This window comes from Microbacterium caowuchunii, from assembly GCF_008727755.1.
Lineage (GTDB): Bacteria > Actinomycetota > Actinomycetes > Actinomycetales > Microbacteriaceae > Microbacterium > Microbacterium caowuchunii.
The window spans coordinates 2,267,207-2,381,808 of the sequence record NZ_CP044231.1 but is presented as its reverse complement, the minus strand read 5'-3'; the positions used below and the strand labels follow the sequence as shown (position 1 = coordinate 2,381,808).

The window sequence follows — 114,602 nt, the reverse complement described above, 5'->3', positions numbered from 1 at the left end:
GGCGCAGACCCTGGCGTCCGACGATGCGCGCAACCGCGCGCATGTGCGTGCCATGGACCGCGGGCGGGCGTTCTCCTGGCGGGACCACGCAGACCGGGTGTGGGCGCTGCACGCCGAACTCTAGGAGGTTCGGCGGCGCTCCCCGGTCTCGATCTCGATCTGCACGCGGATGGCGTCGAGGATGCGTTCGGCCGCACCCGGTGCCCCGAAGAGCTCGCGCACGTTCTGCTCCTGCACATGGGCGAGCGGATCCGGTCCGACCAGAAGCGCCGATGCTTCCACCCGAGCGTGTGCGACGTCGGGGACAGCGTGGACGCCCCGGACGAGTCGCTCGCCGATCGGATTGAACGCGATGTGCTCCGCCCGCTCCAGGAACACCACGGGTGTCCCGGTGACCTGCGCCTCCGTCATCATGCTCGGCCCGTCGGTGACGAGGACATCGGTCGCCTTCAGGAGCGGCGCGTAGGCGGCGTCCGTCGTCGCAACGGTGTTCGGCAGCGCGTCCCACCGCGCACGCCAGGCTTCGTATCCGGCGAAGGAGAGCGCGCTCTCAGGTCGATGCAGCGTACCGAGGAGCAGAGGGTGGTGGGTGAACACGAAGTCGATGTCCGGCGCCTGTGCGGCCCACGCCAGCATGTCCTCGCAGACGTCAGGGAACGTGCCGAAGTCGTTCCATCCACTCAGGATCGAGTGGTGCGCCGACCAGAGGATCCGGCGACGGCGTTCGCCGTGCGCCGACTCCATCGGCCAGCGGGGCTCGGTGCGCCGCAGGGCGTCCGCCTTGGGGTGTCCGAGGGCGCGGAACTGCAGTCCGTGCAGCAACGATTCCTCGCGAGCGACGGCGAGGGCGAGATCGTTCGCGACGAACACCATCCAGGCCTGACGGTGGAGGGTCATGTCCACCGCGCTGTTCACGGGCGGGTCGCCCCACGGAACGTTGTGCGTCGGGTTCATGGTCTCGTAGGGGATGAGGCACAACCTGACCCCACCGAGTGCGGCCGGGGAGAAGGCGGTGTCGACGTCCGCGTCCCACTGGCCCTGCCTGAAGACCAGGTCCGGGTCGAGGGCGTCGATCATGGCCGGTGCGACCGACGCGTCGTCGCTGCGCAGCCGCAGATGCGGCACATCCGCCGCGGTGAGGAAATCGTGCACCGCTGTTTCCCCGCTGGCGATACCGGGCCCGGCGAAGAAATGGGGGATGGATACGACGACGGGTTCGAAATCCGGTGAGTCGCGCATGAGTTGCACGAGTTCTCCGTACGAGTCCCAGGCGGCGGGGTTGTGGATGAGGAAGACGGCGCGGGTCGGATAGCGTCGCAGGCCGGTGTGGCGGGCGGCGATCTGTGCCGCCCGCCTCGAGAGGGTGGTGTCCTGGCCGATGGTGTCCAGGCGTTCCGCGAGGGCTGCCATCTCGCTGCGCAGTTCTGCGGTGCGCTCGAGGAGAAGCCCGAGACCGTCCACTCTTTCGGCGATGACCGCGACTTCCCGCGACATGACTTCGACGCGATCGCCGAGTTCGCGGTATCGGGAGATGGCGTTCCGCACGCGCTGAACGGGACCGAAGGATACCATCCGTCGACTATATCGATTCTGTCGATGGCCCTGTCCGACGGGCGACGATGACGTCAGCGGCGCATCAGGGCCACGGCCTCGTCACTCGCGCCGTCGAACGCGACCTTGCCGTCACGGAGCAGGATTCCGCGGCTGCAGAGCTTGGAGACCATGTCCAGATCGTGGGACACGACCACGAGCGTCTTCCCGGCGTCATGGAGCTCGCGGATGCGAGCGAGGCATTTCTTCTGGAAGGGCTCGTCACCGACGGAGAGGATCTCGTCGATCAGCAGGATGTCGACCTCTGTGTGGATCGCCACGGAAAAGGCGAGGCGAAGGAACATCCCGGAGGAGTAGTGCTTGACCTCCGTGTCGATGAACTTCTCGATCTCGCTGAAAGCGACGATGTCGTCGTAGCGCGCCTCGGTCTCTGCCTTGCTCATCCCGAGGATGGCGGCGTTCAGGAAGATGTTCTCCCGCCCGGAGAGATCGGGGTGGAAGCCGGCTCCGACCTCGATGAGTCCGGCGACACGTCCACGGGTGAGGACGGTTCCCCGGTCGGGCTGGAGGACGCCCGAGAGGAGTTTGAGGGTGGTCGACTTGCCTGAGCCGTTGTACCCGAGGAGCGCCACGGACTCTCCTTCGCCGATGCCGAAGGAGATCCCGTCAAGGGCATGGAAGTCGGTGGTGAGTGGTTTCCGTCGCACAGCGGCGACGAACGTCTCCTTGATGGAGTGGGTGTGTCGCAGCTTGAAATCCTTGTGGACGTCCTCCACCAGGATTCGGGGAGTGCTGTGCACGGGGTCAGAGGTCTTGTGCAAAACGACCCTCCAATTTGCGGAAGACGGCCTGTCCGACGACGAGGAGGACCAAAGAAGTGCCCAGGGCGATGGCGGAGTACGTCCAGAGACCCGGCAGGACCTCGCCGTCGACGGGGCTCAGCGGGAACCACACGCCGTAATGGAAGAGTTCCACCGCGGGTGTGAGGGGGTTCAGCCGGTAGAGCACGAACAGCCATTCCGGCACGCTGTTCGCCACCATCTGCCACTGGTACATGACCGGGGACGCCCACACGGCGCACATGACGATGATTTCCACGAAGCTCTGCGCGTCGCGGAAGGTGACGTTGATCGCGCCGAAGAGCAGTCCCAAGCCCGTTGCGAGCACGGAGATGATGAAGAGCGCCAAACCGATCGCGGCGATGTGCAGGAAGGTGGGAGACCATCCGAAGAAGAGCGTGATCACGAGCACCACGATGATCTGAGGGATGGTGTTGACCGCGGCGATCAACATGCTCGAAACCGGGAACATCTCACGCGGAAGGTAGATCTTCTTGATGAGCGCAGCGTTGTCCACGAGCGATCGCGTTCCGTTGGAGAACGCCTCGTTGAAGAACGTGACGATGGTGATCCCCGCGAGCAGGTAGATCGGGAAGAACTCGACACGCTCATTCATCCCGAGGAAGTAGCCGATGGCCACGTAGAACACGGCGAACTGCACGAGCGGCTTCACATAGGACCACAGCCAGCCGAGGACCGATCCGCGATAGCGGATCTGGACTTCCTTGCGCACGATCAGCGAGAGCAGATACCGGCGGCGGAAGACATCCAGCAGGCCGACGTTGCGCCCGGGCGCTTCCAGCACCGCGGTGTCCCTGGTGTTCAGGCGCATAGCATTCCTCCGGGCATCGGCCATGCCCGGTCAGGGCGGTCCAATTCTAGGTGCTTGAGGCCGAGGGCAGTGCGTCCCACGACCAGAGCGAGGTGTCGACGGGCGCGGGGTCTATCGGGCGATCCCGGCGGCGGGGGCCACCCGCTCTGCTTGCGGGTTGAACCTGATCGCGGCGAGCAGCCGTCCGGTGATCCGCCGTCGCAGTCGCCACGGTACGCGGCCCCGGTGCATGAGGATCTCGGTGCGGGCGAAGAACCGCAGGTACGACAGAAGCGACTCGTGGTGCAGATGGTATGACGCCTCGTTCCGGGCACCGTACGCGAACTTCCAGATGTTCTGATCGTCGATCTTCGAGAAGTCCCCTGAGACGTTCGTGGGGGTGTCGTGGATCACTTTGCTGTCGAGGATGCACACGCCGGGGCCGATCCCGGCGCCGGCCATCCTCGCGTATGCCGCGTCGTCGAACCAGATGAAGTACTCGCGCAGGGGGAGGCCGATCCGTTCGACGGTCTCCCGGGTGTAGAGGGCCGAGACGAAGGAACAGGTCTGGACGAAGACCGCCCGGTGCCCCTGCGCCCAGAGGCCTGCCCACTTCCAATCGGGGGCCGCGATGTTCATCTCGGCGAGCACGTTGTGGTCGAAATACACGAGCGAACAGGCGAAGGGTACGCCGCCGGGGGTCGCCTCCATCGCGGCGGCATGCCCCGAGACGAGCTGTTCGAGTGCGTCCGCTTCCGGATAGCAGTCGTCGTCCATCAGCCAGAACAGGTCCGCACCGAGCTCATAGGCGCGCTTCATCCCTGTGGCGAACCCGCCTGCCCCGCCGGTGTTCTCTTCGAGGCGGGTGAGGTCGAGTGTCGCGTCGTTGATGGTCTCCGCAGCGAGGAACTCCTTCGTCCCGTCGGTGGATGCGTTGTCGACCACGACGATCCACTCCGGCGGCGTGGTCTGGGCTCGTAGACGCTCGAGCACGGTCTTGAGTTTCTCGAGGCGGTTGTAGGTCACGACGACCGCGGCTACGCGCTGGGACAAGCTGGAGCCCTTTCTGGGTGGGGATGGCGGACGGTGTTCAGCGGCGGCGGCGGCGGCGGCCGAGCCGGAGCTTGCCGGCCATTCGCGCCAGCGCGCGGCGTGCGGTCTGCTGGACGGAGTAATAGCGGGCGGTCTCCTCGATGTACTTGGAGAGGTAGAGCAGCCCGCCGATGCCGTTCCGGTCGATGTATTCCTGGAGCGCCTTGTCCCGGACCATGCGGTCGAACTGCATGTGGTCGAGGCTCTCGCCGAAGACGCTGTTCGAGGTCGACCCGGTGGCGTGCGGGCGCTGATGCCAGAAGGCGAGGGGGGTCTCTCCGACGAAAAGCACGCGGCCGTGGCGTACGAGACGCAGGTTGAACTCCCAGTCGCCCACGGCGCGGAGGGCGGGGTCGTACCAGCCGATCTCGTCGTACACGCGCCGTCTTACGAGCAGAGATATGGGCACGACGCGGTTGGTCTGCAGCAGATCGTAGATGGTGACCATCTCGCCCGGCGGAACGAAGGGCGTGCGCCCGAGTTCGACCTCGCGGTCTCCATCGAGGCGTTCGTAGACGATTTCGGTACGCGCTGCGGCCGCTACGGCTTCCTGGTCAGCGTCGAGCGCCTGGACCATACGCTCCAGGAAATCCGCGGCCCAGGTGTCATCGTCATCGTGCACCACGACGAATTCACCCGTGGCTGCCTGGGCGCCGAGGTTCGCCGCGGCTTCCATGGAGCCGGTCCCACCTTCGACGTGGATGACGTCGATGCGTCCCCGGAACGCCTCCTGCCGTTGGGCGACGAGTTCGTCCACCGGCATCCGGGCGCCGCCGTCGTTCACGACGATGAGGCGCCAGTCGGGTAACGTCTGGGCGAGGACGTCGTCGAGTGCACGCCGGAGCAACTGCGCCCGGTTTCGCGTGCGCATCACAATGCTCACTCGTTCGGAATACTCGGACACTCGATCCAACCTCAGGTGGGGATATCAGAACGCCCGCCGCAGCGGAGCATGGACATCCACTCTATCCGCTCCCCTGGGATCAACCTGATAGACCCTGTGTGCGCCGGTAGGCCTCCCGGGCGGGCGTCCAGCCCACCCCCGGTAGACTCTCCCGTCGATCGTCGTCCGCGCCCCGACGATCGCAGGGAGACGACACGCATGACTTGGCTCGACCTCGGGGTCGCGATCGCCGCGACTGCAGCGATCATCCTGATTCCCGGGCTGGGATTGGCGGCCCTGCTCGGGCTGCGCGGACTATGGGCCTGGGGGATGGCCGCCCCCTTCGGCCTGACGGTCGTCGTTCTGGCGTCCCTCGTCGCGCCGATGCTGGCACTGCCGTGGGGGCTTCTCCCCGTCGTCGCCGTCTTCGTCGTCATCGGGGGAGGGATCGCAGCGAGCCGTGCGCTCACCGGCGGGTTCCGGCGCCGTCCACTACACCGATCGGCAGGCAGAGACTGGCCGACCATCGCGGCCCTGATCCTTGCGGCGGGCATTCTGATGGTCCAGCTCGGTCAGGTCATCCAGGCGCCCGGCAACATCTCGCAGACGTTCGACAACATCTTCCACCTGAACGGCATCCGTTACGCGCTGGACACCGCCAACGCCTCTCCTCTGCACCTCGGGTCGATGACCTCCGAGAGCGGGGGCGTCTGGTTCTATCCGTCTGCGTGGCATGCGGTCGCATCGCTCGTGGTGCAGATCACGGGTGTCGACATCGCGGTGGCCTCGAACGGCCTCGTGTTCTTCTCGGCCTGCCTCCTGTGGCCCGCGGGCACGGTTCTCCTCACCCGTACTCTCTTCGGCAGTGGGACGGCGCTGATGCTGTCGGCGGGGGTGTTCGCCGCGGCGCTTCCCGCCATGCCGCTCCTCCCGCTGGACTACGGCGTCCTGTACCCGTTCGCGCTGGGCCTGTCTGTTGTTCCTGCGGCGCTGGCGGCCGTTCTCGCGCTCCTTCGCATCGGCGTGGTCTCCGTGCCTCGGGGCGTCACCTGGATATGGGTGATCGCCGTGCTGGGCTCGCTTCCGGCCCTGGCCATCGCCCACCCGGGCGCCTTCATGGCGTGGCTGGTGCTCGCCTCGATCGCCGTGCTCATCGGATTCGTCATGTACCTCCGCTCGGCACCGCGCAAGCGTCCGCTCATCCTCGCGTCGGGCGGCTTCCTCGCTTACGTGGGGGCCGCGCTCCTCGCATGGCGGGTGCTGAAGCCCCCGGTGGACGCTCGCACCTGGCCGCCCACGCTCACCCTGGGACAGGGCGTGGGGGAAGCGATGACGCTCTCGTACTGGGGTGGTGCGATCCCGGTGATCGCGGTGGCGGCGCTCGTCGCCGGGCTGGTGGTGTGCGTCCGTCGTCGAACGACGGCCGACGTGTGGGCCATCACGGCGTTCGCATCGACGTCGCTCCTGTACATCGCAGCAGTCTCCCTGCCCTGGCCGACTCTGCGCGATCTGCTCACCGCATCCTGGTACAACAACGCCCCGCGCCTGGCGGCCATCGTCCCGATCGTGGTCGTGCCGCTCGCAGCCCTCGGCGCGGCGGCGGTGTGGTCGCGGGTGCGGGTGCGGATCGATCGTGCCGTGAAGGCCGGCGACGCACGCGGCCGGGTCCGGCGATCGATCGGGGTGGGCCTGCTCGTCCTCCTGGTTGCCGGCACACAGATGGGAGCCGTCGCTCAGGCCGTCGAGAAGGCAGCGGCCGGGTACGCTCTGACCGCGGATTCGGCTCTCGTCTCCGAGGACGAGATGGCGCTGCTTCGTCGGCTGCCGGACGAGGTCCCGGAAGACGCCGTCATCGCGGGAAGCCCGTGGACCGGGGCCGGTCTCGCCTACGCGCTCAGCGGACGGCAGGTCTTGATGCCGCACACGCTCATGGACATCGACGAGGAGACAGCCCTGATCAACGATCGACTGGACGAGGCCACGACGGCACCGGAGGTGTGCACGGCGGTCCAGGTCAAGGACGTGGAGTACGTGCTCGACTTCGGATCCCGCGAGGTGCACGGTGCGGAGCACCCCTATCCGGGGTTCGATGATCTCGCCGCCTCCGGCGCGGTGGAAGTGGTCGACTCCGAAGGAGCCGCCGTGCTCTACCGGGTCATCGCGTGCGGAGCCGACCGATGACGCGCGTGGACGTGGTGGTCCCGTTCTGGGGCGATCCCGAGCTGCTGTACCTGACGGTGGACTCGGTGCGCGCGCAGTCACGGGGAGACTGGCGCTTGACCGTGATCGACGACTGCTACCCGGACGAGGGTGTGGCAGCGCATTTCGCGACCATCGATGACGAGCGGATCCACTACGTCCGCAACGCCCGGAACCTCGGCATCACGGAGAACTACCGGGAGGCGATCCGCCGGACCGAGTCCGACTACCTCACGATCCTGGGGTGCGACGATCTCCTCCACCCGAACTATCTCGACGTCATCCATGCGACCATCGCGGCCACGCCGGAGGTGGATGTCATCCAGCCGGGCGTCCAGGTCATCGACGGGGACGGACGCCCGATCCTGCCCTTGGTGGACAGGGTGAAGCAGCGCCTGCTCGCGCCACGGGGCCCGGGGATCACCACGCTTCGCGGCGAGCAGATGGCCACGTCGCTCATCCGCGGGGATTGGCTCTACTGGCCGTCCTTGACCTTCCGCACCGAGACGCTCAAGCGGATCGACTTCCGGGAAGGGCTGCCCATCATCCAGGACCTCGCGCTCCTGATGGACGTCGCCTTCGAAGGGGGATCGCTGGCGTACAACCCCGAGATCGCCTTCTCCTACCGCCGACACGGGGGGAGCGCGTCCCAGAAAACACTGCTGGACGGTCGGCGTTTCCGGGACGAGCGCACCTACTATGCGCAGGCGCGCGAACTCGCGTGGCGTCAGGGGTGGCGTCGGACCGCACGGGTGGCGCGTCGCCGATCCATGTCGCGCCTGCACGCGGTCACCGAGCTCCCGGGGGTCATCCGGCACGGAAGCCGCGCGGGCATAGAATCGACGTTGGCGCACATCTTCGCCCTGTAGCCCCGCATACGGGTTGCCATTCGATCCAGGAGCCACTCGCCATGTCCGATCACGTGCTCATCACCGGCGGTGCCGGATTCATCGGCACGCGTCTTGCCCGACGGTTCGTCGAGGCGGGCCACACCGTCACCGTGCTCGACGCGCTCATCCCGCAGGTGCACGGAGCGCACCCGGAGACCACCTCTCCTCTCCTGCGCTCGCTGGACGGTGTCGCCACGGTGGTGAAGGGGTCCGTCACATCGACGGACGACCTGCGGACCGCGCTGGCGGACGCCAACATCGTCGTGCACCTGGCAGCCGAGACGGGAACGGGCCAGTCGATGTACGAGATCGACCGCTACACCCACACGAACGTCGGCGGTACCGCGAAACTGCTGGACCTCCTCGCCAACGAACCGCACTCCGTGCGCCGGGTCGTGGTCGCATCCTCCCGTTCCATCTACGGCGAGGGGGCATACCGGAAACCCGACGGGACGGTGGTGTATCCGTCGCACCGGACGGACGCCGATATGGCAGCCGGCGATTTCGACGTCCACATGCCGGAGGAACGCAACCTCACCCTCATCCCCACCGACGAGAGCGCGACGCTGCATCCTTCTTCCGTGTACGGGATCACGAAGCAGATGCAGGAGGCGCTCGTCATGACCGTGGCGCCCACCCTCGGTATCGAGCCGGTATCGATGCGCTACCAGAACGTGTACGGCCCCGGACAGTCGTTGAAGAACCCGTACACCGGCATCCTGTCCATCTTCTCCACCCTCATCCGGCAGGGGAAGGAGATCAACATCTTCGAGGACGGCCTCGAGAGCCGTGACTTCGTCTTCATCGACGATGTCGTCGAAGCCACCTTCCTCGGCGCGACCCACCCGGATGCAGCCGGACGGGTCTTCAACGTGGGCTCGGGGGTCGCGACGACGGTGAACGAAGTCGTGGCCGGCCTGTTCCAGGCATTCGGCACATCGGTACCCACCCGGATCTCGGGCAACTATCGTCTGGGCGACATCCGTCACAACGTGGCGGACACGACCCGGATGCGTCAGGTGCTGGGCTTCACGCCCTCGGTCTCGTTCGAGGACGGCCTCGCCCGGTTCGCGCAGTGGGTGCTGACCGAGCCCGTGGAGGGCGACAGCTACCAGCGCTCCCTGGACGAGATGTCCTCGCGGAACCTACTGAAGTGACGCTGCCGGCGCCGTTTCGCGGTACGCCTTACCCGTACCGCCACAACAGCCTGAACCTGTTCCGGCTCGTGCTGGCGGCTCTGGTGCTGTTCGCGCACGCCTGGTACATCGCCGGGCGGGGGGCGGGGCCATCGATCCAAGGCGAGAACCTCGGGGGGTGGGCGGTCGCGGGCTTCTTCGTGCTCAGCGGATTCCTCATCACGCGCAGCCGGTTGCGCACGTCGCCCGGCGAATACCTGCTGCATCGCATCGCCCGCATCTATCCGGCTTTCGTCGTCGTGCTGCTGGTGACGGCCTTCGTCTTCGCGCCGGCGGCGCTCCTGATCGAACAGGGCTCCCTCGACGGTTTCCTGAGCACCCCGGTCACCCCGCTCCAGTACGTCTGGGGCAATCTCGCGCTGCACATCGACCACTACGACATCGGCACGACCCTGCAGAGCGTCCCCTACGCGGGCGCCTGGAACGGTTCGCTCTGGACGCTGTTCTACGAGTTCCTGTGTTACCTCCTGGTATGGGTCTTGGGGTTCCTCGCGCTCTTCCGCCGCTCGCCTGTGCTGGTGGGTATCGCCTTCGTCGCGAGCGTCGCGGTGTACGCCGGCATCGACGTCGCGCACAGGCTCGGACTGGACACCAGCTTCGATCTGCTGGCGCGGCTCGCCCCCTTCTTCCTCGGCGGCTCGCTGATCTACTTCATCGTGGAGCGGTGGGGTATCAACCGCATCCTCGGCCTGGTCGCCCTGCTGGTGACCGTGGCCATGATCTGGCTGATCCCCCGGTGGGGAGGCCAGGCGGCCGCGCCTTTCCTGGCATACGGACTGCTGTCGTTGTCGACGTGGATACCCCAGCCGGCGTGGGTCGCGCGCAATGACGTCTCCTACGGGTTCTACATCTACGCCTGGCCCGTGCAACAGCTGACTGTGCTGATCGGTGGCGCGGAGATGAGCATGTGGGTGTACATCCCCGTGACCGTCGTCGTCACGTTCGCCCTCGCCTGGCTGAGCTGGGTGGCGGTCGAACGCCCCGCCATGCGTCTGGTCCGCCCCCAGAGCGCAGGCGCCCTGAGCGCATCCGTGACGCCTCCGGACCCTGTCGGTCCACCGAGCGGAATGAAGGCCGCCTAGTTCAGGACACCCGGTCGCGCCGCCGGAGCGCCTCCCGCCACAGCCGGACCAGCATCCAGCGCGAGGCCAGTGCACGACGCACTCCGCGCGGCCGCGACGATGATGCGTTGGTGTCGTGGATCCGACGGCGAACGGTCGTCTCCTCGACATGGCGCATCCGCCCCGTGACGTTACCCACGGTCGCGATCCACAGGTCGTGCGACTCGGTGAGGTAATCCGGGAAGGGCAGGATCGCGGCGAGGAGATCCCGTCGGATCGCCATCGCGCATCCGAAATAGGGCGCCATGCCCGCGAGGATCCGCACCTCGTTGCGAAGGCGGTGGTCGGAGGTCGCGTCGCGGAGCCGCCATGCCCGTCCGCTCAGCGGCGACGGAAGCGGCGAGTCCGAACCCAGCAGGGAGAGATTCGACGCGGCGATTCCGTCGCGCCGCGCAGCCTCTGCCAAGATGTCGCGGCGGCCGGGGACCCATTCGTCGTCCTGATCGGCCAGGAGAAGGACATCACCCGCGGCCGCCCGGATCGCCGCCTCGAACGTGCGCACGTAGCCGCGGTTCTCCTCCTGCCGGATCAGCCGGATGCGGGGGTCGCCGATGCGTTCCACGATCTCCGCCGTCTCGTCGGTGCTGGCGTCGTCGACCACGACGACGTCGTCACCGGATGCGAGGTCGTCCAGGATCGAACGCAATTGGTGCTCCACGTACGCGGACCCGTTGTACGTCGCCATGCAGACGGTGACGGTGACACGCTCGCTCACTCGGCCTCGACCCTTCGATGCGAATATTCCGTCCGCATCAGCCCGTACAATTGCTTCCGATGCGGTCGCTCATGCTCAGGCTCGCGGGGTTCACGGGAGCGCCGATCCTTTCGGCTCTCGCCCCGTTCATCATACTTCCCGTCATCTCGCGGGTCGTGGGTGTCGACGGGTGGGCGAACTTCTCTGCGGGGCAGTCCATCGGCCTGCTCGGCATGGTCGGCGTCCTCTTCGGCTGGAGCATCGCGGGTCCCGTCCGCGTGGCGCGAGCGACCACAGTCGAGGAACGAGCGGTCATCCTCCACGAGAGCCTTCGATCGCGGCTACTGACGGCGCTCATCGCGGTCCCCGCGGCAGGCGTGGCCACCTTCATCGTGTCCGGCCCGTCCTTCCGATGGGAGTCCGTGGCAGTGGCCGTCGCGACGACGCTCGGAGGCCTGACGCCCGCCTGGTTCTGCATCGGACAGGGCAACCCCCGGGGCCTCATGCTCTTCGACGCACTGCCGAAACTGGCCGCATCCCTGGTGGCCCTCCCTCTGGTCGGGCTGACCGGGCACGTGATGTGGTATCCCGTGCTCCTGCTCGCTTTCACCGTGCCCGCCTTCGCCATCCACGCTGCGCTGACCGCACATGCGGGTGCCAGGGGGAACGCGCCGCCGAGGCGTGTGGTCACGGTATTGCGGGCCCTCGTTCCCACGGCGGCCATCGACGCGACCGGCAATGCCTACGGCGCGACGGCCATCCCCATCGCGACGGCGGGACTGAGCGCTCCCGATGCCAGCTCCTTCGCCTCGGCGGACCGCGCGTACCGGGTTGCGATCATGGCCGTCATCGCGTTCGGCAACGCGTTCCAGGCATGGGTCCTGGATCCCAGAGTCCGCGACACCGCACGGCGGCACCGACTGGCGATCATCGCTCAGACGGGGCTCGGCGCCGTCGGGGGGCTCGGCATCGCTCTTCTGGGGCCGTGGGCCACCGGGCTCCTTTTCGGTGATGCCGTATCCGCGGAACCCTTGCCCAGCGTGCTGTTCGGGGTCGCCTTCTTCTTCCTGTCCACAGCGACGCCACTGATCCGGAACATCCTGATCCCGGCGGGTCGGTACCGGACCGTCTTCGCGGCGACGATTGCTGCGGCCGCGGTCGGAATCTCCACGATGGTGCTGGGCTCCACGCTCGGATCCCCGTCGATCGTCGCGCTCGGGGTGGCGGCCTCGGAAGCCACCGCGTTCTTCGTGCTCCTCATCCCCGCACGCAAGGCGCTGGCTGCGACGTCGGCGCCTGACGTCACTCCGACGGGGCCGCAGCCCAGCTGATCTTCGAGGCGAGGGTTCGTATTGCGGCAGGCATCGGCCCCATCCTCATCCTGCGCGCGTCGGATACGGCGGCGGAATAGACGGCCCACAGGGACCTGCGGGGACGTGCCAAGGCCAGCGCGTTCACGAAATGCACCACTTCGAGAAGCGTGTCGCGCAGGATCCATGCCGCGTGGCTCCGCCAATACGTGCGGTTGAGGACGATGCGATTGCGCACGCGGTAGTAGTAGCGGAAGGGGGTGCTGAGCGTGACGAGCGGGGGCAGTCCCGGCAGTGGGATCGGACGCCGGTATCGCCGCCCCAACGAGTGGCCCATGCGCAGTCCGGGAGCGGCGACGGTGGGCAGTCCGGCCGCAGCGCAACGCATCTCGAACTCCGTGTCGACGAGGTCGATGAAGAAGTCCTCGCGCATGACACCGACCGTGTCGAAGACGTCGGCGGCGAGCAGCATGCCGGACTGGATGGCGTGGCGACCGATGAGCGTCCCGTCCGCAGCACGGTGATGCACCTGACTCACGTCGGCGAAATACTCCGGGACGACGGGCCCGGGGATGCGGCCGGACCGGACGGCGGCGTCATGAGCGTCCAGGAGGGAATCGATGAAGTCCCGCCCCGGTACGGAATCCTGGTCGAACGTCACGACGAAGTCGGCGTCGGCGGCCGTCGCAGCGCGGATGCCGGCGTTCAGCGCCGCCGCGATTCCGGAGTTCTCACCCATCCGGAGGACGGTCGCCCCGTGCTCCTCGGCCCGCCGGAGTGTCGCTTCGGAAGTCGGCCCGCTCCCGTCGTCCACGACGATCACGGACGTGACCTGGGGGCGCAACGATTCGATGACGTCGAGAACCGCCGGGGTCGGACGGTATGCGGTGATGATCGCCGTGACCCGCGGACGACTCACGCCGATGTCTCGTCCGGGCTGGGCACGTCGCTGGCCCGGCGGTTGGCCAGCAGGTCGTCGATGCGCGCATCGAGTCGTTCGATCTCGCTGCGGGAGATCGCCGCTTCTTCCGCCACCCGTCGGATCTCTTCCTCAGCCTGGGAGAGCTCCCATGACAGGTGGAGGGCGACGCCGAGGAGCAGAACGATCGCCAGCGAGAAGAGCAGGTTCGCGGGGACCTGGACGCCGAGGGTCTGGGTCAGCCACAGCAGAAGCTGGGGGAAGAGACCCAGGACGAGAACCGCGAGCCCGATGACGAGCCACATGACGGCGTACTTCTCGCGCAGCTTCCTAGCCAGCAGCATCCAGACGACGATGACGAGGATGAGGACAGCCAGTGCGATTCCCACTGCGACGATCATGCGGCGGACTCCGACTCGGCGCTGGGTTGGATGTGGCGGGGACGACGCATCACCGCGAGGCTCAGCGCGAACACAGCACGCAGCAGGTACACGGTGGCGCCGAACGTTCCCTGCGTCGAGGTGCCGTGCATCCGCGCGCGCATCGCCACGGGAACCTGGGTGACGGTCAGCCCCGCATGACATGCCGCGACGAGGGAATCGAGAGTGTCTCCGAAGTACTCCGCCGGGTAGTAGCGCACGTACTGATCGATCGCTCGCTGCCCGGCCGCTCGGAAGCCGCTGGTGGCGTCCGTCAACCGGGTCTTGGAGACGCGCGACATGACCTTGGCGAGGAAGATCATCGCCCAGCGGCGTGGTCCGCGCACGCTGTAGTCCCCGACATCCGCGAAACGTGCGCCGATGGAGATGTCCGCGTGGTCGAGTCCGGCGAGCACCAGCTGGATGTCGGCCGGGTTGTGCTGTCCGTCGGCATCCACCTGGATGGCGCGGCGATAACCGTGGCGCTGGGCGTATGTGAATCCGGTGCGCATCGCGCCCCCGACCCCGAGATTGAACGGAAGGGTGATCACCGTGGCTCCCGCGTCCCGCGCGACATCACGGGTGCCGTCCGTCGACCCGTCGTCGATCACCGCCACATCGTAGTTGCTGCTCGCCGCACGAATCTCCCGCAAGGTGGTGCCGACATTGCGGGCTTCGTTCCATGCGGGAACGATGACCAGAACACGATCAGGCGCTACCGTCATAGTTCCCCGATCCTACCAAGAGCTCGCCCCGGCCCTTCGCCGCCGGACCGGTCAACCGATGGGGGTGCCCATCGGGTAGCTCTGCAGGAAGGCGGAATCGAGGGTCTCGATGCGGGGCACCTGGCCGTTGCCGAGGGAGACGAGCGTCGCGTAGCTCTGCACGTGGTGCAGTTGACCTCCGCTGAACTGGTAGACCTCCGGCGTTCCCCGGAACTGTACGACGGACTTCTCCGCGAGCAGGGGTGCACCGCGTCCGATGAAATCAGCCGTCCCGCGGGACCACCTGATCAGTGCGAGCGGGCGAGGGCCGTTCAGGGACATGAGCTGCTCGTAGGTGCGGACGTGACGGAGTTTTCCGCCTTCCACCGTGAAGACGTCGCCGCTGCCCTGAGGCTGCACGAAAAGGGGAGCGGTCATGGTGGATGCGGAGGTTCGCCATGCGGCGCACTGGGCGTCCGACAGGGCGGTGGAGGCGAGCCCACCCGTGTCCGCTCCGACCGGCATGAGGGTCCCGCCCACGGCGAGATACCGCTTCGAGCCGCACGTCACGCCGAGGGTGAGCGACGACGGGGCGACCGTGTTGCGGGCGAGCGCCTCATCCGGCACCACCCGGTAGGTGGTCGCGCCGAACTCGGCGGCGAGTTCGAAGCTCGGGATGTGGATCAGCGGCTCCGTCGGCGTGACGAGCAGCACGTCTCCGGAGGACGCGCCCCTGACGAGTGTGTTCGGCGCGAACAGCGTCGCTCCCGCGGGCAGCGCCTGCGCGGCATCCGTGCGCATCGTGGCGACGTACCCGGGCGTATTCCGGGTCGCCCACTGCCACGCACTGCCGTCGTAGATGTGGCGTCGCGCTCCGGACTCGATGGCGAAGACCTCGGGCGCATTGCCGGAACGGATGAAGGGGCCGACCTCCGCGCCGGTGCTGAAGGCATCGATCAGCCGGGACTCGAGGTTCACGAACGACTCGAACGGGTATCCGAACAGCGCCACCTGCTCGACGGACGCGAAGCGGTGCTTCGTGCCGTCGCCTTCCAGGAGGTAGAGGGTGCCGCTGCGCGGATCGTGCACGTAGCGACCGGCTGCTTTCCCGGTCGGAAGGTCATCGACATAGCGCGTCGACACGGAGCTGATCCGCCCGAGGCGGGACTGCAGGACCAGAAGGTCGTCGTAGGAGGTGATGTGGTGCTTGGTGCCGTTCGAGATCAGATAGACCTCGGGCCGGCCGGCGGCCTGCACCACAGCGCTCTGCTTACCCTGGGTGCTGCCGAACCAGTCCGTGAAGAGCTGGTAGAAGTTGCGGTTCCCGTAGGAGGAGCAGGAGTCACCTTCTCCATACCCTGCCCGCAGCGCCGCCGCGTTCGGCTGGTAGGGCGTGTAGTAGTACAGCGCGGACGTGGCCTTGTTCTCGACGTACACGGGGGAGGTGCCGCACGATGCGTTGGGGTGGTAGCGGATGTTCCACGTACGACCCGGGGCGTAGTACGTGAAGTACCGGCCCTCGATGTAGATCTGGAGCTGACGGGCGGCACCGTACACCTGGTTGAAGAAGCCGTAGTACCGCGTGTCGCACGCCGCCGTGTCGGGGCAGCCCTGGCCCATGGCGATCGTGTACCGCCAGTCGGAGGGCCATGTGTGCGTGATCAGTCCCTGCTCCTTCTCGAGCATGACCAGCAGCACCTGAGGGTTGATGCCGCACGCTCGCGCGACCTTGTAGACGATCCGCGCCGCCGACTCCGATCCTTCACCCGAGTAGCCGGAGCAGTAGGCATCCGCGGGGCGCGTCGTGGTGGCCTGACGGAAATCCTTCAGGCAGACGTAACCGGACTGGCATCTGGCCACCTTCTGACGCAGGAAGGAGTCGATCTGCGCCTCCGTCATCGAGGCGGAGTCGAAGAAGGGTTGGTCGGCGATGATGTTGCCGGGACGGAAGAGAGACAGGTCGGCTGAGGGGCGCACCGAGGCCGTCGTCGTGTCGGCCGTTACCGTGGTTGCCGACGACGACGTTGACGTCGCGGCGGCCGGAGACGCTGCGACCCAGCTGAGGAAGCCCATCGTCATGCTCAGCGCCGCGAACACCGCCAGAAGACGGAGCGAACGGCTGACGGGCGCAGATCGAGGACTCACGTGATCATTGTGACGGAAGCGACGGGTAGATACCACCGTTGCCCTTGCGACGCGCTGATAACACGCTGACAGTGTCCTGAGGTGGCTCCCGGGAATGCTGCCGCCGGTGTGACACGATTGAGTAGTGAAAGGCATCATCCTCGCCGGTGGATCGGGCACGCGGCTGCACCCCATCACGCTGGGCGTCTCCAAGCAGCTGATCCCTGTCTACGACAAGCCCATGGTCTACTACCCGCTGTCGACGTTGATGTTGGCGGGCATCCGGGACATCCTCGTTATCACCACACCCCACGACGCGCCGTTCTTCGAGCGCTTGTTGGGCGATGGATCCCAGTTCGGTGTCTCGCTGACCTTCGCGCAGCAGGCGTCCCCCGACGGACTGGCGCAGGCGTTCACGATCGGAGCCGACTTCATCGGCGACGACAGCGTCGCGCTGGTGCTCGGGGACAATCTGCTCTACGGTCCCGGTCTGGGCACGCAGTTGAAGCGCTATCGGAACGTCGAGGGCGGCGCGGTGTTCGCCTACTGGGTGGCCGAACCGAGTGCATACGGTGTCGTCGAGTTCGACGCGGACGGCCGTGCGGTCTCGCTCGAGGAGAAGCCCGCGGAGCCGAAGAGCAACTTCGCCGTCCCGGGGCTCTACTTCTATGACAACCATGTCGTCGACATCGCTCGCTCACTCGCTCCGAGTGCTCGGGGCGAGTACGAGATCACAGACGTGAACCGCGTCTACCTCGATCGCGGCGAGCTCCATGTGGAGGTCCTTCCGCGCGGCACCGCGTGGTTGGACACCGGCACGTTCGATCAGATGACGGATGCCGCCGATTACGTCCGCACGATGGAGCGGCGTACCGGGCTGCGCATCGGGGTGCCCGAGGAAGTGGCCTGGCGGCAGGGATTCCTGGACGACGATCAGTTGCGCGAGCGGGCGGAGAAGCTCCTCAAGTCGGGGTACGGGACGTATCTTCTCGAGATCCTGGAAAGAGGTCGTTGATGTCGAAGCTGCTCGTCACCGGTGGGGCCGGGTTCATCGGCTCGAACTTCGTCCACCACGTCGTGGGACACACCGATCACCACGTCACGGTGCTGGACGCGTTGACATACGCCGGTAACCGCGACTCGCTCGCTGGCCTGCCGGAGAACCGGGTGGCCTTCGTGAAGGGCGACATCACCGACGCGCCGCTCGTCGACGATCTGTTCGGGGACGTCGACGCGGTGGTGCACTTCGCAGCCGAGTCCCACAATGACAATTCGCTGGACAACCCGCGCCCGTTCCTCGACACGAACATCGTCGGCACGTACACGCTCCTCGAAGCGGCGCGTCGGCATGAGCGGCGGTTCCACCACATCTCGACCGATGAGGTGTACGGCGACCTCGAGCTCGACGACCCGGAGCGGTTCACGGAGGCGACCCCGTACAACCCTTCTTCGCCCTACTCGTCCACCAAGGCGGGCAGCGATCTTCTGGTCCGTGCGTGGGTCCGTTCCTTCGGCGTGCAAGCGACGATCTCGAACTGCTCGAACAACTACGGTCCGTACCAGCACGTCGAGAAGTTCATCCCCCGTCAGATCACGAACGTCATCCGGGGGATCCGGCCGAAGCTGTACGGCAAGGGGGAGAACGTGCGGGACTGGATCCACGCCGACGACCACTCGTCCGCCGTGCTGACCATCCTCGAGAAGGGGGTCATCGGCGAGACCTACCTCATCGGTGCCGACGGCGAGAAGAACAACAAAGAGGTCGTGGAGCTCATCCTCGAACTCATGGGCCAGCCACGCGACGCGTACGACCATGTGACAGACCGGGCCGGACACGACCTTCGATATGCGATCGACTCCACCAAGCTGCGTACCGAGCTCGGTTGGCTCCCCGCCTACGGCGACTTCGAGTCGGGTCTGGCCGCAACGATCCAGTGGTACCGCGACAACGAGTCGTGGTGGGCGCCGGCGAAGGATGCCACCGAGGCGTTCTACGCATCGAAAGGACAGTAGTGGTCGAGTTCGGCAAGGCGCTCTCCGTGGTCGAGACCCCCATCCCTGGGCTCGTCGTCTTCGAGCTGCCCGTGCACGGAGATGCCCGTGGCTGGTTCAAGGAGAACTGGCAGCGGGAGAAGATGACTGCGCTGGGTCTGCCGGATTTCGGACCCGTCCAGAACAACATCTCCTTCAACGACACCGCGGGCACGACGCGCGGCATCCATGCGGAGCCCTGGGACAAGTGGGTCTCCGTGGCGACGGGGCGGATCTTCGGAGCCTGGGTCGACCTGCGTGAAGGGCCCACCTTCGGTGCCGTGTTCACCACTGAACTCGACCCGTCCCGGGCCATCTTCGTGCCGCGCGGGGTGGGGAACTCTTACCAGACCCTCGAGCCGGACACCGCCTACACGTACCTGGTGAACGATCACTGGTCACCGGATGCCTCCTACTCCTTCCTGAACCTCGCGGACGAGACGGTCGCGATCGATTGGCCCATCCCGTTGGCCGACGTCCAGATCTCGCCCAAGGATCTCGCACACCCGCGATTGGCGGATGTCACGCCGATCGCGCCGAAGAAGGTCCTCGTGCTGGGCGCCGGCGGCCAACTCGGACTGGCGCTCCGGGCGGAGCTGGGCGATGCCCCGCACATCGAGTACGCGACGCGCGCGGAGATCGACCTCGCCACCGACGACCTCAGGACGGCTCGCCGGTGGCGCGATTACGACACGATCATCAACGCCGCCGCGTATACGGCGGTCGACGCAGCCGAGACCGTGGAGGGACGGCGGGTCGCATGGGCCTCGAACGTCACGGCCGTCACATCCCTGGCGGCCATCGCCGCCGAGAGCGGCATCACCCTCGTCCATGTCTCCAGTGATTACGTGTTCGACGGCACGTCTCCGGGAGCGTACTCCGAGGACGCGCCACTGTGCCCCCTCGGTGTCTACGGGCAGACGAAGGCCGCAGGGGACGCCGTCGTCGGCGCGCTGCCGAGGCACTACATCATCCGGACGTCGTGGGTCATCGGAGAGGGAGGGAACTTCGTCCGCACCATGGCTTCGCTGGCCGAGCGTGGCGTCGACCCGAAGGTCGTGGACGACCAGGTCGGCCGCCTGACCTTCACCACGGACATCGCCCGCGCCATCCGCCATCTCCTGTCGTCCCGCGCCCCGTACGGGACCTACAACGTGACCGGCGCGGGAGACCCCGCCTCATGGGCGGACATCTCCCGGGCGGTCTTCGCCTTGACGGGTCACGATCCCCAGCGCGTCACAGGGGTCTCGACGGAGGAGTACTACGCCACGGCCGCCGGCCCGGTCGCGCCGCGGCCGCGCAACAGCGTCCTCGACCTCTCGAAGATCGAGGCCACGGGGTGGCGCGTTCCGGTGGCTTCCGTGTCCCTCGCGGAATACCTCGCGGGCTGAGCTCGCCGTAGATCGACCCCACGCCCGTGCTCCTTCCCTGCGACCGTCCTCGGCCCGCGTCCTCAGAAGGCCTGACCCCGTGAGCGAGCGGCTGGCAGCGCCTCTCGTCCCGGCGCGCACACGATCGACCCGATTCCGTACGGACATCCAGGCGCTTCGTGCCCTCGCGATCGGCGCCGTGCTGGTCAATCACCTCTGGCCGACGCGGCTCCCCGGGGGATACGTGGGCGTGGACGTGTTCTTCGTGATCTCGGGGTTCCTGATCACCAGCCATCTCTTCGGTGAGGTCGCCCGAACCGGACGCGTCCGGCTGGGAGCGTTCTACGCCCGGCGCATCAGACGTCTGCTGCCTGCGGCACTCCTGGTGCTGTCCGCCTCCGCGGTCCTCGTCGCGCTCTTCCTGCCCTACCCGCGGTGGGAACGCAACGCGATGGAGATCGCCGCGAGTGCGGCGTACGTGGAGAACTGGTTCCTGGCGTCCATGTCGGTGAACTACTCGGCGCTGAACGACTCGGCGAGCGTCGCGCAGCACTACTGGTCGCTGTCCGTCGAGGAGCAGTTCTACCTGATCTGGCCGGTGCTGATGCTCGCTGCGGTGTTCCTCGGTGCACGGTTCTCCCGCGCCTCGTCAGCGCGACGGAGGGTGCTGGTCGCGCTGGTGATCGTCGGCGTGCTCTCCTTCGCCTCGAGCCTGCTCTTCACCGATGCGTCACCGAACCAGGCCTACTTCGTGACGTTCACAAGGGCGTGGGAGTTCGCCGCCGGTGCGCTGGTGGCCCTCACCACGCATCGGCTCGTCCTCAGCCGGGGATGGGCCAACGCGACGACCGCTCTGGGATCAGCGGCGATCCTCGTGGTCCTCTTCGCATTCGATGATCAGACCCCGTTCCCCGGAGCAGCCGCTCTCGTGCCGGTGATCGCCACGGCGGCGATCATCGCCGCCGGGCGGACCGATCGGCTGTGGCACACGCCGCTGACGGCGAGCGCGCCTGTGCAGTGGTTGGGCGGCGTGTCCTATTCGCTCTATCTCTGGCACTGGCCCCTCATCGTGATAGCGCCTTTCGTCGTGATGGCGGAAGCGTCCACGGCGATGAAGATCGGCATCCTGGTCGTATCCCTGCTGCTGGCCTGGGGCACCAAAACCCTGGTGGAGGACCCTGGCCAGCGGTGGCGCATGTGGTCGATGTCTGTGCGCCGAGCGGTCGGGGGGATGATCGCCGGCATAGCCATCGTGGCGGTGGCCGCCGGCGGGTTGTGGGCCGGGTCCTCCGCGCAGGCGTCGGCGGATTCGCTCGCTGCGCCTCTTCCCACCGGCTCGTGCGTCGGACCGGATGCGATGCTGGACCCTGCGACCTGCGGGGACCGTTTCGGTCCCGCGGAGTCGGTCGTCATGACGCGCAAGAACGAGTACTTCGCTACGCCGCCCGAGTGCGGCCCGCATCTGGACATCCTGGCGTACGGCGACAAGAGGACGACGGTGGAATGCGATTTCTCCGGGGGCGCCGTGGACGCGACGGAGGTGTGGCTCGTGGGGGACTCGCACGCACAGCAGTGGCAGGGCGCAATCCTCGACATCGCACGAGAGAACGGATGGAAGCTCACCACCAGCTACTACGGTGGTTGCCCTGCTGCCGATGTGGCCTTCAGGGGCTTCCGAACGGAGTGGGGCCAGGCCGACATCGACGGATGCATCCGCTGGTCCCGTGATCTCTCCGACGCGATCGTGGCGGCCGGACCGGCGCTCGTGTTCACGTCGATGGCTGCGCGGCACCATCTGGTCGACGACGGCAGCGGCCGATCGCACGCGGATCAGATGGCCGACGGACTCGTGGCGGACTGGACCCGCTGGACCGAATCCGGGACCGAGGTCGTCGTGATCGCGGATTCGCCCTTCAACGGGGAGGTCCGCGACCCGGACTGCGTCCTTCTCCACGCGGCCGACCCGGTGGCCTGTGCCGTTCCGCGCAGCGAGGCGCAACCCGCAGACCCTCTGGTTCTTGCGGTAGGACGTGCGGATGACCCACGCATCCGGAGCGTCGATCTCACGGACCGCTTCTGCGACGGGGAGCTCTGCTACGCGGTCATCGGCGGCGTGCCCGTGTATTACGACGCCGATCATCTGAACCTGCAGTACGTCCGGATGCTCGCCCCCGCCATCGGCGAGGCCTGGGCGCGCGGACCGTCCCAGTAGAATCCCAGTGGCCGCCCCCGCGGCCGCGTGCCCGTCAACAAGCGAAACGGAACGAAACGCCACTCATGGATCTCCTCATCGTCGGCTCCGGATTCTTCGGCCTCACGATCGCCGAACGGGCCGCGGCGTCCGGTCGCAAGGTCACGGTCATCGACCGCCGCGATCACATCGGTGGGAACGCCTACAGCGAGGACGAGCCGGAGACCGGCATCGAGGTCCACCGCTACGGCGCGCACCTCTTCCACACGTCGAACCCCGCCGTGTGGGAGTACGTCAACCGCTTCACGACGTTCACGGACTACGTCCACCGCGTCTACACGAACCACAAGGGCGTCGTCTTCCCGCTGCCGATCAACCTCGGCACGATCAACCAGTTCTTCAACGCCGCCTACTCGCCCAGCGAAGCGCGCGCGCTCATCCACGAGCAGGCCGGCGAATTCGACGTCAAGGACGCCGCGAACCTGGAGGAGAAGGGCATCGCGCTCATCGGCCGGCCCCTTTACGAGGCGTTCATCCGCGATTACACCGCGAAGCAGTGGCAGACCGACCCCACCGAACTCCCGGCCGAGATCATCAGTCGGCTCCCCGTGCGGTACACCTACGACAACCGCTACTTCAACGACACGTGGGAGGGGCTTCCCACGGACGGTTACACGGCGTGGATCGAGCGCATGGCGGACCACCCCAACATCGAGGTGAAGCTGGGCGTCGATTACTTCGACGACACGCAGCCGCTGAACAAGACCGCCACCGTCGGACAGGTGCCCGTCGTCTACACGGGGCCGGTCGATCGCTACTTCGATTACGCCGAGGGTGCGCTGTCCTGGCGCACACTCGACTTCGAGCGCGAGGTGCTGCCGGTGGGTGACTTCCAGGGCACGAGCGTGATGAACTACGCCGACGCGGACGTCCCGTACACCCGCATCCACGAGTTCCGGCACTTCCACCCGGAGCGAGCGGACCGTTACCCGACCGACAAGACGGTCATCATGCGCGAGTTCTCCCGGTTCGCCGAGCGCGAGGACGAGCCGTACTACCCGGTGAACACCCCCGAGGACCGCGCCGGTCTGCTCTCCTACCGCGAACTCGCCAAGGGTGAGAAGGACGTCTACTTCGGCGGCCGCCTCGGCACCTATCAGTACCTCGACATGCACATGGCCATCGGCTCGGCGCTCTCGATGTGGAACAACCAGCTCGCCTGAGCCGGGTCCTCTCGGCCGCCCTGGTGTCGTCCGTCCTCGCGGCGACGGCGCTGCTGACGGCGTGCGCCGGGCCGGGGCGAACTGCCTCGACGGGGACGCCGGCCGAGTCCCCCTCGCCGGCTGCGTCCGGGGCGCCCACCAAGAACTCCGGGAGTGCGATGCCCCTCGAGCCCGCTGAGCCCCTCTCCGTCGTGGTGTACGGCGACTCGAACACCACAGGCTTCTCCGGGGCGCTCGAAGCGGGGATGGCAGCGGGTGTCGCGTGGCCGGCCCATCTTCCTCCGGACGAATACGAGCTCATCGGCGGGTGGGCGGTCGACGGCATCACGACCACCCGGCTGGCCGACACGGCCGTGCCCGCCCCTGACGCAGACCTGCTGGTCGTGATGGGCGGCACCAACGACATCGCCGTCGGCACCCCCACCGACACGATCACCGCGAACGTGGTGCGTATCGCAGATGTCGTGGCCGCTCCGCGCGTCGCCCTGGCGGCCATCCCACCGTTGGACCCGCTCCCGGAGGAGGCGAACGTCCTGAACACCGCCCTGGCCGAGCTCGCCCGCACCCGGGGCTGGGAGTTCGTCGACCCCTGGGCCGGGATGCGGGATGCGGACGGCACATGGATGCCGGTCTACCGCACGGACGGCGTGCACACCACCGCTGACGGGTACGCCCGCGCGGGCGAGGAGATCGGACGTCTGCTTTCCCTGACCGCGCCGTGAGAGCGGGCCGTCGCACCCGGAATAGACTCGACATCGTGAGCACAGCCGCCGTCGGAGCCCCCGGATCGCCGCGGCGCTACCTGCACTCCTTGTGGCTGCTGTCCGCGCGAGACCTCAAGGTCCGTTACGCCACGAGCGCGCTCGGCTACCTGTGGTCCGTCCTCGACCCGCTCGTGATGAGCGCGATCTACTGGTTCGTGTTCACGCAGGTCTTCGGCCGCGGGGTCGGTGAGGAGCCGTACATCGTGTTCCTGATCACCGCGCTGCTGCCCTGGGTGTGGTTCAACATCTCGGTGTCGGACTTCACCCGTGCGTTCAAGAAGGACGCCCGCCTGGTCAGATCGACCGCCATTCCGCGCACCATCTGGATCAACCGCATCATCCTCAGCAAGGGCGTGGAGTTCCTCTGCTCCCTGCCTGTGCTGGTGTTGTTCGTCGTCGTCGCCGGAGCCACGGTCAACTGGGGATTGTTGCTCTTCCCGGTGGCGGTGCTGCTGCAGACCGTGCTCCTGGTCGGCATCGGCCTCATCGTGGCGCCGCTGTGCGTGATGTGGGGGGACCTCGAGCGCACCACTCGCCTGGTCCTGCGCGCGTTGTTCTATGCGTCGCCGATCATCTACGGCGTGAACGACCTGCCCGGTGCGTTCGCCGATCTCGCCTCGCTCAACCCGCTGACGGGTATCTTCACGCTGTACCGGGTCGGCTTCTTCCCCGACCAGTGGGACACGCTCGCCGTCGTCGTCGGGGCCGTCGCGAGCATCCTCATCCTGCTGATCGGCATCCTCGTCTTCCGGCGCCTCGAGCGCACTGTGCTGAAGGAGTTGTGATGGCTGCCGAGCTCGCAATCGAGGTGCGCGACCTCGGCGTCCGGTTCCGGCGGAACCGACGTGGTCGCCGCAACATCAAAGATCTGTTCGGGGGCTCCTCGCGACGTTCCCGCCCAGGTGAGTTCTGGGCGCTGCGCCACGTGTCGTTCGAGGTGCGCCCCGGCGAGTCGATCGGCGTGATCGGGCGCAACGGGCAGGGAAAGTCCACCCTGCTCAAGCTCGTCGCCGGTGTCCTGCTCGCCGACGAAGGTGACGTGCGCGTGCACGGGGGAGTGGCGCCGCTGATCGAGATCACCGGCGGATTCGTCGGGGACCTCACCGTGCGCGAGAATGTGCGCCTCATCGCGGGCCTGCACGGGATGTCCCGTGCCGAGGTCGCGCGCCGATTCGACGGCATCATCGACTTCGCCGAGTTGCACGACTCCGTCGACACGCCGTACAAGCGTCTGTCCAGTGGCATGAAGGTCCGGCTGGCGTTCTCGGTGGTGTCGCAGCTGGAGGAGCCCATCCTGCTCGTCGACGAGGTGCTCGCCGTCGGTGACAAGGCCTTCCGCGAGAAGTGCTACCGCCGTATCGACGAGCTTCTCGCCGAGGGGCGGACGCTCTTCTTCGTCAGCCACAACGAGCGGGATCTGCGTCGGTTCTGCACGCGCGGGCTCTACCTCGACAAGGGCACGCTCAAGATGGATGCACCGATCAATGAGGTGCTCGACCAGTACAACGCGGACTACACCCCGGGCTGAGCCTCGATCAGCGGCGGCATCGCGCTCAGTCGCGGGGTCAGCCTGTTTTCGGGGTGGTCTTCGCGGTCGGGGTGGAGGCGGGGGAGGTGCCGGCGGTGTTGGTGGCGGTGACGGTGAAGGTGTAGGCGGTGCCGTTGCTGAGCCCGGTGACTTTGACCCGGGTGTCGGTGGTGGTGGTGGTTTTCCCGCCGGGGGATGCGGTGTGAACCGTCCCCGGTTTGATGCCGTTTCCTTTCGAGTCTGGAAGGAAGATGTTGAGTATGCCGAAGAGGATTCCGGAGGAGACGAAGCAGCGGGCGGTGCGGCTCGTTCTTGATCACCTCGATGAGTACCCAAACCTGACGGCCGCGGGCGAGACGGTGTCGAAGCGGCTGGGGTTCGGTTCTGAGTCGTTGCGCCGGTGGGTGCGGCAGGCGCAGGTCGATCAGGGCGATCGTGCGGGGGTCAGCTCGATCGAGAATGAGGAGCTCAAAGCGTTGCGACGCGAGGTGCGGGAGCTGCGAGAGGCGAACGCGATCTTGCGGGACGCGGCGGTTTTCTTCGCCGGGGAACTCGACCCCCGACGGCGTTGATCGTCGCGTTCATCGACGAGCAACGAATCAAACACCGCGCGGTCGAGTCGGTCTGTCAGGACCTGCGGGAGCAGGGCGTGCAGGTCGCCGCGCGGACCTATCGGGCCTGGAAGCGGGCCGAGCCCAGTGCGCGGGTGCGGGCGGACGCGGTGGTCATCGACGCGCTCCTAGCCACGGTGGGAACGCCGGAGGGGTTGTATGGGCGGCGGAAGATGACCGCTCACCTGAGGCGGGGCGGACTGGTGGTCTCGAAACGACAGATCGATCGGCTGATGCGCGATCTCGGGCTGAATGGTCTGGTCCGAGGACGGCGGGTACGAACGACAGTCCCGGACCGTCATGCCGATCGCGCCCCGGATCTACTCGATCGGGACTTCACCGCCCAGGCGCCGAACCGCCGCTGGGTCGCGGACTTCACCTATGTCAGGACGTGGGCAGGCTTCGCTTATGTGTCGTTCGTGATCGACTGCTTCTCCCGAGCGATCGTGGGCTGGCATGCCGCGACCGTGAAGACGACCCCGCTGGTGACCACCGCGCTGCGGATGGGGTTGTGGCGGCGCGATCGCGCCGGCCACCCGGCCGTTGACGGGTTGATCCATCACAGCGACGCGGGCTCGCAATTCACGAGCGTGTCGTTCGCCGAGACTCTCACACTCGAAGGCATCGCCGCGTCCATCGGATCAATCGGCGACGCATACGACAACGCGCTGGCCGAATCGACCATCGGGCTGTTCAAGAACGAAGCGATCCGCGAGGGATCTCCCTTCCGATCTGGGCCGCTCAAGACGATCGACGACGTCGAATGGGCCACCGCTGGCTGGGTCGACTGGTACAACGCTAGGCGCCTGCACTCCACCCTCGGAAACGTCCCGCCCGACGAGTACGAAGCGGTCTACTACGCTGACCTCGAAACGCCATCCCACCCGGTGATGGCGCCCGCATAGGAGCGGCAGAAAACCGGGGACGGTTCAGTGGCGTCCGTCCGGACATTGGGTGCAGCCGAAGTGGGTTCTCGGGCGACGGATGCAGTATGGCTATGCGTAGTAAGAATGGTCGCCCGAGAAGTATTGAAGCGGAGAGGGTGTCGGCCCGGCCGCGAGGGCATTGGCGTTCGCGCCGACTATGGGCCGGGCCGACAAGTAGATCGACTGCACCGAGCAGGAAATGGCTTTCGTGGCGTTCGTACGGGCACTGGTCGCCCGAGAAGTCGAAGGGAATCATTCCGAGAAGTGAGCGCGAAATGATTTCGCGCGAATGTCGCAGTCCTACGCGGAGATCGATGCTCGCGGCCGACTGTTCACAGCGATGAGGCTGGAACCGGTCTGGAGGTAGCCGCGCACGCGCGCGGCCTCCGCCGGCGACAGGCCGGCGACGCGCAGGACGATGGTCTGCGACTGCAGATCCGTCACTGCATCGAGCAGCTCCTCGAGCCTTTCGGGAGCATCATCCATCGGGACGAACATCTTGGTCTTGTGGTCGAAGACCCAGCCGGGCATGGCGGTGAGCATCTGCTCGCGCACGGCCTTGTCGAGATGATGCCTGCGCGGGTTGGCCGCCTGGGCATCCTGGCGCCGCAGCGCGAGCTTGCGCGCCTTCCGATCGGCACGGCGTCGGCCCCATAAGGACCCCACCATTGCCACGTACTTCGCCGCAGCTCGATTGCTCTTCCTGGGCATGGACAAGGTCCCGAGATCGGGCACGTCAGGAAGCTCCGGCCGCGGCTTCCGCATCTCACGGAAGCCTCTGCTCTTGCTCTTGCCCATGGCGCCGCACCTCCTGGTCCGGATCGGTGAAACAGGGTCGATGATGGACCCACTCACGGAACCGTGAGGGACATCAATCGGACCCCCGGGTCGGCATCGCCGACCCCCTGTCACATCGGCACGAATCAGAACCTGATCGACGCGACAGCGTCGGAACTCTGAGTGCCATCTGTCCCTTCCTCAGCACCATCCGCGGCAGACGGCCGCGTTGTTGCACCGCGCTCCGAATGGACGCGGTCAACCGACGATGTCGGCGTCGCAGCGAAGCAGTGGCACCGCATCGACGGGAGCACCCGGAGACGCCCCAGTGGGGCGTCGAAGGGCAAGGAGCGACAGCTCCGCAGTGAGAGCCCGAGAAGCGTAGCGACGAGGGTGAGGGAGGCTCAGAGACCAAGCGCAGCGACGGTCTCAGAGGTGACCGAAAGCGTGTCGGCTATGCCGACCACCGGGCAAGATTTCGACGAGCGCAGCGAGGGAGAAAACGCCGCCCGGTGCCACGCTCTCTTATGCTCTTTTTCTCTTTCTCCCTCGCATCCGACGCTGCAGCGGTGGATCGAGGTCATATTTGCTGCTTCATCTGGGGAAAAGGATGGATACTCCCATCAAGTATCCTTGCCCGAACCCGCAGGGCGCGAAGCGGGGTAAGGATACTTGGCCATCCTTTTGCACCGGAAAGTCGGGGTTGGCGTGGATACCTGGTTTGGAACGAAGTGGCACCAGGTATCCATGCCTCGAGCTGAGCCTGCGAAGCGACGTCGAGGAAGGAGTATCCTTCCTCGTTCCACCCCGACGCGGCCGCGGGCAACGCGGCTGCTTTAGCCCTCGAAGCAGCGCATGTTGCAGCATCGCTGCGACCTCCCTCATGGCGCTCTGACACCATTCAGCGGGTGCGACGGCGCGTAGCGACGGCGTGCACGATGAGTACCGCGACAGGAGCGCAGCGACGCTTCTGAGCTCTTCTCTCGCCACATCGGACACGGCTGTGCCGTGGCCAGGATCCCCGCATCAGACAGCACAGAATCGGTCGCCAGACCGGTTGCCACATCGCTCTTACATCGAGCCGGGAGACTGCTCTACGCAGAGCAGCAGGGCTCCGCCGGCGGATGTGAGACCGACACGGAATTCGTCGCAGAGCACGTAGCGAAGGGACGCCACAGAGCTCGTCGCGGACCCCGTCACGAGTCCGTCCAGATACCGTCCCGGTGGCGCTGTCAGATCCGCAAGTGGGTGCCTCCCACACAGTCACGACTGGCGCTGTTCACGATTGGTTTCCAAGGTCGGCCAGAGCTCTCCGGCGCAGCCGAAAGAGAGCCGGGACGGGCTTGGAAACTGTTGCCCGCCACCCTTGCATCATCGGCCGAAGTAGGAGTTCAGGGGCGGACTGGTCCGACGCTGAGATTGCGCGTCCATGCCGACGGGGCGGTAGCCCCCGAGGACGGCTTTGGCCCCATCAAGCTCCGCTGAATCTCACCCGTGCGCCCTCCGTCGGCCGCGAGCTCGAGGAGAGATCAGCACCCGGAGCAGTCTCATCAGAGGGGGCGGGGAGCGGCCTGTCAGGCCTGGCGTATCCCTCCTGTGGAGGCCCCGTTGCAGTTCCGCCGTTTGCCCAGCTCCGCCGGGAAGGTGCGTTCCAGACGACGATGAGCACCGCGAAGAGGAAGTTTGGAGGAGCTCCTGCCCGGCGGAGCGTAGGGGCCTCTTCGCACGCCCCCATAGGCTCCACGGTCCCGTCCACATTCGCCCCTGTGAGCACCGATCCGGTGCGCAGCATCGGGAATCTGTGACCAGTTCCCGGCCACTGGCCGGCCACTCTGTGCCCACACGTGACCCGCGAGTGGCCCGCGAGTGGCCACCTGAGGGTCGGGGAGTGACCACTTCCCGACCACAAGAGCGATTCAAGACCTCGAGCGGGGCTGAATCGGGGGTTCCCACGACGTGTGACCAGCCACTGGTCACTGTGTGCCCACTGCGTGGTCACCACGCGGCCACGGCGCGCCCATAGACCCATGACGACGACGAAACGGGGTCGCGACGCCCCTCCGTGGGCGTCAAGTGACCATCCTGTGACCGTCTCGTGGTCACGGCGCGGCAACCACGGCGTTCGCGCTCGCGACACCGCCGGCGGCCAGCGCCGTGACGACGGGGAGGCGACGCTCTACGCGATCTCGGCGGTCGGTACGCTCTTCGCGCCGCGGCGGTGACGACGGGCGACGCGGATCGAGTAGAAGACGAGGCCCGTGCCGACGAGGACGGCGGCGACTCCACTGAGCAGGCCAAGCGTCAGCGGGATCGCCCCGAAGAAGCCGGACATGAACGCGATCGTGAAGGCCCAGTCCTGGCGGACTCCCGAGCGAGTGAACAGCGGCGCCATCGTGATCGTGAGGACCAGTCCCACGAAGGCCATGTAGAGCAGGCCGAGCGCCCAAAGGCTGGAGAGTGGAGGAACTCCGAGGCCGACTTCATCGCGCAGCATGCCGACCCAGAAGGTGCTCATGAGTGCGAACGCTGCGGCCGCCGAGGTGACCGTGGCGGAGATCGTCGCTGCGGTCCATCCACCCTGTGCCGCTGCGCGAAGGCCGAAGATCGAGAGGCAGAGCAGAGCCGGGCCCACCAGGAGCCACAACAGCGGTCCCCAGATCTCCACGCGCTGCGTGGTCATGGCCATACCGGCCGCGATCGACACCGTGCCGAGGAACGCAGCCACGATGGGGAGCGAGTACCTCGAGCGCTCGAACAGGCCGCCGGCGCGAAGCGCTTTGCGGTCTGCGCGGCTGAGCGGCGCTTCGTCGCCGCGAACGTCCGCAGCGTCGAGGTAGATGCCAAGGATCGCTTCACCGTGCTGCTGACGCCAACGAGACGGGTACCAGCGCAGCATGCGCTCCACGTCTTGACGAAGTTCGCTCACGCTGTTGCCGCCTTCCCGTTCGCACCACGCAGACGTTCGTGGGCCAGCCGCGCTTGCGCGGCGAGCTCGTCGGCACGAGCCGCCAGAGTCTGCCCACCGACAGGTGACAGGGAGTAGTACCGCCGGGTGCGACCGTTCACTACCTCCTCGCCGTCCTGGATGATCCACCCGCGGCTGACCAGCGCGTCGAAGCACGCGTACGCCGTCGCGACGGCGAGAGGCTTCCCGAGTTGCGCTTCGGCATCCTGCATGAGGGCGTACCCATGCTGACGCCCTGAGGCGAGCGAGCTCAGCACGGCGAACTGCAAATCGGTGACGGCCATGACGGCAATGTAGCACCGATATATCCCGAGTCGTCGGAATATATGGCGGACAAGAGTATTCCTCCGCTACCTTCGCATCCACGTCACCTGCCAGCATCCGCCGGCGACGGGGCGTCCACCACGGCGAGCCGAGATCCGACCGCCAGATACCGGGGGAATCACCATGAAGTTAAAACGACTGCGCACGTTCGCGGCCTCGGCTGCCGTCGGCTGCCTTCTGGCAGCGGGTATCGGCGGGGCGGCTTTCGCTTCGACCGATGACGAGCTGACCGTGCTGGATGCGCTGGAACTCACAGCACTGACGGACGAGGCGCCGACCTTGCTCAACAACGTCTCCGCGCCGGAGGACGCGGGGATCGTCATCCCGGACAACTCCGGCGAGCCGATCATCGTGGGATCTGGTGCGGAAGAGATCTCCGTCCAGCTGCCCGGCGCGTCGGTGGATGGCGAGGACGTCGGCGAGGGTCTGGTCGGATACGACGGCGGGGACGGTTCGATCGCCGTCCCGATCCCGAAGGACGACGGTTCGATCCAGCTCATCTCCGTGATCGAGGGAGCCGCCAGCCCCACCGAGTACCGGTACGAGTTCAACCTGCCCGCAGGGGCATCTCTCTCGGCCGTCGAAGACGGTGGCGTAGCCGTCCGCGACGAAGACGGTGAGGTCCTGTACGCCGTGCTCGCACCCTGGGCGGTCGACGCCGACGGCGCCGCAGTCGACACCCGCTATGAGGTGGACGGCACTGCTCTCGTGCAGCACGTCGCGCACACGAGCGCCAACGCGTACCCCGTGGTCGCCGACCCGTGGCTCGGCGGCACGTGGGTCCAGGAGTGGTCCTGGTACAGCGGCGCCACGCGCATCGCCATGACCCCGACCACCTTCGCCCAGTGGGCATGCCCGGGTAACGTCTCCTGCGCGCTGACCTGGCAGGGCGTCGCCGCGACAGAGCTTGCGAACGCTCAGGTGACGCAGGCGAACAAGAACAAGATCAACGCGTCCACGACTCGGAACCAGATCGGCTGCCACATGGTCGCCGGTCCGCTGAAGAGCCCGTGGAACCTGGAGACGAACAAGCCTGACATCGGTCTTCCCGGCTTCATCGCAACGCTCTGCAACCCGTAGAGCGACAGGGATAGGAGGGGGAGGGTCCGCGGACTCTTCCCCTCCTTCATGTCCAGGACCGAGAGCGAAAGAAGAACCCCCGCCGCCTCGAGGGCGCCGGGGGTTCGTCATGACCGGGCCGAGCCAGACTCAGCGAGAGGACATCCGACGGATCTTCGCGGCGTAGCCGTCGAGCACCTCGAAGATGCCGGCGTGCTGCCAGACACGGTTCCGGCTCCACCCCGTGGTCTCGGTCAGGACCCCGCGTTCGGTGAGCGTCTCCAGTGCCCGAAGCGCAGCCATCTCCCCGAGGCCGAGGACCTGCTTCAGGTACTTCGTCGTCACCGCGGGCTGGCCGACGAGGGTGGGCAGGATCTTCCACGCGGTGGCGTCCGCCCGGATGCCGGACATCTTGGCGCGCGACTCCTCGAGCTGGACGACGAGGTCGTCCACGAGCTCGGTTCCGGTGGCGGATGCGATCAGGCTCGCCGCGACGAACTCGCGGACGATGGGTCCGGCGTCGCCGGCCCGGTACGCGCCGAGGGCGTCGAAGTAGCGCTCGGTGTGCACGAGGAGGCCCGCTGAGATGGGCACGGCGGTCGATCCGACGAGCTCCTTGTTCCGGAGGATCGACTGCGCGAGCGCGCGGCCGGTTCGTCCGTTCCCATCGGGGAACGGGTGGATCGTCTCGAACTGGGCGTGCGCGACGGCGACCTGGACGAGCACCGGAAGATCCTCGCGGTCGATGAAGGAGACGAGGTCCTCGATCGCACCGGGAATGCGATCATGATGCGGCGCGACGAAGTCAGCGACGCGAGGGCCGGCTTCCCCTGGCCCGATCCAGACCTGCTCCTCACGGAAGCGGCCGGCCGCGATCGGGTCAAAGCCGCTCTGGTGGAGCATCAGCGCCTCATGCATCGCGAGGATCGACTCCGCGCTGATGTCGTCGGCGAGCCGGAGCGCGGCTTCCATGGCGCGGACGTTCCCGATTACGGTGAGCGCGTTGGCCTTGTCACCCTCATCGATCTCGGCGAGAGCGAGCTGCTTCGCCGACGTCGTCAGCTGCTCGATCTGGGAGCTGGACGCCGACTCCGTGCGCAGCAGGATCGCGGTCATCGGCCCGAGCGCCGGACTGTCTGAACCGAGCTTGCTCTGCGCGTGCTTGTCGAACTCGACCAGCTGACGAGTGGCGTCCTCGATGTTCGCCAGCTCGTCACCCGAGATGACCGGGGACCAGTTCGCGATCGGAGCTGTGACGGTTGCCTCGTAGGGTCCCGTCTGTCGCTCGACCTCGGCGCGCGAGAACATCTGTGGCGCGCGCGGCGCCCAGTCGTAGGTCTCGTGCGTGACCGCATCCACGGGGATGAGGGTGCGGGTGTGATCTGTGGGCATGCAGCAATTATACCAACATTTAACGGAATATGTGTTGGCAGGGTCTGGTGGTGGCCACACTTGAGCCGCCAGACGTGGGCATGAGCACCGGCGCCCCACGTATGCGGGTACAGCACCAGGAAGGAGCCGTCAGTCGCGAAAGAAGAACCCCCGCCGCCGGATGGCGACAGGGGTTCTCGATGGATGCCGGCTCGGCTCTAGCCGGGCGGCCGGTTCGGGGTCGCCCGCGAGTAGAACACGATTCCGCGGGATCAGTTACCGCGTGGTCGAGACGTCGGCTTTCTTGCCTGTGACGACCCAGCCCAGCGAGATCCATGCGTTCTTCCCATTGCGGATCGGCATGCAGACGGTCGCGGGATTGAACGGGTTCGCAGGCAGCGGGTCGAGCCAGCACAGCTTGGCGTAGTAGTTGCCCGTCCAGAAATCCGTACGGTTCCCCCACGTGCCGTTGGTAACACCAGTGGTGAAGCTGTACAGCACGGCCGGCGCCTGCGAGTGCCAGCATGCGACGGTAGTCCCAGAACAGCCGGTGCTCACGCCGAAGGTGCCGACCGACTGCGAGGATCTCTCCGCACTGAGCTCCTGTGCACTCATTGGCTGCACCGCGGTGATATCACCGGTGAATGCATCCACTGTCACCCGCTTCAGATCGTCGGATTCAAGCAGCGCCATCTCGCTGGTCGAGAGCTGCTCTACCGAGCCGATCTCGACCGTGGGGTCATCCAACGTACTGGAATCATCCGCCGTGGCGTGGGCCGGTAGCGCGCTCACCAGCGCCAGCGCGCCCACCAACAGGGCTGTGCTGAGCGTGGAGAGCCTGGCTCGACTTAGTCTCGTCATCGTCATCCCTTCGTTTCGTGGATACTTCGACCCCATCGTCTTGCTCGGCACGTGCCGTCAGTCGAGTTCTGTCCCAAATTCATGCCGTGCGCACCCCTTCCCGCTTCCAGACTGGGAGTCCAAATCCCACCAAGCGGAGGTATGTATGCGGTTCAAAGCATCAGCGGCCACACTTCTCGCGGGCACACTCGTCGTGCTGTCCGTCCCGACCGCGTCGTTCGCAGACAACGACTCACCGGACCTCATCGACGAGCTACGGGTCGTCGCACCGGACCTGGCGGAGGCAGCAGCGCCGGAGGGCGTAACGGCCTCGACGGTCGAGGACGTTACGGCGTCCGTCACATCGGACACCATCACCATCGCCTCGGAGGCTGGCGAATTCCGCCTTACGGCCGAAGATCCCGGGGACGGGAGCACAGTGGACTCCGTCCTCCTCGACGACGCATCGGCGCTGTTCGCCATCAGGATCGAAAGCGACATCGCCCCGCGGGCGTACGACTTCACGCTGGACCTGCCGGACAATGCCATCGTCGACGACATCGAGGACGGCGGGTACATGTACCTGAACGCCTCGGGGGAGTTCATCGGTGGAACAGCCGCCCCCTGGGCACGAGATGCCGAGGGGAAGGACATCCCGACGTGGTTCACGCTGGAAGGCAACCAGCTGACGCAGCACGTGGACCTGGATGCCGTGGCAGACATCGTGTACCCCGTGATCGCTGACCCCTACCAGGGATCGTGGCTCGTAGAGTCCGCGTACGTGACGAGCCAGAGTGGTTCGGACTACGTGGTTCGTGCAGTGCCGACCCAGTTCGGGCGGTACTCGTCAGGGGCGGCGATCCTCTCCTACCACAGCGCGGACTTGAGGGCCCGCCTCGGTAGCAACGCGAGCAAGGTCATATCGACGATCGAGAACCAATTCCACTGCCACGTGGTCTACAACTACGCCGGTGGCGGTCCCACGTACGACATGGAATCGTGGCGGGCGGACGTGTGGTGGTGGCTTCAGGCTGCCGTCGGCTGCAACCCGTAACAGCCGCCAAGGGTCTGTCACCTCGCCGGTGGCAGGCCCTTGCTGTCTGTTTGAGACGGACCCCGCCTCTGCCATCGCGCGGAATTCGCTCGGGAGCACACCCGTCCGTGTGGCGAACTGGGCCCGGAATGTCTGAGGATCGGCGAACCCGACCAAGACCGCAACATCCCGCAATGCGCGGGCCGGGTCCCCGGCGATCAGCACGCAGGCGGCCTCGACCCTCATCGCGGCGATTGTTGCCCCGGGCCCCAGGGAGTCGTGCTCGAAGGATCGTGACAGCTGTCGGCGTGACACATAGAGCATCCGGGATATCGTCACCGGGCTACATGAAGGATCGTGATAGTCCTGGGCGATCATCCCCACTGCACGTCGCCGCAACTCCTCGAGCGACGGGCTGGGCGGCGGCATTTCGTGATCGGGTGCCAGTCAGCTGGGCAAGGGCGGGAGGACAACCGCCCAGGTGGCGACTGCCGCGATCACGACGACGAGGATGGAAGCGGCCGCCAACCCAGCGGCCCAGAAGAACTGCTGCTTAGGCATCCGGGAACCCGCGATCACTCCGGTGATGGTCGTCAGTACAGCCCCTGCAATGCCTGCCCATAGGGCGTACAGGCCGGTTTGCCACGTCCGTTGTTCGTCGGGTGTGGGGTCGTCCACTGGCAGCTCACCGGACAGTGAGCCCAGCGAGCTTGCGGCCAGGATGACAGCGGCAACCGTGGCCATCAACAGCACCACATACGCAACGACCGCCCACACAGCGATGGATGACTTCGTCTCCTCGTGATGGTCCGGTGTGTTCACATTTCCCACCCTCTCAGCTGTGGACTCTGTGTCTGTAGTCCAAATGGGGGACACGTGTCATCCCGCACATGCACTGGTTCTTCCGCGGCCCTCGGTGCCGTCAGTCGCGAAAGAAGAACCCCCGCCGCCCGAAGGCGACAGGGGTTCTCGATGGTTGCCGGCTCGACCCTAGATGAGCTGAGTGGCGATGGTGGCGCGGATGTGGTCGATCACCGCCTCGCGCTCCTCCCGGAACTGGTAGATGGTCAGCCCGGGGGACTGAGCAGCCATCAGCGCCGGCGCGTACTTGCCCAGTGAGCCGTGCTCGACCAGCCACGACTGCTTGAGCGCGTGGACTCCGAGCGCCCAGGCGAAGTCCCTCGGTCCGTAGCCCGGCCGCGGCGTCCGACCTGTGCCGCGGTGCTCCTCGATCACCTTCTTGACGATCTTCGAGATCGCCTGGGCGACATCGCGGACGGCCACATCCTCCGTCTTCTCGATCCACTCAGTCCTCTGACGGAAGAAGCGATCGATCTGCGGCAGCTGGGCGATTGCGAGGTCCGCGATGAACCGCTTCTGCGAAGACGTGAGTGATCTCAGCACGTACTCGGTCTGCTTGGACAGGAACTCGGCGGCCGTGATCGCCCGAGCGCCGAGTTCGCTCCTGAGCAACGCCGCCGGGCGCTGACCGCTCGCGACCGCGACGATGTTCGACGGCAGCCGCGCGTCGATCCTCCTGATCTCGGCCACCGTGTCGACGATCACCCAGCGGTTGGACCGCGACCGCGTGTGAGCGACCAGCTCACCCACTGTCATCTCCCTCCTGTCGCGCATATGCACCGACAGGTCGATCACCTCGATCGGCGACGAAGAAGTCGGCGCCGGTGTCGAGCTCTGGTGCTTGACGCGGGCGATCCGGATGTCGTCCGGGTTCACCCACTCGATCTCGTCCGACGCAGCGAACGGCCGGGTCAACGTGTCAGGATCCGCCGTCCAGCCCCAGTTGTTGCCGAACCGGACATCCGCCAGATCCAAGCGGGACGCGACGACGGCGATCACGTTCTCGGCGCGCGCCCAGTTGGTGAGGATCTTCCGGCGCGCCTCAGGTAGCTTGTCGCGATCGACGAAAACCACCTTCGGCACGTTCTGTTCCGAAGCAAGCTGCGCAACATCTTCGCAGGACATCACCCGGGCCGAGGCGTGCTCCGGGGCACCATGGACACGCATCTCAACGGGAGAGGACTGAGCGAAGGGGACGTTCAGCCCGATGTCGTAACGAGGCAGTCGGTACGCCTTGTGGTCGTCTGGACGCGCGCGGCGAGCCCACGTGTGGAAGTGACGGACGAGGGCTCGACTCTTCAAGTCGGCATGGATGGCCGACATCGCCATCATGCTCGTGGTCGGGTCCATGAGCGTCTCGGCCAGGTCGTGGAACTGTTCCTGCTGCCACGCGTAGGTCAGCTCTTCGATCAGGCGGCGATTCTCCTCCGTGTCAACGATCGACTCGCGGTTCGGTGCGATGCTCACGTCCCCGACGGGGACGACGTAGAGCAGCGGCTCCTGAACGACCAACATGTCCTTCGGGATCGCGTAGCTGATCTGACCCATGAGCACGGCCGGCGACCGAAGAGACTGGTTGTGCACGACGGTCGGCCCCGAAGGCGCAGAGCCGCCTTCGAGGATCCGTTCCGACCATGTGGGGAGACCGACGGGAGACATTTCCCTGTTCGTGATGAGGGCTCGACCCTCGTCCCACCAGAAGTGGACGCGCGACAGCGCCTTCCACCACTTCTCGATCTTGTCGACCTCGACCGGGACGGTGATCTCCACACCGTCCACGCCAACCTCGTCGACGGGCGTGACCTCGTGAACGATGTGGTGCATGAGGTGCCCGTCGATGCGGGCCATGACGAGGGTGACCGAGACGCCGTTCTTGACGCCACGCACGACGAAGCGATCCGCCACGGTGAACGGGGACTTCGCCCCGATACCGAGGCAGCCGGCCGAGGTGTTCTCGTTCCGCTTCGTCGACGCTGCGGGACGGGTGAAGACGCCCACCATGTCGGCGGCGCTCATGCCCAGGCCGAAGTCGCGAACGACGAGGAACGGGGAATCCTCCGTGGGCATCGTGATCTCGACAGGCCGGGTCTGGCCGGCCGAGCGGTGGGAGTCGTCCGCGTTGACGTACAGCTCGCGGACGACGGCGTCCATCGGCGACGCGTAGTTGCCGATGAGCATCTCGACCGCAATCGACGTGTCCTCGGGCCGGATGGTCGACAGTACGAAGCGGTCGTCCTCGCCGAAGAGCGCCGGGTCGAGGTAATGCGAGTCGTCCGGGGCGACTCGCCTGGGTGCAGTGATCTTCATGGTGTTCCTGTCTGGTCGACATGTGTGTCGAACCGGGAGGTGGTGACCTTCCCGCGGGTGTGCGGGACCGGGGCAGACAGGGAGACCCTGAATCTGCCGGCCGCCTCCCGAGACAGCTGTGCTGTCTGGCGGTCGCCCATGAGCGCGTCAGCGCGCGTATACCGTCGCCAGCTCGTTCCAGTGCGTCGTCGCGCGGAGCGAGAGCATCTCGCGGCGCATCTCGAAGGCGGGGCCGAGCCTGATGCCGGCCAGGCCGAGGCCGACGGCGCTGTCGCCGTGGCGGCGGTGGATCTTGTCGAGCAGCTCGCCGACGCCGCGGCGGTCGTAGTCCGGCTGGAACGCCGGGAGGAAGCTGTGCGACTCGGCGGGGGAGAGCTTGTTCAGCATGACCCCGGCGCGGACGTACTTCACTCCCGGTCGGAGCTGACCCTTCAGGCTCTCGGTCGCCGCCTTGGCGATCGCGACCGGGTCGTCGGTGGGCATCCCGAACGCCATCTGCCCCCAAGCGGAGGTGTAGTTGTCGGCGTACGGCGACGACGCGGCGAACGCGGAGACGAGCCCGGCCACGGACTTCTCGCCACGCATGCGCGCCGTGGCGCGCTGGGCATAGACAGAGAGGACGTGTGCGACGGTGTCCGGGTCCTCCACCGGATGGCCGAACATCCTGGACGAGATGATCTGCTGCTTGGTCTTCCGGACCGGCTCGATCTCGATGCACGGGATGCCGCGGAGTTCGTAGACGATGCGCTGCACGGTGACGCCGAACGCCTTCTTGATCGCGCCGGCGTCCGCGTCGCGCAGCTGCAGCATGTTCTCGATGCCGCGGGCGGCGAGCTTCTGCTCGAGGCGGCCGGCGATGCCCCAGGTCTCGCTCGTGGGATAGTGCGCGAGGATCACCTCCTGCTGCTCGGGCGTGTACGCGGTCCAGTCGCAGACGCCGCCGAGATGAGGAGCGCGCTTCGCCCCGTGGTTGGCGAGCTTCGCGAGGACCTTGGAGGGTCCGAAGCCGACGGAGACCGGGAGGCCGATGTTCCGCCGAGCTGCTTCGCGGATCTCTCGGCCGAGAGCGGCGAGGTCGGTTCTCTGCTCGTTTACGTGCAGAAAACACTCGTCGATCGAGTACTCCTCGACCCACGCTCCGAACCGCTCCACGAGACGATGGAGGCGATGGCTCAAGTCGCCGTAGAGCTCGTAGTTGCTGGATTTCGCGACCGCTCCGTGATGCTCAGCGAAGCTCCGGATCTTGAACCACGGCGTCCCCATCTTGATGCCCAGCGCCTTGGCTTCGGACGTGAGAGCGACCACACAGCCGTCGTTGTTCGAGAGGACGCAGACCGGGCGACCCTCGAGTTTCGGATCGAACACGCGCTCGCACGACGCGTAGAACGAGTTCGCGTCGACGAGCCCGATCACGTCAGGTGCCGATGGATGTTGTAGGTGACCACGCCCCACACCGTCATCTCCATCTCGCCCTCGAGCCGGATGGACGGGTACTTCGGATTCTCGGCCTGCAGGACGACTCGGCCGGCGGAGCGGACGAGAGTCTTCAGCCACCGCCCTCGTTCCCACGTTCATGATGTTCACCCCGAGTGGACCGAACTTCCTGCAGGTTCTCCTGGCGTGGGTGTGGGCGATCGCGCTGGGTGCGGTGTCGTTCTTCTTCTTCCGACAGGCACAGAAGCAGGTGGCCAAGCGGCGTCAGATCCAGCTGATGGTCGACCAGAAGGTGCAGGCAATGCTCGACGGCCCGTGCACCAACTGCGGGTCGACGGCGTCCGCCGGCTACCGAGTGTGCGGATCGTGCGGACGCGTGAAGGATGAGCGACTCAAGTAACTCGAGGCCCGCCATTTAGTTGAAACACTCAATAATTGCGTTTGCCGATATTGGTGATTATGACAAAACATAAGAGGACGATTGGCATGTTCTGCATATAGTCCTCCTCTGATACGACCTGGATGCGGCCTCGGTAGGCAGCGTCTGCAGCTCTACGAACGATGCGTTCGATGCGAAGGCGCTCGATGTCAGCAACTACGGGGACGGTGGACGATGCGGCGGCGGATCACCGATCTGCGATGTGCTTGCTTCGTCGCGGGGATAGTTCGTGATCGGAGGGCGCCCGAGTTCGAGGTCCGAGTATCCGTCCGAGGCAGACAGTTCGGCCGATGGTCGGCGAGATCGCCGTGTACGACGCGGCAGATAGCGCACCAGACCGGCGAGTAATCCGATGACAAGGACCACGCACGCGATCGGAACGATCCACTGCGAAGCCGGCCACCTGAACGCGATCGACATCAAGATCGAGATGAAGCCCAGCGTTACAACGGCGATCACCACCGTGCTCTTCGCGATGTGCCCCATGGGCCCGACCCTATCCCGCCAAATTGCAGCACAATCATGCTGAACTTTGAACCGTCCCCGGTTTTCTGCCGCTCCTATGCGGGCGCCATCACCGGGTGGGATGGCGTTTCGAGGTCAGCGTAGTAGACCGCTTCGTACTCGTCGGGCGGGACGTTTCCGAGGGTGGAGTGCAGGCGCCTAGCGTTGTACCAGTCGACCCAGCCAGCGGTGGCCCATTCGACGTCGTCGATCGTCTTGAGCGGCCCAGATCGGAAGGGAGATCCCTCGCGGATCGCTTCGTTCTTGAACAGCCCGATGGTCGATTCGGCCAGCGCGTTGTCGTATGCGTCGCCGATTGATCCGATGGACGCGGCGATGCCTTCGAGTGTGAGAGTCTCGGCGAACGACACGCTCGTGAATTGCGAGCCCGCGTCGCTGTGATGGATCAACCCGTCAACGGCCGGGTGGCCGGCGCGATCGCGCCGCCACAACCCCATCCGCAGCGCGGTGGTCACCAGCGGGGTCGTCTTCACGGTCGCGGCATGCCAGCCCACGATCGCTCGGGAGAAGCAGTCGATCACGAACGACACATAAGCGAAGCCTGCCCACGTCCTGACATAGGTGAAGTCCGCGACCCAGCGGCGGTTCGGCGCCTGGGCGGTGAAGTCCCGATCGAGTAGATCCGGGGCGCGATCGGCATGACGGTCCGGGACTGTCGTTCGTACCCGCCGTCCTCGGACCAGACCATTCAGCCCGAGATCGCGCATCAGCCGATCGATCTGTCGTTTCGAGACCACCAGTCCGCCCCGCCTCAGGTGAGCGGTCATCTTCCGCCGCCCATACAACCCCTCCGGCGTTCCCACCGTGGCTAGGAGCGCGTCGATGACCACCGCGTCCGCCCGCAACCCGCGCACTGGGCTCGGCCCGCTTCCAGGCCCGATAGGTCCGCGCGGCGACCTGCACGCCCTGCTCCCGCAGGACCTGACAGACCGACTCGACCGCGCGGTGTTTGATTCGTTGCTCGTCGATGAACGCGACGATCAACGCCGTCGGGGGTCGAGTTCCCCGGCGAAGAAAACCGCCGCGTCCCGCAAGATCGCGTTCGCCTCTCGCAGCTCCCGCACCTCGCGTCGCAACGCTTTGAGCTCCTCATTCTCGATCGAGCTGACCCCCGCACGATCGCCCTGATCGACCTGCGCCTGCCGCACCCACCGGCGCAACGACTCAGAACCGAACCCCAGCCGCTTCGACACCGTCTCGCACGCGGCCGTCAGGTTTGGGTACTCATCGAGGTGATCAAGAACGAGCCGCACCGCCCGCTGCTTCGTCTCCTCCGGAATCCTCTTCGGCATACTCAACATCTTCCTTCCAGACTCGAAAGGAAACGGCATCAAACCGGGGACGGTTCAGGCGATGGTGCGGAAGAAGTCTCCGGTGTTTCCGAGGGTGTCGCTGGTCGGGTAGAGCGTGACATCCCATTGGCCGGGTGCAGCGTGGGTGGGGATCGTCACTTGCCGTTCCCATGTGCCGTTCGTGGCGTCGCCGGAAACGAGGGTCATCGCGCCGAATCCGTGGCCTTGGTCCGTGCCCTGATGGCTGACGGTGATGGTCGGCGTCTGGACGCCTGCGGGGTCCTTCAAGGAGACCCGGACCGTGAACCGCGCCGGCCCTTTCGCGAGGTTGAACGACGACGCGCTCACCGAACTCGACACGAACACCGGCCCGGCCGTATCCGTAGCGGCGAGCGCAGGTGCCGGTGCCGCGACGATCAGCGCAAGGAGCAGAAAGAACGTAGTGATACCGCGCCAATACCGCATGTGCCCCCCCAGGCCTTTGGCGAAGGCGGCCGGTGGTTCGGCGCCATTTCGCTTCCGAGGATCACCATATCGGGGTATGTCCTCCACCGAGGACGGCGCACGCCGACTACAACGAGGGCTGAGCGTCCGCAAGCGGCGGCATCGGACGCCACTGCGGGTCACGGGCGATCTTCCGCCCGTCCTTGAGCCCGCGGAACAGGTGCTTCGTCCCGCGTGCCTTCCGCTCCACGGCGAGCAGTCGGACGATCTCCTTGGCGAACGTCAAGGCCGTCCCGGCATTGAACAGCACCGGGTTGTAGACGCCGAGCTCGCGATAGTAGCGCTTGATGTGCGCGCGGTTGCGCATGATGTAGTACCGGTACGCGTCGCTCGAGGCGTTCATGTGCCGGATACCCATGTCCCACTGCTTGATCTCGCGGGTGCGGCGCAGGACGAATTCGTCGACGATCACCGACGTCGTGTGGCGGGAGGCCAGCCATCCGTACATCTGGTCGTCCCAGTAGATGAAGAACCTCGGATCGGGCAGGCCGATCTGTTCCACGATGTCGCGGTGGATGAACATCCCCTCGAAGCACCCCGAGTTCATCTCCTTGAAGCCCGACTCGTCGAAGCCGGACGGGGCGAAGGGGATGGGGATCCCCATCCGGTCCGCGATGCGGTACTGCCAGTAGAACTCGCTGCCGTCATAGTCGTACCGCCGGCCCTGGATGCTCTTGAACCGCGGTGCCCACTTGCCCATGCTGGCGAGGCCGTCCGGCATCACCTCGACGTCGTCGTCCATCAGCCAGATCCAGGTGGACCCGAGCTCGTAGGCGAGCCGCATGCCCTCACTGAATCCTCCGGAACCGCCGGTGTTGGTCTCCAGCCGGCGGTAGACGATCTCGGCGCCCACGCGGTCGCGGAAGGACTCGACGACGTCGCCCGTGTCGTCCACCGAGGCGTTGTCCACGATCACGACGTGACCAGGCTTCGGATCCATCCGCTCGATGCTCTCGAGCAGGCGGGTGAGCAGGTGCGACCGGTTGTAGGTCACGATCGCGATCGTCGCCGACGACGGCTCGAAGGCGGGGGAGGTGTGCTCGTCGAGACGTTCGGATGCGGTGGTCATAGCGGGGCAGAGTCTACCCGGCCTTCCCGTCACCGCCCTGAATGCCACTCGGCAACTCCGGCCCCACGGGGGCGGGTTCGCGCACCCGGTCCCGCCACGAGCGGCTGTGCCCGGCACGGGCCGCACAGAGGACGAGCATCATCCAGCCGTAGCCGTGCAGCGTGAAGCTCTCGAACATGGAGTCGACCAGGAGGGCGACCAGGATGAGGGGCGTCCAGGTGTAGACGACGGAACGCCGCGTGCTGGCCTCGCTCCAGCCGCGCACGAGCGCGATCCCGCACACGATGAGGAAGAGCAGGAGGCCCAGCCATCCCACCTGCAGCAGGACGTCGAAGTAGGCGTTCAGCGCCGACGCGTGCCGTTCGGTCAGGGCGAAGTTGATCCCGAGGAACGGGAACTCCGACGTCGACCACGCCCCGTACCAACCCCACCCCTGCACGGGGTAGTACCGCACGTAGTCGAGGATCGTGTTCCAGAGATCGGCCCGGGTGGAGAAGTCCGACCCTGCGCCCAGGAAGGCGATGATCGGGTTCCGCGCCAGGTAGGCGACGATGAGCCCGAGGACGACCACCGCGCCCAGGGTCGTCTGGAGGAGCGGGCGCTGCGTGGGTGTCGCGTGCCGCATCAGCATGAGCGCGAGCGTCGCCAGGGCGACGATCGTGGCGATGACGACGACGGTGGGGGAGTCGGAGAGGACGGCGAGTCCGCCCGCGAGGACGACGGAGAAGATCGAGAGCCCGGTAGGGACGGACGAGGTGCGCCACTCCACCACGAAGGTGATGAGCGCGAGCACCGCGATGAAGCCGAGCGTGTTGCGCGTGCCGAAGATGCCCTGCACCGGGCCGAGGTCGGCGATGGCCCCCTGGACCCCCAGCAGGGAGAACGGCATGTCGAGCAGGATGCCGAAGAGGATCTCGACCCCGAGCGAGATCGAGAGCAGCCAGCGCATCACGTCCCCGAAGGCGCGGGCGGTCTGCAGGGTGTCACGGACGTGCGCGATCGTCAGGGCGAGCAGCGCGAAAGCGAGGAGGCCCACCCAGCCCGCGAGCGACTTCCGCGAGTCCGTCGACCACACCACGCTGGCTCCGGCCCAGGCGATGAAGACGAGCACCGAAATCGGTGCGAAACGCAGCGGTGAGAGCTCCCGCCGCCGGGCGATGAGGATGCCGCCGGCCAGGAGGCAGAGGCCGGCGATCATGGTGACGTAGGTCACCCGGCCGGCGAGCCGCTCGATCGCGAAGGAGCCGAACGTGGCCGCGATCGTGGTCAGCGTGAACGCCCGGGCGAGCCCCGCCGACCGCAGCAGCTCACCCGTCGACGAGCCGAAGGGGAGTGCCGTCATGGGGTGGCCACCACGGGATCCCCACGTTCGATCAACGCCGACTGCTCCGCGGGTCCCACGCCCACCAGCGGCGCCTGGGTGACCTTGCTCCCGAGCATCACCACGAACATCCAGCCCCACAGCAGCAGCGGTCCGGACTCGGCCAGGCCCTGCACCAGCAGCACGGTCGCCACGAGGGTCGGCAGGAGGGTCAACGGGGAATAGGGGCGGTCCGCCCGCAGGTCCCAGCGCGGCCGGTCGATCGCGAAGAACCAGGAGCGCCAGATGAAGGCGAGATAGATCCCGGCCATCAGGAGGACCCCGATGATCCCGAGCTGGAGGAACACGTCGATCCACATGTTGTGCGCCTGCATCACGGTCTCCCCGTGATCGACGATCCAGCGATCGAACATCGGGTCGGACGGCAGCCACGGAGTCGCGAACCCCCAGCCGATCACGGGATGCTCCGCGGCGCGCTCGAGCACCGCCTGCCAGATCCCCTCGCGACCGGTGAGGTCGCTGGAGCGGCCCAGCGCGCCGAAGATCGCGTCGCGCCCGAACCAGAGGGCGGCGCCGCCGATCACCGCGGTCGCGGCGTACACGAGGTAGTAGACGGTGCGCCCTCCCGGACGGCGGACCGTGCGCATGAGCAGGACCGTCGTGAGCACGACCGCGGCCGCCAGCGCGGAGAGATAGGCGGTCGCCGATCCGGCCCGTACCAGGAGGAAGACGGCCAGCAGGATCCAGCCGAGCAGGAGCACGCGCCGGGGCGCGCGCGCCGCATACCGGATGGCGAACACGATCACGGCCAGGAGCGCCACCACGGCGAGCAGGTTGGCGTTGCCGAAGATCCCCTGGATGCGGCCGCCGTCGAAGAGGTTGTCGCGTGACCAGTAGACGATCGGATCCATCTTCTCGGCCGGGACGACGAAGCCAGGGAGCAACGGTCCGCCGACGAAGAGCGATACGCCCAGTTCGAACAGGAGCGAGAGGGACAGTACCCACTTCAGCGCGGCGGCGATGGCGGCGACCGTCTCCTTCCAGGTGAGCACCGCGGCGACGAAGAGTCCCTGGGTCGTCGTGACGGCCAGGAGCAGCCAGGTGATGCCGGTGGTCGCCGGCCACGCCGACCAGAGTGCGGAAGCGGCGGCCCACGCCACGTAGCCCAGGACGAACCAGGGCAGACGCCGCCAGTTCACCGGCGGCCGCACGGTCGCCCAGACGCCCACCGAGACGAGCCCGGAGACGAGCGCGACGAACCCGGCGCCCGTCTCGCCCAGCGCGTGCACCCACGCGACTCCGGCGAGGGCCTGGAAGAGCACGAACACGCACCAGGCGCGCAAGAGCAGATGGCCCGTGCGCTCGCGGGCGGGCGGGGCGGGAACGGGACCCGCGGGGTGTTTCGTGAGGACCGCCATGATGCACTCAGAGTATCCGGGTGCGCCGTACGCTGGGGGTGTGCTGGCACGGCTCTCCAACGCCCCCCGCGACTACGCCTGGGGGTCCACCTCGCTCATCGCCGCGCTCGAGGGTCGCACACCCAGCGGCGCCCCGGAGGCGGAGGTCTGGTTCGGGGACCATCCGGGCTCGCCGGCGCAGGTCGAAGACGGCAGCGGCCTGACGCTCGACGCGTGGCTGGACGCGCGCGCCACCGGGACCGGCGCGCCGGACCGACTCCCGTACCTGCTGAAGCTGCTCGCGGCGGGTTCGCCGCTGTCCATCCAGGTGCACCCCTCCCAGGACGAGGCACGCCGAGGCGCGGCGCGCGAGGATGCCGCCGGCGTCCCCGTCGACGCGCCGGAGCGCAACTACAAGGACCGCAATCACAAGCCCGAGGTCATCGTCGCGGTCTCCGAGCGCTTCGAAGCGCTGGCGGGCCTCCGCGGACTCTCCGCGACCCGTCGCCTGCTGACCGCGCTCGGGGACGAGCCCGGTCTCCGGGCGCTCCGCGCCTCGCTGGAGGGGGACGACGAACCCGCCGCGCTCCGCCGCACGATCACCTGGCTGCTGTCGGGGGACTCCCGGGACACCGTCGCCGCCGTGATCACGGCGCTCGCCGCCGCGCGGTCCCCGGAGTTCGGACCGGAGTTCGATGCTGCGCGGAGGATCGCCGCCGCCTATCCCGGTGACCCCGGCGTCGTCGTCGCGCTCCTGATGAACCACGTCGTCCTCGCCAGGGGAGAGGCGCTCTTCGTCCCCGCCGGGGTTCTGCACGCGTACCTCTCGGGACTCGGCGTCGAGGCGATGGCGGCCAGCGACAACGTCCTGCGCGGCGGACTCACCCCGAAGCACATCGACGTCCCCGAGCTCATGGCGATCGTCGACGCGACCCCCGGCCCGCCTCCGTTCCTCGCGCCGCGTGCCGAAGGCGACGGCGTGGAGACCTTCGCTCCCGGCATCCCGGACTTCGTCCTCTGGCACGTGTCCGTGTCCAGCGGCGCCGAACGCCGCATCCCGCTCACCGGCCCCGCCATCCCCCTCGCGGTCGCCGGTGAGGTGACCGTGGTCGGGGGATCGGGCGTCGCGGTGACGCTTCGTCCCGGCCAGGCGGCCTTCGCCACGCCCGACGAGCGGGAACTGATCGTGACCGGTGACGGCGAACTCTTCATCGCACATCCCGGCCGATGACCGGGCGCGACACGCGGGCGATGTCTGCCGGTTTCGCGCAAGGAAACGCGGAAGGGGTTGTGCCGGAGTAACGAATCCGCGCCAACCGACACGCCGTCGGCGCGTCGTGAAGATTCAACGGTGAGTTGAGGGTTTACGATCTGCGACTTGATTTCCTCGAATCACACCTGTGTAATTTAGGCATCCACTCACCGTGAGCGGAGATCGAACAGGGCGGGGAGAGCAGATGACGGGCGCACAGTACCGTTCGGGCGTTCCCGACAATTGGTTCGTCGATCCGGTCTTCCTCGGTGTCCCCGGCGTTCGCCGTGACGCACCGGCGGAAGGCAACCCGCTGTCATGGCAGAGCGACGCGCTCTGCGCGCAGACCGACCCCGAGGCCTTCTTCCCGGAGAAGGGCGGTTCCACACGTGATGCCAAGCGCATCTGCACGACGTGCGACGTGCGGGACCAGTGCCTGGAGTACGCGCTGCAGAACGACGAGCGGTTCGGGATCTGGGGCGGGCTGAGCGAGCGCGAGCGGCGCAAGCTCAAACGCCGCGCGGGGTGAGCAGGGCACGCGACATCGCGTGTCCTCGGCGCGTACGCCCGGCCACCGCGCCCGTGCGCGCTTAGGCTGACCAGGCTATGCCCGCCCGAGTCCATGCCCTCCTCGTCGTGCGACCCGAAGGTCGCGCCTCCGCGGCGACCCATCTCGCGCGCACGCTCGACGCGCTCGCCGCGCAGACCCGCCCCGCGGACGTCCTGACGATCGTGCTCTGCGGCGCCGGTCCTGCCGTCACCGAGCTGGCCGCGGCGTCGGGCGCCGAAGGCATCATCACGGCATCGGGTGCGACGACCTTCGCCGACGCCGTCCGTCTCGCCGGACCCCGCCTGACCGGTGACGCGATCTGGTTGCTCGCCCAGGACACCGCCCCGGAGCCGCACGCCCTCGGGCGACTGCTCGCCGGACTGGAACGTGCGCCGTCGGTCGCCATCGTGGCGCCGAAGCTCGTGGATGCCGACGACGCCTCGCGCATCGTGTCGCTGGGCGTGACCATGACCCCCCTCGGCCGGACGGTGGGGCTGGCCGACGACGAGCTCGACCAGGGACAGCACGACGCCGACGAGGACGTCCTGGGCGCCGACATCCGGGGGATCCTGATCCGCGCCGGCGTGTGGCGTGAGCTCGAGGGGATCGACCCCGCGCTCGGTGGCGCCGACGAGGGGCTCGACCTCGGGGTGCGCGCCCGCCTCGCCGGACATCGCGTCAGCCTCGTGCCGACCGCGCACGTCGCCGTCGACGGGGACGGCGCGGCCGGGCTGCCGGCGCCGACCACACGACGCCGGCGCCGGCGCCGCGCCTACGCCACGCGCCTCGCGCAGCTCCACCGCCGCCTCGCCTACGCGCCCGCCGCGGCGGTGCCGCTGCACCTGCTCTCGCTCATCCCCCTGGCGCTCTGGCGCGCGGCGACCCTGCTCGTGGTCAAGCAGCCCGCCCGGGTGCTCCCGGAGTGGGGCGCCTCCATCGTCGCCTTCTTCCGCTGGGGGGCGATCGCCCGCTCCCGCCGCGTCATCCGCCGATCGCGCACCGCATCCTGGCACCAGCTCGCATCGCTGCGCATCACCCGTACCGACCTCAGACAGCGCTTCGACGCCGATGTCGACGCGGACGCGATGGATCGCCCCATCCGCGAGGAGCTCCGGTTCTTCACCGGCGGCGGCGCGTGGCTCGTCCTGGCCGCCCTGCTGGTCTCGGTCGTGGCGTTCCCGTCGCTGCTCGCCTGGCCGGTCCTGGGCGGGGGCGCCCTCGAACCACTCCGTGCGACGTGGGGCCAGCTCTGGGCGGACGCCGCATACGGCGCCCGTTCCGTCGGCCTCGACACCGTCGGTCCGGCCGACCCCTTCGCCGCCCTCATCGCGGTGGTGGGCTCGCTCTGGCCGGGGGACCCCTCCCGGGCCCTCGTGCTGCTGTGGATAGCCGCCCTGCCGCTCGCCGTGCTGGGCGCCTGGTTCGCCGCCAGCCGCGTCACCTCGAACTCGCTCCTGCGCAACACCGCCGCGGTGGCCTGGGCGCTGGCGCCGACGTTCTGGACGGCCTTGGTCGACGGGCGCGCCGGTGCGGTGATCGTCCACCTGCTGCTGCCGTGGCTCATCTACGCCGGCGCCGTCGCCCACCGATCCTGGGCGGCCGCCGGCGCGGCGTCCCTGCTGCTGGCGGGCGTACTGGCCGCTGCGCCCTCGCTCGCTCCCGCGCTGGTGATCCTGTGGGCCCTCGTGGTCATGCTCGTGCTGGTCGCCCGCGCGGGGCACGGAGTCGGCCACATCGTCTGGCTGGGCGTCCCCTCGCTCGCCCTGTTCGCCCCCCTCCTGTGGGTTCAGGTGCGCGCGGGGAACATCTGGGGTCTGCTGGCGGATCCCGGACCCGTTTGGGCGGGACCTCAGGCGACCGCGGATGCCGCGGGGCGTCTGGCGCTCGCCGGCGGATTCCCCACCACCGACCTCGCCGGCTGGACCACCCTGCTCTCGGGCACGACGCTGTCCTCCCTCGCCCCCTGGGTGCTCGTGCTCGTCGCTCCGCTGTGCGCGCTGGCCCTCCTGTCGCTGCTCACCCCGCGGTGGATGGTCTCCGCGATCCTGCTCGTGATCGCCCTCCTCGGCATCGGCACGGCCTTCGCCGCCGTGGGCATCGCCGTCGTCTCCAGCACCAGCGCCGAGCCCGTCCCGCTCTGGCCCGGGTCCGGTCTCAGCCTCGCGTGGCTCGGCGTGGTGGGAGCCGCCGTGATCGCCCTCGACGCGGGGCTGCCGATCCGCCTCCGCGGCCTGCGGGCGGTCGGTGCGGCGGTGGTGATCGGCACCCTCCTCGTCGTCGCCGTCCCCTCCGTGACCGCCATGATGCGGGATGCATCGATGCTGCGGAACGGTCCCAGCTCGACGCTGCCGGCCTACGTCGCCGCTCAAGGCCGCGACGACCTCTCGGTCGGGACCATCCTGATCACACCCCTCGATTCCGGCGCCGCCGCCGCGCGCGTCGTCTGGGGAGGGAGCGAGACGATCGCCGGTCAGTCGACCGTCGCCGAGACGCGGACGGTCCCGGATGCGCAGGACGAGGAGGTGGCGGAGCTGACGGCGGACCTGGTCACCGCGACGTCGGACGACATCGTCAGCCGGGTCGCCGCGCACGGCATCCGGTTCATCGTGCTGGCCCCGGCGTCGGACAGCGAGACGGATGCCGCACGGGCGCTGCGGCTCTCCGCCGAGACCGCCCTGGATCAGCGCGACCAGCTGGACACCGTGGGCGTCACACCCAAGGGCACGCTCTGGCGTGTCTCCGCCGACGTCGCCGATCGGCCCGGCCCCTCCGCGGCCGACCGTCAGCTCGCCGTGCTGATCGCCCTCATCCAGCTCGTCGTCGTCGCCGCCGCGCTGCTGCTGTCGGTCCCCACCGCGTCGTCGCGCCGTCAGGCACGGCGGATGCCCCGCACGGTCGGGCCCCGCGCCCGCGAGGAGGAACGATGACGCGCCGGACCGCGCTCGCCTGGGCCGCGACCAGCACCCGTCTCGTCGTGGGCGCCGCTCTGGCCGCCGGCATCGTGCTGGTGGTCGGCATCGGCGTGGCTGCTCCCTGGCCGACCCGGGAGCAGGAGCCGGTGGCGGTGACGGTCGTCCCGACGCCCGCGGAAACCGTCCTCGCCTGCGCGGGACCCCTCGTGGTGCTCGCCCGTGACTCCAGCGAGGCGGGCGGCCTGACCCAGGCCGCGCCGAGCGGCGTCGTCTCCGGCTCCGCCGGGGAACCCCTGGACGCGTCGCTGCTGGGCACGACTCCGGCGGTCGCCGGAGGGGAGGGCCCGGCCGTGCTCGTCGCCTCGCCTCAGGGTGACCGGCGGTCGGATGCGGTGGCCGCGGGAAGCTCCGCGGTGGACGCGGAGGATCTCCGAGGGCTGGCCGCATCGGCCTGCCGCGCCCCCTTGATCGAGTCCTGGCTGGTCGGCGGGGCCACGACGACCGGCGCCGCGGACCTCATCCTGCTCGCGAACCCCTCGGACGTCGCCGCCACCGTCGACCTGACGCTGTACGGCGCCACCGGCGCCAGCGTGCCCCCGGGAGGGACCGCACTGCGTGTCGACGCGCGCAGCCAGCGGATCGTGCCGCTCGCGGGTCTCGGCGTCGGCGAGGGTGCTCCGGTCGTGCGCGTGACCGCGTCCGGTGCCCCGGTCGCCGCGGCCCTGCAGACCAACATCACCCGGACGCTCCTGCCGGGAGGCGTCGATCAGGTCGGCCCGGTCGTGGGCGCCGAACGGACGGTCGTCATCCCGGGTGTCCAGGTGCTGCCCTCCGCCGTGGAGGCGTCGCCGAGCGGCGCGACGACACTCCTCCGGCTGCTCTCTGCGGGGGTGGACACGTCGGTCACCGTGACCGCGGTCGACGCGGACGGCCGGGAGGTCCTCCGCCAGGAGGCGCCCGTCCTCGCCGACGTGCCGTCCGAGATCGACCTGGCCGGGCTCGAGGCCGGGGTCTACAGCGTGGAGGTCGAGGCGGACGACCCGGTCGCGGCCGCGGTCTGGCAGACCACGGGCCTGGGAGAGGGGGCCGACTTCGCCTGGTACACGCCCGCGCCGGTGCTCTCCGCGGAGACCCTCGTCGCCGTACCGGAGGGGCCTGATCCGCAGATCATGTTCGTCGGCACGGGGGCGGCAGCGGGACAGGTCGTGCTGGAACCGCTCAGCGGCGGCGCATCCACCCGGACGACGGTCGCGGCGAACGGCGCCGCCGTCGTATCCGTGGACGCCGGGACGGTCTACCGGCTCACGACGGACCAGCCGATCCGCGCGGGCGTGACGTTCGCCGCTGCCGGTGCCCTGGCGGGCTTCCCGGTCTGGGCGGCGGAGTCCGCGGCCGCCGAGATCACCGTCTATCCCTGAGGCCGGCGTCCCGCCCGCGACTCAGATGTCGCGGAAGCGGTCCGGACCCAGGTCCCAGGGATCGCGACCCAGGTACTCCGCGGCGGCACGGAACACGCAGCTCTCGATCATCATCCGCCGGTGCGCGTCGTCGTCGCGGTGCAGGTGCCCGAGACGCTCGATCGGCAGGCGGTAGAGCACGATGCGCCGCTCGGCGGGGAGCACCGTCCAGCGCGGGATGCCGTCCGCATCCGTGGTGGGAGGCATGTCCGCCATCTCGAAGCGCACCTCGCGCAGTTCCTCCCACGCCGAGCGCAGGAACTCCGCTGCCGACCCCACCGCCATGTCGAAGCGTTCGACCCGTGTCTCCAGCGGGGGGAGCGGCGGGCGCACGACCGCGCTGCGGCCCTCGCGTCCGTGCCGTCCGTGCCGTCCGGGGCGGGGCCTCGGGGGAGTGGTGCGGGACCGCCGGCGGATCATGTCCCCATCCTAGGTGGGCGGATGCGGCGCGGCGCGGCGGTGCCCCGCGGCGCCGTCGGTAGGGTCGAGGCGATGCAAGCCAGACTCTGCTCGAAGATCGCCTGCGCCCGCGAGGCGGTGGCGACGCTGACCTACGACTACGGCGACCAGATGGCGGCCGTGGGTCCTCTGGGGGCAGCGGGCGATCCGCACGCCCACGATCTGTGCGCCATCCACACCGAGCGGCTCTCCGTACCCAAGGGCTGGCTCGTCGTCCGTCACGAGACGCTGCGCACCTGACCGGGTAACACGCAGCCGTCTCCGGGGCGCGTGCGCGAGAATGGTCGTATGGCCACCCCCACACAGACTTCGATCGACTATGCCGTCCGCGATCTCGCGCTCGCCGAGGCCGGTCGCCACCAGCTCCGCCTCGCCGAGCACGAGATGCCCGGCCTCATGGCGCTGCGCGAGGAGTTCGGTCCCTCGCAGCCCCTGAAGGGCGCCCGGATCGCCGGCTCCCTGCACATGACGGTGCAGACCGCCGTCCTCATCGAGACCCTGACCGCGCTCGGCGCACAGGTCCGCTGGGCCAGCTGCAACATCTTCTCCACCCAGGACGAAGCGGCTGCCGCCGTAGTCGTCGGGCCGCACGGCACGCCGGACGACCCGCAGGGCGTGCCGGTGTTCGCGTGGAAGGGCGAGACGCTCGAGGAGTACTGGTCGCTGGCCGACCGGATCTTCGACTGGAGCGCAGAAGGGGCCGACGGGCCGAACCTCATCCTCGACGACGGGGGCGACGCGACCCTGCTCGTGCACAAGGGTGTCGAGTTCGAGAAGGCGGGTGCCGTTCCGGAGGCCGGCCCGGATGCCTCCGCCGAGTACCGGGTGATCCTCGACACGCTGCGCGCGTCGATCGCGCGCGACCCGCAGCGGTTCACGCGCATCGCGGCCGGGCTGCAGGGCGTGACCGAGGAGACCACCACGGGCGTCCACCGCCTGTACGAGCTCGCCGCCGAGGGGGCGCTGCTCTTCCCCGCCATCAACGTCAACGACTCGGTCACCAAGTCGAAGTTCGACAACAAGTACGGCATCCGGCATTCACTCCCGGACGGTATCAACCGGGCGACCGACGTCCTGATCGGCGGCAAGACCGCGTTCGTCGTCGGGTACGGCGACGTGGGCAAGGGGGCTGCGGAGGCGCTCCGCGGTCAGGGCGCCCGCGTCATCGTGGGGGAGATCGACCCGATCTGCGCGCTGCAGGCGGCCATGGACGGATACCAGGTCGCGAAGCTCTCTTCCGTGGTGGACCAGGTCGACATCGTCATCACCGGCACGGGGGACACCCGCGTGGTCGGCGTCGACGATCTCCTCGGTCTCAAGCACCTCGCGATCGTCGGGAACGTCGGGCACTTCGACGACGAGATCGACATGGCGGGACTCGAGGCCCTCCCGGGCGTCGAGAAGATCGAGATCAAGCCGCAGGTGCACGAGTACCGGCTGCCCACCGGCCGGAGCATTCTGGTGCTGAGCGAAGGCCGTCTGCTGAACCTCGGCAACGCCACCGGCCACCCCTCCTTCGTGATGAGCGCGTCGTTCACGAACCAGGTGCTCGCCCAGATCGAGCTGTTCACCAAGCGCGAGCAGTACCCCGTGGGTGTGTACGTCCTGCCGAAGCTCCTCGACGAGAAGGTCGCGCGGCTGCACCTGGCTGCCCTCGGAGTGGAGCTCACCGAGCTCACCGAGGAGCAGTCCGCCTATCTCGGCATCCCGGTGGAGGGCCCGTACAAGCCCGAGCACTACCGCTACTGAGCAAGCCGGAGCACTACCGCTACTGAGCGGGTGGAAGGGGCGGGAGCGCGTTCGTGCCTCCCGCCCCTTTCGTGCTCCCCGCGTCGTCGCACGGTGTTGCCCGGGCGCGGGTCAGGCGTCAGGGCGGTGCGGGTCAGGCGTCGGGGGTGAGCGCCGCGGCGCGCGCGTCGCGCTGTCGCACCGCGGCGAGCTCGCGTTCGAACCGCACCGCGACCACGGCGCGGAGGAAGAGCTCCGGGTCCACGGACGGGAGCGGTGACACGAACGCGGATGCCTCGGCCGCCAGCTCCTCGGCGATCCTCGACCGCGCCGCCGGCTGAAGCTGCTCGGCCTGCCGGACGAAGGCGCTGAGCCGGCGCGCGAGCCGGTCCGGAAGCGGCGCGACATCGGCGACCGCTGCCCATCCCGCGAGAGCGGGAGGCACCTCGGGATGCACCGGCACGAGTCTCGGGGACCGCGTGCGTTCGCTGTAGGTGCCCGCCAGCAGGTCGCCGAGGCGCTGCGATCGCGGAGTGAAGGCCCCGGTCACCGCCGCCACGGCGCCGAACGTGAACCAGATCTCGAGCACGCCCACGAGCGCGCGGATCAGCGCGTGCCGGAAACCGGCCGCACCGCCGTCCGTGCGCACGATCCGCCCGCCGCCCGCGAGCTTGCCGAGGCTCCGGCCGTGCGTCGCGGTCTCCACCACCGTGGGGATGACGACGGCGACCACGACGATCATCGCGATCGCGAAGATCGGCATCGCCGCGGCATCCAGGCCCTGCCCGCCCCACCACGTCATGACGAGCAGGAACAGGATGTAGACGAGTACCGCGACCGCGATGTCGATCAGGGCGCCGAGCGCCCGCAGGAAGAACCCGGTCGGCTGCACGTCGAGGGCGACGGCCTCACCGGTCAGGATCTCGTCCTGGCCGATGTCGACCAGGGGCGCGGGGGAGGGCATGGCTAGAGTCAAACACATGGACCTCGACGCGCTCACGGCGGCCCACCGCGCCGAGTGGGAGCGACTGGACGAACTCTCCCGGTCGCGACGGCTGGACGGCCCGGAGGTGGACGAACTGGTCACCCGGTACCGCTCCGCGTCCGCCGACCTCGCGGACCTCAAGACGACCGCGGGGCGCAGTCCGCAGGCGGACCACCTCTCGCTCGTCCTGGCCCGCGCCCGGTTGCGTCTGACCGGTCCGACCGAGAACGTGATGCGGCGCATCCCCCGCTTCTTCGCCCTGCAGCTTCCCGCCGCGCTCTATCGGCTGCGCTGGACGACCCTCGCCGTGGCGGTGGGCTTCGTCGCCGTCGCCACGCTGGTCGCAGCGTGGATCGGCACCGATCCCGCGCTCGTGGCCGCCCTCGGCTCGGAGGCCCAGCTGGCCTCGTACGCGCAGGACGAGTTCACCGCCTACTACTCGGAGAACCCCGCGGCCGTCTTCGCGGGCACGGTCTGGACGAACAACGCGTGGATCGCCGCGCAGTGCGTGCTCTTCGGGGTCACCGGCCTCTGGCCGATCTACGTGGTGATGCAGAACGCCGTCGGGCTCGGCACCTCCGCGGCCGTGATGGCGGCGTTCGACCGGCTCGACGTCTTCTTCGCATTCATCCTTCCGCACGGTCTGCTGGAACTGACCTGCATCTTCGTCGCCGCCGCCGCGGGGCTGCACATCTTCTGGGCCTGGGTCGTCCCGGGTCGACGCCCGCGTGCAGCGGCGCTGGCGGCCGCCGGCCGATCCCTCGCGACCGTCGCGGTCGGTCTCGTGTTCGCGCTGGGGCTGTCCGGGATCGTCGAGGGCTTCGTGACGCCGCAGCCCTGGCCCTGGCCGGTGAAACTCGGGCTCGGAGCCCTCGCCCTGGGCATCTTCCTCGCCTACATGCTGGGCCTGGGCGGACGTGCGTTCCGGCGCGGGGAGACCGGCGATCTGACCGAGGACGAGCGGGGTACGCCCGAGCTCGTGGCGGGCTGACGCCGGTCGGCGACGGCGTGTTCCTTTTTTGAACTAATCAAAACTAAGCTACGCTGGGGGTATGCCCCACAGAGCGACGACGGAGACGGATACCGCCATCCGCAGCGCCGGTCTGCGCGTCACCGACACGCGCCGCAGCGTGTACGAGGCGCTCCGGGAACTCCCGCACGCTCGCGCCGACGAGGTGCACGGCCGGGTGATCGCCGGGGTCCCGGCGACCAGCATGCAGTCCGTCTACAACGCCCTCGGGGACTTCGTCGACGCCGGTCTCGCCCGGCGCATCGAACCGGCCGGTCACGCCGGCCTGTTCGAACTGCGCGTGGCCGACAACCATCACCACCTCGTGTGCGACGCGTGCGGCCGGGTCGAGGACGTGGACTGCGTCGTGGGCGAGGCGCCCTGCATTCATCCCTCGCAGACCCACGGCTACCGCATCCACACCGCCGAGGTCACCTTCTGGGGCCTGTGCGCGACGTGCGCCGCGGCCTGAGACTTTCCCCCGCCCACCCGAATACCCCCATGAATGGAAGGATCATCCATGACTGACAAGGATGACGTCGTGTCCCAGATCGGTGAGAACCCGACCGGCACCGACCAGGCCGTCACCCCGATCGACACCCCGGTCGACGAGCGCTTCGACGGTGAGGACCGTCCGCGCTCGAACGAGGACGCCGCCGGCAAGTGCCCGGTGATCCACGGCGACGCGCAGGGTCCCGCGACCCCGACCTGGACGGGCGCGCAGCCGCACCCGACCGTCGGCTCGGCGAACCGCGTGTGGTGGCCGAACCAGCTGAACCTGAAGGTGCTCGCGAAGAACCCGGCGGTCGCCAACCCGCTCGGCGAGGACTTCGACTACAAGAAGGCCTTCGAGAGCCTGGACCTCGCCGAGGTGAAGAAGGACATCCTCGAGGTGCAGACGACCTCGCAGGAGTGGTGGCCCGCAGACTTCGGCCACTACGGTCCGTTCATGATCCGCATGGCCTGGCACAGCGCCGGCACGTACCGTGCGACCGACGGCCGCGGCGGCGGCGGGGCGGGCATGCAGCGCTTCGCTCCGCTGAACAGCTGGCCCGACAACGTCAACCTGGACAAGGCGCGGCGTCTGCTGTGGCCGGTCAAGAAGAAGTACGGCCAGAGCCTGTCCTGGGCCGACCTCATGATCCTGGCCGGCAACGTGGCGCTCGAGTCGATGGGCTTCAGCACGTTCGGCTTCGGCGGCGGTCGCCCCGACGTGTGGGAGCCGGACGACGACGTGTACTGGGGCCCGGAGACCACCTGGCTCGCCGACGAGCGCTACAAGGGCGACCGTGAACTCGAAGGCCCGCTCGCCGCCGTGCAGATGGGTCTGATCTACGTCAACCCGGAGGGCCCCAACGGCAACCCGGACCCCATCGCCTCGGCACGCGACATCCGCGAGACGTTCGGCCGCATGGGCATGAACGACGAGGAGACCGTCGCGCTGATCGCCGGTGGCCACACCTTCGGCAAGACCCACGGCGCCGCTCCCGACACCAACCTCGAGGGCAACCCCGAGGCCGCCGGGCTGGAGATGCAGGGCCTCGGCTGGAAGAACAACTTCGGCACCGGCCACGGCGACGACACCATCACGTCGGGCCTCGAGGTCACCTGGACCTACCACCCGACCCGGTGGGACAACGAGTTCTTCCACATCCTGTACGCCTACGACTGGGAGCTCATGAAGAGCCCCGGCGGCGGACACCAGTGGCGTCCGGTCAACGGCATGGGCGCGGACATGGTGCCCCTGGCGCACTCGGACGGCCGTCGAGAGCCCCGCATGCTCACGAGCGACCTGGCCCTGCGCATGGACCCGGACTACGACAAGATCTCGCGTCGCTTCAAGGACGACCCGGTGGCCTTCGGCGACGCGTTCGCGCGCGCCTGGTTCAAGCTCACCCACCGCGACATGGGTCCCGTCTCCCGGTACGCCGGGCCCGAGGTCCCCGCCGAGGAGCTCATCTGGCAGGACCCCGTGCCGGCGGTCGACCACGAGCTCATCGACGCCGCGGACGCCGCAGCGCTGAAGGCCGCGATCCTGGAGACCGGTCTGACCGTGCCCCAGCTGGTCGGCACGACCTGGGCGGCCGCATCCTCCTTCCGAGGCAGTGACAAGCGCGGCGGCGTGAACGGCGCCCGCATCCGTCTCGCCCCGCAGAAGGACTGGGAGGTCAACAACCCCGCACAGCTCGCGACGGTGCTGTCCGCCCTCGAGCAGGTGCAGGCCTCGTTCAACGCCGACCGCACCGACGGCAAGAAGGTGTCGCTGGCCGACCTCCTCGTGCTCGCCGGCAACGCGGCGGTCGAGAAGGCGGCCCGGGATGCCGGTGTCGACATCGAGGTCCCGTTCCACCCGGGCCGCACGGACGCCACGCAGGAGCAGACCGACGTGGAGTCGTTCTCGTTCCTCGAGCCGACCGCGGACGGGTTCCGGAACTACTACTCGTCGCGTGCGCTCCTGCCGCAGGAGCACCAGCTGGTCGACAAGGCGAACCTGCTCACCCTCAGCGCGCCGGAGATGACCGTGCTCGTCGGCGGCCTCCGCGTGCTGGGTGCGAACTGGGACGACTCCGACTACGGCGTCTTCACCGATCGCAAGGGCGTTCTGACGAACGACTTCTTCGTCAACCTCCTGGAGCTCGGGAACACGTGGAAGCCGCTCGACCCGGGCTCGCAGGCCTTCTCCGGCTCGAAGGACGGGTCCGGCGAGCCCGTCGGAGTCGGGACCCGCGTCGACCTGCTGTTCTCCTCGAACTCCGAGCTGCGCGCGGTCGCCGAGGTCTACGCCTCGGACGACGCCCGTGAGAAGTTCGTGAAGGACTTCGTCGCGGCCTGGACCAAGGTCACCGAGCTGGACCGGTTCGACCTGTCCTGATCGCCCCCGGAAGGCCCGCCCCGTGCACACGGTGGCGGGCCTTCCGCATGTCCGCCGGGGCGCCGGACATGCCGGCTGACGGGGCAGGGAGACCTCAGAGCAGTCCGCGGAGCTTCAGCGCGAGGTAGTGGTCGGCGACGCGCGGGGGGAGTGTCTCCGCATCCGCGGTCAGCGCCACCGCGCCGGCGCGCGAGATCCCGGCCGCCACGCGTGCGGCATCCGAACGCGCTCGCTGCACCGCGGCCGTCAGGTACGCCTGCTCCGCATCCGCCGGGGGACCGTCCGCGCCGATCTCCTCGTCCGTCGCCGTCCCCACGAGCACCCGCGAGCGCGACGTCCACGCAGGCAGCGCGGCGAGGAAGGCGCGGGATGCGGCGGGATCGTCCTGAGCGGTGAGGAGCACGACGAGGGCCGGCCGGACCGTCATACGTCGTACGAGCGCCGCGACCCCGGACCAGTCGGTGTCGATGAGCTGGGGCTCGACATCGGCCATCGCCTCCACGAGGGCCGGCACCAGTGCGGCGCCGGCGACGCCGCTCACGTGTGCCCGCTCGGCGCGGTCCATCATCACCAGATGCACGTGATCGCCGGCCCGCGCCGCCAGGGCGCCGAGCAGGAGCGTCGCCTCCATCGCGGCGTCCAGCCGGGTTCCGTCGCCCACGCGCATGGCCGATGTGCGGCCCGTGTCCACGACGATGACGACATGGCGGTCCCGCTCGGGCCGCCAGGTCTTGAGCATCGTGGTGCCGGCGCGCGCGCTCGCCCGCCAGTCGATGGAGCGGACGTCGTCGCCGCGCACGTACTCCCGCAGGCTGTCGAACTCCGTGCCGCGACCGCGGATCTGCACGCTGGTGGAGCCGTCGAGCTCCCGAAGACGGGCCAGCCGGGACGGAAGGTGGCGACGCGAGGCGAACGGCGGCAGCACCCGCACTGCGCCGTACGCGGGGATCACCCGCTGGCGCCCGGCGACGCCGAGCGGACCGCGGGAACGGATGACGACGAACTCCGTCCGGACCTCACCGCGGCGTCGCGGGCGCAACGGCACGCGCACCCGCCGGGACTCTCCCGCCGGGATGTCGAGGGCGGCCCGTTCCTCCGGCCCGCCCGCTGTCGGTTGCCACCCGTCCCTGAGCCACCCGCGCAGGTGCCGCGGCCCCGTGCTGCGCACGATGACCTCCGTCTCGACCGCCTCGTCGCGCCGGACGCGGGCGGGCAGACGCCGGGCGATGTCGACCCCGGCGGGGGAGGCCGCGAGCGCTGCATCCCCGCACGCGATGAGGAGGCACAGGGCCAGCCAGCCCGCCAGGACGCCCCACGGATCGACGCCGGCGGCCCCGAGCAGGACGACCGGCACGACGCCGAGGGCGACGAGGACGGGAAGACGACCGGTGACGAACACGTCAGCGGGGGACGGGGGTCTGCTGCAGGACGGAGGAGATCACCGCGTCGACGTGCACTCCCTCGAACTCCGCCTCCGGCGACAGCCGGAGCCGGTGTCGCCAGGTCGGGGACAGCATGGTCTGCACGTGGTCCGGAGTGATCGCCGGGTAGCCACCGAGCCACGCCCACGCCTTCGCCGTGGCCAGCAGGGCGGTCGCCGCTCGCGGGCTCGCGCCGAGCTGCACGGACGGGGCCTCCCGCGTCGCGCGCGCGAGGTCGACGACGTAGCCGAGCAGATCGTCCGAGACCGCGACGGATGCCGCGGCGTCCTGCGCGGCGCGGATGGCGCCCGCATCCACCACCGCGGTCAACCCGCCCAGCTCCCGCGGTACGAAGCCGTCGGCGTGGCGGCGCAGCACCGCGATCTCCGCGTCCCGGCCGGGGACCTCGACGGTGAGCTTCAGCAGGAACCGGTCCAGCTGAGCCTCCGGCAGCTCGTAGGTGCCCTCGTGCTCGATCGGGTTCTGGGTCGCGGCGACCAGGAAGGGGTCGGGGAGCGGACGGGTGACGCCGTCGGCGGACACCTGCCGCTCCTCCATCGCCTCGAGCAGCGCCGACTGGGTCTTCGGTGGGGTGCGGTTGATCTCATCGGCCAGCAGGACCTGTGTGAAGACCGGGCCCTCGCGGAACTCGAACTCCCCCGAGCGGGCATCGTAGATGAGCGACCCGGTGACGTCCCCCGGCATGAGGTCGGGGGTGAACTGCACGCGGTGGGTGTCGAGGCCCAGCGCCCGGCTGAAGGCCCGCACCAGAAGCGTCTTCGCCACGCCCGGGACGCCCTCGAGCAGGACGTGGCCGCGGGCGAGGAGGGCGACCAGCAGACCGGTCACGGCGCCGTCCTGGCCGATGACGGCTTTGCCGATCTCCAGGCGCACGTCGTGCATCGCCCGGCGGAGGTCGTCGTCGGTGGGGAGGGGGGCGGTCATCGGGTTTCCTTTCCGGGCCGGAGGGCCGAGGTCAGTGCCGTCTCGAGGTCGTTCAGCCGGCGGGCCAGGATGACGAGATCCCGGTCGGTGCGGGGCCGGTCCAGGTGCAGGATGCCGTGGACGTCGCCGCCGGCGCGGCCGAGTCGTGCGGCCACGGCGTCCGCGACGGCGGTGGCGTCGGCGGTCGCCGGAAGCCCCAGCATCCGTCCCAGGCGCCCGGTCGCGCCGCGTCGGAGCACCGCAGCGGCGTGTGCGGCGTCCCGGGTCTCGGCGTAGAGGTGCGCCCGGCCGCGGGTGGTCTCGCTGCCGCGGACGGTCACGGGCAGGCGCTCGCGGACGAGGGGCCCGAACCGTCGTCCACGCCACAGGATCGTGCCCGCGGCCGCGCAGATGAGCAGGACGATGGCCGGGCTCACCCAGGCGGGCGTGAGTTCCCCCAGGGTCGCGGCATCCGCCCCGTCGCTGTCGGTGATGGTGGGGACGAACCAGACCACCCGCCCGCGCTCGCCGAGCAGATTGACCGCGAGTGCGGCGTTGCCGTCGGCGGCGAGGCGGTCGTTCGTGAACAGGACGGTGCCGTCCACCGCGACCGCTCGGCCCGCGGGGCGTTCCGCCCAGACGAGGCCGTATTCGTCCCCGACCGGATAGCAGCCGGCAGCGTCCGCCCCGAAGGCGGCGCCGACGGCGATCGGCCCCGCACGCCGGGCGGCGGGCAGTGCGCAGTCCGGAGGGACCGGGGCGTCGTCGCCGTATCCTTCGACCCGGCCGTCGAAGAGCAGACGGACGCCGCGGGAGCGCGGCTCCAGCACGACGACGCCGGCCGCAGCGTCGGCGAGGCCGAGGAACGTCTCGTCGGAGAGGTACGCGGAGTCGGGCAGGACGAGGGTCGCCGGCGCCGTCGCCAGGGTCTCGTGCGCGTCCTCCCGGTCGCGCACGACGTGGACGTCGACGCCGTGCTGCGTGAGGATCCGGGCGAGCGCCCGCGCGCCGTCCGGCCCGGCCGACTCCGGGTCCAGCCGCTCGCGGCCGCTCCATTGCAGGGAGGAGGCGAGGAGGGCGCCGATCGTGCCTGCGACGATGAGGACGACCACGATGCCCGCCCAGGTGAACGCACGGCGGGACCTCGTGCCACGTCGCACCGCGAGGGGAGGGGCGCTCATCCGCGTCCTGCCGGCACCCGCGTGCGGGCCACCGCCTCGTCGAGGCTCCGCACGCGTTCGTAGGCGATGCGCGTGCCGGGGCGCCGGAGGTAGCGGACGTCGTCGAAATCGGATGCCGCGCTCGCGAACTCCGCGGCGTGCTCCGGGAACGACGCCGCCGCCTGACGGGCGAACGACTGCACCGTGGTCCCCGGCGGGGTCTCCAGGATGCCGCGCTCGTCCAAGCCGCGGGCCAGCGCCCTGACCGAGGCGCCGATCGCCTCCGTCCAGTCCTCATCGGCCGCGTACCGCGCCGCGTCGGCCCGCAGCTCCGCGGCCGAACGGTGGCCGACGTCGCCGAAGAGGTCCGTCCCGCTCTCCGGCCGGATCCGGGCACCCGCCCGCGGCCGGCCCCAGATGAGGAACGCGACGAGCACGACCGCGAGGACGACGACCGTGGCCACGACGGCGAAGGCGGGTCCCCACGAGGACGGGACGGGTTGGGTGAAGAACTGGGCGATGGCATCGCCGATCGCCTGCGCGACCCGGTCGAAGGGGGTCGGACGCGCGGCCTCGTACACGGGGTCGGCGAGTTCCTGCTCCGCCCACCGCCGTGCCTCGTCGGCGTCCGGGGTGAGTGCGCTCAGGGGTGCGGGGACGCGGGTCACCGTGCGGCATCCCCGCCCGGTGCGGTCCAGTCGGTGGCGCGGGGCTGCGTTTCCGAGCCGGGCGCGTTCCCGCCGGGTGCCGTCCATGTCTGCGGGGATGCGAGCGGGTCCGGTGCGCCGGAGGGGGAACCGGGACCGGGAGCCCCGGACGGGGAAGGCCACGAGGCGGCGACCTCGCGGCCGACGTGCCAGCGGTACGGGTCCGCCGTTCCCGCCCCCGCCTGCCGCTGGTCCACGTACGACTGCAGGTCGTGGTCGAGGCCCTCGGTCCGCATCCGCGCATCGATGTAGACGAGGGTCGACGCGGAGGCGACGACCACCAGCGCGACGGATTGGATGAGCAGGGTCACGATCTGTGTGATCCCGGAGGTTACGAGCACCCCGATGATCACTCCCGGCTCCTCGGCGCCGGTCGGGGCGATGATGGCGGGCAGGATGCCGGCGATCAGGGAGAACGGCACGCTGATGATCTGCGCGAGCACGCTGAAGCTCAGCTGGATGACGAACCAGACCCCGAAGGTCTTCCAGAACCTGTTGCGGGTCAGTCGCCACGAACGGGCGATACCGGCGAACACCCCCGCCCCCTCCAGGACGAGCACGGCCGGGACGAGGAACAGCTTGGTGGTCAGCCAGACGGTGAGCGGGATGGCGGCGAGCACGAGGAGGACCGCCAGCACGATCCCGGCCGCCAGTGCGACCGAGGAGAGGGCGATGACCGCGGCGACGAGGCCGCCCAGCACGACGGTCACGGCGGCGACGGCGAGGAAGGTGTAGCCGAGCAGCCGCCAGAACGCGGGCCGCACGCGTCGCCACAGTGCGCCAACGGTGAGCCGCTCGGATACGACGCCGTGCGCGACGTCGGCCACGACGATCCCCTGCACCACCACCGTCAGTGCGGTGCTCGCGATCCCCAGGACGACCCCGGCGACGATGGTGAGGGCGATCGACCCGGCGAGCACGGCGTCGTAGTCGGCGCTGCCCTCCGGCACCGTGTCCAGGCGGGAGAACGAGGCGAGGGCCGTTCCGCCGACCACGACCGTCAGCACGATGTAGGCGATCATCTGGGCGCCGAGGGCGAAGCCCAGCAGGACGCGGGGATTGTGGCGCAGAGCCGTGAACGAACGACCCAGGATGGTGCCGTAGGACAGCGGATGCAGCGGGACGATGCCCGGGCGCGGCGCCGGCGTCCAGGACGGATAGGCGGTCACGATCTCTCCCTCGCGGATTCGTCGGCTGCCCCTATCGTGGCACAGGGCCCCGACCACACGGCCGCTGTGCGGGGGAGTGCACTACTCTGTGGGGAGCGCATGGGGAAGAACGGCGGTGCCCGGCCGTCGCCGTGCCGGACGCAAAGGATGACACGCGTTTCATGACTTCACGCATTCTCGTGGTCGACGACGACACCGCGCTGGCCGAAATGATCGGCATCGTCCTCAACACCGAGGGCTTCGAGACCGCGTTCTGCGCGGACGGATCGGAGGCCGTCGGCGCGTTCCGTGCGGAGCGGCCGGATCTGGTGCTCTTGGATCTGATGCTCCCGGGCATGGACGGGATCGAGATCTGTACGCGGCTGCGCAGCGAGTCCGGCGTCCCCATCATCATGCTGACCGCCCGCACCGACACGGCGGACGTCGTCCGAGGTCTCGAGTCGGGGGCGGACGACTACATCGTCAAGCCCTTCAATCCGAAGGAACTCGTGGCCCGCATCCGGACCCGGCTGCGCCCGACGGCCACGGACTCCGCCGAGGTGCTGCGGATCGGTGATCTCACGGTCGACGTGGCCGCCCACGAGGTGCGGCGCGGGGAGACCGTCATCGCGCTCACCCCCTTGGAGTTCGAACTTCTCGTCGCCCTGGCGTCCAAGCCTGCGCAGGTCTTCTCCCGGGAGATGCTGCTCGAGCAGGTCTGGGGCTATCACTACAAAGCCGACACGCGTCTGGTGAACGTGCACGTCCAGCGCCTCCGCGCCAAGGTCGAGCTCGACGCGGACAACCCGAAGATCGTCACGACGGTGCGCGGTGTCGGGTACCGCGCGGGCGCCGTGGTCTGACATGAATGCTCGGGCCCTGCCGCCCTCGCGCCGCGACGCGCTCCTCGCGCAGCTGCGCGCCTGGCGGACATGGCCGGACACGATCGCCGGGCTGTGGCGGCGTTCGCTGCGCTTCCGGACGCTGCTGATCACGATCGCCCTGTCCAGCCTCGCGATCCTGGTCGCCTGCGTCTGGATGGCGCTCGCCATCCAGAACGACCTGTTCCAGTCCCGTCGCGACCAGGTGCTGGGCGACGCGCGGCGGGCGACGACCGCGGCGCAGGAGACGCTCGATTCCGCGGTGCAGAGCGACAGCGCGCAGGTGCGCAACGTCATGGACAGCGTGCGGGCGACCCTCGCCCGGCAGTCCTTCTCGGAACGGGTCGCGGCGTTCCGGATCGACCAGGAGCCGTCCTCCACCGCCCCGCAGGACTTCCTCTTCGGCGGCGACTGGGACGAGCAGATCACGGAGGCACTGAAGAACCGGGTGCGCAGCAACGGCGATGTGCAGTGGTGGCAGTCCATCGCCCTGCCCGACGGGAGCGGCGGGTCGGTGCCGGGCATCGTGGTCGGCCAGCAGCTGAACGTCAACGTCGAGGGTGCGGGCGCCTACGAGCTGTACATCGCCTACGACCTCTCCGCCGCCGAGCAGACCCTCGGCTTCGTGCAGGGGACCCTCTGGGTCGTCGCGATCGCGCTGATCGCCATCATCGCGGTGATCTCCTGGCTCGTGCTGCGCGCGGTCACCGTGCCGATCGCCGATGCCGCGCGAACGAGCGCCGAGCTCGCGGCCGGGCGACTCGACATGCGCCTGGACGTGCACGGGGAGGACGAGATCGCGACCCTCGGGCGGTCGTTCAACGCGATGGCCGACAGCATCCAGGCCCAGATCAAGGAGCTCGCCGACCTCTCCCTGGTCCAGCAGCGGTTCGTCTCGGACGTCTCGCACGAGCTGCGCACGCCCCTGACGACGATCCGTCTCGCCGCGGACGTGCTCAACGACCACCGCGACGGGTTCGACCCGGTGTCGGCGCGCGCCGTCGAGCTGCTGCACGCGCAGGTGCAGCGGTTCGAGGTGCTGCTGGGCGACCTCCTCGAGATCAGCCGCTACGACGCGGGCTCGGTGCAGCTGGAGCTGGAGCCGACGAGCGTGGCGGCGCTCGCTGAGGACGTCATCGCGTCGATGCAGCAGCTCGCCGATCAGCACGGGAGCGAGGTGCGCCTGGTCGCCCCCGGCGGATACTCCCCGGTCGACGTCGATCCGCGCCGGGTCCGCCGGATCGTGCGGAACCTCCTCGGCAACGCGATCGAGCACGGCGAGGGCCGGCCGATCGTGGTGACCGTCGACAGCGATCAGGACGCGGTCGCCCTCGGTGTCCGCGACTACGGCCTCGGGATGCGGCCGGAGGATCAGGAGCGGGTGTTCGACCGGTTCTGGCGTGCGGACCCGTCCCGCAAGCGCACGATCGGCGGAACCGGGCTCGGGCTGTCCATCGCCCTCGGCGACGCCCGCCTGCACGGCGGGACGCTCGCGGTGTGGTCATCGCCCGGACGGGGGACGAACTTCGTGCTCACCCTGCCACGCCACCCCCACACCGAGGACTTGGTCTCCCCGATCCCCCTGGATCCCGGGGACGACACCCTGGCGGTGCTGGGCGTCACGGAGCCGATCGACGTGGACGCGGCGACCCGCGCGGCACGGCAGGAGCAGACATGAAACGGATGTGGCGTGCCCTGGCGGCGATCGCGGTGGTGGCGGCGCTCGGCGGATGCGCGGGTCTTCCCACCAGCGGTCCCGTGCAGCCCGGCCCGGTCGTCACGGCCGAGGCGCTCGCCCCCGACGTGACCTTCCGGCCGAACGCGCCGCAACCGGGGGCGACGCCGGAGCAGATCGTGGACGGGTTCGTCACCGCCGCATCCGGTCCCCAGAACGACTGGCAGACCGCCCGGCTGTACCTCGCCGCGGACTACCGGGAGGACTGGAAGCCGCAGGCGGGCGTGATCGTCGACGTCCTCGCCGACCGCCTCTACGTGTCGACGGGCGAGGACACGATCACCCTGCAGGTCACCCCGCGGGCAACGGTCGACGCGGGCGGCACCTACACGGACTCGGATGGGGCGAGCACCCCGCCGCTGGCGTACACCCTGGCCCAGCAGGCCGACGGCGAGTGGCGCATCACGAACGCGCCGGACGGCATCCTGCTCGACGAGGACGTCTTCCGCAGCGTGTTCCACAGCTACTCGGTCATGTACTTCGATCCCACCTGGGAGTTCCTCGTCCCCGACCTGCGCTGGTTCCCGACGTACAACGCCGCCACCCGGATCGCGGATGCGCTGGTCAACGGCGATCCGGCCGCCTGGCTCGTGGACTCGGTCGTCACCGCGTTCCCCGAGAACGTCGACCTCGTCCCCTCCGTCCCGGTCCCGGGCGGGGTGGCGCAGGCGCAGCTGAGCGAGCAGGCGCTCGCGGTGGATCAGACCACGCTCGACCGCATGCAGACGCAGCTGTCGGCGAGCCTCGCGACCGCGCAGGTCTCCCAGGTGGAGATGCTCGTGGAGGGCGCGCGCATAGACGCGCGGAGGGTGCCCACGCAGGACACCATGGTCGACGCCCGGGCGCTCGTGCTCACCCCGGAGGGGTTCGGCTATCTCGTCTCCGGGGACCTCACCCCGATCCCCGGGCTGTCCGAGGCGATCGAGCGGCTCTCGCCCGTCGCCGTCCAGGTGGGGCGCGACCGCGTGTCGGCCGCGGTACGGCTCGCGGACGGATCGGCGGCGCTGGTCCGGGACGACGGTCGGGTCACCCCGCTGGACGGGCGGCCCGGGCTCCTGGATCCGACGATCGATCCGTTCGGGACGGTCTGGACGGTGCCCGGCGGCGATCCGGCCGCGACGCTCGCGACGACGGCCGACGGCGACGTGATCGCGGTCGGCGGGGCGTGGACGGGGGCGAGCCGCATCCACTCGATGCAGGTCTCCCGTGACGGCACGCGCATGGCCGCGATCGTCAGCTTCGGTGCGCGCCGGGTGCTCGCGGTCGCCGGCGTCGTCCGCGACTCCGACGGCGTGCCACGAGCCCTCGGTGAGCCGGTCGTGCTGACCGGGATCACCGGGGAGGGCAACGACGTCGGCTGGCTGGACACGGTCACCGTCGGCGCGATCTCCGCGGGCGGGGAGCAGACGAGGTTCGTCGAGCAGCCGGTCGGTGGCCTGGTCTCCTCGGTCGATGCGCCGGACGGGGCGGTCGAGTTGGCCGGGGTCAACATCGCGAGCGCGGTGCGACTGCGGACGGCGGACGGTGCGCTGTTCGTCCGCCGGTCGTCGAACTGGGTGCAGACGGCGACCGATGTGACGGTGCTGGCCGTTCAACAGGGCAACCCCAAGTAGCGGTCCTCCTCCCCAGCGGGGCGGCACCCGCCTTCCGTCCCCACTCCAGGACTGATCGCCACTGGGGACGGGCGCAGGCGGGACGATCACGACATGCCATCGCCTGCGTTCGCCCGCGCGGTCCGGCGCGCCACCGCCGACGCGCTCGCCTTCGTCCTGCCCGTCTCCTGCGCCGGGTGCGGCGCCCCGGACGTGGCGCTGTGCCCGGCCTGCATCCGACGGCTCACGGTCCCGGCCAGGACATCGCGCGCGCTGGACGGGGGCCTCACCGTGCACTCCGCGTTCGTCTACGAGGGGGAGGTGGCCCGGATGCTGCGCGCGCTGAAGGAGGAGGGGCGTACCTCCCTCACCCGCCCTTTCGGCGCGGCGCTCGCCGCCCTCGCCGCGACCGTGGTGCGCGAGCCGGCCGTCTTCGTGCCGCTGCCCACCTCCCGTGCGGCATTCCGGAGACGCGGGTACCGCGTCGTCGAGACCCTCGTCCGGCGCAGTTCCCTCCCCGCCGCCCGCCTCCTGCGGGTCGCCCGTCCGACCGTCGATCAACGAGGGCTCGGCCGGGCGGACCGGGCCCGGAACGTGGCGGGCAGTCTCCAGGCCCGGCCGCTCCGCGCACCGCATCCGGTCGTACTGGTGGACGATGTCCTCACCACGGGCGCGACGCTCGCGGAGGCGGCCCGTGCCCTCCGCGCCGCCGGTGTGCCCGTCCTGTGCGCTCTCACGGTCGCCGCCACGCCGCGGCGGGGCGGCCCGACGTGACAGGCCCCAGCCCCGGGGACTAGCGTGGAGGGTACAAGGCGACGATGGTCCGCCCTTGACCGGGTGGACCGGAACAAGGAGGTCATGATGGACACCAGTATCGTCGGCGTGGGCGTCGGGGTAACCGACCGATTCCGTGCCGTGGTCGAGGAGAAGTCCGGTCGCATCGAGAACATCGCGCCGCGGGCGCAGAGTCTCGAGGTGAAGGTCACCAACCGCGCCTACCACAACGGTCGGATGGAAGACTCCACCGTCGAACTCACCCTCACCGGCAAGGGCCCGATCGTGCGCGCCGAAGCCGTGGACGGGGACAAGTTCGTCGCTCTCGACCTCGCGGTCGACAAGCTCTGCGAGCAGGTGCGGCGCGCGAAGGAGAAGCGGGTCGACGGCCGCAACCACCCCCGCGGTGCACGCTTCGAGAAGGGCACCGGCGAGATCGCCGGGATCGACGTGCAGCCGGCATCCGCCGACGTCCTGAAGGCGGTCGCCACGGGGGAGGTCCCCATCCTCACCGGAGCAGAGGATGAAGAGGACTACACGCCGGTGGTCATCCGCACGAAGCGTTTCGACGCCGAATGGATGACGGTCGAGGAGGCCGTGGACCGGATGGAGCTCGTCGGGCACGACTTCTTCCTGTTCATCGACTCCCGCACCGACCACCCGAGCGTCGTCTACCGCCGCAAGGGCTGGGACTACGGGGTGATCTCGCTGGAGACCCTCGCGCCGCCGGCCCAGCTGGCTTCCTGACGCCCGAGGCGTCAGACAAGGAGGGACCCGCCTGACGGCGGGTCCCTCCTTCGTGTTCACCGAGGAGCGGGCGCTCAGTCGAACATGTCGCCGAGCAGGCCACCGATCACGAGGCCGCCCAGGATGCCGCCCATCGCGTCGCCCATCCCGCCGCGGCCGCCGCGACCGCCCCGGCCGCCCCAGCTCCCGCCGCCCCAGTCGTCGTCGCGCGGCCGGGAGGAGTCGATGTCGCGCTGGGCGAGTTGCAGTGCCTCGCTGGCGAGCTGACCGGCGCGGCGCGCCAGGTGCAGGGCGACCTCGCGCGAGTCCTCCTCGTCCGGCAGCCGGTCGATGTCGGTGCGCGTGCGCTCCGCCTCCGCGAACCGGGTGCGGGCGTCCGCGCCGATCCAGCCGCGGTGGCCGCTGATGAGGCTCCGGGCCACCGCGATCTGGCGGTCGGCGTCGTCCACCGCGTGGCGCACCTGCAGGACGCTGGGCAGCGGCCGCTCGGCCCGGTGCCGGGCCTTGGCCACGACCGCGTCGAGTGCGCTGTTGGCCGTGCGCAGGCCGGACAGTGCGGCGAACGGGTCGGTCAGCGAGCCGGGGGCGGGTAGGGCCGCGAGCGCCGCCTCCAGATCGCGCATCGCGCTGACGATCTCTGGGTTCGCGGGGACGCTGCGGGCCGTGACGAGGTCGCCGCGGGAATCGGCGATGACCTCGGCGAGGGTGGACTCCGCGCGCAAGGCCTCGATCTCGAAGTCCTCGACACCGTCGAGCAGCGTCTCGGCGCGGCGCACCGACTCGGTGGCCGTCTCCAGTGCGAGGTTCGCCTCGTCGGCGCGCCCGGCCTCCCGGCGGCGTGTCGACACATCCGCGCTGTGCAGGGCGAACGACAGCACCTGCTCCGCCTCTGCGGGGGAGTTCTCGATCTGGTGCACCGCCGAGGCGGCGTAGCGCAGCCGCATCCGGTCGACCACGCTCTGCGCGTGCGGGATGCGCTCGCGCAGGCGCTCCGCGTCGGCACGCACGCGGGCCAGGATCTCCGGGGCGCGACGGACGCGGGCGATGTCGTCCGCGAGGGCCGACGTGCGCTCGTCCAGGAGCTGATCCGCCCACTCGCACAGCTGGACGATGCGGGCGTTCCGGGTGCGCAGCTCCTCCGGGGTGTCCGGGATCTCGTCGTGGTTCAGCTGGTGCAGCTGGAAGGCCTCGCCGAGGTGCGTGCGGACGGCGATCAGGGCCTCGCGGAGGTCCTTCGTCGAGGACTCCCCGAGCTCGGCCTCGGCGAAGGAGAGCTCCTCGGTGGTCAGACGGATGCGTTCGTCCACCGCGACCAGGGACTGCTGTGCGCGGCGCGCCAGATCCGCATCCTGCGCGTTGATCTCCGCTTGCTCTTCGCGCTTGCGTTTACCCCAGAAACCGGCCATGGATCGATCCTAAGCGTGCAGGCGGGGGCCGAGCCGGTTCAGGCGACGCGGGCGGGACGGCCGCGTTTCGGGCGGAGCCCGGACAGGCCCGTCGTCCGTGCGGACTCCGGATGGCCGGCCACCCGCTCGGCCGCACGATCCAGCCAGGCGAGCTCCGCCTCCGCGCTCGCCACGAGTCCCTCGTGCACGAGCACGTGGGCGAGGGCGCCGGGTTCGTCCGCGTCCCCCGGCGCGGTCTCCCGCAAGGCTTCCAGACGCCCCTGGGCGGCCGCGCGCTCGGCGGCGATGAGCGCGGCCGCATCGACCCCGGGCAGGGTGGCGGCCAGGGCCACCTTCACGGTGAGTTCGTCCCGGCCGGGAGCGGCCCGCACCACGGGGCGGGCGAGCCACCCGGCGGCCTCCGCGCGCCCGGCGTCGGTCGCGGAGTAGTAGACGTGACCCTGCTCGTCGGGGTCGCCCTTGGCCACGAGGCCGTCGCGCTCCAGGCGCTCCAGGGTGTTGTAGATCTGCCCCACGTTCAGTGGCCAGACACCGCCGGTACGGCGATCGAATTCCGCCCGCAGCTGGTACCCATAGCAGGGTCCCTGGCTGAGGATGGCGAGCAGGCTCTGACGTACCGACATTCCACTTCCCGTCCGCGTTAGTCGTTTCCGAGTATATGCATGCGCGGAAGCGGCATCTCCGGCGGTGGCCGCCCCGTGGCCGATCGCTACGCGCGAACGTCCCGGATTTCCGGTGATTGGACGCGTGCGGGCGGATACCATGGGAGGCGGTGTGCCCGGTTCCCGGGTGCGACTCGGCGCGCGAGCGCCCGCCCGACAGATGGAGATGCCCCGTGGCCAACCCTCTCGAGAAACTCCTCCGCGCAGGAGAGGGCCGCCTTGTGCGCCGCCTGCAGCAGATCGCGAAGGCGGTCAACGCCCTGGAGGAGGAGTACACGCAGCTCACGGACGAGGAGTTGCGCGGGGAGACCGCGGAGTTGCGCGCCCGCCACGAAGCGGGGGAGACGCTCGACCAGCTCATGCCGGAGGCGTTCGCCGCCGTCCGTGAGGCTGCCAAGCGCACCCTGAACCAGCGTCCCTACGACGTGCAGATCATGGGTGGCGCGGCGCTCCACCTCGGCAACATCGCCGAGATGAAGACCGGTGAGGGGAAGACCCTCACCGCGACGTTCGCGGGATACCTCAATGCGATCGCCGGCAACGGCGTCCACATCATCACGGTCAACGACTACCTGGCCTCCTACCAGTCCGAGCTCATGGGCCGCGTGTACCGGGCGCTCGGGATGACCACCGGAACGATCGTGTCGGGACAGACCCCCGAGGTGCGGCGAGAGCAGTACGCCGCGGACGTGACCTACGGCACGAACAACGAGTTCGGTTTCGACTACCTGCGCGACAACATGGCTTGGCGCAAGGAGGACCTCGTCCAGCGTGGTCACTTCTTCGCGATCGTCGACGAGGTGGACTCGATCCTCATCGACGAGGCGCGCACCCCGCTGATCATCTCCGGGCCTTCCTCGGGGGAGGCGAACCGCTGGTTCGGTGAGTTCGCCAAGGTCGCCCGCACGCTTGAGCCCGGCATCGACTACGAGGTCGACGAGAAGAAGCGCACCATCGGCGTGCTGGAGCCCGGAATCGAGAAGGTCGAGGACTACCTCGGCATCGACAACCTCTACGAGTCCGCGAACACCCCGCTGATCTCGTTCCTGAACAACTCCATCAAGGCGCTCGCCCTCTTCAAGCGCGACACGGATTACGTCGTGATGAACGACGAGGTCATGATCGTCGACGAGCACACCGGCCGCATCCTGGTCGGCCGCCGGTACAACGAAGGCATCCACCAGGCGATCGAGGCCAAGGAGGGCGTCCCGGTCAAGGCCGAGAACCAGACCCTCGCGACGGTCACCCTGCAGAACTACTTCCGTCTCTACGAGAAGCTCTCCGGCATGACCGGTACGGCCGAGACCGAGGCCGCGGAGTTCATGTCGACGTACAAGCTGGGCGTCGTCCCCATCCCCACCAACAAGCCGATGATCCGCAAGGACCAGCCGGACCTCGTCTACAAGAACGAGGCGGCGAAGTTCGCCCAGGTCGTGGAGGACATCGTCCAGCGCAACGAGAAGGGGCAGCCGGTCCTGGTCGGCACGGTCAGCGTCGAGAAGAGCGAGTACCTCTCCCGGCTCCTGGCGAAGAAGGGCATCAAGCACGAGGTCCTCAACGCCAAGAACCACGCGCGCGAGGCCGAGATCGTCGCCCGCGCGGGTCGCCTGGGCGCGGTGACCGTCGCCACGAACATGGCCGGCCGCGGCACCGACATCATGCTCGGCGGCAACGCGGAGTTCCTCGCCGTCGCGGAGCTGAAGGCGAAGGGGCTGGACCCCGTCGAGACGCCGGAGGAGTACGAGCAGGCTTGGGAGGAGGCGTACGAGCGCACGCGTGACGTCGTCGCCGAGGAGGCGGCCAAGGTCGTCGAGGCCGGCGGTCTGTACGTGCTCGGCACCGAGCGTCACGAGTCCCGCCGCATCGACAACCAGCTGCGCGGTCGTTCCGGACGTCAGGGCGACCCCGGTGAGAGCCGCTTCTACCTGTCCCTGACCGACGACCTGATGCGGCTGTTCCAGTCCGGTGCCGCCGAGGCGATCCTGGCCCGCACCAACTTCCCGGACGACGTCGCCATCGAATCGGGCATGGTCTCCCGCGCCATCAAGAGCGCGCAGGCCCAGGTCGAGGCGCGGAACGCCGAGATGCGCAAGAACGTCCTCAAGTACGACGACGTCCTGAACCGCCAGCGCGAGGCGATTTACGCGGATCGCCGCCACATCCTGCAGGGCGACGACATCGCCGACCGCGTCTCCCGGTTCATCGAGGACGTGGTCGACGCGATCGTCGACGACCACACCGGCAGCGGCCACACCGAGAGCTGGGACTTCGACGCGCTCTGGACGGAGCTCGGCACGGTCTACCCGGTCGGCGTCACGATCGACGAGGTCATCGCCGAGGCGGGGGAGAAGGGGCGCGTCACGCCCGCCGGTCTCAAGCGCGAGCTGCGCAGCGACGCCAAGATCGCGTACCAGAAGCGTGAGGAGCAGCTGGGCGAGGCCGCCATGCGCGAGCTCGAGCGTCGCGTGGTGCTCCAGGTCGTCGACCGCCGCTGGCGCGACCACCTCTACGAGATGGACTACCTCAAGGACGGCATCGGCCTTCGGGCGATGGCGCAGCGCGACCCGCTGATCGAGTATCAGCGCGAGGGCTACGAGATGTTCCAGACCATGATGGGGCAGATCAAGGAGGAGTCCGTCGGGTTCCTCTTCAACCTCGAGGTCGAGGTGCGCCGTCCCGACGGAGAGCGCACCGAGGTCCAGGCCAAGGGACTCGAGGTTCCCGCCATGGAGGCGCAGCGCCTGCAGTACACCGCTCCCACGGAGGACGGCGAGGTCGAGGTCCGCAACGACCGCGGCCAGGTCGAGAAGGCCGCCACGGGGCGAGCGCGTCAGGCCACCGCGGCGCAGGCCCCGGCCGCCCCCGTGCGTGAGGCGGCGCGTGGCGCCTTCGGGCAGAAGACCGAGGCGGCCGCTCCCGCGGCGACCGTGCCGGCTGCGCAGAACCGCGCGCAGCGTCGCGCCAAGAAGAAGTAGAGCCCGCGAGACTGCATATCCCGCACGAGACGGACGTCGCCACGCGCAGTCTCGTGTCGGGTATGCAGTCTCGCGGGATCGGCCTAGCGGGTGCCCCAGTCGTAGGACTGCTTGCGCAGTTCCAGGTACACGAAGGTCTCGCTCGAGAGCACGCCCGGGAGGGTGCGGATCCGGGTGTTCAGCAGCTCGCTGAGGTCCGCATCCGACTCGCACACGACCTCGGCGAGGATGTCGAAGCTGCCGGCCGTCAGGACCAGGTAGTCGACCGCCTCCAGCTTCTCCAGCTCGGCGGCCACCGCCCGGGTGTCACCGGTCACCCGAAGACCCACCATCGCCTGACGCCGGAACCCCAGCTGCATCGGATCCGTCACCGCGACGATCTGGATGACGCCGGACTCCGTGAGTCGCTGGACGCGCTGACGCACGGCGGCCTCGCTGAGGCCGACCGCACGTCCGATCTCGGAGTAGGACCTGCGGCCGTTCTCCTGGAGCTGCTCGATGATGCGCTTCGTGGTGTCGTCGAGGGCGTCGCGACCGGCCATGGGTCTCCTTGCGGGGGATGGTGAGCGTCCACGCTACTGCGGAACCAGGGGCTGGAAGCCGCATCCGGAGCGGATCCGTGTGACATCCGTGTTTCAGGCGACGGATTCCGTAGCGCTATCCGGGGCGGATCTGACAGTATCGGCTCCACCCGAAAGTCTGTGCCGACGGAGGAGTGCTGATGCCCCGAGGACCTCTGCCCGAAGACCCGGCGGTTCGCGCCCTGATCGCCCAGGCCCGCAACGCGCGGTTGTCCCGTCGCTCCTTCGTCGCGGGAGCCGGTCTGTCCATGGCCGCCTTCCTCGCGGCGTGCTCCGGCCGCGTGGGCGGTTCCGCGCCCGCGGCCTCCGCGGCGCAGGACCGTTCCGATGCCGAGAAGAGCCTCACCTGGGCCAACTGGTCCTTCTATCTCGATGAGGACGACTCCGGCGGGCACCCGACCCTGGAGGCCTTCGAGGCGCTCACCGGCCTGTCCGTGACGTACGACGTCTCCATCGACGACAACAACACCTACTTCGCGAAGGTGCGCGACCAGCTGGCGCTCGGCCAGGACATCGGCGCGGACACCGTCTGCCTCACGGACTGGATGGCGAACATCTGGATCGCCTCCGGATACGCCCAGGAACTCGACAAGGCGAACCTCCCCAACGCGACCGCCAACCTGTCCCCGAGCCTGCAGGATCCGAGCTTCGATCCCGGCCGGTCGTACTCGCTGCCGTGGCAGTCCGGGTTCGCGGGCCTCGCCTGGAACAAGGAGAAACTGCCGAACGGACTCGCCTCCCTCGAGGACCTGTGGGCTCCGGAGCTCAAGGGGCGCGTGGGCGTGCTGAGCGAGATGCGGGACACCCTCGGACTGATCATGCTGAGCCAGGGCGTGGACATCGCGGGGTCCGGATGGGGCGACGCCGAGTTCGACCGTGCGCTGGAGGTGTTCGCACAACAGGTGTCGGACGGCCAGATCCGCAACATCAAGGGGAACTCCTACGCCGACGACCTGAAGAACGAGGACACGCTCGCCGCGATCGTCTGGTCCGGCGACATCGCCGCCATCAACGCGGAGGTGGGGGACAAGTTCGGCTTCGCCCTGCCCGACTCCGGCGGGACGCTGTGGAGCGACAACTTCCTCGTGCCGGTCGGCTCCGCACAGAAGACGAACGTCGAGAAGCTCATCGACTACTACTACGACCCGGCGGTGGCGGCGGAGGTCGCGGCGTGGGTGAACTTCATCACTCCCGTCGAGGGGGCGCAGGAGGCGATGGCCGACATCGATCCGGAGATGGTCGAGAACCAGCTCATCTTCCCCGACGACGCGACGTTGTCACAGGCACACATCTTCCGCGCGCTCTCGAACGAGGAGCAGCAGAAGTACAACACCGCCTTCGAGTCCGTCGGCCTGGGTGCCTGACGGCCATGTCCGCCGGCACATTCGGGGAGTCCGGGGCCGACCTCCGGCTGGAGGGGATCCGCAAGACGTTCCCGGGCTTCACCGCCATCGAGGATCTCGACCTCACGATCCCGGCGGGGTCCTTCTTCGCCCTGCTCGGTCCGTCCGGATGCGGTAAGACGACGACCCTCCGCCTGGTCGCCGGGCTGGAGTCGCCCTCGGCCGGCCGCATCCTGCTCGGCGGCACCGACGTCACGGACGTCAAGCCGCACAAGCGTCCGGTGAACACGGTCTTCCAGAGCTACGCGCTCTTCCCGCACATGAGCGTGCTGGAGAACGTCTCGTTCGGGCTGCGCCGACGCGGGATCGCCGATGCCGTCGGCAAGGCGCACGAGGCGCTGCGGCTCGTGGAACTCGACCACCTCGCCGACCGGCGGCCGAGCCAGCTGTCCGGGGGGCAGCAGCAGCGCGTCGCGCTGGCCCGCGCGGTCGTCAACCGCCCGGCGCTGCTCCTGCTCGACGAGCCGCTCGGGGCACTGGATCTGAAACTCCGCCGGCAGATGCAGCTGGAGCTGAAGTCGATCCAGAGCGAGGTGGGCCTCACCTTCCTGCACGTCACGCACGATCAGGAGGAGGCCATGACGATGGCCGACACGGTCGCCGTGATGAACCGCGGCCGGATCGAGCAACTGGGTTCGCCGGAGGAGTTGTACGAGCGTCCCCGCACCGGCTTCGTCGCCACCTTCCTCGGCCAGTCGAACCTGCTGGACGCGACCGTCGTGCAGTCGTCGGGCGGCGTCGTCACCGCGCGCACCGCAGGAGGCGTGCTGGCGCTTCCGGAGGAACGGGCCGTCCGGACATCGGGTCGGATCACCCTCGGCGTCCGTCCGGAGAAGCTCCTGCTGCACGCGGAGGAGCCGCCCCGGGACGGCAGCCGGAACGTGCTCGGACCGGGTCGGGTGACGGATGCCTCGTTCACGGGCGTGAGCACGCAGTACCTCGTCGAGGTCCCCGAGGTCGGCACGCTCGCGGTGTTCGCGCAGAACCTCGTCTTCGGGGCGGTCTACGCGCCCGGCGCGGAGGTGTGGGTGGCGTGGGACCGCGAGCACACCTTCGGGCTGGAGGCCGGCGCCCGCGAGGCGGCCGTGCCCGAGGAGGAGCTCGACACCGGCCTGCTGGCCGTCGCCGGATCGACCGGCGAGGCGGCGTAGCGTGGCCCTCACCGTCCTCGCGCCGGCGGGGGCGAACGACACCGCCCCGCGCTCCGCCCGTCGCAGCATCGGGACCGTCGCACTCGTCCTGCTGCTGCCGGGACTGCTGTACCTCACCCTCTTCTTCCTCGTCCCGTTCGTTTCGCTGCTCATGACGTCCTTCGGGGTGAACGACCCTGCGGAGTACGGGGTGTTCACCTACGGGTTCGCGTGGCAGAACTACATCGACGTCATCGCGGCGTACTGGCCGCAGTTCCTCCGGTCCTTCTGGTACGCGCTGCTGGCAACCGTCTTCGCGGTGCTGATCAGCTATCCCCTCGCGTACTTCATCGGCGTGCGCCTGCGGGACCGTCCGCTGTGGCGGAACCTCCTGCTGGTGCTCGTGATCGCGCCGTTCTTCATCTCGTTCCTGCTGCGGACCTTCGCCTGGAAGCAGATCCTCTCGGACGAGGGCCCCGTGGTGAGCACACTGCAGATGATCGGGCTGCTGGGGCCGCAGGCGCACCTCACCGGGACCGGATTCGCGGTCGTGTTCGGACTCACCTACAACTTCATCCCGTTCATGACTCTGCCGCTGTTCGCCTCGCTGGACCGCCTCGACACGCGGCTGCTCGAGGCGGGCAACGACCTCTACGCCGGTCCCGCGACCACCTTCTTCCGGGTGACCCTGCCGTTGTCGGTCCCGGGGCTCGTCTCCGGCACCCTGCTCACCTTCATCCCGGCCGCGGGCGACTACGTCAACGCGAGCCAGGCCTTCCTCGGCAGTCCGTCGACGTCCATGCTCGGGAACGTCATCCAGTCGAAGTTCCTCATCACCGTCAACTACCCCCAGGCGGCGGCGCTCAGCATCCTGCTGATGGCGGTGATCGTCGTGATCGTGGGGTTCTACGTGCGGCGCTCGGGAACGGACGACCTGTTGTGAGCGCCGCCGTGACGAGAGGTCGTGCACCCGTCGGGCTCGGACGATGGCTGCTGCCCGCCTACGTTGTGATCGCCTTCACGCTGCTGCTGATCCCCATCGTCTACACGTTCGTGTTCTCGTTCAACGATGCCAACCGGTCGAACATCTCGTGGAACGGGTTCACCTTCGACAACTGGCTGAGCGTGTGCGCGCAGCCCGAGGTGTGCACCGCGTTCGGCAACAGCCTCATCGTCGGCGGGACGGCGACCCTCATCGCGACGGTGCTCGGGACGATGATCGCGATCGCCCTCGTGCGATACCGCTTCCGGGCACGGAACGCGATCAGCCTGCTGCTGTTCCTGCCGATGGCCACGCCGGAGGTCGTGATGGGCGCCGGCCTCGCGGCCCAGTTCCTCACCGCCGGCGTGCCCAAGGGGCTGGGGACGATCATCATCGCGCACGCGATGTTCTGCCTGAGCTTCGTCGTGGTGACGGTCCGGGCCCGGGTCCTCTCGCTCGATCCGGCGCTCGAGGAGGCCGGACGGGACCTGTACGGCTCACCCAACCAGGTGTTCTGGCGGATCACGTTCCCGCTGCTGCTGCCGGGGATCGTCGCGGCGGCGCTGCTGTCGTTCAGCCTCAGCTTCGACGACTTCATCATCACCTACTTCACCTCCGGCACGACCCAGACCTTCCCGGTCTTCATCTACGTCGCGGCCCAGCGCGGCATCCCGCCCCAGGCGAACGTCATCGCCTCGGCGGTGTTCTTCCTCGCGATCGCCGCGGTGCTGGTGTTCCAGGTGATCTCCGCCCGCCGGGCGGCGGCGTGGCGGCGCTGACCACCCGCCCGAGCGGAGGGGAGGACGGCGCGAACCGGGGACGCCGGGGGAAGGGGCGCATGCGGCAGGCCAGCGGCTGGCGATTGGCCGCCCGGGGGCGGGACTATCCTGATCGGATGACCGTCCTACGCCACCTCGACCAGTCAGCCAAGCTGAAGAACGTCCTCTACGAGATCCGCGGAGAGGCCCTCGTCGAGGCCGACCGGCTCGAGGCCGAGGGGCACACCATCCTCAAGCTGAACACCGGGAACCCGGCCACGTTCGGGTTCGAGGCACCGTTCCAGATCGTCCGCGACATGATCGAGGCGATCCCCGGCTCCCACGGCTACAGCGACAGCAAGGGGATCGCTTCCGCGCGCCGCGCCGTCGTGTACCGCTACGAGCAGGACCCCGACTTCCCCCCGTTCACCCCCGAGGACGTCTACCTCGGCAACGGGGTGTCGGAGCTGATCACCATGACGATGCAGGCGCTGCTGGACGAGGGCGACGAGGTCCTCATCCCCGCCCCGGACTACCCGCTGTGGACCGCGATGACCAGCCTCGGCGGCGGGACCCCGGTGCACTACGTCTGTGATGAGCAGAACGGGTGGCAGCCCGACATCGAGGACATCCGCGCCAAGGTCACCCCCAAGACCAAGGCGATCGTCGTGATCAACCCGAACAACCCGACCGGCGCGGTGTACAGCCGGGAGGTCCTCGAGCAGATCGTGCAGGTGGCTCGGGAGAACTCCCTGCTGCTGCTCGCCGACGAGATCTACGACCGCATCCTGTTCGACGGGGCGAGGCACATCTCCCTGGCGACCCTCGCGCCGGACCTGCTCTGCCTGACTTTCAACGGCCTATCCAAGACCTACCGGGTGGCGGGCTTCCGGTCCGGGTGGCTGGTGATCACCGGGCCGAAGGATCACGCGCGCGGCTTCCTGGAGGGCATCAACCTCCTCGCCTCCACGCGGCTGTGCCCCAACGTGCCCGCCCAGCACGCCGTGCAGGCCGCGCTCTCCGGCGTCCAGTCGATCGACGCGCTGATCGCCCCGACCGGGCGGCTGCACGAACAGCGTGACGTGGCCTGGGCCGGGCTGGAGTCCATCCCCGGCGTGTCCTGCGTTCGCCCGCAGGGTGCCCTCTACGCGTTCCCGCGGCTCGATCCCGAGGTGCACGAGATCCACGATGACCAGCGTCTCGTGCGGGATCTGCTGGTCTCGGAGCACATCCTGCTCGTCCCCGGAACCGGCTTCAACTGGCCCACCCCGGACCACCTGCGGATCGTCACGCTCCCCGAGGCGCGCGTCATCGCGGAGGCCATCGAGCGGATGGGCAACTTCCTGGCGTCCTACCGGCAGTAGGGGCCCGAGCGCGGGCGCCCGCTCACAGCAGCGCCAGGGAGGTGGCGCGCCACCGGTGGTCGATGCCTTCGAGCCGGATGGCGACCGCCCGCGTGCGCGCGGGGCCGGCGACGATCACGACCGCCTCGACGACCCCGTCGGCGGGCTCGGAGAGATGGACGCTCAGGATGGTGTGCACCGGACGGGCGGCGCGGACGCCTCGGGCACTGCGCGCCCTGGTCGCGAGATTCACCCGGACGAGCAGTGCACGGTACGCCTCCTCGGTCAGCCAGCGCGCGAACTGGTCGATGTCTCGGACGCCGGCCAGTGCCTCCAGGACGCCTCCGGTGAGATTGCGGACGAGGGGGAGCGGATCGGGCAGGTCGGCGGCGGACGTGGGCTGCGGCCCGAAGAAATCGCCGGACGGGCGACCGTCCGCGCGGGGGACGCGTTGCGCGTGCGTCGGCGACTGTGCCATCTGAGCCTCGCAGGGTGGGGGGATCCTGAGTGCGTTCAGTAGACCACGCGTGCCGGAGGCGGCTCTAGACGTGTCGTCCATTGTGGAAAACTTCTCATCTGGAAGCTCTGCCGGGTCTAATCTCGCGGCGTGCGATGGGATCGATTCTTCGAGGACCTCCAGGACCAGTTCGATGCGGAGTGGGAGGCCGAGCGCGCCATCCTCGACACCGAGGGGGAGCGCCTGCGCCTGGCGAAGGTCGGACTGCGGGAACGGCTGGTCGAGCTCGGACGCGGAGATCCGGCTGCCAGGGCGGAGGTCTGGTTCGAGCTGCGCGACGATTCCACGGTGACCGGCCACGTGAGCGCGGTCGGCGCGGACTGGGTGGGTGTGGAGTCCGCAGGGCGTACCGGGATCATCCCGGTGGGATCGATCGCCGCGATCGGACTCGATCACGCCGACATGCTCCGCTCCGCCCGCCCCGGACCGGACGGGCGCCCGTCGCTGACGGAGCGGATGACCCTCGGCTTCGTCCTGCGCGACCTGGTGCGCCGTCGTGTGCCCGTGACCGTTCTGACGGCGCACGGCCGCGCGTTGACGGGCACGATAGACCGCGCGGGCGCGGATCACCTCGACCTCGCCCTGCACGACCCCGGATCGCCCCGGCGGGCGGAGGCGGTGCGCGGGCACCGGCTCGTGCCGTTCGCCGCCGTCGGCTGGGTGCGGGTCGACGCGGTGGAGCGACTCTGAGCGTTAGTCGGGGTTGCGCACCGGGCCCTTGCCCCACAGCTCGGGGAAGCTCGCCGCGTTGGACTGCCGCCACAGGGCGATCCGGCGTGCTTCTTCGGCCAGATCGTCGAGGTACTCGGCAAGACTCGATTCGGAGATGCGCCACTGCCGGCCCGAGCCGACGCGGACGCCGCGCAACCGGCCCTCCATGATGAGGGCGATCACATCGTCGACCGACACGGCGAGGGCCTCCGCCGCCGCGGCCGGGGCGAGGAGGCGCCCCTCCGAGGCGGACGAATCGGGCATGACCTCATTATGCTCGGGCGATCCGACGCTGCACCGCCGACGCTGTGGATAACATCCGACGCCCCGGGGATCGCTGAGCGACCATGGACCGCATGACAGCACCGGATGCCCCGCGGCAACGCCCGCGGGCGTTGTGGGCGGATGCCCGGTTCCTCATCGGCGCGGTCCTCGTGCTCGCCTCGATCGCGGGAGTATGGCTGGTCGTGGCGGCGGCGCGGCAGACGGTCCCCGTCTACGCGGCGACCCGGACGATCGTGCCCGGAGAGGCGGTGGCCCCGGCGGACCTCCGAGTGGTGGACGTGGCGCTCGGAACGCTCGAGGACACCTATGCCGCGGTCGACGGGCTCGCGGAGGACACCGTTGCGCTGCGCACCATCCATGCGGGGGAGCTCGTCCCGGCGCAGGCCATCGGAGCGGCCGCCGCATCCCGCAGCACGACCGTCGTGGTCCGCAGCGCCACCGACATCCCGAGCGGTGTCGACACGGGGACCGGTGTGGAGGTGTGGGCGGCGCCGCTGGATCCGGAGGGGATCCGCCAGGCGCCGCGGATCCTCGTCGCGGATGCCACCGTGGCCGGAGTCACCCGCGACCAGAGCATGGTCGGTGGGGGCACCGCCTCCGTAGAGCTCGTGATCCCCCGCGCCCGGGTCGCCGATGTGCTGGCGGCGATCTCGGGAGATGCGGCGCTGTCGGTCGTGCCGGCCGGGGGAGCTCCGGGATGACGCGGATCGTCCTCGCACTGGGCCAGCCCCTCGCCTCCGCCCTGGCCGCCGAGCTCGCGTTGGAGGGGGCGAGCGAGATCGCCCTCGTCGAACCGGCACACCTCTCGGCGACCGTCTCGGCCGGCCGCGACCCGGACGAGAGCGCCGCCGCCGCGCTCGCCGGCGCGGCTGCGCTCGTGGTGCACGCGTCGCCGGAGACGCTCACCGCTCCCGCGGTGGCCTACGCGGATCGGCACGGCATCCGCATGGTCCCGCTCGGCACGGATGCGGCGGCCGGCCGCCTGGCCGCGGCGTTCGGGCTGGCGGTGCCGCTGGCGCCGACGCTCCCGCTGCGCGACCTCGCCCGGGCCGTCCTCTCCGCCCGCACGGCGGCGGTCCCGGCCCCGGGCCCGGCCGCCTCGCGCACCATCGCGGTGTGGGGACCCCACGGCGCCCCCGGGCGGACCACGGTGGCGATCTCGCTGGCGACCGAGCTGGCGCGCGGCGGGCGTCATGTGGCCCTGGTGGATGCGGACTCCCACGCACCTGCCATCGCCCTGTCCCTGGGGCTTCCCGACGAAGGACCGGGATTCGCCGTGGCCTGCCGCCAGGCCGAGCGCGGGGCGCTCGACGAGGCGGAGCTGCAGCGGATCAGCCTGCCGCTGGGAGGGGTGGACGTCGATGTCCTCGTCGGGATCAACCGACCGGCCAGATGGCCCGAGCTGAGCGCCGCACGCGTGACCCGGGCGCTCGCCGAGTGCGCGGGCTGGGCGGAGCACACGGTCGTGGACACCGGGGCGAGCCTGGAGCAGGACGAGGAGATCGTCAGCGACATCCTCAGCGGTCCCCGGCGCAACGCCGCGACGCTCGCGGCCGTCGCGTCCGCCGACCGGGTCGTCGCGGTCCTCTCCGCCGACCCGGTGGGCGTGGCGCGCTTCCTGCGTGCCTACCCCGACCTGCGCGCGGCCGCCGGGCGCACCCCGGTCACCGTCGTGGTCAATCGCCTGCGCGCGGGCACGGTCGGGCTGGACGCACGGGGCCAGATCCGCCGCACGCTGGAGCGGTACGCCGACATCCGCGATGCGTGGTTCCTCCCTGAGGACCGCCGCGGCACGGATGCGGCCATGCTCGCCGCGCGCCCGGTCGCCGAGGTCGCTCCGCGGTCCGCCCTCGTCGCGGCGGTCCGCCGTGTGGTCGGGGCCGAGCTCGTGCCTCCCGCCCCCGGCGACATCCTGCCGTCGACGCGGCGCGCCCGCCGACGGGAGTCCCGGCGCACGCCCGCCCCGCGGGCCGCCTCGGCCGACGTCTAGGCTGGGACGGTGTCGACCCTCAGTGATCTCGTCTACGCGCACGGCTTCTCGGACCCGGCGGATGTGGAGTGGCTCCATAGGCTCGCGGGGGACGGTCAGCTCCTCGCCGACCTCGCCTCCGCCGATATCGTGATCTGGGTGCCGACGGCGGACGACTCGTTCATCGCCGTCGCACACGCCCGCCCGAGCGGTGCGGCGACCCTCTTCTACCGCGACATCGTGGGCGACCGGGTGCGTCCGCAGTGGCGGGCGCAGGTGCGCGAGGCGTTCCTGTCCGGCCGCATCGTGGACTCGGCCTCGCCGGACTGGTTCGAGGAGACACCGACCCGGGTCAGGGCCGTCCCGGTCATGCGCACGCGCGGAGCGGCGGGCACCGCGCCCACGGTCCTGGCCGTCCTCACCCGGCACACCAACCTGGGTGAGGCGCGGACGCCGTCCCGGCAGCAGATCACGTTCAACGACTGCGCCGACGATCTGTTCGGCATGATCGCGTCGGGGGAGTTCCCCGACCCCGCGGCGCCGACCGCGCCGCGCCGGGGAGCCCCGCGGGCCTCGGACGGCCTCATCCGCGTCGACGTCGACGGGCTGGCGACGTTCGCGAGTCCCAACGCCCTCTCCGCCTTCAACCGGATGGGCTTCGACGACGAGCTCGAGGGGGAGCCGCTCATCGAGGTCATCACCAAGATCCTCCCGGCGAAGCGCCAGTTCGACGAGTCCCTGCCGGTCGTCGTCGCCGGCCGCGCCCCGTGGCGGGCGGATGTGGAGGCGCGCGGGGTCACCGTGTCGCTGCGCGCCATCCCGCTCCGCGACCACGGCACGCGGATCGGAGCGATCGTGCTGTGCCGTGACGTGACGGAGCTGCGCCACCAGGAGCAGGAGCTCATCACGAAGGATGCGACGATCCGTGAGATCCACCACCGCGTGAAGAACAACCTCCAGACCGTCGCCTCGCTGCTACGGATCCAGGCGCGGCGGACGCATTCCGATGAGGCGCGCGACGCGCTGGCGCACGCGACGCGGCGGGTGTCCGCGATCGCGGTCGTGCACGACACGCTGTCGGAGGGACTGACCCAGAGCGTCGACTTCGACGAGGTGTTCTCCCGCGTGCTCAAGCTCGTGGCCGAGGTCGCCGCGGCCCCGAACACGCGCGCGAAGACCCGCAAGACCGGAACTTTCGGCCCGCTGCCGAGCGAGTATGCGACGCCCCTCGCGCTGGCGCTCACCGAACTCGTGACGAACGCCGTGGAGCACGGTCTCGCCGGTCAGGAGGGCGAGGTGGAGATCGCCGCCGAGCGCACGGAGGAGAGCCTGGAGGTCCGGGTCCGCGACACCGGGGTGGGGCTCCCGGAGGGACAGGTCGGGCGAGGGCTCGGGACGCAGATCGTCCGGACGCTGATCCAGGGGGAGCTGGGCGGGACGATCGACTGGCACACCATCATGGGCAGCGGCACCGAAGTGACCATCGACATCCCACTGCGGTACATCGCGCGCGCTCAGGTCTGAGCGGAGAAAGACACCGCCCCGCCGGGAGGACGCGGAGGCGTCCCCTGGCGGGGCGGTGAGGATCAGGAAGCGCGGCGGGCGCGTGCGGCGCGGCGCTTGAGAGCTCGGCGCTCGTCTTCGGACAGGCCACCCCAGACACCGGAGTCCTGGCCGGTCTCGAGGGCGTACTGCAGGCAGACCTCGGTCACCGTGCAGCGGGCGCACACAGCCTTAGCCTTCTCGATCTGATCGACCGCGGGTCCGGTGTTGCCAACCGGGAAGAACAGCTCCGGGTCGACCGTGAGGCAGGCCGATTTGTCGCGCCAATCCATGCTTGTTGTGCTCCTCGAATGTAGAGAAAGATGTCGGGTGGGAAACAGGAGGAACTCGGGTCCGATACCCTGTCTGTTGTGCGAGCAGGAAGCTCGCCCCACGCCGCTGTGGGGAGCACACGACGTGGTCAATCGTTTCACAGCGCGCAGGCCGAATCAAGCATTCAGAGCCTGTTTCATCCGTATTCACCGGATACTCACGTCGAGCGATCACCACAACATCCCATCGGAGCGGAGAACCCATGCGTCATGACCTGCTGAGCACCATCGCGGGCGGCTTCCTGGTGCTCGAGGGGATCGGGATCGCCGTGCTCGCCGTCATGCAGGCAGGCGCGATCTTCGGCGGAGACACCGCCGTGATCGACACGGCTCTCGCACTCCTCGTGCTCACGGTGATCTGCGCGGCGGCGGTGGTCGCCTTCGGCGTCGCCGTGATGCGGGGGCGCTCCTGGGGACGATCGGGCGGCATCGTGACGCAGCTGCTCATCCTCGCGATCGCGCTGGGTGCCGCCACGGGCGCCTACGCCCACCCGCTGCTCGGCCTCGAGCTGGCCGTCCCGGCGATCATCACCTTCGTCCTGCTCGTCGCCGCTGCGCGCAAGAGTGCCAAGGCCGAGGGCGCGTCCCCCGACGCGCCCTGACCCCTCCTGGCGGCCTCAGTCGATGCCGAGAAGGCTACGGAGCCGCTTGACGTGCCCCGTCGCCTTCACGTTGTACTGGGCGTGCTCGACACGTCCCTCCTCGTCGATGACGAAGGTGGAGCGGAGCACCCCCTCGATGCGCTTGCCGTAGTTCATCTTCTCGCCCCATGCTCCGTACGCCTCGTGGACGGCGTGGTCGGGGTCCGACAGCAGACGGAAGGTCAGCTCGTCGCGCTCGCGGAACTCCCGGAGCTTCGCCGGGGTGTCGCGCGAGATACCCAGCACGGTGTAGCCGGCAGCCTCCAGGGAGGACAGGCTGTCCCGGAAGTCGCAGGCCTGCGTCGTGCAGCCCGGCGTCATCGCGGCCGGGTAGAAGTAGAGGATGACGCGGTGTCCGCGCAGGTCGTGGAGGGAGAGCGTCGCGTCGTCCTGGTCGACGAGCGTGAAATCGGGGGCGATGTCGCCGGGGCTGAGTGTACTCATGCCTCCAGCGTATTCAATCGCGCCGGGTCGCCGCTCGCCCGGGTCACCGCTGGGCGAAGGTGGCCAGCAGGCGCTGCAGCGAGTCCAGGCGGGCGGGCGCGCTCGGCCCCAGGCGTCCCTCGGCCACGGCCTCGATGATCGCGCAGTCCGGGGCGTCGGGCAGGTGCGTGCAGCCGCGCGGACAGTCCTCGGCGGCCTCGGCGAGCTCCGTGAAGGCGCGGAGGACGTTCGCGGGGTCGACGTGTCCGAGGCCGAAGGAGCGGACCCCGGGGGTGTCGATGACCCATCCCGATCCGCCCTCTCCGCGGTAGCGGAGCGAGACCGTCGAACTCGAGGTGTGCCGGCCGCGACCGGTGACCTCGTTCACGTGCCCGGTGGCTCGCAGGGCGGACGGCACGAGCTGGTTCACGAGCGTGGACTTGCCGACGCCGGAATGGCCCACGAAGACGGTCGAGTGGCCGATCAGCGCGGCGCCGATCCGCTCGACCGGCATCTCATCGAGGGCGCTCGTGAACACTTCCAGGTCCAGTCCCTCGAAGTGGGCGAGGAATTCCGCGGGGTCCGCCAGGTCGGTCTTGGTGACCACGAGGAGTGGCCGTACCCCGGCATCGAGTGCGGCGATCAGATAGCGATCGACCAGGCGCGCACGCGGCTCGGGGTCGGCCGCCGCCACGACGACGAGCATCTGATCGGCGTTCGCCACGATCACCCGCTCCACCTGGTCCGTGTCATCGGCGCTCCGGCGCAGCAACGTGGTCCGCGGCTCGATCCCCACCATCCGGGCGAGGGTTCCCTCGGCACCGCTGGTGTCGCCCACGACGCGCACGCGGTCGCCGGTGACGATGGGCTGCTTGCGCAGTTCCCGGGCCCGGGTCGCCACGACGGTGTGTTCCTCCGGGGTGTCCTCGCCCACGAGGACCGCGTACCGGCCGCGGTCGACTCCGAGGACACGGGCGATCTGGGCGTCCGCGTGGGCGGGACGCCGTTTCGTGCGGGGGCGGTTGGCCTTGGGATTCGGCCGTGCGCGGAAGTCGGATTCGTCGAGTTCCGTCTCGTCCTCGTCGTCGTCTGGAAGCCAGCTCACGCGGACGCGTCCTCACCGTCGAGCATGCGGCGCCAGAGCTCCGGGAACTCGGGCATGGTCTTCGCGGTGGTGCCGATGTCGTCCACGTGGACGTCGGGGACTCCGAGCCCGACGAGGGCTCCCGTGGTCGCCATCCGGTGGTCGTGGTGGGCGCGCCAGAGCCCGCCGGTGAGCGCACGGGGGATCACCCGGATGCCATCGGGCAGCTCCTCCGCCTCGCCGCCGATCGCGCGGATATCGCCGACGAGCGCCGCGATCCGGTCGGTCTCGTGGCCACGGATGTGCCCGATGCCGGTGAAGGTGGACGGTCCGTCCGCGAACAGCGCCAGGCCGACCAGGGTGGGGGTGAGCTCACCGACCGCTGAGAGGTCCAGATCCACGGCACTGATCCGGTTGCCGCCGGTGACGGTGAGCATGCCGTGCCGGCGGACGCAGCGGGCGCCGAAGGCCGAGAGCAGCTCCGGCAGCTGCGCGCCCGGCTGGGTGGAGTGCGCCGGCCACCCCAGGACGGCGACCTGACCGCCGGTGACGAGGGCGGCGGCGAGGAAGGGGGCGGCGTTGGACAGGTCCGGCTCGATCGCCACGTCCTTCGCGCGGATGGGGCCCGGGGGCACGATCCACTGGCCCGGGGCGGGGCGCTCGACGTGCACGCCGCGATGGGACAGCGCCTCGACCGTCATGTCGATGTGCGGCACGCTCGGCAACCGCGAACCCTGGTGGATGAGCTGCATCCCGACGTCGAACCGGGCGGCGGACAGCAGGAGACCGGAGACGAACTGGCTGGACGCGCTCGCGTCGATCGTCACCTCGCCGCCGCGGACGTGCCCGCGGCCGCGCACGAGGAAGGGCAGTGCCCAGGTGCCGCTGTCGTCGATGTCCACGCCGACCTCGCGCAACGCCCGGATCATCTCGCCCATCGGGCGGTGCAGCGCGCTGGCGTGTGCCGTGACGGTGACGTCACCGGTGGCGAATCCGGCGAGCGGCGTGACGAAGCGCATGACGGTCCCGGCCTGGCCGCAGTCGACGGTGCCGCCCCCCGGGATGCGCTCCGGGGGAGTGACCCGCAGGTCGTCGCCGAAGGCGCCCGTGCCGGCGATGGGCTCGACGATCACGCCGAGGGAGGCGAGCGCACGGATCATGCGTACCGAGTCGTCCGAGTGCAACGGAGCATGGATGGTGCTGGGCGCGTCGGCCAGGGCGGCGAGCACGAGTTCGCGGTTGGTGAGGGACTTCGATCCCGGCACGGCGACGACCGCATGCAGCGGACGGGCGGCCCGCGGGGCCTGCCAGGGAGCGGCCTCGGTGGGCTGGGGGGAATAGCGGTCGGCGCTCATCGGTTCCACCCTACTGAACGCCCTCGCCGAGAGAGTGATTCGCGGGAAAGGACGTGCATGAACGCGGTGCTGGAGAGACGCTGGTCGGGCATCGACGCGGCCGTAGACTGGCCCATGATGGACGACCAGGCTCACGCGGACACGCGCACACAGTTCGAGGAACAGGCGCTGCCCTTCATGGATCAGCTCTATGCGGCGGCGATGCGTATGACGCGCAATCCCGCGGACGCGGCCGACCTGGTGCAGGAGACCTTCGTGAAGGCCTACTCCTCCTGGGCCACGTTCACGCAGGGGACGAACCTCAAGGCGTGGCTGTACCGCATCCTGACCAACACCTACATCAACACGTACCGCAAGAAGCAGCGCGAGCCCTATCAGAGCGCCATCGACGACCTCGAGGACTGGCAGATGGGCGGCGCCGAGTCGACGACCGCCACGCGCTCGCGATCCGCCGAGGCGGAGGCCATCGACCGCATGCCCGCTTCCGTCGTCAAGGACGCGCTGCAGTCGATCCCCGAGGACTTCCGGATGGCGGTGTACCTCGCGGATGTGGAGGGCTTCGCGTACCAGGAGATCGCGGACATCATGAAGACACCCATCGGCACAGTCATGAGCCGCCTGCATCGTGGCAGGCGCATGCTTCGGGAGCTGCTTGCCGAATACGCGCAGGAACGGGGCATCACCCCGTCGGCATCCAGGAGCGGGAAATGACCGATTGCGGTTGTGAGAAGGCACGTCGGGACCTCGAGGAATACCTCCGGAACGAGGTCTGCCACACGGAGCACACGGACATCACCGAGCACTTGGCGACGTGCGCCGAGTGCCGGGACGAGGCGCTCGTGGCGCGCACCCTCACCGAGGTCGTCGCACGCGCATGCCGGGAGGCCGCACCGGAGGAGCTGCGTGACCTCGTGCTGAGCCGTCTGCGGACCGCTCAGGCCACCCACCACTGACCCTTCGCGCCGCCCTGCCCGTCTTGGCGGGCGGCTGAACCCGTCCAGGCCGGCGGCTGAGCCCGTCCGGGCGGGCTGGGGGTGCCGCCGCCACGCATCGCCCGCCTGACGCGCCCACATGCAGATCGCCGCGCCCCTGATCCTCTCGGATCGGTGGCGCGGCGATTCCGCGTGCGGGCGGGCCTCAGAGCGTGAGGGCCTTCGCGAGCAGGGCCGTCTGCTCGACCTGGTGCACCTTCGCCGATCCCGCGGCCGACGAAGCGGAAGCTACGCGGGAAACGACCCGGATGGTGCGCCCGTGCAGGTGCTTGACGACCTCCAGGGCGATGAAGGGCCACGCGCCCTGGTTCTCCGGCTCCTCCTGGACCCAGACCAGCTCGGCGTTCGGGTAGCTGTCGATGATCGCGTTGAGCTCGTCCACCGGAGCGGGGTAGTACTGCTCCATCCGGACCAGCGCGATCTCCGGGTTCGGGTTCTTCTGCAGATCGGCGCGCAGATCCCAGTGGATCTTGCCGGCGTGCAGGAGCACCCGCTTCACCCGGCTCCGATCGAGCTCGCGCGAGTCGTCCAGCACCGGCTGGAAGCGGCCCTCGGTGAACTCCTCGACAGGGCTCGTCGCATCACGCAGACGCAGCATGGCCTTCGGGGTGAACACGATCAGGGGCTTCCGCGGACGCGCGTAGGCCTGGCGGCGCAGCAGGTGGAAGTACGACGCGGGCGTCGAGGGTCGTGCGACCACCATGTTGTCCTGGGCGCACATCTGCAGGAACCGCTCGATGCGTGCGGAGGAGTGGTCGGGGCCGGCGCCCTCGTAGCCGTGCGGCAGGAGCAGCACGACGGAGGACTGCTGACCCCACTTCTGGTCCGCAGACGACAGGTAGGTGTCGATCACGGTCTGGGCGCCGTCGACGAAGTCGCCGAACTGCGCCTCCCAGAGCACGAGGGCATCGGGACGCTCCACTGAGTAGCCGTACTCGAACGCGAGCGCGGCGTACTCGCTGAGCAGCGAGTCGTAGATGAAGAACCGGCCCTGGTTCTCGGTGAGGTTGACCAGCGGCAGCCACTCCTGACCGTTCGCCCGGTCGTGGAACACGGCGTGACGCTGCACGAACGTGCCACGACGCGAGTCCTGTCCGGCGAGGCGGACCGGCGTGCCCTCCATGAGCAGCGAACCGAAGGCGAGGAGCTCGCCGAACGCCCAGTCGATGCCGCCGTTGCGGCTCATGGCGTGGCGCTTGTCGAGGAGCTGCTGGAGCTTCGAGTGCACCGTGAAGCCATCGGGCTTGTTGACGAACGCGTCGCCGATCACGTGCACGACCTCGGTGGAGACGCCGGTCGTCTCGGGCTCGCCGCTCGCGGGCTCCACCTCGGCCTCCTCGGCCACGATCGTGTGCGTGCCCGTCTCGGCCTCGTGGGTCTCGGCGAAGGCGACCTCCAGGCGGTCCTGGAAATCCCGCTTGGCCTGCTCGTACTCCTCTTCGGTGATGTCACCGCGTCCGACGAGCGATTCCGTGTAGAGGCGACGGACCGAGCGCTTGGCCTCGACGAGGTTCGTCATGAGGGGCTGCGTCATCGACGGGTCGTCGCCCTCGTTGTGGCCCCGACGGCGGTAGCAGACGAGGTCGACCACGATGTCGCGGTGGAACTCCTGGCGGTAGCGGAAGGCCAGCTCGGCGGCGCGGACCACGGCTTCCGGGTCGTCGCCGTTCACGTGCAGGATCGGCGCCTGGATCGTCTTGGCCACGTCCGTCGCGTACACCGAGGTGCGCGAGTCGACGGGGAGCGTCGTGAAGCCGAGCTGGTTGTTGATGATGACGTGGATGGTGCCGCCGGTGCGGTAACCGCGCAGCTGCGACATCTGCAGCGTCTCGACCACGACGCCCTGTCCGGCGAACGCGGCGTCGCCGTGCACGAGGATCGGCAGCCAGGAGAACGTGCCCACGGGCTTGCGGTCCTGCTTCGCGCGCACGATGCCCTCGAGGACTCCGTCCACGGTCTCGAGGTGGGAGGGGTTCGCCGCCAGGACGACGGGGAGCTCCTCGTCCCGGTCGGACTGGAACACGCCCTCGGTGCCGAGGTGGTACTTCACGTCGCCGGAGCCGCGCTTGTTGCCCGGCAGGCTCGTGCCCTCGAACTCGCGGAACACCTGGCCGTAGGTCTTGCCGGCGATGTTGGTCAGGACGTTCAGACGACCGCGGTGCGCCATGCCGATGGCGGCACCGTCGAGGCCGGCCGCGGCCGCACCCTGCAGGATCTCGTCGAGCAGCGGGATGACGGACTCGCCGCCCTCGAGGCTGAAGCGCTTCTGGCCCACGTACTTGGTCTGCAGGAAGGTCTCGAAGGCCTCCGCCTCGTTGAGCTTCGAGAGGATGCGCAGCTGCTCGTCGTGACCGGGTTTCTGGTACTTGACCTCCAGGTTGTCCTGGAACCACTTGCGCTGGGCGGGGTCGTGGATGTGCATGTACTCCACGCCCGTGGTGCGGCAGTAGGAGTCGCGCAGCACGCCGAGGATGTCGCGCAGCTTCATGATGCGCTTGCCGCCGAAGCCGCCGGTGACGAACTCGCGGTCGAGGTCCCAGAACGTCAGTCCGTGGCTCTCGATCTCGAGGTCGGGGTGCGTGCGCTGCACGTACTCGAGGGGATCGATGTCGGCCATCATGTGCCCACGCACGCGGAAGGCGTTGATGAGCTCCTGGACGCGTGCACCCTTGTCGATGCGCTCGGCGACGTCGACGTTGATGTCGTTGGCCCAGTGGATCGGAGCGTACGGGATGCGCAGCGCGGCGAAGATCTCCTCGTAGAACCCGCGCTGCCCGATGAGCAGCTCGTGCACCTTCTTGAGGAACTCGCCCGATCCGGCACCCTGGATGACGCGGTGGTCGTAGGTGCTGGTCAGGGTGATCGTCTTGCCGATGCCGAGCTCGGTGAGCGTCTTGTCGCTCGACCCCTGGAACTCGGCCGGGTACTCGAGGGCGCCCGCACCGATGATGCAGCCCTGCCCCTTCATGAGACGGGGCACCGAGTGCACGGTGCCGATCCCGCCGGGGTTGGTCAGGGAGAGCGTGGTGCCCTGGAAGTCCGCGCCGGTGAGCTTGTTGGCTCGGGCACGCTTGACGAGGTCCTCGTACGAGGCGAGGAACTCGGTGAACGACAGCGCCTCGGCGCGCTTGATGCTCGGGACGAGCAGCGCGCGGGTGCCGTCCGGCTTGGGCAGGTCGATCGCGATGCCGAGGTTGACGTGCGCCGGGGCGACGACCGAGGGCTTGCCGTCGACCTCCGCGTAGAACACGTTCTGGCTCGGGAACTCCTTCAGCGCCTGGATCAGCGCCCAGCCGATGATGTGCGTGAAGCTCACCTTGCCGCCGCGGGTGCGCGACATGTGGTTGTTGATGACGATGCGGTTGTCGATCATCAGCTTCGCCGGGACCGTGCGGACGCTCGTCGCGGTGGGGACCGTGAGGGACTGGTCCATGTTCGCCGCGAGGGTCTTGGTCATGCCGCGCAGCGGCGTGACGGTGTCTTCCTCGACGGCCGCGGCCGGGTCGGACGGGCGGGGGCGCGGCGCCTGCGCCGGGATGGGCTGCGGGGCGGCCGGCTTCGCCGTGGTGCGCGCAACGGGCGGCGCGCCGATCACCGGGATGGGGGCGGTCACCGGATGCGGTTCGCTTCCGGTGGGCGCCGGTGCGGCGCTGCCCGTCTGCAGTGCATCCTGCTTGGCCTCGGTCGCGGCGCTCAGATCAGCGGGCGTGTACGCCTCGAGGATCGGCCACCAGGACTTGTCGACGGAATTCTTGTCGACCTTGAACTGCTCGTAGAGTTCCTCCACCAGCCACTCATTGGCCCCGAACTCTCCGTCGTTCGACACCCCGACGCCTGTCACTTGGCTCGACACCCTCGATCGCCTGCTTTCGTGTGAATTCTGCGGCCGTGCAGGGCCGCCAGTGGCCCACACGCACGAGTACCAAGGGTATCCCAGTCTCGCCCCCCGGGAGCCGGGAGCAGCCCGCATAGCAGGAAACAAGCCGCAGCATTATCCGTTCTGTCAGGAATCGCTAACCTTGACAGACATGGACTTCAACGGCGACGCCCCCGCGCTCGATCTGACCTACTCGGATGTGTTCCTCATCCCGCGCCGGTCGGCGGTGGGTAGCCGGCTGGATGTCGACCTCTCGCCGGGCGACGGGACGAGCGCCACGCTGCCGATCGTGTCGGCCAACATGAACTCGGTGACCGGCGCGCGGCTCGCCGCCACGCTCGCCCGGCGGGGCGGCCTCGGCGTCCTGCCGCAGGACATGCCGTTGCAGGAGCTGGACGCCGCCATCCGCTGGGTCAAGAGCCGCCCGGTGCGCTGGGACACGCCTCTCGTCCTGCCGCCGCACGCGACCGTCGCGGACGCGTCTCGGCTCCTGCCCTCCACCACGGGACACGCCATCGTCGTCGCGGACCCCTCCGCCGAACGCCTGTCCATAGATGCGATCACCGGCGTCGTGGCGGCGTCGCGACTGGCCACCGCGCTGCCGGATGCGGTGCTGGGGGATCTCGTGCGTGGCCGACCGGTCGCGATCGACGCGGACGACGTGGCCGATGCCCGGGCGGCCTTCGACGTCCTGGTCGCGGCGGACGCGGAGACCGTGTGCGTGCTGGAGCACGGATGGCTGGTGGGGACGCTCACGCAGCGCACCGCCCTCCGGTCGACCATCTACCGCCCCGCGGTGGACCGGGAGGGGCGGCTCATCGTCGCCGCAGCGATCGGCATCAACGGCGACGTGGCCGAGAAGGCCCGCGCGCTGGCCGGGGCGGGCGTCGACGTGCTCGTGCTCGACACCGCCCACGGGCACCAGGAGGGGATGCTGCGGGCCCTCGGATCGGTGTCGGATGCAGGTCTGGGCCTCCCGATCGTGGCGGGGAACATCGTCACCGCCGACGGCGTGGCCGATCTCGTCTCCGCCGGCGCATCGATCCTGAAGGTCGGTGTCGGTCCCGGCGCCATGTGCACGACGCGGATGATGACGGCGGTCGGCCGCCCGCAGTTCTCCGCAGTGCTGGAGACCGCTCAGGCGGCACGGGAACGCGGCGCGCACGTGTGGGCGGACGGCGGGGTTCGCTACCCCCGCGACGTCGCGCTCGCCCTCGCCGCCGGCGCGGCATCCGTCATGATCGGATCCTGGTTCGCGGGGACGATCGAGGCACCGGGGGAGCTGCGCACGGATGCGGACGGCCGGGTCTACAAGGAATCGTGGGGGATGGCATCGACCAAGGCCGTCCAGGCGCGGTTCGGCCGGCTCGACGCGTACGAACGCGCCCGGAAGGAGCTGTTCGCCGAAGGCATCTCCTCCTCCCGGATCTACCTGGATCCGCTGCGGCCGGGCCTCGAGGACCTGCTCGACATGATCACCTCCGGGGTGCGCTCCTCTTTCACCTACGCCGGTGCCGCGACGGTCGCGGACTTCCACGACCGTGCCCTGGTCGGGCTGCAGTCGGCCTCGGGCTACGAAGAGGGCAAGGCGCTGCCGGTCAGCTGGTGACGGGTCGCGCGCGCGATCCTCTTCCCCCGGCATGCGGATGCGGGGAAGGCACAGGCGCGGGCGTGCCCGGCAACGATAAGCTGGTCGGCACGATGGACGACCCCCCCAGTAGACCCTTGCCCCACCGACCCGTCTCCCGTGAGGGAGGGACCGCGTGATGGACTACATCATGCTGGGCGTGGGGCTGTTGCTCACCGTCGGCACCGGATTGTTCGTCGCGAGCGAGTTCGCGCTGGTCAACCTCGACCGCGCCGACCTGGAATCCCGGCAGAAGGCCGGTGAGAGCCGGCTCGCGCTCACCATCTCGGCCCTGCGGATCACCTCGACGCACCTCAGCAGCGCGCAGCTGGGCATCACGCTCACGACCCTGCTGACCGGTTACACGATGGAACCGGCGATCTCCAACCTGCTGCGGCCGGTGCTCATCACCTGGGGCATGCCCGACGGCGTCGTGCGCGGATTGTCCGCCGTGGTCGGCATCACGATCGCGACGGTGTTCTCGATGATCCTCGGCGAGCTCGTGCCGAAGAACTTCGCCCTCGCCGTTCCCCGTCAGACGGCAAAGCTGGTCATGCCCTTCCAGGTCGCCTTCACCATGGTGTTCCGTCCTGCGGTCAAGGTGCTCAACGGCAGCGCGAACGGCATCCTCCGCGGGATGGGGATCGAGCCCAAGGAAGAGCTGTCGGGCGCCCGCACCGCGGAGGAGCTGTCGAGTCTCGTCCGCCGCTCGGCCAGCGCCGGCGTGCTGGAGAAGGACACCGCCTCGCTGCTGGATCGGAGCCTCACCTTCGCGCGTCTGAGCGCCGACGACGTGATGACACCGCGGCCGCGGATCCACGCCGTGGCCGCAGCGGACTCCGCCGAGGACGTCGTGCAGCTCGCGCGCACCACGGGACACAGCCGCTTCCCGGTGTACGGCGAATCGATGGACGACATCGTGGGCATCGTGCATCTCAAGGCCGCCGTGAGCGTGCCCCGGGACCGCCGCTCCGACGTGCCCGCAGCCGCCCTCGCCAGCGAGCCGCTGCGCGTCCCGGAGACCGTGCACCTCGACGTGCTCGTCGCGGAGCTGCGCGCCCGTGGGTACCAGATGGCCATCGTCGTGGACGAGTACGGGGGGACGGCGGGCGTCGTGACCCTCGAGGACCTCGTCGAGGAGATCGTCGGGGAGGTGCTCGACGAGCACGACCGCCGTCGTGCCGAAGTGGTCCGCGGGGCGGACTCGCTCACGTTCTCCGCAGCACTCCGCCCCGACGAACTGCGCGACCGCACCGGCGTGCGGGTGCCGGAGGGCGACGTCTACGACACGATCGGCGGATTCCTGATGAGTGAGCTCGGCCGCATCCCCCGCGTCGGGGACGAGCTGGAGATCGAGGACGGGACCATGACCGTCGTGCGTATGGACGGTCGTCGCGTGGACCGGGTCCGGTTCACCCCGCGACCGGTGCCGGCGGATGCCGACACGGATGTGCGCAGCGAGATCGAGGGGGGTGGGAACCGATGAACGATTGGGCGGGAATCGCCTGGCTCGTCGTCCTGCTCGTGTTCAACGCCTTCTTCGTGGGGGCGGAGTTCGCGGTCATCTCCGCGCGCCGATCGCAGATCGAGCCTCTCGCGGAGAAGGGCTCGCGGTCCGCCAAGACGGCGCTGTGGGCCATGGAGCACGCGACCCTGATGCTGGCGACGTGTCAGCTCGGGATCACGATCTGCTCGCTGCTGATCCTCAACGTGTCCGAACCGGCGATCCACCACCTGCTGGCGGCGCCGCTGGAACTGACCGGATGGCCGGTCGCCGCCGTCGACGCGGTCGCCTTCGTGATCGCGCTCGTGCTGGTGTCGTACCTGCACGTGGTGTTCGGCGAGATGGTGCCCAAGAACCTCGCCTTCTCCCTGCCCGACCGGGCCGTGCTCATGCTGGCCCCGCCGTTGGTGTGGGTCTCGAAGGTGTTCCGCCCGGTCATCGTCACGCTCAACTGGATCGCCAACCACGTCGTCCGGCTGTTCCGGGTCGAGCCGAAGGACGAGGCCGCCTCGACCTTCACGCTCGACGAGGTCGCCACGATCGTCAACCAGTCGCGCATCGAGGGCGTGCTGGACGACGCCGCGGGCACGGTCAGCGCGGTGGTGGAGTTCACCGACAAGAAGGCGAAGGATGCGGCGGTGCCGCTGAGCGCGCTGGTCACCCTGCCGGAGGCGACCACCGCATCCGAGATCGAGCGGGCCGTGGCCAAGCACGGCTTCTCGCGCTACGTGATCGTGGACGACGCGGGCGTCCCGGTCGGGTACGTGCACCTGAAGGACGTGCTGCGGGTCGCGGAGACCTCCGCGGACGCGCACGTCGAGCGGCCCATCCCGGCGAAGCGGATCCACCGGATGGTGCCGCTGCTGGAGACGACCGACCTCGAGGACGCTCTGGCCCTGATGCGGCGCGCCGGCCGCCACCTGGCGCAGGTGCGTGACGATCAAGGGAACACGACCGCCGTCCTGTTCCTCGAGGACATCATCGAGGAGCTCATCGGCGAGGTCCAGGACGCCACCCGCCGCGCCCGGTGACCGCGTCACCCGCCGCCCCGCACCCGGGGCGGCGGGGGCCTCTTGCGTCGACTCGCCAATATCCGCGGATGCCGCGCGCACCGCATCCGCCTATTCTGGCGAGTCGACCGGGTAGAAGAGTCCGGGTCTCAGCGTCGCCGCGCGCGGGCGTACTGCGGCGGCCACGGGGCGTCCGAGACACCCAGCTCCCCGGCCGCGCGCAGCGCGAAGTGCGGGTCGCGCAGCCACTCGCGGCCGGACATGACCGCATCCGCGTCCCCGTCGACCAGGACTTGCTCGGCGTGCGTGCCGGTGTCGATCAGGCCCACCGCGCTCACCGGCAGCCCCGCGTCGCGGACGCGCCGGGCGAAGGGCACCTGGTAGCCCGGCCCGAGGGTGATGCTCTGGTGCTCGACCAGTCCGCCCGAGGAGATGTCGAACAGGTCCGCGCCGCGCTCCGCCGCCCACGTCGCCACCTGCACGGTGTCCTCGACGTCCCAGCCGCCGTCGGCCCAGTCCGACGCCGAGAAGCGGACGAACAGCGCCGCATCCGGTGCTTCGTCGCGGACGGCCTCGACGACCCGCAGCAGCAGTCGCGCGCGACCCGACAACGGGCCGCCGTACTCGTCGGAACGCCGGTTGGACAGCGGGGACAGGAACTGGTGCAGCAGGTAGCCGTGCGCCGCGTGCACCTCCAGGACGCCGAAGCCGGCCTGGACGGCACGGCGGGCGGCTGCGGCGAAGTCGCGCACCACGGCGTCGATGTCGTCGTGGTCCATCTCCCGGGGTGCCGCGAACCCGTCGTAGGCGATCGCGGAGGGGGCGAGGGTCTCCCATCCGCCTTCCTCGATCGGCACGCTGCCGCGGTGGCCGGAGAACGGTGACCAGGTGGAGGCCTTCCGGCCGGCGTGCGCGAGCTGGATGCCGGCCTCCGCGCCGCGCACCCGGATGGCGGCCGCGATGGGCGCCCAGGCATCGCGCTGCGCGTCATCCCAGATGCCCGTGTCCTGCGGGGAGATCCGCCCCTCGGGGCTGACCGCGGTGGCCTCGGCCATCACGAGCCCCGCCCCGCCCGAGGCGAACTGCGCCAGGTGCACGTGATGCCACTCGCCGGGCATCCCCTCCTGGGCGCTGTACTGGCACATGGGGGCGACCCAGAGACGGTTGCGCATCGCTGCGGTACGGATGGTGAGCGGGGAGAACAGAACGGCCACGGGGCTCCTGAGTGCGGGGGATAGGGTGTCGCCATGACGGCGGAATGGGATGCGGAGCGCACGCGCCGGTCCCTGCATGCGCCAACGGCGCACGACGACAAGTATTCCCGCGGAGTGGTCGGGATGCGTACCGGATCGCGGGAGTACCCGGGTGCGGCGGTGCTCGGGGTGGAGGCGGCGTGGCGCACCGGGACCGGCATGGTGCGCTATCTGGGGCCGGAGCGTGCCACGGGGCTGGTCCTCGCCCGGAGGCCCGAGACGGTCGCCGCCCCCGGGCGCGTGCAGGCCTGGGTGATCGGCTCCGGGACGGATGCCGCGACCCGCACCCCGGAAGAGGCCGCCGCGCTGCGCGCCATCCTGGCCGGCGACGTGCCGGTCGTCGTCGACGCCGGTGCCCTCGACCTCGCCGCGGAGGCCACGGCGCCGCTGATCCTCACGCCGCACGCGCGCGAACTGGACCGATTGCGCGACGCGCTCGGGCTCGCCCCGCTCGGCGCGGACGACGGCGAAGAACTCCGTGCGGAGGCGGCGCGGGAGACGGCGGCGGTGCTCGGGGCCGTCGTACTGGCCAAGGGCGCGCTCACCCTCGTCGCCGACCCGTCCGGTGCCGTCCGCCGGGTGCGAACGGACGCGCCCTGGCTCGCGACGGCGGGGACCGGCGACGTCCTGGGCGGCGTCCTGGGTGCGATCGTCGCCGGGCGCGCGGCCCGCGGTACGCCGGATCCCGCCGCTCTGGCGGACGCCGCGGCGTCGGCGAGCTGGCTGCACGGCGCCGCCGCACGTCTCGCCGCCGCGCGGCTGGGCGAGCGGGGCGGCCCGATCACCGCGCTCGATGTCGCGCAGGCGCTTCCGCGTGCGGTCGGGGAGGTGCTCGCCGGGGAGCGGGCGCGGCCCTGCCAGTAGGCGGACCTGCCCGTAGGCGGCCCCGCCCGTAGGATGAAGCGGTGTCGAGACGGGCGGTGCTGTGGGTCGCGTTCGTGGCCGTGCACGTGGTCGTCTCGGTGCTCGGCTGGGTCTTCCCGAACGAGCCCATGGGCGATGTCTACCGGGTCTACGAACCCTGGTCGAGCGCCTATCTGAACGGCGGCTACGCCACCGGCTGGGACGGCGCGACGGGCGAGGCCGTCCGCACGTGGGTCGGCTACGTGGGGCTGACCGAGACCTGGGTGTACCCGCAGCTCGCCCTCCTGCCGATGCTGGCCGCGTGGATCTTCGGCTGGGCGACCACGTACACGCCCGCCTGGGCGATCATGGTGACGCTCGTGGATGCGGCCGCGTTCGCCGTCCTGGTGGGCCGCGGTCGCTCCTCCGGTCGCACGGCGGCGGCGTGGTTCTGGATCGCCTTCCTCGCCCTGACCGGACCGGTCGCGCTCTACCGCTTGGATGCGGTGACGGTGGCGCTCGGGATCCTCGGCTGCCTGTGGCTGGTCGGGCGTCCGTGGCTCGGCGCGACGATCCTGGCCGTCGCGACGTGGATCAAGGTGTGGCCGGCGGCGCTGCTGGCCGCCGGCGTCCTCGCCGTCCGGCGACGACTCACCGTGGTCGCGGCTGCGGCCGCCGTCAGCGCCGTGACCCTCGGGGTCGTCGTCCTCGCCGGCGGCGGTGCGCGCGCGTTCGGGTTCATCGGGGACCAGACCGGCCGGGGACTGCAGGTCGAGTCGCCGGTGAGTACCGTCTACCTCTGGGACGTCATGCTGGGCGGACCCTCCCGCGTCTTCTACAACACCGAACTGCTGACCTTCGAGGTCACCGGTCCGTTCGAGGCGGCACTCGTGTCCGCCATGACGCCGGTGCTGGCGGTCGCGGTGTTCGCCGTCGTCCTGCTGGGGGCACTGAAGGCATGGCGGGGCGCATCCTTCGCGGCTCTGTTCCCACCGCTGTCGCTCGCCCTCGTGACCGTGTTCATCGCGTTGAACAAGGTCGGCTCCCCCCAGTACATGGTGTGGCTGATCGTGCCGCTCGTCGCGGGGCTCGTGATCGACCGACGGCGGTGGTGGCCTCCGGCCGCCCTGGCCCTGCTCATCGCCCTGGCCACGCAGATCATCTACCCGCTCACGTACTTCGACCTGCTGGACGCCGAGCCGTTCCCGGTCGTGGTCATCACCATCCGAAACGCCCTCTTGGTCGTGCTCACCGTCTGGGCCGTGGTGCTGCTCGCCCGCGTGCGTCCGCGACGTCTCGTCCGTCCCCGGGTGCCGGTGTCCGCCGGCTGACCCCCACCGCAAGGAAACGAGGATCCCATGCTGATCGCCTTCTCCGTCGCCCCCAGCGGAACCGGTCGCGCCGACGGCTCCGTCCACGACGCGGTCGCCGCGGCCGTGCGCGTCGTCCGGGAGAGCGGCCTGCCGCACCGCACGACGTCGATGTTCACCGAGATCGAAGGGGAGTGGGACGAGGTGTTCGCTGTCGTGAAGGCGGCGACCGAGGCCGTGCTGCCCTACGGATCGCGGGTCTCGCTCGTCCTGAAGGCGGACATCCGGCCGGGTTACACCGGCGAGATCGACGCCAAGGTCGACCGCCTGGAGAAAGCGCTGGGCGACGACCTCGACGACTGAGTCGAAACGATTCGCCAGCCGGGCGTGCGATGGCTAACATTGCCCGGTGACCTCTTCGACTCGGACGAAGGGGGCGGCGATGTGGGCGCTCCTGTCCCTCGCCATCGGCAGCTTCGGCATCGGTATGACCGAATTCACCGTCATGGGGTTGCTCCCCGAGATCGGGCAGGAGCTGCTGCCCGCACAGTGGGCGGCGAACCCCGACGACGCCATCGCCCAGGCCGGCTGGCTGATCAGCCTGTACGCCCTGGGCGTGGTCGTGGGTGCTCCCACGATCGCCGGTTCGGTGGCCCGGTTCCCCCGCCACCGCGTCATGATCGTGCTGGCCCTCGCCCTCACGGTGTTCAACGCCCTGACGGTCCTCGCGCCGACGTTCGAGCTCGTCGCGGCGTCCCGGTTCCTCGCCGGCCTCCCGCACGGGGCGTACTTCGGCATCGGCGCGCTCGTCGCCGCCGACGTGCTGGGCCCCGGCAATCGGGCGAAGGGTGTCGCGTTCGTGCTCACCGGGCTCACGATCGCCAACGTGGTGGGCGTACCTGCCGGCACCTATCTCGGTCAGCAGTTCGGATGGCGGATCGCCTTCGCGATCGTCGCCCTGATCTTCGCGCTCGCCACGGCGGCCATCGCGGTGTTCGTCCCGCGGGTCCCCGGCCAGCCCGGCCGGACGCTCAGGGCGGAGCTCGGGGTCTTCCGGATAAGGCAGGTCTGGTTCGCCCTCGCCACGGGATCGGTCGGCTTCGGCGGGTTCTTCGCGGTGTACAGCTACGTCGCTCCCATCGTGACGGAGGTCGCGGGGTCCCCGCAGTGGGCGGTGCCGCTCATCCTCGTGGTCATCGGCCTCGGGATGACCGCGGGCAACCTCGTCGGCGGGCACCTCGCCGACGTGGACCTGCGCCGCACCCTCCTGTGGGGCCTCGGGGTGCTGGCCCTGATCCTGGTGGTCCTCGCCCTCACGGCCGCGTGGATCGTCGCGCTCGCCGTGTCGGTGTTCCTCGTCGGTTTCGTCTCGGCGGGGATCAGTCCCGCCATCCAGGCGCGTCTGATGGACGTCTCGGGGGACAACCAGTCGATCGCGGCTGCGTTGAACCACTCCGCGCTGAACCTCGGCAACAGCCTGGGGGCGTTCCTCGGCGGGCTCGTCATCGCGGCGGGCTGGGGGTTCACGATGCCCCCGTGGGTGGGAGCGGGTCTTGCGCTCATCGGTCTGGTGATCGCGGCGATCGGCTACCGGGCCGAGGACCGCTCACGCCGGCGTGTCCAGGCCCTCGCCCCGGCACACGTCCCCGCCGGCTGACCGCACCCTGTGCGCCCGCCGGGTCGGGGTCAGACCGCGAGGAGTCGCCGCAGCTGGCGGCTCACCGCATCCGTCTCGATGAGGAACCCGTCGTGGCCGAAGTCGCTGGTGATCACGACCGTGTCGTCGATCGTGTTCCGGATGCCGGCGGCGATCCGGTGCTGGCCCTCCACGGGGAAGAGGCGGTCGCTGTCGATCCCGAGCACGAGGGTCGCGGCCGTCACGCGTGCCAGAGCGTCCTCGATGCCGCCGCGGTCGCGTCCGACGTCGTGCGAGTTCATCGCCTCGACGAGGGTGATGTAGCTGTTCGCGTCGAAGCGGCGCGTGAACTTGTTGCCGTGGAAGTCGAGGTAGGACTCCACCGCGAACCGGCCGCCGTGGCCGAGCGGACTCACCCCGGACTGCCAGGAGCGCTGGAACCTCTGATTGAGCTCCGTGGGGCTGCGGTAGTTCAGCAGCGCCATCCGTCGGGCCAGGGCGAGGCCGCGGTGCGGGCCGTCTCCGGCCTGCGCGTCGTAGTACTCCCCGCCGACGAAACGCGGATCCATCCGGATCGCCTCGGTCTGCACGGAGTTCAGCGCGACCTGGTCGGCGGTGGTGACCGGGGGAGCGGCCAGTACACCCAGGCGTGCGACGCGATCGGGATGCATGATGCCCCACTCCAGCGCGTGCATCCCGCCCATCGACCCGCCGATGACCGCGCCCCACTGCGTGATGCCGAGGGCGTCCGCGAGCGCGACCTGCGCCTGGACCTGGTCGCGGACCGTGAGGTAGGGGAAGCGCGCCGCCCATTCGTACCCGTCGGGAGCGATGCTGGCGGGACCGGTGGAACCCTGGCAGCCGCCGAGCATGTTGGGCGCCACGACGAACCAGCGGTCGGTGTCGATAGCGGCACCGGGGCCGACGATGTCCTCCCACCACCCGGCGGTGGCGTGCCCGGAGCCGGCGGGGCCGCGGACGTGACTGTCCCCGGTGAGGGCATGCAGGATCAGCACCGCGTTGTCGCGGCGGTCGTTCAGCGTGCCCCAGGTCTCGTAGGCGAGGCGATAGGCGGGCAGCTGCTCGCCCCCCTCGGTGCGGAACGCCCCGAATGCGGCGAACCTGCGTTCCCCGTCCGGGTCCCCGTCACGCCACGCGCCGGTCGCCGGCGGACGCCCGCGGAGCAGACGCGCATCAGCCTCCGTGACCGGCGCGCTGGGCACGGTGTCCTCGGAGGTCTGCCAATCCATGGTTCCATTCTCGCCGGTCCCGGTGACGATCCCGCCCCTGTTACGGCGGGCCCGGGGCGCGGACCTCAGGCGGTCACGAGCCCGACGACGAGCGAGACCGTCATCGCGACGATGAACGCGTTGAAGACGAAGGCGAAGAGGGTGTGCGTGCGCATCGCGGTGAGCGCCGTGCGAGCCCGCGGAGTGCCGCCGGACAGTGCGCCGACGGAGGAGATCATGACGGACAGGGACAGGAAGTCACCGAACCCCGGGGACTCCCGGATGTCGAACGCGATCGCGTCCTCGGCTGCGTCCAGGCGCAGGTAGCGCAGCGCGAACGAATAGACCATCGCGGCCCAGCAGGAAGCGACGGTGCACAGCACCAGGGCCAGCCGCCACGGATGCTCGGTCCCCGTCCCGACCATCGCGGTGCCGACGGCGGCGAAGAGGGCGAACAGGGCCGCGTTCACGGTACCCGTCCCGGTCGAGCCGAACCCCAGCAGGAGCTGCACGGGAGAGGGGCGGCGATGGTGCTGGATGTCCGCGATGCGCCGGAGGTCGGAGGCATCCGCCCGGGTGAACAGCAGGTGCGTCCACACCAGGTACACCAGGGCGAACAGGACCCAGGTGCCGCACAGGACGCTCAGCAGGAGCGCCGGATCGGCGACGGCCTCGCGCAGGGTGGCGCTCGGCAGCGTGATGAGCAGTGCCACCCCCGGCACGGCGATGCACACGGCCGTGGCGATGCCGCTGCGGAACCCGTCGTCGTAGGCGCGGGGGTATTGACGGTGGGTACGGCGGTCCTGCACCGGTCAATCGTAGTGAGGAAGAACGGATGCCCCGGACACGCGGGGTGTCCGGGGCATCCGTTCTGCGCGGGTGATCAGGCGCGTGCGGCCTGCACGACCTCGCGTGCGGCGGCGAGTGCCTGCTCGAGGTCCGCCTTCAGGTCGTCCACGTTCTCGATACCGACCGACAGGCGGACGAGACCGGGCGTGACGCCCGAGGTGAGCTGCTGCTCGGGCGTGAGCTGCGAGTGGGTCGTCGACGCCGGGTGGATGACGAGCGAGCGCACGTCCCCGATGTTGGCGAGGTGGCTGAACAGGCTGAGGCTGTTGACGAACGTGCGTCCGGCCCCGACGCCGCCCTTCAGCTCGAACGAGACGACGGCACCGACGCCCTTGGGCGCGTAGGTGTTCGCCGCGGCGTACCACGGGGAGCTCGGCAGCCCCGAGTAGTTCACGGTGGCGATGTCGTCGTGGTTCTCGAGCCACTCCGCGATCTCCTGCGCGTTCTGCACGTGGCGCTCCATGCGCAGCGACAGCGTCTCGATGCCCTGGATGAGCAGGAACGCGCTGTTCGGGGAGATGGAGGAGCCGAGGTCGCGCAGCAACTGGACGCGCGCCTTGATGATGTAGGCGAGGGCGTCGCCGACCGCGGTCGTGTAGCTGGCGCCGTGGTAGGACGGGTCCGGCTCGGTGAGACCCGGGAACTTCTCGACGTTCTTCGACCACTCGAAGGTGCCGCCGTCGACGATGACGCCGCCGATCGTGGTGCCGTGGCCGCCGAGGAACTTCGTGGCCGAGTGCACGATGATGTCCGCGCCGTGCTCGAAGGGACGGATCAGGTACGGCGTCGCGATCGTGTTGTCGACGATGAGCGGGACGCCGGCCTCGTGGGCGATGTCGGCGACCGTGCGGATGTCGAGCACGTTGATCTGCGGGTTGCCGATGGTCTCGGCGAAGAACAGCTTGGTGTTCGGCTGGACGGCGCGGCGCCACTCCTCGGCGTCGTCCTGGTTCTCCACGAACGTGGTCGTGATCCCGAGCTTCGCCAGCGTGTACTTGAAGAGGTTGTAGGTGCCGCCGTAGATCGAGCTGGACGACACGATGTGATCGCCCGCCTGGGCGATGTTGAGCACGGCGAACGTCTCCGCGGCCTGGCCGGACGAGACGAGCAGGGCGCCGGTGCCCCCCTCGAGTGCCGCGACGCGCTGCTCCACGACATCCTGGGTGGGGTTCTGGATGCGGGTGTAGATGTTGCCGAACTCGGCGAGGGCGAACAGGTTCGCCGCGTGGTCCGCGTTGTCGAACACGTAGGACGTGGTCTGGTAGATCGGGGTGGCCCGTGCCTTCGTCACCGGGTCCGGCTGCGCGCCGGAGTGGACCTGCTTGGTCTCGAAACGCCAGTTCTCGGGTGCGGACATCTCGTACTCCTGAAAGTCATCGGCGCCGCGGCGGGTGTCGCGGCCTCATCCGAGAGTAGGGGCCGCGTGTCGACCCGACAATGCACCGGACACGGGACGTAACACCGCCCTCGCCGGAGTGCGTAGCGTGGGGGGCATGACGAACAGGCGTGCGGTGGTGACCGGGGCGAGCTCCGGGATCGGGGAGGCGACGGCGCGGATGCTGCGCGCCCGCGGGTGGGACGTCGTCGCGGTCGCGCGCCGGGCGGACCGCCTCGAGTCCCTCGAGGAGGAGATCGGGGTGACCGCCTATGCGGCCGACCTCACGGTCGAGGCGGACATCGCCGCGCTGGCGCAGTGGCTGGCCGAATCCGGACCCGTGCACGCCCTGGTGCAGATCGCCGGCGGGGCGCGCGGCACCGACCGGGTCGAGGACGGCTCCGCCGAGGACTGGCGCTGGATGTTCGAGGTGAACGTCATGTCGGCTCAGCGCCTGGTCGCCCATCTCCTCCCGCTCGTCCGCCGGGCCGCGGCCGAGGACGGGCACGGGGACCTGCTCTTCGTCACCTCGACCGCCGCCCAGTCCGCCTACGCCGGCGGTGCCGGCTACAACGCCGCGAAGGCGGGAGAGGCGATGCTGGCGCACGCCTTGCGGCTGGAACTCAACGGGGAACCCATCCGGGTCGTGGAGATCGCACCCGGGATGGTGCACACGCCCGAGTTCACCCTCAACCGCCTGGGCGGCGACGCCACCGCGGCCGAGAGCGTGTACGACGGCGTGGAACAGCCCTTGACGGCGGACGACGTCGCCGACGTCATCGCTTACGCGCTGGACGCGCCGGGACACGTGAACCTCGACCTCGTGACGATGCGCCCCGTGGCGCAGTCCGCCCAGTACCTGCTGGCCCGCGCGCCGCTGCGGGTCCGCGGGGACTGACGCCCGCGCGCGGGTGCGGCCCTACTCCGCCACCGTCGGGCTGACGGCGACCTCCTCGGCGTCCGCGAAGGCCACCTTGGGCACGAACAGCAGGACCGCCGCCGCGACGAACCCTCCGACGGCGCAGATCGTCCACACCGCCATGTACCCCCCGAGTGAGGCCGCGGTCTGGCTCGCGACCGCCCCCGCCCCGGCGGCGAGGACGACCCCGAAGACCGCGGAGGCGAACGTCCCGCCGATCGTCTTCGTCGTGTTCGTCAGGCCCGAGGCGATGCCGGTCTGGCCGCGGGGAGCGGCCGCCGCGGCCGCCGCCGGCAGCGCGGCGACCAGCGCGCCGGACCCGAGTCCGGCGATCGACAGGTTCAGGAGCACCTGCCAGAGCTCGAGGTGGAAGGGCAGGAAGAGCAGGTACCCGATCCCGACGAGGACGGACGCGGCGATGAGCACCAGCCGGGGGCTGGCGCGGCGCGACGTGAGTGCGAACACGACCGCGCCGACGATGAGGGAGACGAGGTAGACGCCGATCACGTTCGAGCGTCCGGTCGCATCCAGCCCCAGCCCGTAGCCGAGCGCGGTGTCCGTGCCGGCGTAGGTCGACAGTGGCCCCTGCGCGCCGAGCAGGCTGATCCCGACGAGAGCGGCGGTGGCCTGGACCGGCCACATCTCGGGCTTGCGCAGCACCCGGATGTCCACCGCCGGGTCGTCCTGGCGCAGCTCGTACCGGACGAACACCGCGCCCGCCACCAATCCGGCCGCCAGCAGCACCCAGGTCCACACGAATCCCGGTCCGTTCAGGCGCAGGAAGGTGAGGGCGCTCGTGACGAACAGCAGAGCAAGGGCGAGGAGGACGAACCCGCCGCCGTCCAGGCGACGCCCGCGGACGGGCTCGGACTCGGGGACGCCGAACCAGATCACGAGGGCGACGAGCGTGACGGCGACGGCCGGGATCATCAGGGTGAGCGTGAGGTTCTCGGATGTCGCCGCGAAGATCCGGCCCGCTGCGAGCGCGCCGATGATGGCGCCGGCCTGCAGCCCCACCACCAGCAGTCCCGCGGCCCGTCGAGTGGCCGAGACGCCGTGCCCGCTGCGACGGCCGCGTTCGAAGATGAGCGCGATCTCGAGCGGCAGCCACACGACGTAGAAGCCCTGCAGTGCCCAGGCGATGAGGAAGCTCCAGAACGATCCGGCGAAGGCCAGCCACCAGGTCGCTCCCGCGGTCAGGATCGTGGCGATCAGCAGGATGCGCTTGTGGCCGTACATGTCGCCGAGCTTGGCGAGCACCGGGACCACCAGTGCCGACAGCAACAGCTGCGCCGCCTCGAACCAGTTCACGTCGGAGTCGTGGACGCCCAGATGGGACACGATGTCGCTGAACAGCGGCACGTAGTACCCCTGCAGGATGCCGCTGGTGACCTCCACCAGGATGAACCAGCCGATGAGTGCGGTGGTGATTCCCACGGCGGAGGAACGCAGCCGCCCGCCGGCGTCGATTCCGGTCATGGCGACACGTTAGCGGCCCCGGCCCGGCTGCCGCGCAACGCGGGAGCAGGCCCGGCATGACGGAGCCCGGTGCGGCTCTAGGCTGGGGGAGTGAGTGACGAAGCGGGCGCGGTGGCGCAGGTACGGGAGACGTTGAGCTGGGACGGCTTCGGCCAGGCGAGCCGCGACATGGCGCGGGCGATCCTCGCCGCGGGGTTCGTCCCCGAGGTGGTCGTCGCGATCGCCCGTGGCGGGCTGCTGCCCGCCGGTGCGATCGCCTACGGACTCGGCGCGAAGAACTGCGGTGCGATCAACGTCGAGTTCTACACCGGCATCGGGACCGTCCTGGACGCTCCGGAGGTGCTGCCGCCGGAGCTCGACATGACCTACCTGGATGGGCGTCGCGTCCTGCTCGTGGACGACGTCGCCGACAGCGGCCGCACCCTGGATCTGGCGGTGCGGCTGCTCACCGACCGCGGCGCCGACGTCCGATCGGCGGTGATCTACACGAAGCCGACGACGATCATCCAGCCCGACTTCAGCTGGAAGGACACCGACCTCTGGATCGACTTCCCCTGGTCGTTCCGGGGCTCCGTCATCGAAGAGGACGCGGGCCTACCGGCCTCCGCCTGAGCCGTGTCCGCCTCGCTCCCCGAACTCGCCGCGAGCGGCCTGATCGATCCGGGCTGGGCCGACGCGCTCGCGCCGGTGGCGGCCGACATCGCGGCGATCGGCGACCGGCTCCGTGCCGAGACGGCTGCGGGCCGGCCGTACCTGCCCGCAGGGGACCGTGTACTGCGGGCCTTCCAGCGTCCGCTGCAGGATGTCCGGGTGCTCATCGTCGGGCAGGATCCGTACCCGACGCCCGGTCACCCCATCGGCCTGTCCTTCGCCGTCGACGCGCACGTCCGTCCGCTCCCTCGGAGCCTCGGCAACATCTACCGCGAGCTCGAGGACGATCTCGGCATCCCCCCGGCGCCGCACGGCGATCTCTCCGCGTGGAGCGACCGGGGCGTCCTGCTGCTCAACCGCGTGCTCACGGTGTCTCCCGGTGCGCCGGGATCGCACCGGGGATGGGGCTGGGAGAAGGTCACCGAGCACGCCATCCGCACGCTCGCCGCCCGCGACGCACCGCTGGTCGCCATCCTGTGGGGCCGGGATGCGGCGGGGCTCCGGCCGCTGCTGGGCGACACCCCGATCATCGAATCCGCGCATCCGTCCCCGCTCTCCGCGCGTCGGGGGTTCTTCGGGTCCCGGCCCTTCTCACGCGCGAACGCGCTGCTCGAGCAGCAGGGGGCTCTGCCCGTCGACTGGCGCATTCCCGCGTAGGCTGTCGGCCATGCTCGAGGAGGAATACGATCGGTCCCGGCGCCGGATGCCGTGGCATCTGCGCCGGCCGGTCGAGCCGGAGCGCCCGTTCACGTACACGATCCGCCCGGCCGAGCCGCGCGATCTGCCCGACATCCGGGAGATCTACAACTACTACGTGACCAACTCGGTCGTCACCTTCGACGAGAAGCGCTGGTCGCACGCGAAGTGGCGGGACAAGTACGACCTGCTCGCACGGCTGGACCTGCCGTTCCTCGTCGCCGAGTCCCCGTCCGGGCAGATCCTCGGCTACGCGCTGGCGCAGCCCTGGGCCGGCAAGTCCGCCTACCGCTACACGGTCGAGGACTCGATCTACCTGGGCCAGGCCGCGTCCGGCAAGGGCCTCGGGCGGGCGCTGCTGCAGGCGCTCATCCGCGCCTGCGAGGAGAAGGGCATCCGGGAACTCGTCGCGGTCATCAGCGACAAGGGCGCTGAGGCGTCGATCGCGCTGCACGAGCGGCTGGGGTTCGTCGAGGTCGGGCGGATGGGCCGGGTCGGCTTCAAGTTCGGCCGCTGGCTCGGGACGATCTACCTGCAGAAGTCGCTGAACCCGGTGAAGAAGCGCGGTCTGTTCCGCCGCTGACCGGCCGGCGCTCAGCGCGCCGTGCGGCCGGGGTCGATCGTGGGGATCGCGGCGAGCAGCCGCCGGGTGTACGCCGCCTGGGGACGCAGCAGGACCCGTTCGGTGGGGCCTTCCTCGACGACCGCGCCGTCCTTGAGGACCACGACCTGATCGCACAGACTCTGCACGACGCCGATGTCGTGGGACACCATGACCAGCGTCAGCCCGTCGCGTCGCCGGAGCGCGGCCAGCAGCTCGAGGATCTGCGCGCGTACCGTCACGTCCAGCGCGGACAGCGGCTCGTCCCCGACCAGGAGGCGGGGCCGGTGCACGATGGCGCGGGCCAGTGCGATGCGCTGGCGCTGACCGCCGGAGAACTCGTGCGGATAGCGGGTCGCCGCATCCGCGTCGAGCCCGACGTCGACGAGCACCTCCGCCACGCGGGAGCGTCGATCGCCCTCGATCCCGAGCGCCCAGAGCGGTTCGGCGATGATCCGTCCCACGCTCATCCGCGGGTCGAGGGAGGCGTAGGGGTCCTGGAACACGATCCCCGTCTCGCGGCGCAGCCAGTGCAGCCGACGGGCGGATGCGGCGGCGTCCACCGGGCGCCCGTCGAAGGAGACCGTGCCGGTGGTCGCTCGGTCCAGACCCAGCAGGATGCGCACCAGGGTCGACTTCCCGGAACCGGATTCCCCGATGATGCCGAGGGCGGATCCCTCGTCCACGTCGATGTCCACGTCGACGAGCGCCCTGGTCACCGGACGCGGCGTGAACAGTGCCGTCCGCGGGCCGGGATACGTCCGCCCGATGCCTCGGGCGCGCACGAGGACGCTCATGCCGTTCCTCCCGATCGGTCGGACTCCGGTCGCCAGAGCGTCGCGGTGGCGTCGCGCAGGAGCCCCTGCGCCACCGCGGAGCGCGGGGCGCTCAGCAGCTGAGGGACGGGGGCGGACTCGACGACGCGGCCGCGCTCCAGCACGATCGCGTGCGTCGCGATCTGGGAGAGGACGGCGAGGTCGTGGGTGATGAACACGAGCGACATGCCCGCGTCCGACACGAGTGACCGCAGGAGATCCAGGATCTCCGCCTGGATCGTCACGTCGAGCGCCGTCGTCGGCTCGTCGGCGATCAGGAGGCGGGGGCGGCACGCGAGCGCGACGGCGATCGCGACCCGCTGCCGCTGACCTCCGGACAGTTGATGCGGGTACCGGTCGACGATGCGCGCCGGATCCGGCAGGCGGACGCGTTCCGCGTCCGCGACAGCCCGCGCCCGGCGGTCGCGTCGCGCGAGCCCCTGGTGGATGCGGGGGGCCGCGGTGATCTGGCGCCCGACCGTGCGGATCGGGTTCAGCGCCGTCTGCGGCTCCTGGAAGACGATCCCGATCTCGCTGCCGCGGAGCTTCGCGAGCTCACGGTCCGGGAGGTCCAGGATCTCGCGGTCGTCCCAGCGGATGCTGCCGGAGG

General features: G+C 69.4%; 104 protein-coding genes and 3 pseudogenes (2 of these 107 running past the window's edge). 56 read left to right on the top strand and 51 right to left on the bottom strand.

The genetic code is table 11. The features are described from left to right. Positions 1-124, top strand: partial view of a glycosyltransferase gene (locus F6J84_RS11415; RefSeq protein WP_150973856.1) — the final stretch only. 983 nt of this gene lie to the left of the window's left edge; 124 of the gene's 1,107 nt are visible here — the last part of the coding sequence; its start codon lies beyond the left edge, outside the window; it ends in the stop codon at positions 122-124. Here F6J84_RS11415 and F6J84_RS11410 read toward each other — a convergent pair. The 5 genes from F6J84_RS11410 to F6J84_RS11390 form a co-directional block, all read right to left on the bottom strand. Then, entirely contained in the window at positions 121-1,572 is a 1,452-nt protein-coding gene (locus F6J84_RS11410; RefSeq protein ID WP_150973854.1) for a hypothetical protein, read from the bottom strand. The two genes, F6J84_RS11415 and F6J84_RS11410, sit on opposite strands and share 4 nt — an antisense overlap. Positions 1,573-1,625: 53 nt before the next feature. Then, positions 1,626-2,351, bottom strand: a complete 726-nt coding sequence (locus F6J84_RS11405; protein WP_420846157.1) for an ABC transporter ATP-binding protein — start codon at positions 2,349-2,351, stop codon at positions 1,626-1,628. A gap of 4 nt (positions 2,352-2,355) precedes the next feature. Next, positions 2,356-3,222, bottom strand: coding sequence for an ABC transporter permease (locus F6J84_RS11400; protein WP_150973850.1), 867 nt, complete (start codon positions 3,220-3,222; stop codon positions 2,356-2,358). A gap of 111 nt (positions 3,223-3,333) precedes the next feature. Continuing rightward, complete coding sequence (locus tag F6J84_RS11395; protein WP_150973848.1) at positions 3,334-4,254, bottom strand: glycosyltransferase; 921 nt, start codon at positions 4,252-4,254, stop codon at positions 3,334-3,336. A gap of 37 nt (positions 4,255-4,291) precedes the next feature. Then, complete coding sequence (locus tag F6J84_RS11390) at positions 4,292-5,164, bottom strand: glycosyltransferase family 2 protein (protein WP_150973846.1); 873 nt, start codon at positions 5,162-5,164, stop codon at positions 4,292-4,294. A gap of 231 nt (positions 5,165-5,395) precedes the next feature. On the opposite strand from F6J84_RS11390, the gene F6J84_RS11385 reads away from it, so the two are divergent. Genes F6J84_RS11385 through F6J84_RS11370 form a run of 4 tightly spaced genes read left to right on the top strand, consistent with a single transcriptional unit; the run spans position 5,396 to position 10,543 of the window. Further along, the gene (locus F6J84_RS11385) at positions 5,396-7,357 is read left to right on the top strand and encodes a DUF6541 family protein (protein ID WP_150973844.1); all 1,962 of its coding nucleotides are present in this window, start codon (positions 5,396-5,398) and stop codon (positions 7,355-7,357) included. Next, complete coding sequence (locus tag F6J84_RS11380) at positions 7,354-8,244, top strand: glycosyltransferase family 2 protein (RefSeq protein ID WP_150973842.1); 891 nt, start codon at positions 7,354-7,356, stop codon at positions 8,242-8,244. The genes F6J84_RS11385 and F6J84_RS11380 overlap by 4 nt, the downstream gene beginning before the upstream one ends. 41 nt (positions 8,245-8,285) lie before the next feature. Beyond that, positions 8,286-9,422, top strand: a complete 1,137-nt coding sequence (locus F6J84_RS11375; RefSeq protein WP_150973840.1) for an NAD-dependent epimerase/dehydratase family protein — start codon at positions 8,286-8,288, stop codon at positions 9,420-9,422. Beyond that, positions 9,419-10,543 carry an acyltransferase family protein gene (locus tag F6J84_RS11370; RefSeq protein ID WP_191905653.1) on the top strand — a complete coding sequence of 375 codons (1,125 nt, stop codon included), beginning with the start codon at positions 9,419-9,421 and terminating at the stop codon, positions 10,541-10,543. The genes F6J84_RS11375 and F6J84_RS11370 overlap by 4 nt, the downstream gene beginning before the upstream one ends. 1 nt (position 10,544) lies before the next feature. On the opposite strand, the gene F6J84_RS11365 is transcribed toward F6J84_RS11370, so the two are convergent. Then, positions 10,545-11,297: a glycosyltransferase gene (locus tag F6J84_RS11365; RefSeq protein WP_238702470.1), complete on the bottom strand. Its 753-nt coding sequence runs from the start codon at positions 11,295-11,297 to the stop codon at positions 10,545-10,547. 59 nt (positions 11,298-11,356) lie between these two features. Here F6J84_RS11365 and F6J84_RS11360 point away from each other — a divergent pair, with 59 nt between their 5' ends. Further along, positions 11,357-12,607, top strand: a complete 1,251-nt coding sequence (locus F6J84_RS11360) for a lipopolysaccharide biosynthesis protein (RefSeq protein ID WP_150973836.1) — start codon at positions 11,357-11,359, stop codon at positions 12,605-12,607. On the opposite strand, the gene F6J84_RS11355 is transcribed toward F6J84_RS11360, so the two are convergent. Genes F6J84_RS11355 through F6J84_RS11340 form a run of 4 tightly spaced genes read right to left on the bottom strand, consistent with a single transcriptional unit; the run spans position 12,579 to position 16,773 of the window. After that, positions 12,579-13,505 carry a glycosyltransferase gene (locus F6J84_RS11355; RefSeq protein ID WP_191905652.1) on the bottom strand — a complete coding sequence of 309 codons (927 nt, stop codon included), beginning with the start codon at positions 13,503-13,505 and terminating at the stop codon, positions 12,579-12,581. The genes F6J84_RS11360 and F6J84_RS11355 overlap by 29 nt on opposite strands. Further along, positions 13,502-13,906 (bottom strand): DUF2304 domain-containing protein, encoded by a 405-nt coding sequence (locus F6J84_RS11350; RefSeq protein ID WP_150973832.1) that lies wholly within the window; start codon positions 13,904-13,906, stop codon positions 13,502-13,504. The genes F6J84_RS11355 and F6J84_RS11350 overlap by 4 nt, the downstream gene beginning before the upstream one ends. Further along, positions 13,903-14,649 (bottom strand): glycosyltransferase family 2 protein, encoded by a 747-nt coding sequence (locus F6J84_RS11345; RefSeq protein ID WP_150973830.1) that lies wholly within the window; start codon positions 14,647-14,649, stop codon positions 13,903-13,905. The genes F6J84_RS11350 and F6J84_RS11345 overlap by 4 nt, the downstream gene beginning before the upstream one ends. Before the next feature lie 51 nt (positions 14,650-14,700). Next, the gene (locus F6J84_RS11340) at positions 14,701-16,773 is read right to left on the bottom strand and encodes a hypothetical protein (protein ID WP_150973828.1); all 2,073 of its coding nucleotides are present in this window, start codon (positions 16,771-16,773) and stop codon (positions 14,701-14,703) included. A 124-nt stretch (positions 16,774-16,897) separates the two neighbouring features. Between F6J84_RS11340 and rfbA the strand changes: the two genes are divergently transcribed. From rfbA to F6J84_RS11300, 8 genes are all read left to right on the top strand, one after another. Then, a complete protein-coding gene (gene rfbA, locus F6J84_RS11335; RefSeq protein WP_150973826.1) occupies positions 16,898-17,767 on the top strand; it encodes a glucose-1-phosphate thymidylyltransferase RfbA in 870 nt (289 codons plus the stop codon). Then, on the top strand, positions 17,767-18,765 hold the full coding sequence (gene rfbB / locus F6J84_RS11330; RefSeq protein WP_150973824.1) for a dTDP-glucose 4,6-dehydratase: 999 nt from the start codon (positions 17,767-17,769) through the stop codon (positions 18,763-18,765). The genes rfbA and rfbB overlap by 1 nt, the downstream gene beginning before the upstream one ends. Further along, entirely contained in the window at positions 18,765-20,174 is a 1,410-nt protein-coding gene (locus F6J84_RS11325; protein WP_150973822.1) for a sugar nucleotide-binding protein, read from the top strand. Before rfbB ends, F6J84_RS11325 begins: the two co-directional genes overlap by 1 nt. Before the next feature lie 79 nt (positions 20,175-20,253). Next, positions 20,254-22,365 (top strand): acyltransferase family protein, encoded by a 2,112-nt coding sequence (locus tag F6J84_RS11320; RefSeq protein WP_191905651.1) that lies wholly within the window; start codon positions 20,254-20,256, stop codon positions 22,363-22,365. A 65-nt stretch (positions 22,366-22,430) separates the two neighbouring features. Further along, positions 22,431-23,567 (top strand): UDP-galactopyranose mutase, encoded by a 1,137-nt coding sequence (glf, locus tag F6J84_RS11315; RefSeq protein ID WP_150973818.1) that lies wholly within the window; start codon positions 22,431-22,433, stop codon positions 23,565-23,567. 158 nt (positions 23,568-23,725) lie between these two features. After that, positions 23,726-24,289 (top strand): SGNH/GDSL hydrolase family protein, encoded by a 564-nt coding sequence (locus F6J84_RS11310; RefSeq protein ID WP_150973816.1) that lies wholly within the window; start codon positions 23,726-23,728, stop codon positions 24,287-24,289. Positions 24,290-24,324: 35 nt separating this feature from the next. Beyond that, entirely contained in the window at positions 24,325-25,116 is a 792-nt protein-coding gene (locus F6J84_RS11305; RefSeq protein WP_150973814.1) for an ABC transporter permease, read from the top strand. After that, positions 25,116-25,859, top strand: a complete 744-nt coding sequence (locus F6J84_RS11300) for an ABC transporter ATP-binding protein (RefSeq protein WP_150973812.1) — start codon at positions 25,116-25,118, stop codon at positions 25,857-25,859. Before F6J84_RS11305 ends, F6J84_RS11300 begins: the two co-directional genes overlap by 1 nt. A gap of 37 nt (positions 25,860-25,896) precedes the next feature. Here F6J84_RS11300 and F6J84_RS15835 read toward each other — a convergent pair whose 3' ends face one another. Beyond that, positions 25,897-26,082 (bottom strand): fibronectin type III domain-containing protein, encoded by a 186-nt coding sequence (locus F6J84_RS15835; protein WP_420846198.1) that lies wholly within the window; start codon positions 26,080-26,082, stop codon positions 25,897-25,899. A 37-nt stretch (positions 26,083-26,119) separates the two neighbouring features. On the opposite strand from F6J84_RS15835, the gene F6J84_RS11290 reads away from it, so the two are divergent. After that, positions 26,120-27,375 (top strand): IS3 family transposase gene (locus F6J84_RS11290; RefSeq protein ID WP_150973810.1). Its coding sequence is split into 2 segments (ribosomal slippage): positions 26,120-26,390 and positions 26,390-27,375, totalling 1,257 coding nucleotides; the frame shifts between segments, so codons are not numbered across the junction. 321 nt (positions 27,376-27,696) lie between these two features. Here F6J84_RS11290 and F6J84_RS11285 read toward each other — a convergent pair. The 3 genes from F6J84_RS11285 to F6J84_RS11275 all read right to left on the bottom strand — a co-directional run bounded on the left by F6J84_RS11285 (position 27,697) and on the right by F6J84_RS11275 (position 31,422). Beyond that, the gene (locus F6J84_RS11285; RefSeq protein WP_150973809.1) at positions 27,697-28,194 is read right to left on the bottom strand and encodes a hypothetical protein; all 498 of its coding nucleotides are present in this window, start codon (positions 28,192-28,194) and stop codon (positions 27,697-27,699) included. Between the two features lie 2,155 nt (positions 28,195-30,349). Next, entirely contained in the window at positions 30,350-31,099 is a 750-nt protein-coding gene (locus F6J84_RS11280; RefSeq protein WP_150973807.1) for a hypothetical protein, read from the bottom strand. After that, positions 31,096-31,422 (bottom strand): PadR family transcriptional regulator, encoded by a 327-nt coding sequence (locus F6J84_RS11275; RefSeq protein WP_150973805.1) that lies wholly within the window; start codon positions 31,420-31,422, stop codon positions 31,096-31,098. Before F6J84_RS11275 ends, F6J84_RS11280 begins: the two co-directional genes overlap by 4 nt. A gap of 163 nt (positions 31,423-31,585) precedes the next feature. Between F6J84_RS11275 and F6J84_RS11270 the strand changes: the two genes are divergently transcribed. Beyond that, positions 31,586-32,542 (top strand): DUF2599 domain-containing protein, encoded by a 957-nt coding sequence (locus F6J84_RS11270; protein ID WP_150973803.1) that lies wholly within the window; start codon positions 31,586-31,588, stop codon positions 32,540-32,542. 129 nt (positions 32,543-32,671) lie between these two features. On the opposite strand, the gene F6J84_RS11265 is transcribed toward F6J84_RS11270, so the two are convergent. Both F6J84_RS11265 and F6J84_RS11260 read right to left on the bottom strand, forming a co-directional pair. Beyond that, complete coding sequence (locus F6J84_RS11265) at positions 32,672-33,913, bottom strand: Fic family protein (RefSeq protein WP_150973801.1); 1,242 nt, start codon at positions 33,911-33,913, stop codon at positions 32,672-32,674. A 255-nt stretch (positions 33,914-34,168) separates the two neighbouring features. Further along, positions 34,169-34,804: a hypothetical protein gene (locus tag F6J84_RS11260; protein ID WP_150973799.1), complete on the bottom strand. Its 636-nt coding sequence runs from the start codon at positions 34,802-34,804 to the stop codon at positions 34,169-34,171. A gap of 94 nt (positions 34,805-34,898) precedes the next feature. On the opposite strand from F6J84_RS11260, the gene F6J84_RS11255 reads away from it, so the two are divergent. Next, on the top strand, positions 34,899-35,786 hold the full coding sequence (locus F6J84_RS11255) for a DUF2599 domain-containing protein (protein WP_150973797.1): 888 nt from the start codon (positions 34,899-34,901) through the stop codon (positions 35,784-35,786). An 87-nt stretch (positions 35,787-35,873) separates the two neighbouring features. Here F6J84_RS11255 and F6J84_RS15830 read toward each other — a convergent pair. The 5 genes and pseudogenes from F6J84_RS15830 to F6J84_RS15710 all read right to left on the bottom strand — a co-directional run. Further along, positions 35,874-36,089, bottom strand: a pseudogene (locus tag F6J84_RS15830) (helix-turn-helix domain-containing protein); the annotation flags it as partial. Between the two features lie 123 nt (positions 36,090-36,212). Next, on the bottom strand, positions 36,213-36,587 hold the full coding sequence (locus F6J84_RS11245; protein WP_150973793.1) for a hypothetical protein: 375 nt from the start codon (positions 36,585-36,587) through the stop codon (positions 36,213-36,215). 168 nt (positions 36,588-36,755) lie between these two features. Next, complete coding sequence (locus tag F6J84_RS11240) at positions 36,756-38,933, bottom strand: ATP-binding protein (protein ID WP_150973791.1); 2,178 nt, start codon at positions 38,931-38,933, stop codon at positions 36,756-36,758. A gap of 147 nt (positions 38,934-39,080) precedes the next feature. Beyond that, a complete protein-coding gene (locus F6J84_RS11235; protein ID WP_191905650.1) occupies positions 39,081-40,346 on the bottom strand; it encodes a Y-family DNA polymerase in 1,266 nt (421 codons plus the stop codon). Further along, positions 40,343-40,486: pseudogene (locus F6J84_RS15710) on the bottom strand (LexA family protein); the annotation flags it as partial. The pseudogene F6J84_RS15710 and the gene F6J84_RS11235, both read right to left, overlap by 4 nt. Positions 40,487-40,506: 20 nt before the next feature. Between F6J84_RS15710 and F6J84_RS11230 the strand changes: the two are divergent. Continuing rightward, on the top strand, positions 40,507-40,767 hold the full coding sequence (locus F6J84_RS11230; RefSeq protein ID WP_150973787.1) for a TFIIB-type zinc ribbon-containing protein: 261 nt from the start codon (positions 40,507-40,509) through the stop codon (positions 40,765-40,767). Between the two features lie 195 nt (positions 40,768-40,962). On the opposite strand, the gene F6J84_RS11225 is transcribed toward F6J84_RS11230, so the two are convergent. From F6J84_RS11225 to F6J84_RS11200, 6 genes and pseudogenes are all read right to left on the bottom strand, one after another. Further along, positions 40,963-41,292 carry a hypothetical protein gene (locus F6J84_RS11225; RefSeq protein WP_150973785.1) on the bottom strand — a complete coding sequence of 110 codons (330 nt, stop codon included), beginning with the start codon at positions 41,290-41,292 and terminating at the stop codon, positions 40,963-40,965. Between the two features lie 74 nt (positions 41,293-41,366). Next, a pseudogene (locus tag F6J84_RS11220) lies at positions 41,367-42,623 on the bottom strand (IS3 family transposase). Positions 42,624-42,677: 54 nt separating this feature from the next. Continuing rightward, positions 42,678-43,088 carry a hypothetical protein gene (locus tag F6J84_RS11215; protein WP_150973783.1) on the bottom strand — a complete coding sequence of 137 codons (411 nt, stop codon included), beginning with the start codon at positions 43,086-43,088 and terminating at the stop codon, positions 42,678-42,680. Between the two features lie 106 nt (positions 43,089-43,194). Then, complete coding sequence (locus F6J84_RS11210) at positions 43,195-44,196, bottom strand: glycosyltransferase family 2 protein (protein ID WP_150973781.1); 1,002 nt, start codon at positions 44,194-44,196, stop codon at positions 43,195-43,197. Positions 44,197-44,209: 13 nt separating this feature from the next. Beyond that, on the bottom strand, positions 44,210-45,538 hold the full coding sequence (locus F6J84_RS11205) for an O-antigen ligase family protein (protein ID WP_150973779.1): 1,329 nt from the start codon (positions 45,536-45,538) through the stop codon (positions 44,210-44,212). Beyond that, positions 45,535-46,935: an O-antigen ligase family protein gene (locus F6J84_RS11200; RefSeq protein WP_150973777.1), complete on the bottom strand. Its 1,401-nt coding sequence runs from the start codon at positions 46,933-46,935 to the stop codon at positions 45,535-45,537. The genes F6J84_RS11205 and F6J84_RS11200 overlap by 4 nt, the downstream gene beginning before the upstream one ends. Before the next feature lie 40 nt (positions 46,936-46,975). Here F6J84_RS11200 and manA point away from each other — a divergent pair, with 40 nt between their 5' ends. The 4 genes from manA to F6J84_RS11180 all read left to right on the top strand — a co-directional run bounded on the left by manA (position 46,976) and on the right by F6J84_RS11180 (position 53,046). After that, the gene (manA, locus tag F6J84_RS11195; RefSeq protein ID WP_150973775.1) at positions 46,976-48,145 is read left to right on the top strand and encodes a mannose-6-phosphate isomerase, class I; all 1,170 of its coding nucleotides are present in this window, start codon (positions 46,976-46,978) and stop codon (positions 48,143-48,145) included. Positions 48,146-48,371: 226 nt separating this feature from the next. Next, positions 48,372-48,695 carry a WhiB family transcriptional regulator gene (locus tag F6J84_RS11190; RefSeq protein WP_150973774.1) on the top strand — a complete coding sequence of 108 codons (324 nt, stop codon included), beginning with the start codon at positions 48,372-48,374 and terminating at the stop codon, positions 48,693-48,695. A gap of 77 nt (positions 48,696-48,772) precedes the next feature. Then, entirely contained in the window at positions 48,773-51,643 is a 2,871-nt protein-coding gene (locus F6J84_RS11185) for a glycosyltransferase (RefSeq protein WP_150973772.1), read from the top strand. After that, positions 51,640-53,046 (top strand): DUF5719 family protein, encoded by a 1,407-nt coding sequence (locus tag F6J84_RS11180; RefSeq protein WP_150973770.1) that lies wholly within the window; start codon positions 51,640-51,642, stop codon positions 53,044-53,046. The genes F6J84_RS11185 and F6J84_RS11180 overlap by 4 nt, the downstream gene beginning before the upstream one ends. Before the next feature lie 21 nt (positions 53,047-53,067). Here the strand turns inward: F6J84_RS11180 and F6J84_RS11175 are convergent, their stop codons facing one another. Further along, positions 53,068-53,505 carry a metallopeptidase family protein gene (locus F6J84_RS11175; RefSeq protein ID WP_191905649.1) on the bottom strand — a complete coding sequence of 146 codons (438 nt, stop codon included), beginning with the start codon at positions 53,503-53,505 and terminating at the stop codon, positions 53,068-53,070. 72 nt (positions 53,506-53,577) lie between these two features. Here F6J84_RS11175 and F6J84_RS11170 point away from each other — a divergent pair, with 72 nt between their 5' ends. Continuing rightward, the gene (locus F6J84_RS11170; protein ID WP_150895672.1) at positions 53,578-53,784 is read left to right on the top strand and encodes a DUF3499 family protein; all 207 of its coding nucleotides are present in this window, start codon (positions 53,578-53,580) and stop codon (positions 53,782-53,784) included. Positions 53,785-53,832: 48 nt separating this feature from the next. After that, the gene (gene ahcY / locus F6J84_RS11165; protein WP_150973768.1) at positions 53,833-55,293 is read left to right on the top strand and encodes an adenosylhomocysteinase; all 1,461 of its coding nucleotides are present in this window, start codon (positions 53,833-53,835) and stop codon (positions 55,291-55,293) included. Between the two features lie 133 nt (positions 55,294-55,426). Here the strand turns inward: ahcY and F6J84_RS11160 are convergent, their stop codons facing one another. Beyond that, entirely contained in the window at positions 55,427-56,236 is an 810-nt protein-coding gene (locus F6J84_RS11160) for an RDD family protein (protein ID WP_150973766.1), read from the bottom strand. Between the two features lie 16 nt (positions 56,237-56,252). Between F6J84_RS11160 and F6J84_RS11155 the strand changes: the two genes are divergently transcribed. From F6J84_RS11155 to katG, 3 genes are all read left to right on the top strand, one after another. Continuing rightward, the gene (locus tag F6J84_RS11155) at positions 56,253-57,248 is read left to right on the top strand and encodes a stage II sporulation protein M (protein ID WP_150973764.1); all 996 of its coding nucleotides are present in this window, start codon (positions 56,253-56,255) and stop codon (positions 57,246-57,248) included. 61 nt (positions 57,249-57,309) lie between these two features. Beyond that, complete coding sequence (locus F6J84_RS11150; protein WP_150973762.1) at positions 57,310-57,738, top strand: Fur family transcriptional regulator; 429 nt, start codon at positions 57,310-57,312, stop codon at positions 57,736-57,738. 48 nt (positions 57,739-57,786) lie between these two features. Beyond that, a complete protein-coding gene (gene katG, locus F6J84_RS11145) occupies positions 57,787-60,138 on the top strand; it encodes a catalase/peroxidase HPI (protein WP_150973760.1) in 2,352 nt (783 codons plus the stop codon). A gap of 94 nt (positions 60,139-60,232) precedes the next feature. Here the strand turns inward: katG and F6J84_RS11140 are convergent, their stop codons facing one another. From F6J84_RS11140 to F6J84_RS11120, 5 genes are read right to left on the bottom strand one after another with little or no spacing between them, the layout of a single operon-like run. After that, entirely contained in the window at positions 60,233-61,537 is a 1,305-nt protein-coding gene (locus tag F6J84_RS11140) for a DUF58 domain-containing protein (protein ID WP_150973758.1), read from the bottom strand. Position 61,538: 1 nt separating this feature from the next. Next, positions 61,539-62,504, bottom strand: a complete 966-nt coding sequence (locus F6J84_RS11135; protein WP_150895663.1) for an AAA family ATPase — start codon at positions 62,502-62,504, stop codon at positions 61,539-61,541. Further along, entirely contained in the window at positions 62,501-63,664 is a 1,164-nt protein-coding gene (locus tag F6J84_RS11130; RefSeq protein ID WP_150973756.1) for a DUF4350 domain-containing protein, read from the bottom strand. The genes F6J84_RS11135 and F6J84_RS11130 overlap by 4 nt, the downstream gene beginning before the upstream one ends. Further along, positions 63,661-64,311: a DUF4129 domain-containing protein gene (locus F6J84_RS11125; RefSeq protein ID WP_150973755.1), complete on the bottom strand. Its 651-nt coding sequence runs from the start codon at positions 64,309-64,311 to the stop codon at positions 63,661-63,663. The genes F6J84_RS11130 and F6J84_RS11125 overlap by 4 nt, the downstream gene beginning before the upstream one ends. Then, the gene (locus F6J84_RS11120; RefSeq protein ID WP_150973752.1) at positions 64,308-65,519 is read right to left on the bottom strand and encodes a DUF7847 domain-containing protein; all 1,212 of its coding nucleotides are present in this window, start codon (positions 65,517-65,519) and stop codon (positions 64,308-64,310) included. Before F6J84_RS11120 ends, F6J84_RS11125 begins: the two co-directional genes overlap by 4 nt. A gap of 161 nt (positions 65,520-65,680) precedes the next feature. Here F6J84_RS11120 and mtrA point away from each other — a divergent pair, with 161 nt between their 5' ends. The 5 genes from mtrA (at position 65,681) to hpf (ending at position 71,227) form a co-directional block, all read left to right on the top strand. After that, complete coding sequence (gene mtrA, locus F6J84_RS11115) at positions 65,681-66,361, top strand: MtrAB system response regulator MtrA (RefSeq protein ID WP_150895656.1); 681 nt, start codon at positions 65,681-65,683, stop codon at positions 66,359-66,361. A 1-nt stretch (position 66,362) separates the two neighbouring features. After that, positions 66,363-68,057, top strand: a complete 1,695-nt coding sequence (gene mtrB / locus F6J84_RS11110; RefSeq protein ID WP_150973750.1) for an MtrAB system histidine kinase MtrB — start codon at positions 66,363-66,365, stop codon at positions 68,055-68,057. Continuing rightward, the gene (locus tag F6J84_RS11105) at positions 68,054-69,727 is read left to right on the top strand and encodes an LpqB family beta-propeller domain-containing protein (protein WP_150973748.1); all 1,674 of its coding nucleotides are present in this window, start codon (positions 68,054-68,056) and stop codon (positions 69,725-69,727) included. Before mtrB ends, F6J84_RS11105 begins: the two co-directional genes overlap by 4 nt. A gap of 93 nt (positions 69,728-69,820) precedes the next feature. After that, complete coding sequence (locus tag F6J84_RS11100) at positions 69,821-70,480, top strand: ComF family protein (RefSeq protein WP_150973746.1); 660 nt, start codon at positions 69,821-69,823, stop codon at positions 70,478-70,480. A gap of 87 nt (positions 70,481-70,567) precedes the next feature. Continuing rightward, on the top strand, positions 70,568-71,227 hold the full coding sequence (hpf, locus tag F6J84_RS11095) for a ribosome hibernation-promoting factor, HPF/YfiA family (RefSeq protein ID WP_191905813.1): 660 nt from the start codon (positions 70,568-70,570) through the stop codon (positions 71,225-71,227). A gap of 74 nt (positions 71,228-71,301) precedes the next feature. Here the strand turns inward: hpf and F6J84_RS11090 are convergent, their stop codons facing one another. Both F6J84_RS11090 and F6J84_RS11085 read right to left on the bottom strand, forming a co-directional pair. After that, positions 71,302-72,633, bottom strand: coding sequence for a coiled-coil domain-containing protein (locus tag F6J84_RS11090; RefSeq protein WP_150973741.1), 1,332 nt, complete (start codon positions 72,631-72,633; stop codon positions 71,302-71,304). Between the two features lie 38 nt (positions 72,634-72,671). After that, positions 72,672-73,256 carry a helix-turn-helix transcriptional regulator gene (locus F6J84_RS11085; protein WP_150973739.1) on the bottom strand — a complete coding sequence of 195 codons (585 nt, stop codon included), beginning with the start codon at positions 73,254-73,256 and terminating at the stop codon, positions 72,672-72,674. Between the two features lie 212 nt (positions 73,257-73,468). Here F6J84_RS11085 and secA point away from each other — a divergent pair, with 212 nt between their 5' ends. Continuing rightward, on the top strand, positions 73,469-76,270 hold the full coding sequence (gene secA, locus F6J84_RS11080; protein ID WP_150973738.1) for a preprotein translocase subunit SecA: 2,802 nt from the start codon (positions 73,469-73,471) through the stop codon (positions 76,268-76,270). A gap of 83 nt (positions 76,271-76,353) precedes the next feature. Here secA and F6J84_RS11075 read toward each other — a convergent pair whose 3' ends face one another. Next, positions 76,354-76,812 carry an Lrp/AsnC family transcriptional regulator gene (locus tag F6J84_RS11075; protein WP_150895643.1) on the bottom strand — a complete coding sequence of 153 codons (459 nt, stop codon included), beginning with the start codon at positions 76,810-76,812 and terminating at the stop codon, positions 76,354-76,356. 179 nt (positions 76,813-76,991) lie between these two features. Between F6J84_RS11075 and F6J84_RS11070 the strand changes: the two genes are divergently transcribed. The 5 genes from F6J84_RS11070 to F6J84_RS11050 all read left to right on the top strand — a co-directional run bounded on the left by F6J84_RS11070 (position 76,992) and on the right by F6J84_RS11050 (position 82,488). After that, a complete protein-coding gene (locus F6J84_RS11070) occupies positions 76,992-78,215 on the top strand; it encodes an ABC transporter substrate-binding protein (protein ID WP_150973736.1) in 1,224 nt (407 codons plus the stop codon). A gap of 5 nt (positions 78,216-78,220) precedes the next feature. Further along, positions 78,221-79,405 (top strand): ABC transporter ATP-binding protein, encoded by a 1,185-nt coding sequence (locus F6J84_RS11065; protein WP_150973734.1) that lies wholly within the window; start codon positions 78,221-78,223, stop codon positions 79,403-79,405. A 1-nt stretch (position 79,406) separates the two neighbouring features. Next, the gene (locus F6J84_RS11060; protein WP_150973732.1) at positions 79,407-80,327 is read left to right on the top strand and encodes an ABC transporter permease; all 921 of its coding nucleotides are present in this window, start codon (positions 79,407-79,409) and stop codon (positions 80,325-80,327) included. Beyond that, positions 80,324-81,145 (top strand): ABC transporter permease, encoded by an 822-nt coding sequence (locus F6J84_RS11055; RefSeq protein WP_420846156.1) that lies wholly within the window; start codon positions 80,324-80,326, stop codon positions 81,143-81,145. The genes F6J84_RS11060 and F6J84_RS11055 overlap by 4 nt, the downstream gene beginning before the upstream one ends. 116 nt (positions 81,146-81,261) lie before the next feature. After that, positions 81,262-82,488: a pyridoxal phosphate-dependent aminotransferase gene (locus F6J84_RS11050; protein WP_150973730.1), complete on the top strand. Its 1,227-nt coding sequence runs from the start codon at positions 81,262-81,264 to the stop codon at positions 82,486-82,488. Between the two features lie 22 nt (positions 82,489-82,510). Here the strand turns inward: F6J84_RS11050 and F6J84_RS11045 are convergent, their stop codons facing one another. Further along, the gene (locus tag F6J84_RS11045) at positions 82,511-82,945 is read right to left on the bottom strand and encodes an Rv3235 family protein (protein WP_150895634.1); all 435 of its coding nucleotides are present in this window, start codon (positions 82,943-82,945) and stop codon (positions 82,511-82,513) included. Positions 82,946-83,074: 129 nt separating this feature from the next. Here F6J84_RS11045 and F6J84_RS11040 point away from each other — a divergent pair, with 129 nt between their 5' ends. Continuing rightward, complete coding sequence (locus tag F6J84_RS11040; RefSeq protein ID WP_150973728.1) at positions 83,075-83,674, top strand: hypothetical protein; 600 nt, start codon at positions 83,075-83,077, stop codon at positions 83,672-83,674. Between the two features lie 3 nt (positions 83,675-83,677). Here F6J84_RS11040 and F6J84_RS11035 read toward each other — a convergent pair whose 3' ends face one another. Next, positions 83,678-83,959: a helix-turn-helix domain-containing protein gene (locus tag F6J84_RS11035; RefSeq protein ID WP_150973726.1), complete on the bottom strand. Its 282-nt coding sequence runs from the start codon at positions 83,957-83,959 to the stop codon at positions 83,678-83,680. Positions 83,960-84,051: 92 nt separating this feature from the next. Between F6J84_RS11035 and F6J84_RS11030 the strand changes: the two genes are divergently transcribed. From F6J84_RS11030 to F6J84_RS11020, 3 genes are read left to right on the top strand one after another with little or no spacing between them, the layout of a single operon-like run. Then, complete coding sequence (locus F6J84_RS11030) at positions 84,052-84,681, top strand: SAF domain-containing protein (RefSeq protein WP_150973724.1); 630 nt, start codon at positions 84,052-84,054, stop codon at positions 84,679-84,681. Further along, positions 84,678-85,970 (top strand): CpaE/TadZ family protein, encoded by a 1,293-nt coding sequence (locus tag F6J84_RS11025; RefSeq protein ID WP_150973722.1) that lies wholly within the window; start codon positions 84,678-84,680, stop codon positions 85,968-85,970. Before F6J84_RS11030 ends, F6J84_RS11025 begins: the two co-directional genes overlap by 4 nt. 9 nt (positions 85,971-85,979) lie before the next feature. Then, the gene (locus F6J84_RS11020) at positions 85,980-87,473 is read left to right on the top strand and encodes a sensor histidine kinase (RefSeq protein WP_150895626.1); all 1,494 of its coding nucleotides are present in this window, start codon (positions 85,980-85,982) and stop codon (positions 87,471-87,473) included. Positions 87,474-87,535: 62 nt separating this feature from the next. On the opposite strand, the gene F6J84_RS11015 is transcribed toward F6J84_RS11020, so the two are convergent. Next, positions 87,536-87,784: a WhiB family transcriptional regulator gene (locus F6J84_RS11015; protein WP_047542656.1), complete on the bottom strand. Its 249-nt coding sequence runs from the start codon at positions 87,782-87,784 to the stop codon at positions 87,536-87,538. A 242-nt stretch (positions 87,785-88,026) separates the two neighbouring features. Between F6J84_RS11015 and F6J84_RS11010 the strand changes: the two genes are divergently transcribed. After that, complete coding sequence (locus tag F6J84_RS11010) at positions 88,027-88,425, top strand: histidine kinase (protein WP_150973720.1); 399 nt, start codon at positions 88,027-88,029, stop codon at positions 88,423-88,425. A gap of 15 nt (positions 88,426-88,440) precedes the next feature. Here F6J84_RS11010 and bcp read toward each other — a convergent pair whose 3' ends face one another. From bcp to aroA, 3 genes are read right to left on the bottom strand one after another with little or no spacing between them, the layout of a single operon-like run. After that, entirely contained in the window at positions 88,441-88,908 is a 468-nt protein-coding gene (gene bcp, locus F6J84_RS11005; RefSeq protein WP_150895623.1) for a thioredoxin-dependent thiol peroxidase, read from the bottom strand. Positions 88,909-88,951: 43 nt separating this feature from the next. Further along, positions 88,952-89,992 carry a ribosome small subunit-dependent GTPase A gene (gene rsgA, locus F6J84_RS11000; protein ID WP_150973718.1) on the bottom strand — a complete coding sequence of 347 codons (1,041 nt, stop codon included), beginning with the start codon at positions 89,990-89,992 and terminating at the stop codon, positions 88,952-88,954. Beyond that, positions 89,989-91,326, bottom strand: coding sequence for a 3-phosphoshikimate 1-carboxyvinyltransferase (gene aroA, locus F6J84_RS10995; protein WP_150973716.1), 1,338 nt, complete (start codon positions 91,324-91,326; stop codon positions 89,989-89,991). The genes rsgA and aroA overlap by 4 nt, the downstream gene beginning before the upstream one ends. A 57-nt stretch (positions 91,327-91,383) precedes the next feature. On the opposite strand from aroA, the gene F6J84_RS10990 reads away from it, so the two are divergent. Next, on the top strand, positions 91,384-92,037 hold the full coding sequence (locus F6J84_RS10990; RefSeq protein ID WP_150973714.1) for a sigma-70 family RNA polymerase sigma factor: 654 nt from the start codon (positions 91,384-91,386) through the stop codon (positions 92,035-92,037). After that, positions 92,034-92,279 (top strand): zf-HC2 domain-containing protein, encoded by a 246-nt coding sequence (locus tag F6J84_RS10985; protein WP_150973712.1) that lies wholly within the window; start codon positions 92,034-92,036, stop codon positions 92,277-92,279. Before F6J84_RS10990 ends, F6J84_RS10985 begins: the two co-directional genes overlap by 4 nt. A gap of 184 nt (positions 92,280-92,463) precedes the next feature. Here the strand turns inward: F6J84_RS10985 and F6J84_RS10980 are convergent, their stop codons facing one another. Next, positions 92,464-96,171 (bottom strand): multifunctional oxoglutarate decarboxylase/oxoglutarate dehydrogenase thiamine pyrophosphate-binding subunit/dihydrolipoyllysine-residue succinyltransferase subunit, encoded by a 3,708-nt coding sequence (locus F6J84_RS10980; RefSeq protein WP_150973710.1) that lies wholly within the window; start codon positions 96,169-96,171, stop codon positions 92,464-92,466. Between the two features lie 175 nt (positions 96,172-96,346). On the opposite strand from F6J84_RS10980, the gene guaB1 reads away from it, so the two are divergent. From guaB1 to F6J84_RS10965, 3 genes are all read left to right on the top strand, one after another. Then, positions 96,347-97,804: a GMP reductase gene (guaB1, locus tag F6J84_RS10975; protein ID WP_150973708.1), complete on the top strand. Its 1,458-nt coding sequence runs from the start codon at positions 96,347-96,349 to the stop codon at positions 97,802-97,804. Positions 97,805-97,961: 157 nt separating this feature from the next. After that, on the top strand, positions 97,962-99,308 hold the full coding sequence (locus tag F6J84_RS10970) for a hemolysin family protein (RefSeq protein ID WP_150974790.1): 1,347 nt from the start codon (positions 97,962-97,964) through the stop codon (positions 99,306-99,308). Then, on the top strand, positions 99,305-100,357 hold the full coding sequence (locus tag F6J84_RS10965; RefSeq protein WP_150973706.1) for a hemolysin family protein: 1,053 nt from the start codon (positions 99,305-99,307) through the stop codon (positions 100,355-100,357). The genes F6J84_RS10970 and F6J84_RS10965 overlap by 4 nt, the downstream gene beginning before the upstream one ends. Positions 100,358-100,485: 128 nt before the next feature. Here the strand turns inward: F6J84_RS10965 and F6J84_RS10960 are convergent, their stop codons facing one another. Next, complete coding sequence (locus F6J84_RS10960) at positions 100,486-101,550, bottom strand: NADH:flavin oxidoreductase/NADH oxidase (RefSeq protein WP_191905648.1); 1,065 nt, start codon at positions 101,548-101,550, stop codon at positions 100,486-100,488. A gap of 33 nt (positions 101,551-101,583) precedes the next feature. Between F6J84_RS10960 and F6J84_RS10955 the strand changes: the two genes are divergently transcribed. The 4 genes from F6J84_RS10955 (at position 101,584) to F6J84_RS10940 (ending at position 105,399) form a co-directional block, all read left to right on the top strand. Further along, positions 101,584-102,453 carry an ADP-dependent NAD(P)H-hydrate dehydratase gene (locus F6J84_RS10955; RefSeq protein ID WP_150973704.1) on the top strand — a complete coding sequence of 290 codons (870 nt, stop codon included), beginning with the start codon at positions 101,584-101,586 and terminating at the stop codon, positions 102,451-102,453. Positions 102,454-102,494: 41 nt separating this feature from the next. Then, positions 102,495-103,763 carry a glycosyltransferase 87 family protein gene (locus tag F6J84_RS10950; RefSeq protein WP_150973703.1) on the top strand — a complete coding sequence of 423 codons (1,269 nt, stop codon included), beginning with the start codon at positions 102,495-102,497 and terminating at the stop codon, positions 103,761-103,763. A gap of 27 nt (positions 103,764-103,790) precedes the next feature. Next, positions 103,791-104,105, top strand: coding sequence for a thiamine-binding protein (locus F6J84_RS10945; RefSeq protein WP_150973701.1), 315 nt, complete (start codon positions 103,791-103,793; stop codon positions 104,103-104,105). 79 nt (positions 104,106-104,184) lie between these two features. After that, entirely contained in the window at positions 104,185-105,399 is a 1,215-nt protein-coding gene (locus tag F6J84_RS10940; RefSeq protein WP_191905811.1) for an MFS transporter, read from the top strand. Positions 105,400-105,428: 29 nt separating this feature from the next. Here the strand turns inward: F6J84_RS10940 and metX are convergent, their stop codons facing one another. The 3 genes from metX to F6J84_RS10925 form a co-directional block, all read right to left on the bottom strand. Beyond that, complete coding sequence (metX, locus tag F6J84_RS10935) at positions 105,429-106,628, bottom strand: homoserine O-acetyltransferase MetX (RefSeq protein WP_150973697.1); 1,200 nt, start codon at positions 106,626-106,628, stop codon at positions 105,429-105,431. Between the two features lie 65 nt (positions 106,629-106,693). Beyond that, positions 106,694-107,416, bottom strand: coding sequence for a DUF1345 domain-containing protein (locus F6J84_RS10930; RefSeq protein WP_150973696.1), 723 nt, complete (start codon positions 107,414-107,416; stop codon positions 106,694-106,696). A 74-nt stretch (positions 107,417-107,490) separates the two neighbouring features. After that, positions 107,491-108,813 (bottom strand): bifunctional o-acetylhomoserine/o-acetylserine sulfhydrylase, encoded by a 1,323-nt coding sequence (locus tag F6J84_RS10925; protein WP_150973694.1) that lies wholly within the window; start codon positions 108,811-108,813, stop codon positions 107,491-107,493. Positions 108,814-108,949: 136 nt separating this feature from the next. Between F6J84_RS10925 and F6J84_RS10920 the strand changes: the two genes are divergently transcribed. After that, entirely contained in the window at positions 108,950-109,729 is a 780-nt protein-coding gene (locus F6J84_RS10920; RefSeq protein ID WP_191905647.1) for an SDR family oxidoreductase, read from the top strand. A gap of 21 nt (positions 109,730-109,750) precedes the next feature. On the opposite strand, the gene F6J84_RS10915 is transcribed toward F6J84_RS10920, so the two are convergent. Then, a complete protein-coding gene (locus F6J84_RS10915; protein ID WP_191905646.1) occupies positions 109,751-111,229 on the bottom strand; it encodes an MFS transporter in 1,479 nt (492 codons plus the stop codon). A gap of 90 nt (positions 111,230-111,319) precedes the next feature. Here F6J84_RS10915 and F6J84_RS10910 point away from each other — a divergent pair, with 90 nt between their 5' ends. The 3 genes from F6J84_RS10910 to F6J84_RS10900 are packed head-to-tail and all read left to right on the top strand — an operon-like array spanning position 111,320 to position 113,159. Beyond that, positions 111,320-111,841 (top strand): phosphoribosyltransferase, encoded by a 522-nt coding sequence (locus F6J84_RS10910; protein WP_420846155.1) that lies wholly within the window; start codon positions 111,320-111,322, stop codon positions 111,839-111,841. Positions 111,842-111,844: 3 nt separating this feature from the next. Then, positions 111,845-112,537 carry a uracil-DNA glycosylase gene (locus tag F6J84_RS10905; protein WP_150973692.1) on the top strand — a complete coding sequence of 231 codons (693 nt, stop codon included), beginning with the start codon at positions 111,845-111,847 and terminating at the stop codon, positions 112,535-112,537. Between the two features lie 10 nt (positions 112,538-112,547). Further along, complete coding sequence (locus tag F6J84_RS10900; RefSeq protein ID WP_150973690.1) at positions 112,548-113,159, top strand: GNAT family N-acetyltransferase; 612 nt, start codon at positions 112,548-112,550, stop codon at positions 113,157-113,159. Between the two features lie 11 nt (positions 113,160-113,170). Here F6J84_RS10900 and F6J84_RS10895 read toward each other — a convergent pair whose 3' ends face one another. Both F6J84_RS10895 and F6J84_RS10890 read right to left on the bottom strand, forming a co-directional pair. Beyond that, positions 113,171-113,974, bottom strand: a complete 804-nt coding sequence (locus F6J84_RS10895; protein ID WP_150973688.1) for an ATP-binding cassette domain-containing protein — start codon at positions 113,972-113,974, stop codon at positions 113,171-113,173. Next, positions 113,971-114,602 carry the 3' portion of an ABC transporter ATP-binding protein gene (locus F6J84_RS10890; RefSeq protein ID WP_150973686.1) on the bottom strand. It continues 172 nt past the right edge of the window, so 632 of the gene's 804 nt are visible here — the last part of the coding sequence; its start codon lies beyond the right edge, outside the window; it ends in the stop codon at positions 113,971-113,973. The genes F6J84_RS10895 and F6J84_RS10890 overlap by 4 nt, the downstream gene beginning before the upstream one ends.

Coding starts and splice junctions, on each gene's coding strand:
- F6J84_RS11410 (WP_150973854.1), bottom strand. CDS start 1,572: ATGGTATCCTTCGGTCCCGTTCAGCGCGTGCGGAACGCCATCTCCCGA.
- F6J84_RS11400 (WP_150973850.1), bottom strand. CDS start 3,222: ATGCGCCTGAACACCAGGGACACCGCGGTGCTGGAAGCGCCCGGGCGC.
- F6J84_RS11390 (WP_150973846.1), bottom strand. CDS start 5,164: ATGCGCACGCGAAACCGGGCGCAGTTGCTCCGGCGTGCACTCGACGAC.
- F6J84_RS11385 (WP_150973844.1), top strand. CDS start 5,396: ATGACTTGGCTCGACCTCGGGGTCGCGATCGCCGCGACTGCAGCGATC.
- F6J84_RS11380 (WP_150973842.1), top strand. CDS start 7,354: ATGACGCGCGTGGACGTGGTGGTCCCGTTCTGGGGCGATCCCGAGCTG.
- F6J84_RS11375 (WP_150973840.1), top strand. CDS start 8,286: ATGTCCGATCACGTGCTCATCACCGGCGGTGCCGGATTCATCGGCACG.
- F6J84_RS11360 (WP_150973836.1), top strand. CDS start 11,357: ATGCGGTCGCTCATGCTCAGGCTCGCGGGGTTCACGGGAGCGCCGATC.
- F6J84_RS11350 (WP_150973832.1), bottom strand. CDS start 13,906: ATGATCGTCGCAGTGGGAATCGCACTGGCTGTCCTCATCCTCGTCATC.
- F6J84_RS11345 (WP_150973830.1), bottom strand. CDS start 14,649: ATGACGGTAGCGCCTGATCGTGTTCTGGTCATCGTTCCCGCATGGAAC.
- rfbB (WP_150973824.1), top strand. CDS start 17,767: ATGTCGAAGCTGCTCGTCACCGGTGGGGCCGGGTTCATCGGCTCGAAC.
- glf (WP_150973818.1), top strand. CDS start 22,431: ATGGATCTCCTCATCGTCGGCTCCGGATTCTTCGGCCTCACGATCGCC.
- F6J84_RS11310 (WP_150973816.1), top strand. CDS start 23,726: ATGCCCCTCGAGCCCGCTGAGCCCCTCTCCGTCGTGGTGTACGGCGAC.
- F6J84_RS11300 (WP_150973812.1), top strand. CDS start 25,116: ATGGCTGCCGAGCTCGCAATCGAGGTGCGCGACCTCGGCGTCCGGTTC.
- F6J84_RS11285 (WP_150973809.1), bottom strand. CDS start 28,194: ATGGGCAAGAGCAAGAGCAGAGGCTTCCGTGAGATGCGGAAGCCGCGG.
- F6J84_RS11275 (WP_150973805.1), bottom strand. CDS start 31,422: ATGGCCGTCACCGATTTGCAGTTCGCCGTGCTGAGCTCGCTCGCCTCA.
- F6J84_RS11270 (WP_150973803.1), top strand. CDS start 31,586: ATGAAGTTAAAACGACTGCGCACGTTCGCGGCCTCGGCTGCCGTCGGC.
- F6J84_RS11265 (WP_150973801.1), bottom strand. CDS start 33,913: ATGCCCACAGATCACACCCGCACCCTCATCCCCGTGGATGCGGTCACG.
- F6J84_RS11255 (WP_150973797.1), top strand. CDS start 34,899: ATGCGGTTCAAAGCATCAGCGGCCACACTTCTCGCGGGCACACTCGTC.
- F6J84_RS11240 (WP_150973791.1), bottom strand. CDS start 38,933: ATGAAGATCACTGCACCCAGGCGAGTCGCCCCGGACGACTCGCATTAC.
- F6J84_RS11230 (WP_150973787.1), top strand. CDS start 40,507: ATGATGTTCACCCCGAGTGGACCGAACTTCCTGCAGGTTCTCCTGGCG.
- F6J84_RS11225 (WP_150973785.1), bottom strand. CDS start 41,292: ATGGGGCACATCGCGAAGAGCACGGTGGTGATCGCCGTTGTAACGCTG.
- F6J84_RS11215 (WP_150973783.1), bottom strand. CDS start 43,088: ATGCGGTATTGGCGCGGTATCACTACGTTCTTTCTGCTCCTTGCGCTG.
- F6J84_RS11210 (WP_150973781.1), bottom strand. CDS start 44,196: ATGACCACCGCATCCGAACGTCTCGACGAGCACACCTCCCCCGCCTTC.
- F6J84_RS11205 (WP_150973779.1), bottom strand. CDS start 45,538: ATGACGGCACTCCCCTTCGGCTCGTCGACGGGTGAGCTGCTGCGGTCG.
- F6J84_RS11200 (WP_150973777.1), bottom strand. CDS start 46,935: ATGGCGGTCCTCACGAAACACCCCGCGGGTCCCGTTCCCGCCCCGCCC.
- F6J84_RS11190 (WP_150973774.1), top strand. CDS start 48,372: ATGACGGGCGCACAGTACCGTTCGGGCGTTCCCGACAATTGGTTCGTC.
- F6J84_RS11185 (WP_150973772.1), top strand. CDS start 48,773: ATGCCCGCCCGAGTCCATGCCCTCCTCGTCGTGCGACCCGAAGGTCGC.
- F6J84_RS11180 (WP_150973770.1), top strand. CDS start 51,640: ATGACGCGCCGGACCGCGCTCGCCTGGGCCGCGACCAGCACCCGTCTC.
- F6J84_RS11175 (WP_191905649.1), bottom strand. CDS start 53,505: ATGATCCGCCGGCGGTCCCGCACCACTCCCCCGAGGCCCCGCCCCGGA.
- F6J84_RS11170 (WP_150895672.1), top strand. CDS start 53,578: ATGCAAGCCAGACTCTGCTCGAAGATCGCCTGCGCCCGCGAGGCGGTG.
- ahcY (WP_150973768.1), top strand. CDS start 53,833: ATGGCCACCCCCACACAGACTTCGATCGACTATGCCGTCCGCGATCTC.
- F6J84_RS11160 (WP_150973766.1), bottom strand. CDS start 56,236: ATGCCCTCCCCCGCGCCCCTGGTCGACATCGGCCAGGACGAGATCCTG.
- F6J84_RS11155 (WP_150973764.1), top strand. CDS start 56,253: ATGGACCTCGACGCGCTCACGGCGGCCCACCGCGCCGAGTGGGAGCGA.
- F6J84_RS11150 (WP_150973762.1), top strand. CDS start 57,310: ATGCCCCACAGAGCGACGACGGAGACGGATACCGCCATCCGCAGCGCC.
- katG (WP_150973760.1), top strand. CDS start 57,787: ATGACTGACAAGGATGACGTCGTGTCCCAGATCGGTGAGAACCCGACC.
- F6J84_RS11135 (WP_150895663.1), bottom strand. CDS start 62,504: ATGACCGCCCCCCTCCCCACCGACGACGACCTCCGCCGGGCGATGCAC.
- F6J84_RS11130 (WP_150973756.1), bottom strand. CDS start 63,664: ATGAGCGCCCCTCCCCTCGCGGTGCGACGTGGCACGAGGTCCCGCCGT.
- mtrA (WP_150895656.1), top strand. CDS start 65,681: ATGACTTCACGCATTCTCGTGGTCGACGACGACACCGCGCTGGCCGAA.
- mtrB (WP_150973750.1), top strand. CDS start 66,363: ATGAATGCTCGGGCCCTGCCGCCCTCGCGCCGCGACGCGCTCCTCGCG.
- F6J84_RS11105 (WP_150973748.1), top strand. CDS start 68,054: ATGAAACGGATGTGGCGTGCCCTGGCGGCGATCGCGGTGGTGGCGGCG.
- F6J84_RS11100 (WP_150973746.1), top strand. CDS start 69,821: ATGCCATCGCCTGCGTTCGCCCGCGCGGTCCGGCGCGCCACCGCCGAC.
- hpf (WP_191905813.1), top strand. CDS start 70,568: ATGGACACCAGTATCGTCGGCGTGGGCGTCGGGGTAACCGACCGATTC.
- F6J84_RS11090 (WP_150973741.1), bottom strand. CDS start 72,633: ATGGCCGGTTTCTGGGGTAAACGCAAGCGCGAAGAGCAAGCGGAGATC.
- F6J84_RS11085 (WP_150973739.1), bottom strand. CDS start 73,256: ATGTCGGTACGTCAGAGCCTGCTCGCCATCCTCAGCCAGGGACCCTGC.
- F6J84_RS11075 (WP_150895643.1), bottom strand. CDS start 76,812: ATGGCCGGTCGCGACGCCCTCGACGACACCACGAAGCGCATCATCGAG.
- F6J84_RS11070 (WP_150973736.1), top strand. CDS start 76,992: ATGCCCCGAGGACCTCTGCCCGAAGACCCGGCGGTTCGCGCCCTGATC.
- F6J84_RS11065 (WP_150973734.1), top strand. CDS start 78,221: ATGTCCGCCGGCACATTCGGGGAGTCCGGGGCCGACCTCCGGCTGGAG.
- F6J84_RS11050 (WP_150973730.1), top strand. CDS start 81,262: ATGACCGTCCTACGCCACCTCGACCAGTCAGCCAAGCTGAAGAACGTC.
- F6J84_RS11045 (WP_150895634.1), bottom strand. CDS start 82,945: ATGGCACAGTCGCCGACGCACGCGCAACGCGTCCCCCGCGCGGACGGT.
- F6J84_RS11035 (WP_150973726.1), bottom strand. CDS start 83,959: ATGCCCGATTCGTCCGCCTCGGAGGGGCGCCTCCTCGCCCCGGCCGCG.
- F6J84_RS11030 (WP_150973724.1), top strand. CDS start 84,052: ATGACAGCACCGGATGCCCCGCGGCAACGCCCGCGGGCGTTGTGGGCG.
- F6J84_RS11025 (WP_150973722.1), top strand. CDS start 84,678: ATGACGCGGATCGTCCTCGCACTGGGCCAGCCCCTCGCCTCCGCCCTG.
- F6J84_RS11015 (WP_047542656.1), bottom strand. CDS start 87,784: ATGGATTGGCGCGACAAATCGGCCTGCCTCACGGTCGACCCGGAGCTG.
- F6J84_RS11010 (WP_150973720.1), top strand. CDS start 88,027: ATGCGTCATGACCTGCTGAGCACCATCGCGGGCGGCTTCCTGGTGCTC.
- bcp (WP_150895623.1), bottom strand. CDS start 88,908: ATGAGTACACTCAGCCCCGGCGACATCGCCCCCGATTTCACGCTCGTC.
- aroA (WP_150973716.1), bottom strand. CDS start 91,326: ATGAGCGCCGACCGCTATTCCCCCCAGCCCACCGAGGCCGCTCCCTGG.
- F6J84_RS10990 (WP_150973714.1), top strand. CDS start 91,384: ATGAACGCGGTGCTGGAGAGACGCTGGTCGGGCATCGACGCGGCCGTA.
- F6J84_RS10985 (WP_150973712.1), top strand. CDS start 92,034: ATGACCGATTGCGGTTGTGAGAAGGCACGTCGGGACCTCGAGGAATAC.
- guaB1 (WP_150973708.1), top strand. CDS start 96,347: ATGGACTTCAACGGCGACGCCCCCGCGCTCGATCTGACCTACTCGGAT.
- F6J84_RS10970 (WP_150974790.1), top strand. CDS start 97,962: ATGGACTACATCATGCTGGGCGTGGGGCTGTTGCTCACCGTCGGCACC.
- F6J84_RS10965 (WP_150973706.1), top strand. CDS start 99,305: ATGAACGATTGGGCGGGAATCGCCTGGCTCGTCGTCCTGCTCGTGTTC.
- F6J84_RS10955 (WP_150973704.1), top strand. CDS start 101,584: ATGACGGCGGAATGGGATGCGGAGCGCACGCGCCGGTCCCTGCATGCG.
- F6J84_RS10945 (WP_150973701.1), top strand. CDS start 103,791: ATGCTGATCGCCTTCTCCGTCGCCCCCAGCGGAACCGGTCGCGCCGAC.
- F6J84_RS10940 (WP_191905811.1), top strand. CDS start 104,185: ATGTGGGCGCTCCTGTCCCTCGCCATCGGCAGCTTCGGCATCGGTATG.
- metX (WP_150973697.1), bottom strand. CDS start 106,628: ATGGATTGGCAGACCTCCGAGGACACCGTGCCCAGCGCGCCGGTCACG.
- F6J84_RS10925 (WP_150973694.1), bottom strand. CDS start 108,813: ATGTCCGCACCCGAGAACTGGCGTTTCGAGACCAAGCAGGTCCACTCC.
- F6J84_RS10920 (WP_191905647.1), top strand. CDS start 108,950: ATGACGAACAGGCGTGCGGTGGTGACCGGGGCGAGCTCCGGGATCGGG.
- F6J84_RS10915 (WP_191905646.1), bottom strand. CDS start 111,229: ATGACCGGAATCGACGCCGGCGGGCGGCTGCGTTCCTCCGCCGTGGGA.
- F6J84_RS10900 (WP_150973690.1), top strand. CDS start 112,548: ATGCTCGAGGAGGAATACGATCGGTCCCGGCGCCGGATGCCGTGGCAT.
- F6J84_RS10895 (WP_150973688.1), bottom strand. CDS start 113,974: ATGAGCGTCCTCGTGCGCGCCCGAGGCATCGGGCGGACGTATCCCGGC.